The 111,935-nt window shown below is 74.3% G+C and carries 103 protein-coding genes and 5 tRNA genes (2 of these 108 running past the window's edge); 54 read left to right on the top strand and 54 right to left on the bottom strand.

What is annotated here, in order from left to right:
* The 3 genes from AC0OLQ_RS10115 to AC0OLQ_RS10105 form a co-directional block, all read right to left on the bottom strand.
* A protein-coding gene (locus AC0OLQ_RS10115) for a sporulation protein (RefSeq protein WP_484531101.1) crosses the window boundary here: on the bottom strand, positions 1-819 show its 5' portion. Its footprint begins 126 nt before the window's first position; 819 of the gene's 945 nt are visible here — the first part of the coding sequence; the start codon lies at positions 817-819; the stop codon falls past the left edge of the window.
* A gap of 103 nt (positions 820-922) precedes the next feature.
* Positions 923-1,699 carry a DeoR/GlpR family DNA-binding transcription regulator gene (locus AC0OLQ_RS10110; RefSeq protein WP_484531100.1) on the bottom strand — a complete coding sequence of 259 codons (777 nt, stop codon included), beginning with the start codon at positions 1,697-1,699 and terminating at the stop codon, positions 923-925.
* Between the two features lie 37 nt (positions 1,700-1,736).
* Positions 1,737-3,746, bottom strand: a complete 2,010-nt coding sequence (locus AC0OLQ_RS10105; RefSeq protein WP_484531099.1) for a beta-galactosidase — start codon at positions 3,744-3,746, stop codon at positions 1,737-1,739.
* A gap of 279 nt (positions 3,747-4,025) precedes the next feature.
* Here AC0OLQ_RS10105 and AC0OLQ_RS10100 point away from each other — a divergent pair, with 279 nt between their 5' ends.
* The 6 genes from AC0OLQ_RS10100 to AC0OLQ_RS10075 all read left to right on the top strand — a co-directional run bounded on the left by AC0OLQ_RS10100 (position 4,026) and on the right by AC0OLQ_RS10075 (position 11,244).
* Entirely contained in the window at positions 4,026-5,354 is a 1,329-nt protein-coding gene (locus AC0OLQ_RS10100) for an ABC transporter substrate-binding protein (protein ID WP_484531098.1), read from the top strand.
* Positions 5,355-5,376: 22 nt separating this feature from the next.
* Positions 5,377-6,333, top strand: a complete 957-nt coding sequence (locus AC0OLQ_RS10095) for a carbohydrate ABC transporter permease (RefSeq protein WP_357954185.1) — start codon at positions 5,377-5,379, stop codon at positions 6,331-6,333.
* Positions 6,330-7,241 (top strand): carbohydrate ABC transporter permease, encoded by a 912-nt coding sequence (locus AC0OLQ_RS10090; RefSeq protein WP_484531097.1) that lies wholly within the window; start codon positions 6,330-6,332, stop codon positions 7,239-7,241. The genes AC0OLQ_RS10095 and AC0OLQ_RS10090 overlap by 4 nt, the downstream gene beginning before the upstream one ends.
* Positions 7,238-9,466: an alpha-galactosidase gene (locus AC0OLQ_RS10085; protein WP_484531096.1), complete on the top strand. Its 2,229-nt coding sequence runs from the start codon at positions 7,238-7,240 to the stop codon at positions 9,464-9,466. The genes AC0OLQ_RS10090 and AC0OLQ_RS10085 overlap by 4 nt, the downstream gene beginning before the upstream one ends.
* A 113-nt stretch (positions 9,467-9,579) precedes the next feature.
* Complete coding sequence (locus AC0OLQ_RS10080) at positions 9,580-9,972, top strand: YciI family protein (protein ID WP_357333345.1); 393 nt, start codon at positions 9,580-9,582, stop codon at positions 9,970-9,972.
* A gap of 45 nt (positions 9,973-10,017) precedes the next feature.
* Positions 10,018-11,244 (top strand): RNA polymerase sigma factor, encoded by a 1,227-nt coding sequence (locus AC0OLQ_RS10075; RefSeq protein ID WP_484531095.1) that lies wholly within the window; start codon positions 10,018-10,020, stop codon positions 11,242-11,244.
* 74 nt (positions 11,245-11,318) lie between these two features.
* On the opposite strand, the gene AC0OLQ_RS10070 is transcribed toward AC0OLQ_RS10075, so the two are convergent.
* On the bottom strand, positions 11,319-12,686 hold the full coding sequence (locus AC0OLQ_RS10070; protein ID WP_484531094.1) for a cellulase family glycosylhydrolase: 1,368 nt from the start codon (positions 12,684-12,686) through the stop codon (positions 11,319-11,321).
* A 384-nt stretch (positions 12,687-13,070) separates the two neighbouring features.
* Between AC0OLQ_RS10070 and AC0OLQ_RS10065 the strand changes: the two genes are divergently transcribed.
* Together AC0OLQ_RS10065 and AC0OLQ_RS10060 are read left to right on the top strand one after the other, a co-directional pair.
* Positions 13,071-14,033 carry a TIGR03557 family F420-dependent LLM class oxidoreductase gene (locus tag AC0OLQ_RS10065; RefSeq protein ID WP_357333309.1) on the top strand — a complete coding sequence of 321 codons (963 nt, stop codon included), beginning with the start codon at positions 13,071-13,073 and terminating at the stop codon, positions 14,031-14,033.
* A gap of 11 nt (positions 14,034-14,044) precedes the next feature.
* Complete coding sequence (locus AC0OLQ_RS10060; RefSeq protein ID WP_484531093.1) at positions 14,045-14,875, top strand: alpha/beta fold hydrolase; 831 nt, start codon at positions 14,045-14,047, stop codon at positions 14,873-14,875.
* 209 nt (positions 14,876-15,084) lie between these two features.
* Here the strand turns inward: AC0OLQ_RS10060 and AC0OLQ_RS10055 are convergent, their stop codons facing one another.
* From AC0OLQ_RS10055 to AC0OLQ_RS10030, 6 genes are all read right to left on the bottom strand, one after another.
* On the bottom strand, positions 15,085-15,888 hold the full coding sequence (locus AC0OLQ_RS10055; RefSeq protein ID WP_484531092.1) for an endonuclease/exonuclease/phosphatase family protein: 804 nt from the start codon (positions 15,886-15,888) through the stop codon (positions 15,085-15,087).
* A gap of 9 nt (positions 15,889-15,897) precedes the next feature.
* Positions 15,898-17,388, bottom strand: coding sequence for a phosphatase PAP2 family protein (locus tag AC0OLQ_RS10050; RefSeq protein WP_484531091.1), 1,491 nt, complete (start codon positions 17,386-17,388; stop codon positions 15,898-15,900).
* Between the two features lie 78 nt (positions 17,389-17,466).
* Positions 17,467-18,468, bottom strand: a complete 1,002-nt coding sequence (locus AC0OLQ_RS10045; RefSeq protein WP_484531090.1) for a YihY/virulence factor BrkB family protein — start codon at positions 18,466-18,468, stop codon at positions 17,467-17,469.
* Positions 18,461-19,468 (bottom strand): diacylglycerol/lipid kinase family protein, encoded by a 1,008-nt coding sequence (locus tag AC0OLQ_RS10040; RefSeq protein ID WP_484531089.1) that lies wholly within the window; start codon positions 19,466-19,468, stop codon positions 18,461-18,463. The genes AC0OLQ_RS10045 and AC0OLQ_RS10040 overlap by 8 nt, the downstream gene beginning before the upstream one ends.
* A gap of 104 nt (positions 19,469-19,572) precedes the next feature.
* Entirely contained in the window at positions 19,573-20,148 is a 576-nt protein-coding gene (locus tag AC0OLQ_RS10035; RefSeq protein WP_484531088.1) for a Clp protease N-terminal domain-containing protein, read from the bottom strand.
* Positions 20,148-20,384: an HTH domain-containing protein gene (locus AC0OLQ_RS10030; RefSeq protein WP_089010418.1), complete on the bottom strand. Its 237-nt coding sequence runs from the start codon at positions 20,382-20,384 to the stop codon at positions 20,148-20,150. Before AC0OLQ_RS10030 ends, AC0OLQ_RS10035 begins: the two co-directional genes overlap by 1 nt.
* A 106-nt stretch (positions 20,385-20,490) precedes the next feature.
* On the opposite strand from AC0OLQ_RS10030, the gene AC0OLQ_RS10025 reads away from it, so the two are divergent.
* The 6 genes from AC0OLQ_RS10025 to AC0OLQ_RS10000 all read left to right on the top strand — a co-directional run bounded on the left by AC0OLQ_RS10025 (position 20,491) and on the right by AC0OLQ_RS10000 (position 28,609).
* Positions 20,491-21,291, top strand: a complete 801-nt coding sequence (locus tag AC0OLQ_RS10025; protein ID WP_484531087.1) for a PP2C family protein-serine/threonine phosphatase — start codon at positions 20,491-20,493, stop codon at positions 21,289-21,291.
* A 95-nt stretch (positions 21,292-21,386) separates the two neighbouring features.
* Positions 21,387-22,226, top strand: a complete 840-nt coding sequence (locus AC0OLQ_RS10020) for a universal stress protein (RefSeq protein WP_484531086.1) — start codon at positions 21,387-21,389, stop codon at positions 22,224-22,226.
* 128 nt (positions 22,227-22,354) lie between these two features.
* On the top strand, positions 22,355-24,757 hold the full coding sequence (locus tag AC0OLQ_RS10015) for a phosphoketolase family protein (protein ID WP_484531085.1): 2,403 nt from the start codon (positions 22,355-22,357) through the stop codon (positions 24,755-24,757).
* 52 nt (positions 24,758-24,809) lie between these two features.
* Complete coding sequence (locus AC0OLQ_RS10010; protein ID WP_484531084.1) at positions 24,810-25,676, top strand: universal stress protein; 867 nt, start codon at positions 24,810-24,812, stop codon at positions 25,674-25,676.
* Between the two features lie 162 nt (positions 25,677-25,838).
* Positions 25,839-26,846: an Acg family FMN-binding oxidoreductase gene (locus AC0OLQ_RS10005; RefSeq protein ID WP_484531083.1), complete on the top strand. Its 1,008-nt coding sequence runs from the start codon at positions 25,839-25,841 to the stop codon at positions 26,844-26,846.
* A 92-nt stretch (positions 26,847-26,938) separates the two neighbouring features.
* Positions 26,939-28,609 (top strand): GAF domain-containing sensor histidine kinase, encoded by a 1,671-nt coding sequence (locus AC0OLQ_RS10000; protein WP_484532313.1) that lies wholly within the window; start codon positions 26,939-26,941, stop codon positions 28,607-28,609.
* Between the two features lie 21 nt (positions 28,610-28,630).
* On the opposite strand, the gene AC0OLQ_RS09995 is transcribed toward AC0OLQ_RS10000, so the two are convergent.
* Positions 28,631-29,269 (bottom strand): response regulator, encoded by a 639-nt coding sequence (locus tag AC0OLQ_RS09995; RefSeq protein ID WP_484531082.1) that lies wholly within the window; start codon positions 29,267-29,269, stop codon positions 28,631-28,633.
* Between the two features lie 188 nt (positions 29,270-29,457).
* Here AC0OLQ_RS09995 and AC0OLQ_RS09990 point away from each other — a divergent pair, with 188 nt between their 5' ends.
* Positions 29,458-30,432 (top strand): Acg family FMN-binding oxidoreductase, encoded by a 975-nt coding sequence (locus AC0OLQ_RS09990; RefSeq protein ID WP_484531081.1) that lies wholly within the window; start codon positions 29,458-29,460, stop codon positions 30,430-30,432.
* A 61-nt stretch (positions 30,433-30,493) separates the two neighbouring features.
* Here AC0OLQ_RS09990 and AC0OLQ_RS09985 read toward each other — a convergent pair whose 3' ends face one another.
* Entirely contained in the window at positions 30,494-31,495 is a 1,002-nt protein-coding gene (locus tag AC0OLQ_RS09985; RefSeq protein ID WP_484531080.1) for an NAD-dependent epimerase/dehydratase family protein, read from the bottom strand.
* A 553-nt stretch (positions 31,496-32,048) separates the two neighbouring features.
* Between AC0OLQ_RS09985 and AC0OLQ_RS09980 the strand changes: the two genes are divergently transcribed.
* Positions 32,049-32,621, top strand: a complete 573-nt coding sequence (locus tag AC0OLQ_RS09980) for a hypothetical protein (protein WP_484531079.1) — start codon at positions 32,049-32,051, stop codon at positions 32,619-32,621.
* 56 nt (positions 32,622-32,677) lie between these two features.
* Here AC0OLQ_RS09980 and AC0OLQ_RS09975 read toward each other — a convergent pair whose 3' ends face one another.
* Complete coding sequence (locus tag AC0OLQ_RS09975; protein ID WP_484531078.1) at positions 32,678-34,324, bottom strand: PKD domain-containing protein; 1,647 nt, start codon at positions 34,322-34,324, stop codon at positions 32,678-32,680.
* Between the two features lie 288 nt (positions 34,325-34,612).
* On the opposite strand from AC0OLQ_RS09975, the gene AC0OLQ_RS09970 reads away from it, so the two are divergent.
* Entirely contained in the window at positions 34,613-35,563 is a 951-nt protein-coding gene (locus AC0OLQ_RS09970) for a nucleotidyl transferase AbiEii/AbiGii toxin family protein (RefSeq protein ID WP_484531077.1), read from the top strand.
* An 11-nt stretch (positions 35,564-35,574) separates the two neighbouring features.
* Here the strand turns inward: AC0OLQ_RS09970 and AC0OLQ_RS09965 are convergent, their stop codons facing one another.
* The 3 genes from AC0OLQ_RS09965 to AC0OLQ_RS09955 form a co-directional block, all read right to left on the bottom strand.
* The gene (locus AC0OLQ_RS09965) at positions 35,575-36,192 is read right to left on the bottom strand and encodes a hypothetical protein (protein ID WP_484531076.1); all 618 of its coding nucleotides are present in this window, start codon (positions 36,190-36,192) and stop codon (positions 35,575-35,577) included.
* A gap of 103 nt (positions 36,193-36,295) precedes the next feature.
* Positions 36,296-36,370: transfer RNA gene (locus tag AC0OLQ_RS09960), tRNA-Val, on the bottom strand.
* 56 nt (positions 36,371-36,426) lie between these two features.
* Positions 36,427-36,499: transfer RNA gene (locus tag AC0OLQ_RS09955), tRNA-Gly, on the bottom strand.
* A gap of 185 nt (positions 36,500-36,684) precedes the next feature.
* Here AC0OLQ_RS09955 and AC0OLQ_RS09950 point away from each other — a divergent pair.
* Entirely contained in the window at positions 36,685-36,924 is a 240-nt protein-coding gene (locus AC0OLQ_RS09950; protein WP_091311496.1) for a DUF6458 family protein, read from the top strand.
* A gap of 87 nt (positions 36,925-37,011) precedes the next feature.
* Here AC0OLQ_RS09950 and AC0OLQ_RS09945 read toward each other — a convergent pair whose 3' ends face one another.
* On the bottom strand, positions 37,012-37,830 hold the full coding sequence (locus AC0OLQ_RS09945) for an isocitrate lyase/PEP mutase family protein (protein ID WP_484531075.1): 819 nt from the start codon (positions 37,828-37,830) through the stop codon (positions 37,012-37,014).
* Between the two features lie 69 nt (positions 37,831-37,899).
* Between AC0OLQ_RS09945 and AC0OLQ_RS09940 the strand changes: the two genes are divergently transcribed.
* The gene (locus tag AC0OLQ_RS09940; RefSeq protein ID WP_484531074.1) at positions 37,900-38,880 is read left to right on the top strand and encodes an ArsR/SmtB family transcription factor; all 981 of its coding nucleotides are present in this window, start codon (positions 37,900-37,902) and stop codon (positions 38,878-38,880) included.
* 50 nt (positions 38,881-38,930) lie between these two features.
* Here AC0OLQ_RS09940 and AC0OLQ_RS09935 read toward each other — a convergent pair.
* The 3 genes from AC0OLQ_RS09935 to AC0OLQ_RS09925 form a co-directional block, all read right to left on the bottom strand.
* Positions 38,931-39,005, bottom strand: a tRNA-Val gene (locus AC0OLQ_RS09935).
* A gap of 14 nt (positions 39,006-39,019) precedes the next feature.
* A tRNA-Cys gene (locus AC0OLQ_RS09930) sits at positions 39,020-39,090 on the bottom strand.
* Between the two features lie 34 nt (positions 39,091-39,124).
* Positions 39,125-39,197: transfer RNA gene (locus AC0OLQ_RS09925), tRNA-Gly, on the bottom strand.
* Between the two features lie 275 nt (positions 39,198-39,472).
* Between AC0OLQ_RS09925 and AC0OLQ_RS09920 the strand changes: the two genes are divergently transcribed.
* Positions 39,473-40,075, top strand: a complete 603-nt coding sequence (locus AC0OLQ_RS09920) for a TetR/AcrR family transcriptional regulator (protein WP_357344869.1) — start codon at positions 39,473-39,475, stop codon at positions 40,073-40,075.
* A 20-nt stretch (positions 40,076-40,095) separates the two neighbouring features.
* Here the strand turns inward: AC0OLQ_RS09920 and AC0OLQ_RS09915 are convergent, their stop codons facing one another.
* Entirely contained in the window at positions 40,096-40,929 is an 834-nt protein-coding gene (locus tag AC0OLQ_RS09915; RefSeq protein ID WP_484531073.1) for a hypothetical protein, read from the bottom strand.
* Positions 40,930-41,124: 195 nt separating this feature from the next.
* Here AC0OLQ_RS09915 and AC0OLQ_RS09910 point away from each other — a divergent pair, with 195 nt between their 5' ends.
* The 4 genes from AC0OLQ_RS09910 (at position 41,125) to AC0OLQ_RS09895 (ending at position 44,786) form a co-directional block, all read left to right on the top strand.
* Complete coding sequence (locus AC0OLQ_RS09910; RefSeq protein WP_484531072.1) at positions 41,125-41,793, top strand: class I SAM-dependent methyltransferase; 669 nt, start codon at positions 41,125-41,127, stop codon at positions 41,791-41,793.
* 9 nt (positions 41,794-41,802) lie between these two features.
* Complete coding sequence (locus AC0OLQ_RS09905; RefSeq protein ID WP_484531071.1) at positions 41,803-42,966, top strand: cytochrome P450; 1,164 nt, start codon at positions 41,803-41,805, stop codon at positions 42,964-42,966.
* Positions 42,967-43,035: 69 nt separating this feature from the next.
* Positions 43,036-43,968: an ABC transporter ATP-binding protein gene (locus AC0OLQ_RS09900; protein ID WP_484531070.1), complete on the top strand. Its 933-nt coding sequence runs from the start codon at positions 43,036-43,038 to the stop codon at positions 43,966-43,968.
* Complete coding sequence (locus AC0OLQ_RS09895) at positions 43,965-44,786, top strand: ABC transporter permease (protein WP_484531069.1); 822 nt, start codon at positions 43,965-43,967, stop codon at positions 44,784-44,786. The genes AC0OLQ_RS09900 and AC0OLQ_RS09895 overlap by 4 nt, the downstream gene beginning before the upstream one ends.
* A gap of 15 nt (positions 44,787-44,801) precedes the next feature.
* Here AC0OLQ_RS09895 and AC0OLQ_RS09890 read toward each other — a convergent pair whose 3' ends face one another.
* Genes AC0OLQ_RS09890 through AC0OLQ_RS09875 form a run of 4 tightly spaced genes read right to left on the bottom strand, consistent with a single transcriptional unit; the run spans position 44,802 to position 49,063 of the window.
* Complete coding sequence (locus tag AC0OLQ_RS09890) at positions 44,802-45,479, bottom strand: response regulator (RefSeq protein ID WP_484531068.1); 678 nt, start codon at positions 45,477-45,479, stop codon at positions 44,802-44,804.
* Positions 45,476-47,140, bottom strand: coding sequence for a histidine kinase (locus AC0OLQ_RS09885; RefSeq protein ID WP_484531067.1), 1,665 nt, complete (start codon positions 47,138-47,140; stop codon positions 45,476-45,478). Before AC0OLQ_RS09885 ends, AC0OLQ_RS09890 begins: the two co-directional genes overlap by 4 nt.
* Positions 47,141-47,195: 55 nt before the next feature.
* Positions 47,196-47,930: a dethiobiotin synthase gene (gene bioD / locus AC0OLQ_RS09880; RefSeq protein WP_484531066.1), complete on the bottom strand. Its 735-nt coding sequence runs from the start codon at positions 47,928-47,930 to the stop codon at positions 47,196-47,198.
* Entirely contained in the window at positions 47,927-49,063 is a 1,137-nt protein-coding gene (locus tag AC0OLQ_RS09875) for an 8-amino-7-oxononanoate synthase (RefSeq protein ID WP_484532312.1), read from the bottom strand. The genes bioD and AC0OLQ_RS09875 overlap by 4 nt, the downstream gene beginning before the upstream one ends.
* A gap of 169 nt (positions 49,064-49,232) precedes the next feature.
* Here AC0OLQ_RS09875 and bioB point away from each other — a divergent pair, with 169 nt between their 5' ends.
* The 3 genes from bioB to AC0OLQ_RS09860 are packed head-to-tail and all read left to right on the top strand — an operon-like array spanning position 49,233 to position 50,968.
* Positions 49,233-50,228, top strand: coding sequence for a biotin synthase BioB (bioB, locus tag AC0OLQ_RS09870; RefSeq protein WP_484531065.1), 996 nt, complete (start codon positions 49,233-49,235; stop codon positions 50,226-50,228).
* A gap of 7 nt (positions 50,229-50,235) precedes the next feature.
* On the top strand, positions 50,236-50,460 hold the full coding sequence (gene bsaP / locus AC0OLQ_RS09865; RefSeq protein ID WP_484531064.1) for a biotin synthase auxiliary protein BsaP: 225 nt from the start codon (positions 50,236-50,238) through the stop codon (positions 50,458-50,460).
* Between the two features lies 1 nt (position 50,461).
* On the top strand, positions 50,462-50,968 hold the full coding sequence (locus AC0OLQ_RS09860) for a GNAT family N-acetyltransferase (protein WP_357344890.1): 507 nt from the start codon (positions 50,462-50,464) through the stop codon (positions 50,966-50,968).
* A gap of 21 nt (positions 50,969-50,989) precedes the next feature.
* Here AC0OLQ_RS09860 and AC0OLQ_RS09855 read toward each other — a convergent pair whose 3' ends face one another.
* The 3 genes from AC0OLQ_RS09855 to AC0OLQ_RS09845 all read right to left on the bottom strand — a co-directional run bounded on the left by AC0OLQ_RS09855 (position 50,990) and on the right by AC0OLQ_RS09845 (position 55,458).
* Positions 50,990-51,514, bottom strand: coding sequence for a GNAT family N-acetyltransferase (locus tag AC0OLQ_RS09855; RefSeq protein WP_484531063.1), 525 nt, complete (start codon positions 51,512-51,514; stop codon positions 50,990-50,992).
* Positions 51,515-51,565: 51 nt separating this feature from the next.
* Complete coding sequence (locus AC0OLQ_RS09850; protein WP_484531062.1) at positions 51,566-52,081, bottom strand: DUF488 domain-containing protein; 516 nt, start codon at positions 52,079-52,081, stop codon at positions 51,566-51,568.
* A 446-nt stretch (positions 52,082-52,527) separates the two neighbouring features.
* Positions 52,528-55,458 carry a glycoside hydrolase family 9 protein gene (locus tag AC0OLQ_RS09845; RefSeq protein ID WP_484531061.1) on the bottom strand — a complete coding sequence of 977 codons (2,931 nt, stop codon included), beginning with the start codon at positions 55,456-55,458 and terminating at the stop codon, positions 52,528-52,530.
* A gap of 360 nt (positions 55,459-55,818) precedes the next feature.
* Between AC0OLQ_RS09845 and AC0OLQ_RS09840 the strand changes: the two genes are divergently transcribed.
* The 3 genes from AC0OLQ_RS09840 to AC0OLQ_RS09830 all read left to right on the top strand — a co-directional run bounded on the left by AC0OLQ_RS09840 (position 55,819) and on the right by AC0OLQ_RS09830 (position 59,055).
* Entirely contained in the window at positions 55,819-56,598 is a 780-nt protein-coding gene (locus AC0OLQ_RS09840; RefSeq protein WP_484531060.1) for an LPXTG cell wall anchor domain-containing protein, read from the top strand.
* Between the two features lie 99 nt (positions 56,599-56,697).
* Entirely contained in the window at positions 56,698-57,222 is a 525-nt protein-coding gene (locus AC0OLQ_RS09835) for an isochorismatase family protein (RefSeq protein ID WP_484531059.1), read from the top strand.
* A 267-nt stretch (positions 57,223-57,489) separates the two neighbouring features.
* On the top strand, positions 57,490-59,055 hold the full coding sequence (locus AC0OLQ_RS09830; protein ID WP_484531058.1) for an aldehyde dehydrogenase family protein: 1,566 nt from the start codon (positions 57,490-57,492) through the stop codon (positions 59,053-59,055).
* A gap of 63 nt (positions 59,056-59,118) precedes the next feature.
* On the opposite strand, the gene AC0OLQ_RS09825 is transcribed toward AC0OLQ_RS09830, so the two are convergent.
* Together AC0OLQ_RS09825 and AC0OLQ_RS09820 are read right to left on the bottom strand one after the other, a co-directional pair.
* Positions 59,119-60,201: a GNAT family N-acetyltransferase gene (locus AC0OLQ_RS09825; protein ID WP_484531057.1), complete on the bottom strand. Its 1,083-nt coding sequence runs from the start codon at positions 60,199-60,201 to the stop codon at positions 59,119-59,121.
* Between the two features lie 80 nt (positions 60,202-60,281).
* Positions 60,282-60,986 carry an ACT domain-containing protein gene (locus AC0OLQ_RS09820; protein WP_484531056.1) on the bottom strand — a complete coding sequence of 235 codons (705 nt, stop codon included), beginning with the start codon at positions 60,984-60,986 and terminating at the stop codon, positions 60,282-60,284.
* Between the two features lie 150 nt (positions 60,987-61,136).
* Here AC0OLQ_RS09820 and AC0OLQ_RS09815 point away from each other — a divergent pair, with 150 nt between their 5' ends.
* Entirely contained in the window at positions 61,137-62,210 is a 1,074-nt protein-coding gene (locus AC0OLQ_RS09815; RefSeq protein ID WP_484531055.1) for a phosphotransferase family protein, read from the top strand.
* A complete protein-coding gene (locus tag AC0OLQ_RS09810) occupies positions 62,210-63,421 on the top strand; it encodes an acyl-CoA dehydrogenase family protein (protein WP_484531054.1) in 1,212 nt (403 codons plus the stop codon). Before AC0OLQ_RS09815 ends, AC0OLQ_RS09810 begins: the two co-directional genes overlap by 1 nt.
* Positions 63,422-63,434: 13 nt before the next feature.
* Here the strand turns inward: AC0OLQ_RS09810 and AC0OLQ_RS09805 are convergent, their stop codons facing one another.
* The 6 genes from AC0OLQ_RS09805 to AC0OLQ_RS09780 all read right to left on the bottom strand — a co-directional run bounded on the left by AC0OLQ_RS09805 (position 63,435) and on the right by AC0OLQ_RS09780 (position 70,109).
* A complete protein-coding gene (locus AC0OLQ_RS09805) occupies positions 63,435-64,481 on the bottom strand; it encodes a LacI family DNA-binding transcriptional regulator (RefSeq protein WP_484531053.1) in 1,047 nt (348 codons plus the stop codon).
* Between the two features lie 82 nt (positions 64,482-64,563).
* Positions 64,564-65,997, bottom strand: coding sequence for a GH1 family beta-glucosidase (locus AC0OLQ_RS09800; RefSeq protein WP_484531052.1), 1,434 nt, complete (start codon positions 65,995-65,997; stop codon positions 64,564-64,566).
* Complete coding sequence (locus AC0OLQ_RS09795; RefSeq protein ID WP_484532311.1) at positions 65,994-66,851, bottom strand: carbohydrate ABC transporter permease; 858 nt, start codon at positions 66,849-66,851, stop codon at positions 65,994-65,996. The genes AC0OLQ_RS09800 and AC0OLQ_RS09795 overlap by 4 nt, the downstream gene beginning before the upstream one ends.
* Before the next feature lie 41 nt (positions 66,852-66,892).
* On the bottom strand, positions 66,893-67,876 hold the full coding sequence (locus tag AC0OLQ_RS09790; RefSeq protein WP_484531051.1) for a carbohydrate ABC transporter permease: 984 nt from the start codon (positions 67,874-67,876) through the stop codon (positions 66,893-66,895).
* A gap of 129 nt (positions 67,877-68,005) precedes the next feature.
* Positions 68,006-69,316: an extracellular solute-binding protein gene (locus tag AC0OLQ_RS09785; protein WP_357344920.1), complete on the bottom strand. Its 1,311-nt coding sequence runs from the start codon at positions 69,314-69,316 to the stop codon at positions 68,006-68,008.
* 247 nt (positions 69,317-69,563) lie between these two features.
* Complete coding sequence (locus AC0OLQ_RS09780) at positions 69,564-70,109, bottom strand: plasmid pRiA4b ORF-3 family protein (protein WP_357344922.1); 546 nt, start codon at positions 70,107-70,109, stop codon at positions 69,564-69,566.
* A 150-nt stretch (positions 70,110-70,259) separates the two neighbouring features.
* On the opposite strand from AC0OLQ_RS09780, the gene AC0OLQ_RS09775 reads away from it, so the two are divergent.
* Positions 70,260-71,045 carry a pyrimidine reductase family protein gene (locus tag AC0OLQ_RS09775; protein ID WP_484531050.1) on the top strand — a complete coding sequence of 262 codons (786 nt, stop codon included), beginning with the start codon at positions 70,260-70,262 and terminating at the stop codon, positions 71,043-71,045.
* 21 nt (positions 71,046-71,066) lie between these two features.
* Here the strand turns inward: AC0OLQ_RS09775 and AC0OLQ_RS09770 are convergent, their stop codons facing one another.
* Positions 71,067-72,107, bottom strand: coding sequence for a sigma-70 family RNA polymerase sigma factor (locus AC0OLQ_RS09770; protein WP_484531049.1), 1,041 nt, complete (start codon positions 72,105-72,107; stop codon positions 71,067-71,069).
* A 73-nt stretch (positions 72,108-72,180) separates the two neighbouring features.
* Here AC0OLQ_RS09770 and AC0OLQ_RS09765 point away from each other — a divergent pair, with 73 nt between their 5' ends.
* Positions 72,181-73,014, top strand: a complete 834-nt coding sequence (locus AC0OLQ_RS09765; RefSeq protein WP_357344928.1) for an alpha/beta fold hydrolase — start codon at positions 72,181-72,183, stop codon at positions 73,012-73,014.
* 124 nt (positions 73,015-73,138) lie between these two features.
* On the opposite strand, the gene AC0OLQ_RS09760 is transcribed toward AC0OLQ_RS09765, so the two are convergent.
* Positions 73,139-74,674 carry a M4 family metallopeptidase gene (locus tag AC0OLQ_RS09760; protein WP_484531048.1) on the bottom strand — a complete coding sequence of 512 codons (1,536 nt, stop codon included), beginning with the start codon at positions 74,672-74,674 and terminating at the stop codon, positions 73,139-73,141.
* Between the two features lie 341 nt (positions 74,675-75,015).
* On the opposite strand from AC0OLQ_RS09760, the gene AC0OLQ_RS09755 reads away from it, so the two are divergent.
* Complete coding sequence (locus AC0OLQ_RS09755) at positions 75,016-75,423, top strand: DUF7144 family membrane protein (RefSeq protein ID WP_484531047.1); 408 nt, start codon at positions 75,016-75,018, stop codon at positions 75,421-75,423.
* Positions 75,424-75,438: 15 nt separating this feature from the next.
* Here the strand turns inward: AC0OLQ_RS09755 and AC0OLQ_RS09750 are convergent, their stop codons facing one another.
* The gene (locus AC0OLQ_RS09750) at positions 75,439-77,046 is read right to left on the bottom strand and encodes a lipase family protein (RefSeq protein WP_484532310.1); all 1,608 of its coding nucleotides are present in this window, start codon (positions 77,044-77,046) and stop codon (positions 75,439-75,441) included.
* A 264-nt stretch (positions 77,047-77,310) separates the two neighbouring features.
* On the opposite strand from AC0OLQ_RS09750, the gene AC0OLQ_RS09745 reads away from it, so the two are divergent.
* The 9 genes from AC0OLQ_RS09745 (at position 77,311) to AC0OLQ_RS09705 (ending at position 88,045) form a co-directional block, all read left to right on the top strand.
* On the top strand, positions 77,311-79,059 hold the full coding sequence (locus AC0OLQ_RS09745) for an ATP-binding protein (RefSeq protein ID WP_357344936.1): 1,749 nt from the start codon (positions 77,311-77,313) through the stop codon (positions 79,057-79,059).
* Positions 79,060-79,069: 10 nt separating this feature from the next.
* Positions 79,070-80,218 (top strand): exonuclease SbcCD subunit D, encoded by a 1,149-nt coding sequence (locus AC0OLQ_RS09740; RefSeq protein WP_484531046.1) that lies wholly within the window; start codon positions 79,070-79,072, stop codon positions 80,216-80,218.
* A complete protein-coding gene (locus AC0OLQ_RS09735) occupies positions 80,218-82,692 on the top strand; it encodes an AAA family ATPase (RefSeq protein WP_484531045.1) in 2,475 nt (824 codons plus the stop codon). Before AC0OLQ_RS09740 ends, AC0OLQ_RS09735 begins: the two co-directional genes overlap by 1 nt.
* 19 nt (positions 82,693-82,711) lie before the next feature.
* On the top strand, positions 82,712-83,671 hold the full coding sequence (locus AC0OLQ_RS09730; RefSeq protein ID WP_484531044.1) for a hypothetical protein: 960 nt from the start codon (positions 82,712-82,714) through the stop codon (positions 83,669-83,671).
* Positions 83,671-84,528 carry a spermidine synthase gene (locus tag AC0OLQ_RS09725; protein WP_484531043.1) on the top strand — a complete coding sequence of 286 codons (858 nt, stop codon included), beginning with the start codon at positions 83,671-83,673 and terminating at the stop codon, positions 84,526-84,528. Before AC0OLQ_RS09730 ends, AC0OLQ_RS09725 begins: the two co-directional genes overlap by 1 nt.
* A gap of 81 nt (positions 84,529-84,609) precedes the next feature.
* The gene (locus AC0OLQ_RS09720) at positions 84,610-85,308 is read left to right on the top strand and encodes a sigma-70 family RNA polymerase sigma factor (RefSeq protein ID WP_484531042.1); all 699 of its coding nucleotides are present in this window, start codon (positions 84,610-84,612) and stop codon (positions 85,306-85,308) included.
* Positions 85,305-86,093, top strand: a complete 789-nt coding sequence (locus AC0OLQ_RS09715) for an anti-sigma factor family protein (protein WP_484531041.1) — start codon at positions 85,305-85,307, stop codon at positions 86,091-86,093. The genes AC0OLQ_RS09720 and AC0OLQ_RS09715 overlap by 4 nt, the downstream gene beginning before the upstream one ends.
* A gap of 204 nt (positions 86,094-86,297) precedes the next feature.
* Positions 86,298-86,945: a COG4315 family predicted lipoprotein gene (locus AC0OLQ_RS09710; RefSeq protein WP_484531040.1), complete on the top strand. Its 648-nt coding sequence runs from the start codon at positions 86,298-86,300 to the stop codon at positions 86,943-86,945.
* A 185-nt stretch (positions 86,946-87,130) separates the two neighbouring features.
* Positions 87,131-88,045 (top strand): DNA-3-methyladenine glycosylase family protein, encoded by a 915-nt coding sequence (locus AC0OLQ_RS09705; RefSeq protein WP_484531039.1) that lies wholly within the window; start codon positions 87,131-87,133, stop codon positions 88,043-88,045.
* On the opposite strand, the gene AC0OLQ_RS09700 is transcribed toward AC0OLQ_RS09705, so the two are convergent.
* Entirely contained in the window at positions 88,039-88,614 is a 576-nt protein-coding gene (locus AC0OLQ_RS09700) for a DUF1990 domain-containing protein (RefSeq protein ID WP_484531038.1), read from the bottom strand. The genes AC0OLQ_RS09705 and AC0OLQ_RS09700 overlap by 7 nt on opposite strands.
* Positions 88,615-88,661: 47 nt before the next feature.
* Here AC0OLQ_RS09700 and AC0OLQ_RS09695 point away from each other — a divergent pair, with 47 nt between their 5' ends.
* Positions 88,662-89,174: a GNAT family N-acetyltransferase gene (locus AC0OLQ_RS09695; protein WP_484531037.1), complete on the top strand. Its 513-nt coding sequence runs from the start codon at positions 88,662-88,664 to the stop codon at positions 89,172-89,174.
* Here AC0OLQ_RS09695 and AC0OLQ_RS09690 read toward each other — a convergent pair.
* Positions 89,149-89,571 (bottom strand): SRPBCC family protein, encoded by a 423-nt coding sequence (locus AC0OLQ_RS09690; RefSeq protein ID WP_357339410.1) that lies wholly within the window; start codon positions 89,569-89,571, stop codon positions 89,149-89,151. The genes AC0OLQ_RS09695 and AC0OLQ_RS09690 overlap by 26 nt on opposite strands.
* Before the next feature lie 70 nt (positions 89,572-89,641).
* Positions 89,642-89,854: a hypothetical protein gene (locus AC0OLQ_RS09685; protein ID WP_484531036.1), complete on the bottom strand. Its 213-nt coding sequence runs from the start codon at positions 89,852-89,854 to the stop codon at positions 89,642-89,644.
* 136 nt (positions 89,855-89,990) lie between these two features.
* Here AC0OLQ_RS09685 and AC0OLQ_RS09680 point away from each other — a divergent pair, with 136 nt between their 5' ends.
* Together AC0OLQ_RS09680 and AC0OLQ_RS09675 are read left to right on the top strand one after the other, a co-directional pair.
* Positions 89,991-91,103, top strand: a complete 1,113-nt coding sequence (locus AC0OLQ_RS09680; protein WP_484531035.1) for an ATP-dependent DNA ligase — start codon at positions 89,991-89,993, stop codon at positions 91,101-91,103.
* A 55-nt stretch (positions 91,104-91,158) separates the two neighbouring features.
* Positions 91,159-92,724: an alpha/beta hydrolase gene (locus AC0OLQ_RS09675; protein WP_484532309.1), complete on the top strand. Its 1,566-nt coding sequence runs from the start codon at positions 91,159-91,161 to the stop codon at positions 92,722-92,724.
* Between the two features lie 15 nt (positions 92,725-92,739).
* On the opposite strand, the gene AC0OLQ_RS09670 is transcribed toward AC0OLQ_RS09675, so the two are convergent.
* Entirely contained in the window at positions 92,740-94,017 is a 1,278-nt protein-coding gene (locus tag AC0OLQ_RS09670; RefSeq protein ID WP_484531034.1) for a YncE family protein, read from the bottom strand.
* A gap of 172 nt (positions 94,018-94,189) precedes the next feature.
* On the opposite strand from AC0OLQ_RS09670, the gene AC0OLQ_RS09665 reads away from it, so the two are divergent.
* Positions 94,190-95,338, top strand: coding sequence for an RsbRD N-terminal domain-containing protein (locus AC0OLQ_RS09665; protein ID WP_484531033.1), 1,149 nt, complete (start codon positions 94,190-94,192; stop codon positions 95,336-95,338).
* A 13-nt stretch (positions 95,339-95,351) separates the two neighbouring features.
* Here AC0OLQ_RS09665 and AC0OLQ_RS09660 read toward each other — a convergent pair whose 3' ends face one another.
* Positions 95,352-95,855 carry a potassium channel family protein gene (locus AC0OLQ_RS09660; RefSeq protein ID WP_357339423.1) on the bottom strand — a complete coding sequence of 168 codons (504 nt, stop codon included), beginning with the start codon at positions 95,853-95,855 and terminating at the stop codon, positions 95,352-95,354.
* 73 nt (positions 95,856-95,928) lie between these two features.
* Here AC0OLQ_RS09660 and AC0OLQ_RS09655 point away from each other — a divergent pair, with 73 nt between their 5' ends.
* Together AC0OLQ_RS09655 and AC0OLQ_RS09650 are read left to right on the top strand one after the other, a co-directional pair.
* Positions 95,929-96,381 carry a GNAT family N-acetyltransferase gene (locus tag AC0OLQ_RS09655; RefSeq protein WP_484531032.1) on the top strand — a complete coding sequence of 151 codons (453 nt, stop codon included), beginning with the start codon at positions 95,929-95,931 and terminating at the stop codon, positions 96,379-96,381.
* Between the two features lie 17 nt (positions 96,382-96,398).
* Positions 96,399-96,908, top strand: coding sequence for a hypothetical protein (locus AC0OLQ_RS09650; RefSeq protein WP_484531031.1), 510 nt, complete (start codon positions 96,399-96,401; stop codon positions 96,906-96,908).
* A 26-nt stretch (positions 96,909-96,934) separates the two neighbouring features.
* Here AC0OLQ_RS09650 and AC0OLQ_RS09645 read toward each other — a convergent pair whose 3' ends face one another.
* From AC0OLQ_RS09645 to ligD, 5 genes are all read right to left on the bottom strand, one after another.
* The gene (locus AC0OLQ_RS09645) at positions 96,935-97,651 is read right to left on the bottom strand and encodes an ABC transporter ATP-binding protein (protein ID WP_484531030.1); all 717 of its coding nucleotides are present in this window, start codon (positions 97,649-97,651) and stop codon (positions 96,935-96,937) included.
* Positions 97,651-98,691 carry an ABC transporter ATP-binding protein gene (locus AC0OLQ_RS09640; protein ID WP_357339432.1) on the bottom strand — a complete coding sequence of 347 codons (1,041 nt, stop codon included), beginning with the start codon at positions 98,689-98,691 and terminating at the stop codon, positions 97,651-97,653. Before AC0OLQ_RS09640 ends, AC0OLQ_RS09645 begins: the two co-directional genes overlap by 1 nt.
* A 1-nt stretch (position 98,692) precedes the next feature.
* A complete protein-coding gene (locus AC0OLQ_RS09635) occupies positions 98,693-101,422 on the bottom strand; it encodes an FtsX-like permease family protein (RefSeq protein ID WP_484531029.1) in 2,730 nt (909 codons plus the stop codon).
* Positions 101,419-104,601, bottom strand: coding sequence for an ABC transporter permease family protein (locus AC0OLQ_RS09630; RefSeq protein WP_484531028.1), 3,183 nt, complete (start codon positions 104,599-104,601; stop codon positions 101,419-101,421). Before AC0OLQ_RS09630 ends, AC0OLQ_RS09635 begins: the two co-directional genes overlap by 4 nt.
* 88 nt (positions 104,602-104,689) lie before the next feature.
* Positions 104,690-105,718, bottom strand: coding sequence for a non-homologous end-joining DNA ligase (gene ligD, locus AC0OLQ_RS09625; protein WP_484531027.1), 1,029 nt, complete (start codon positions 105,716-105,718; stop codon positions 104,690-104,692).
* A 47-nt stretch (positions 105,719-105,765) separates the two neighbouring features.
* Between ligD and msrB the strand changes: the two genes are divergently transcribed.
* Positions 105,766-106,176: a peptide-methionine (R)-S-oxide reductase MsrB gene (gene msrB / locus AC0OLQ_RS09620; RefSeq protein WP_357339450.1), complete on the top strand. Its 411-nt coding sequence runs from the start codon at positions 105,766-105,768 to the stop codon at positions 106,174-106,176.
* 165 nt (positions 106,177-106,341) lie between these two features.
* Here msrB and AC0OLQ_RS09615 read toward each other — a convergent pair whose 3' ends face one another.
* Positions 106,342-106,617, bottom strand: a complete 276-nt coding sequence (locus AC0OLQ_RS09615) for an isoamylase early set domain-containing protein (RefSeq protein WP_484531026.1) — start codon at positions 106,615-106,617, stop codon at positions 106,342-106,344.
* 156 nt (positions 106,618-106,773) lie between these two features.
* Here AC0OLQ_RS09615 and AC0OLQ_RS09610 point away from each other — a divergent pair, with 156 nt between their 5' ends.
* Both AC0OLQ_RS09610 and AC0OLQ_RS09605 read left to right on the top strand, forming a co-directional pair.
* Positions 106,774-107,034 carry a Prokaryotic metallothionein gene (locus AC0OLQ_RS09610; RefSeq protein WP_357339464.1) on the top strand — a complete coding sequence of 87 codons (261 nt, stop codon included), beginning with the start codon at positions 106,774-106,776 and terminating at the stop codon, positions 107,032-107,034.
* A gap of 31 nt (positions 107,035-107,065) precedes the next feature.
* Positions 107,066-107,515, top strand: coding sequence for a GNAT family N-acetyltransferase (locus tag AC0OLQ_RS09605; protein ID WP_484531025.1), 450 nt, complete (start codon positions 107,066-107,068; stop codon positions 107,513-107,515).
* A 63-nt stretch (positions 107,516-107,578) separates the two neighbouring features.
* Here AC0OLQ_RS09605 and hemQ read toward each other — a convergent pair whose 3' ends face one another.
* Genes hemQ through hemE form a run of 3 tightly spaced genes read right to left on the bottom strand, consistent with a single transcriptional unit; the run spans position 107,579 to position 110,791 of the window.
* Positions 107,579-108,280, bottom strand: a complete 702-nt coding sequence (gene hemQ / locus AC0OLQ_RS09600) for a hydrogen peroxide-dependent heme synthase (protein WP_357339468.1) — start codon at positions 108,278-108,280, stop codon at positions 107,579-107,581.
* Positions 108,277-109,686, bottom strand: a complete 1,410-nt coding sequence (gene hemG, locus AC0OLQ_RS09595; RefSeq protein WP_484531024.1) for a protoporphyrinogen oxidase — start codon at positions 109,684-109,686, stop codon at positions 108,277-108,279. The genes hemQ and hemG overlap by 4 nt, the downstream gene beginning before the upstream one ends.
* Positions 109,687-109,699: 13 nt before the next feature.
* Entirely contained in the window at positions 109,700-110,791 is a 1,092-nt protein-coding gene (hemE, locus tag AC0OLQ_RS09590) for a uroporphyrinogen decarboxylase (protein WP_357339472.1), read from the bottom strand.
* 158 nt (positions 110,792-110,949) lie between these two features.
* Here hemE and AC0OLQ_RS09585 point away from each other — a divergent pair, with 158 nt between their 5' ends.
* Positions 110,950-111,522, top strand: a complete 573-nt coding sequence (locus AC0OLQ_RS09585; protein ID WP_484531023.1) for a DUF3000 domain-containing protein — start codon at positions 110,950-110,952, stop codon at positions 111,520-111,522.
* A 119-nt stretch (positions 111,523-111,641) separates the two neighbouring features.
* On the opposite strand, the gene AC0OLQ_RS09580 is transcribed toward AC0OLQ_RS09585, so the two are convergent.
* Positions 111,642-111,935 carry the 3' portion of a hypothetical protein gene (locus AC0OLQ_RS09580; RefSeq protein ID WP_484531022.1) on the bottom strand. 657 nt of this gene lie beyond the right edge of the window, so 294 of the gene's 951 nt are visible here — the last part of the coding sequence; its start codon lies beyond the right edge, outside the window — the gene reads right to left on this strand; it ends in the stop codon at positions 111,642-111,644.

The following is a 111,935-nucleotide window of genomic DNA, read 5'->3' as shown; positions in this document are numbered from 1 at the left end:
GCCGTGGTGCCCGTGCATGCCGAAGCCCTGGGCGCGCAGGTTGCCGTAGCGCGAGGTGGTCTCCCGCAGCCACCCGTCGACCACCTGGACCCAGTCGGTCCGGCCCGCGTCGCTGTGCGGGACGGCGTAGCGGCCGAAGGCGTCGTGCCCGGGGGTGAGGAAGCCGCCGCGCTTGTCGCACTCCAGGATCACGTCGACGCCGTGCTGGCTAGTGACGAAGGTCAGCTCGACCTCGTTGGTCACCCGGGCGTACTGGGGCGCGGCGAAGAACTCGATCTCCTGGTAGAAGGGGAGCGTCTGCTGCACGCCCCGGATGTGGCCGCGCTCCAGGTCGGCGTGCTTGAAACGGAAACCGAGCGCCTGGAAGGCGTCGAGGATCCGCTCGTGGATCGGCAGCGGGTGCACCGCCACCTGGTCCAGGTCGGACTTGTCCACGGCCCGGGCCACCGCCAGCTCGGTCCGCAGCCCCATGGTCATGCCGTGCAGCCGCTGGCCGTACACGTCGGTGACCGGGGTCTCCCACGGGACCGGAAGCCGGAACGGGATGGAGAGCTGCTGCTTCGGGGCGAGCTGGAGCGGGCCGCTCACCGGCATCCGGTGGAACTCCATGACGCCGGCGTACTCGGTGTCGCCGCTCTCGATCTCGACCCGGGTGACCAGGCCGACGGTGATCTGCTCGATGCTCGCCGGCGCGTCTCCGCCGACCAGGTTGACGTGCCCGTCCAGGGTCAGGCCCGGCCGGGTGTTGGGGTTGGTCAGCACGGTGTCGACGCTCGGGCCGCCCACACCGAACGCGCTCAGCATCTTCTTGAAGACCATCGCCACTCCGCTTCCACCGTCGGCGCGCTCCACCGTGGAGCGCGCGGGACCACGAAGGGCACCCTAACCTGGCGTGCTGTGAAGTGCCTGAAAGCCGGCCCGGTCAGTCGACGTCGACCACGATCAGCTCGCCGACGTGCTCGCCGATCTGCCGGCGCCCCTCCGGCGGCAGCCCGCCGTCGGTGATGAGCAGGTCGGCCTCCTCCAGCGGGGCGATGGTGGCGATGCCGATGGTCTCCCACTTGGTGTGGTCGGCGAGCACCACGAGCCGCCGGGCCGCGCCGATCAGCCGGCGGTTCACCGCCGCCTCCAGCAGGTTCGGGGTGGTGAAGCCGGTCCGCGGGCTCATCCCGTGCACGCCGAGGAAGAGCAGGTCGACGTTGAGCGCGGCGATCGCCGCCTCGGCCACCGGCCCGGTCAGCGCGTCCGACGGGGTACGGATGCCGCCGGTGAGCACGACCGTCTGGTCGGCGCGCGGGTTCTGGTAGAGGGCGTCGGCCACCGGGATCGAGTTGGTGACCACGGTCAGCCCGCGGACGTCGGCCAGCCGGGCGGCCAGCGCGGCGGTGGTGGTGCCGGCGGAGAGCGCGATGGCCATGCCGGGCTCGACCAGGCCGGCGGCCCGCTCGACGATGGCCCGCTTCTCGGCCTGCTGCCGGATCGACTTGGCCGCGAAGCCCGGCTCCTCGGCCGAGCCCGGACCGGCCAGCGTCGCTCCCCCGTGGACCTTGTCGACCAGGCCCCGCTCGGCGAGCACCTCCAGGTCCCGCCGGATGGTCATGTCCGACACTCCGAAGCGGCTGACCAGGTGGCTGACCCGGACGCCGCCGCGCTGGCGGATCAGCTCCAGGATGGCGCTCTGCCGTTGCTGAGCGAGCATGAGTCCTCCTTCGCGCGCAAGCGGCACGGTACGCGGGTCAGACGGCCTCGGGATGGACCGCGGGCTCCTCGCGGACCACCGCCACCTCCCCCGCCGGCACCACCAGTTCGCCGTCGCACCGGCCGCCGCCGAGCAGTTCGGCGCCGGTGACCGCCAGCCGGGCCTCGGCGTCGGTGTGGTTGATGACGAACAGCCAGCTCCGGTCGGCGGCCCGGCGGCGGACCACCTCCACCCCCTCGGGCGCGGGCGCCGCCGGACGGGCGCCGGACTCGGCGAGCAACCGGGCGACCAGCCGGTCGGTGGCCGGCTGGTCGAGCCGGGTGCCGAGGTACCAGGCCGCGCCCGCGCCGACCGCGCGCCGGGTCAGCGCCGGCACCCCGGGCAGCGGCCCGTCGGCGTACGTGGCGAGCACCTCGACGCCCTCGGCGTGCAGCCACTCGGTCCACACGTCGGCTGTCGTGCCGTCGTCGAGGCGCACCGACTCGCCAGCCCGGAGCGGGAAGAACTCCTCGATGCGTACGCCGAGCAGGTCGCGGAAGGCCCCCGGGTAGCCGCCGAGCCGGATGTGGTCGTGCTCGTCGACGATGCCGCTGAAGTAGGTGACCAGCGCGGTCCCGCCCGCCTCGACGTACCGGCGCAGCGCCTCGGCGTCGGCGTCGCGGACCAGGTAGAGGGTGGGCGCCAGGACCAGCCGGTAGCGGGACAGGTCGGTGGACGGGTGCACCACGTCGGCGGTGACCCCGGCCCGCCAGAGCGCGCCGTGCAGCGCGGCGAGCCGGTCGGCGTAGGTCACGTCGACGCTGGGGTGGGAGTCGAGTTCGGCGCCCCACCAGGCCTCGTAGTCGAAGAGGATGGCGACGTCGGCGTCGACCCGGCTGCCGCGTACCTCGGCCAGGGCCTTGAGGTCGGCGCCGAGCCGGCAGACCTCGCGGAACACCTTGGTCTCCGGGCCGGCGTGCGGGACGAGCGCGGAATGGAACTTCTCCGCGCCGGCCCGGGAGGCCCGCCACTGGAAGAACAGCACCCCGTCGGCACCGCGCGCGACGTGGGCAAGGCTGTTGCGGCGCAGTTGGCCCGGTGCCTTGGCGACGTTGCGCGGCTGCCAGTTCACCGCGCTGGTGGAGTGCTCCATGAGCAGCCACGGGTCGCCACCGGCGACGCCACGGGTGTGGTCGGCGGCCAGCGCCAGGCCGACCTGGGGCTGCGGGTCGGCGGCGGTGAGGTAGTGGTCGTTGGCGACCAGGTCCACGTCGGCGGCCCAGGAGTGGTAGTCGAGGTACTTGATGCCGGTGCCGATCATGAAGTTCGTGGTGACCGGCTGGGTGGTGAGCCGGGTCAGCAGTTCCCGCTCGGCGCGCAGTTGGGCGCGCTGCTCGTCGGAGGAGAAGCGCAGGAAGTCCAGCTGCTGGGTGGGGTTGGCGAAGGTGGGCGCGCTCCGCGGCGGGTTGACCTCGGCCCAGTCGTGGTAGCGCTGGCTCCAGAACGCGGTGCCCCAGGCGGCGTTGAGCGCGTCCAGGTCGCCGTAGCGCTCGCGCAGCCAGCGGCGGAACGCGTCGGCGCTGACGTCGCAGTAGCAGTGCACGTTGTGGCAGCCCAGCTCGTTGGAGACGTGCCACATGACCACGGCCGGGTGGTCGGCGTACCGGCCGGCGACGGCCTCGACAAGGGCGAGCGAGCGCTCACGGAACACCGGCGAGCTGGGGCAGTACGCCTGCCGCCCGCCCGGCCAGAGGATGGTGCCGTCGGCGCGGCGGGGCAGCGTCTCCGGGTGCCGGTGGGCCAGCCAGGGCGGCGGGCTCGCGGTGGCGGTGGCCAGGTCGACGCTGATCCCGCCGTCGTGCAGCAGGTCGAGCGCCCGGTCCAGCCAGCCGAACTCGAAGCGGCCGGGAGCGGGTTCCAGCAGGGCCCAGGAGAAGATCCCGACCGAGACCAGGTTGACCCCGGCCCGGCGCATCAGCTCGACGTCCTCGACCCAGGTCTCCTCGGGCCACTGCTCCGGGTTGTAGTCGGCGCCGTACCAGATCTGCTCGCCGTGCCAGTTCCGCATGAGAGCAGAGGGTGCCCCCGAACGGCACCCAAGTCAACACTTTCCAACATCGACAGAAATTCCAACGTTTACCTTCTCTTCCCCGTGTCACAACTGGGTTATCGCTGTCCTTCTGCCCTCTTGACAGCGCCGAACCAAGGGGTAGCTTCAACCGCCACCGGCTGTTTGTGTTCGGACATGTGGATTCACGGTGGATCTACGCCGGCCGCCACGAACACCGATCCCCGCCACCGATCACGGCCCTTGGGCGCAGCGCACCTCTTCCACGCAGGAGGCACAATGTCCCGTCCCCGCTCGCAAGCCGAGTACCTCGCCCGACTCGTACCCCCGTCCGTCGCCGGCCTGAATCGCCGTTCGCTGCTCGCCGGCGCGGCCGGCGCGGGCGCGCTGCTCGGCACGGGACTGCTCGCCGGCTGCGGCTCCGACTCCGGCTCCGGCGCAGGCTCCAAGACCGTGTCGGTCGGCTCGAACGCCTCGGACCCGACGCCGAAGGACGTCCTCGCCAAGCTGGCGGCCGGCTTCCAGAGCTCGTCCGGGGTCCAGGCCACGATCAACACGGTCGACCACAACACGTTCCAGGAGAACATCAACAACTACCTGCAGGGCAAACCCGACGACGTCTTCACCTGGTTCGCCGGCTACCGGATGCGGTTCTTCGCCGCCAAGGGCCTGGCCGGCGACGTCAGCGACGTTTGGGGCAAGCTCTCCGGCTACTCCGACGCGTTCAAGAAGGCGTCCACGGGGGACGACGGCAAGCAGTACTTCGTGCCGGCGTCGTACTACCCGTGGGCCGTGTTCTACCGCAAGTCGGTGTGGCAGCAGCGCGGCTACCAGGTGCCGAAGACGCTCGACGATTTCAACGCGCTCGGCGCGCAGATGAAGAAGGACGGCCTGAACCCGATCGCCTTCGCCGACAAGGACGGCTGGCCGGCGATGGGCACCTTCGACATCCTCAACCTGCGGATCAACGGCTACCAGTTCCACGTCGACCTGATGGCCGGCAAGGAGGCGTGGACCTCCGACAAGGTGAAGAAGGTCTTCGACACCTGGGCCGGGCTGCTGCCGCTGCACCAGCCGGACTCCCTGGGCCGGACCTGGCAGGAGGCGGCCCAGTCGCTGCAGCAGAAGAAGAGCGGCATGTACCTGCTCGGCCTCTTCGTCGCCCAGCAGTTCAACGAGAACGAGCAGGACGACATCGACTTCTTCACCTTCCCGGAGATCGACTCGACCATCGGCGCCAAGGCCCTGGACGCGCCGATCGACGGCTACATGATGGCCCGCAAGCCGAAGTCCGAGGCCAACGCCAAGAAGCTGCTGGAGTACATCGGCGGCGTCGACGCCGCGAACATCATGGTGAAGGGCGACCCCGGCACGCTGGTGGCCAACACCGGCGCCGACACCAGCGGCTACACCGCCCTGAAGAAGAAGGCCGCCGAGCTGGTCGGCTCGGCCACCGAGATCGCCCAGTTCCTCGACCGGGACACCCGGCCGGACTTCGCCTCGACCGTGATGATCCCGGCGCTGCAGCAGTTCATCAAGGACCCGAAGGACATCAGCGGCCTGCTGACCAGCATCGAGAACCAGAAGAAGTCCATCTTCACCAGCTGACGGCGGAAAGGGGGAGGACATCGTGTCCGACCTGCCCCTGGTCCAAGCGGACCGCGCCGTGCCACCGCCGGCCGCGACCACCGCCACGCGTGGTCGCGGCCGCCGGCTACGGCTCCTGTCCCGCACCGACCGCGTGGTGATCACGCTGATGGTGCTCGTACCGCTGCTGCTCGTGGTGGCTCTGGTCTGGCTCCCGGCGCTGGCCACCGTGGCGCTCTCCGGCACCAACTGGGACGGCATCGGCCCGCTCGCCGAGATCGACTGGGTCGGCCTGAAGAACTACGACGACGTGGTGAACATCTACCCGCCGTTCGTGCCGGCGATCCAGAACAACCTGCTCTGGCTGGCCGCCCTCTTCGTGGTGGCCACCCCGTTCGGGATGTTCCTCGCCGTGCTGCTCGACAAGGAGTTGCGCGGCAGCCGGTTCTACCAGACCGCGCTCTACCTGCCGGTGGTGCTCTCGCTGGCGCTGATCGGCTTCGTCTGGCAGCTCATCTACAGCCGCGACCAGGGCCTGCTCAACGCGCTGCTCGGCACCCAGACCGACTGGTACGGCGACCCGAACGTGAACATCTGGGCGGTGCTCCTCGCCGCCGGCTGGCGGCACGTCGGCTACATCATGCTGCTCTACCTGGCCGGCCTGAAGGGCGTCGACCCGTCGCTGCGCGAGGCCGCCGCGGTGGACGGCTCCTCGGAGGTCAGCACCTTCTTCCGGGTCGTCTTCCCGGTGATGCGGCCGATCAACATCATCGTGCTGGTGGTGACGGTGATCGAGTCGCTGCGTGCGTTCGACCTGGTCTGGGTGATCAACAAGGGCCGGAACGGGCTGGAACTGATCTCCGCGCTGGTCACCGCGAACGTGGTGGGCGAGGCCAGCCGGATCGGCTTCGGCTCGGCCCTCGCGACGATCATGCTGGTCGTCTCCCTGGTCTTCATCACCCTCTATCTGTTGACCGTGATGCGGGAGGACCGGCGATGAGCAGCGCGACCCTGACCCGTGACCCCGGCACCGCGGCGCCGCCCGTCCGCCGCCGGCCCCTGCGGCCGGCCCGGGTGGTCCTGCACGTCTTCCTCGCCGCGGTGGCGATCGGGTGGCTCTTCCCGATCCTCTGGGCGGTGCTGACCTCTCTGCGCTCCTACGAGTACACCGCCACCAACGGCTACGTCTCGCTCGGCGGCTGGACCCTCGACAACTACGTCACCGCGTGGCAGACCGCCGAGTTCGGCAAGCACTTCCTCAACTCGGTCTACATCACCGTCCCGGCGGTGCTGCTGACCCTCTTCCTGGCCTCCTGCGTGGCGTTCGTCATCGCCCGGTTCAGCTGGAAGTTCAACATCGCCCTGCTCGGCCTCTTCACCGCGGCGAACCTGCTGCCGCAGCAGGCCCTGCTCATCCCGCTGTTCCGGATGTTCACCGAGATCCCGCTGCCGGCCTGGATGAGCGACTCGGAGCTGCTCTACGACAGCTACTGGGGGCTGATCCTGGTCAACGTCGCCTTCCAGTGCGGCTTCTGCGTCTTCGTGCTGAGCAACTACATGAAGGCCCTGCCGCACGAGCTGTACGAGGCGGCGATGGTCGACGGGGCGAGCGTCTGGCGGCAGTACTGGCAGGTGACCATGCCGCTGTGCCGTCCGGCCCTGGCCGCGCTCGCGACGCTGGAGGTGACCTGGATCTACAACGAGTTCTTCTGGGCCACCGTGCTGATGCGCACCGGCGACAAGTTCCCGGTGACCAGCTCACTGAACAACCTGCGCGGCGAGTTCTTCACCGACAACAACCTCGTCTCGGCCGGCTCGGTGCTGGTCGCCATCCCCACCCTGGTCATCTTCTTCCTGTTGCAGAAGCAGTTCGTCCGGGGCCTCACCCTGGGAGCCAGCAAGGGATGACCATCGTCCACCTGCGCCGCGCGCGAACCAGCCTGGTGCTCGACGCGCGCGGCCCCGGCCTGCCCCGGGTCGTGCACTGGGGCGCCGACCTCGGGCCGCTGCCCGCCGCCGACCTGCCCGCGCTGGTCGACGCCACCGTCCCGCCGGTGGTGCCGAGCAGCTTCGACGCGCCGACCGTGCTGTCGCTGCTGCCCGAGGCGAGCGCCGGCTGGAGCGGCCGGCCCGGCCTGTCCGGGCACCGCGACCGCCGGGACTGGTCGACCGCGTTCCGGCTCACCGGGCTGGACGTCGCCGACGGCGGCGACCTGCCCGCCGCCCCGGAACCGAGCCGCGTGGCGGCGGGCGGGGACACGGTGCGCGTATCCGGGGAGGAGCGGGACCACGGCGGAGCCGGGGCCGCGCGGGTGACCGTGCGGGCCGCGGACCCGGGCGCCGGCTTGTCGCTGACCGTCGAGATCACCCTGAGCGCGGCGGGGCTGCTGACCGTGCGGCACCGGCTGCGCAACGACGGCGACCGGCCCTACGAGGTACGCGAGCTGACGCCGGTGCTGCCCGTGCCGGCGGTCGCCACCGAACTGCTCGACCTGACCGGCCGCTGGTGCCGGGAGCGCGCGCCGCAGCGGCACCCGTGGCCGATGGGCGCCTGGGTCCGCGAGGGGCGGCACGGCCGGACCGGGCACGACGCCACCCTGCTGCTGGTCGCCGGCACCGCCGGGTTCGGCTTCCGGCACGGCGAGGTGTGGGCGGTGCACACCGCGTGGAGCGGTGACCATGTCACGGTCGCCGAGCGCCGGCCGACCGGCGAGGCCACCCTCGGCGGCGGTGAGCTGCTCACCCCCGGCGAGATCGTGCTCGGCCCGGGCGAGGAGTACGCCACTCCCCTGCTGCACGCGGTCCACTCCGCCGACGGGCTGGACGGGCTCAGCGACGTGCTGCACACCCACCTGCGGGACCGCCCGCAGCACCCGCGCGGCCCGCGCCCGGTGACGCTGAACGTCTGGGAGGCGGTCTACTTCGACCACGACCTGGACCGGCTCAAGGGTCTCGCCGACCGGGCCGCCGAGGTGGGCGTGGAACGCTTCGTGCTCGACGACGGCTGGTTCCGCGGCCGGCGGCACGACCGGGCCGGGCTCGGCGACTGGTGGGTCGACGACGACGTCTGGCCGGACGGGCTGCAACCGCTCATCGACCACGTCCGCGCCCACGGCATGCAGTTCGGGCTCTGGGTCGAGCCGGAGATGGTCAACCCGGACTCGGAGCTGTTCCGGGCCCACCCGGACTGGCTGCTCCAGGCACCCGGCCGGCTGCCGCCCGAGTGGCGGCACCAGCAGGTCCTCGACCTGGCCAACCCCGACGCGTACGCCCACCTGCTCGGCCGGCTGGACGCGGTGCTGAGCGAGCACGACGGGATCGCCTACCTGAAGTGGGACCACAACCGCGACCTGACCGAGGCCGGGCACGCCGGCCGGCCCGGGGTGCACGCGCAGACCGTGGCGGTCTACCGGCTGCTGGACGAGCTGCGCGCCCGGCACCCGCACCTTGAGATCGAGAGCTGCTCGTCCGGCGGGGCGCGGGTCGACCTGGAGATCCTGCGGAGAACCGACCGGGTCTGGGCCAGCGACTGCAACGACGCCCTGGAACGGCTCTCGATCCAGCGCTGGACCGGGCTGCTGCTCCCGCCGGAGCTGATCGGCACCCACATCGGACCGGAGCGCTCGCACACCACGCACCGGGTGCACGACCTCGGCTTCCGGGCGGTCACCGCGCTCTTCGGCCACCACGGCATCGAGTGGGACATCAGCGGGATCAGCCCGGCCGAGCGGGCCGAACTCGCCGCCTGGGTGGCGCTGCACAAGCGGCTCCGCCCGCTGCTGCACTCCGGTCGGGTGGTCCGGGTCGACCACCCGGACCCGGCCGTGCAGGCCCACGGCGTGGTCGCCCACGACCGCTCCCAGGCGGTGTACGCGGTCTCCCGGCTGGCCACCTCGATGGCCCAGGTGCCGGGCGTGGTCCGGCTGCCCGGCCTGGACCCGTCCCGGCGCTACCTGGTCCGGCCTCCGGCCGGGGTGCCGGAGCCGGCGCTGCTGGAACTGGCCCCGCCGGGTTGGCTGGCCTCGGCCGGCGGGGTGACGCTGAGCGGGTCGGCGCTCGCCTCGGTCGGGCTGCAACTGCCCGCCCTGCACCCGGAGCAGGCGCTGCTGCTGGAGGTCACGGCGGCGGGCTAGATTTTCCTGGGATTTCCCGGCGGCGGATGTCGAGGGGCGGGGTGGCAGCTTCTACCGAAGGGTGGAAGCATCGACAATCGGTGCTCGGGCGTGAGGAGCCAATCGTGAAGTACATGCTGCTGATGCAGTTCAGCGCCGCCGGGACCGACTTCCCCTCGATCGACACGTGGACGCCGGACGAGATCCGGGCGCACATCGGGTTCATGGGGGAGGTCAACGCGAAGCTCGTCGCCGACGGGGAGTTCGTGCAGGGCGAGGGCCTGGGCGGGCCGCAGCAGGCGCGGATCGTGCGGGCCGGCGAGAACGGCGCGCCGGTGGTCACCGAGGGGCCGTTCGCGGAGACCAAGGAGTTTCTGGCCGGCTGGTGGATCGTCGACTGCGAGACACCGCAGCGGGCCGTGGAGATCGCCGCACACATCTCCACCGCACCCGGCCCCGGTGGGCGACCGCTGAACATGCCGATCGAGGTGCACCCCGTCATGTCGGCGCCGTCGCAGGAGCCGTGACCCCTGGGCGTCCCGGAGCACACCGTCGAGGACCTGCTGCGCGAGTTGGCGCCGCAGGTCCTCGGCGTGCTCGCCCGCCGGTTCGGCGACTTCGCCACCGCCGAGGACGCGGTGCAGGAGGCGCTGCTGGCCGCGGCGACCCAGTGGCCCGTCGACGGGCTGCCGGACCATCCGCGCGGCTGGCTGGTGCAGGTCGCGTACCGCCGGATGATCGAGTTGGTCCGGGGCGAGGCGGCGCGCCGCGACCGGGAGGACCGGGCCGCCCGGCGCGGCGGCGACGACCGGCGGACCGCGCCGGCGGCCGACGAGCCGCTGACCGCGGACCGGGACGACACCCTGGTGCTGCTCTTCCTCTGCTGCCACCCGACGCTGTCCACCGCATCGGCGATCGCGCTGACCCTGCGCGCGGTCGGCGGGCTCAGCACCGCCGAGATCGCCCGCGCCTTCCTCGTTCCCGAGGCCACCATGGCGCAGCGGATCAGCCGGGCCAAGCAGAGCATCAAGTCCTCCGGCCTGCCGTTCCGGATGCCGGCGGAGGACGAACGGCAGGCCCGGCTCGCCGCGGTGCTGCACGTGCTCTACCTGATCTTCACCGAGGGGCACACCGCGAGTCTCGGCGGCGACCTGCGCCGCGTCGACCTCTCCGAGGAGGCGATCCGGCTGACCCGGGCCATGCATGCCCTGCTGCCCGCGGACAGCGAGGTGGCCGGCCTGCTCGCCCTGATGCTGCTCACCGACGCCCGGGCCGCCGCCCGGACCGGCCCCTCCGGCGAGCTGATCTCGCTGGCCGACCAGGACCGCTCGCGGTGGGACGCCGCCGCGATCGCCGAGGGGACCGCCCTGGTCACCCGGGCAATGGCCCGGGGGCCGGTCGGGCCGTACCAGCTCCAGGCCGCCATCGCCGCCCTGCACGACGAGGCGCCGACCGCGGAGCGGACCGACTGGCCGCAGATCCTCGCCCTCTACCAGGTGCTGGAGCGGCTGGCGGAGAGCCCGGTGGTGTCGCTGAACCGGGCGGTGGCGACGGCCATGGTGCACGGCCCGGCCGCCGGGCTGGCCGCCCTCGCCGCGCTCGCCGCCGATCCCCGGCTGACCGGCCACCACCGCCTCGACGCGGCCCGGGCGCACCTCCACGAGATGGCCGGCGACCGGGACGCGGCGGTGGCGCACTACCGGGCCGCCGCCGGCCGCACCACCAGCCGCCCCGAACAGGAGTACCTGCTCATGCGGGCCGCCCGCCTGGCGAACCCGAGGCGATCCGCCCCGGCGTGATCACGTCGGGGCGTACCCGGAAAAGGGTGGTGGCCGGGTCAGCGCGGACCCGGCCACCGGTGGTGCGTCGGCGCTCAGCTCGCGGTGCAGGTCACCGCGGGAATCGCGTTGCTGCCGTTCCAGCTGCCGATGAAGCCGAACGTGGTGCTGGCCCCGGCGCCGAGCCGGCCGTTCCAGTCGGCGTTGCGGGCGGTGTACGCCGAGCCGCTGTTGCTGACCGCGGCGTTCCACGCCTGGCTGACGGTCTGGCCGTTGGCGAACGTCCACTTCGTCGTCCAGCCGGTGATCGCGGCCGCGCCCGCGGTCACCTTGACCTCGCCCTGGAAACCGCCCTGCCAGGAGTTGACGATGGTGTAGCCGGCGGTGCAGCCGGCCGGCGGCGGAGTGGGGCTGGTGGTCGGGCTGGTGGTCGGGCTCGGGCTGGTGGTGGGGCTGGTGGTCGGGCTCGGCGAGGTGCCGGCGAAGACGGAGGCCTCCTTGGCGGTGGCCTTGATGCCGTTGGCCCCGTTGAAGATCCGCTGGCCCCAGCTGGTCAGCTGGTTCGGGTCGAAGTTGGTGACCATGTCGAGGTACTCGACGCCGCCGCCGTTGCCGCTCCACGACCAGCCGAGGTAGCCGATCCCGTTGGCCTGGCTGTAGGCCAAGATGGTGTCCTCGTCGGGGTTGCCGTCGGAGTGGTTGAAGCCGAACTCGCCGACCACGATGGGCAGCCCGGCGGTGCGGAAGCGGCCCAGGTAGTCGGTGATCTCGGCGGCGGTGTCGAAGACGCCGTACATGTGGATCGAGAAGACGGTGTTCTTCTGCGGGTCGGCGGCGAAGACCGTGCCGGCGTTGTCGCGCATGGTGAAGGACCAGTCCTGACCCCAGTTCGGGGCGTCCACCATGATCGTGTGGGTCAGGCCGCCGGCGCGCAGCCGCTTGATCGCGTTCGCGGTGTCGGTGGCCCAGGTGCCGTAGCCCTGGTTGCCGTACGGCTCGTTGCCGATGTTGACGATGACGTACTTCTCCTGGCCCTGCAGCGCACTGGCGATGCTGAGCCAGTAGTCGACCGCCCGGTCCAGGGTGATGGCGCCGCTCTGCTCGCCGTAGCCGGTGGTGTCGTGCACCTCTAGGACGCAGATCAGCCGGTTGGCCTTGCAGAGCGAGATGACGTTGGCGACGTCGCCGGCGCTGTTCTTCGTCCAGCGGTCGCCACTGGCCAGCACCACCCGGACGGTGTTCGCGCCGAGCGCCTTGATGTTGGCGAAACTCGTGGTCTGCTGCGGGTACCAGGTGTGCGCGTGATTGACCCCGCGCATGACGAACTCGGTGCCGTTGGCGTCGTAGAGCCGGCCGTTCGCGACGGAGAAGCCGGCGGCGGCGTGCGCCGGCTGCCCGAAGGCGAAGACGGCGGCGAGGACCGTCAGCAGGGCGGCGCCCGCGACGGAGAGCAACTTCTTCATGGCTGTCCTCAGGGAGGTCTCCCCCGTGCCCAGGGTGGGGGTGCGGTGATGGTGACGAGGGCGCGGCGGCTGAGCCCGACAGCCGCTGCCCGACTCCCGGCGGACGCAGGCATCAGCGTAGGGCGATGGAACGCGGAAGGCAACCGGTTAAGCTGATCGGCCGTTCGGGGTGGCGTCCTGCGGCGGCCCATGTCGCCACGGGCCACCGCAGGGGCGGTCATCCCCACCACAGGATGGTGCGCCACCCGGGTCTGAACCGGTTAAGCCGGACTGTAGGCAGCATCCCCGCCGACGTCAAGGCGCCCGGGTGCCGAAGTGGACACCAGGGTTGACCGCCGCTGGGCGGGGTATCCGGTGACGATCCGCCCGGGAAGGAGATGAGCCATGGTCAACGTCGGCTACACCCTCATGTGCGAACAGGCCGGCCCCAAGCAGCTGGTCGACCACGCCGTCCGCGCCGAGGCCGCCGGCTTCGATCACCTCGTGACGTCCGACCACTACTACCCCTGGCTGGACTCGCAGGGCCACTCCCCGTACGCCTGGTCGGTGCTCGGCGCGGTCGCGCACGCCACCAGCCGGGCCGAGCTGCTCTCCTTCGTGACCTGCCCGATCCGGCGCTACCACCCGGCCGTGGTGGCGCAGAAGGCCAGCACGGTGGGGGTGCTCTCGGACGGGCGGTTCACCCTGGGCCTCGGCGCCGGGGAGAACCTCAACGAGCACGTGGTGGGCGGCTGGCCGCACGTGCAGCAGCGGCACGAGATGTTCGAGGAGGCCCTCCAGATCATCCGGCCGCTGCTCAACGGCGAGACCCTGACCTTCTCCGGCAACCACTACGACGTGCCCGACGCCTACGTCTGGGACCGTCCGGAGCGGCCGGTGCCGATGGCGGTGGCCGCCTCGGGCCGGCAGTCCGCCACCCTCGCCGCCGAGTACGCCGACGCCATGATCGCCACCGACCCCCTGCCGCACCTGGTCGAGATGTACGAGGAGGCCGGCGGCGCGGGCCGCCCCCGCTACGGGCAGGTGGCCATCTGCTACGGCCCGGACGAGGCCGAGTGCCGCAAGATCGTTCACGACCAGTTCCGCTGGTTCGGCCTGGGCTGGAAGGTCAACGCCGACCTGCCCGGCCCGGACGCCTTCGCCGCGGCGAGCCAGTTCGTCCGCGAGGAGGACGCGGCCGAGAGCATCCCCTGCGGGCCGGACGTGGACCGGCACGTCGAGGCGTTCAAGAAGTTCGTCGACGCCGGGTTCACCCACGTGGCGCTGGTCCAGGTCGGCGGGGACAGCCAGCCGATGTTCCTGGACTGGGCGCAGGAGGAGCTGCTGCCCCGGCTGCGCGAGCTGTGACCGCCCCCGCGGTGCGACCCTCGCCACCGGGGCGCTTCGGCCCGGCGGAGCTGCGGCTGGCCCTGGCCGCGCCCCGGCCGGCCGCCGGCCTGACCAGCGAGTTCCGGCTGGTCGACGGGCTGCGTACGCACACCCGCCGGTCGGCCGACCCGGGCGGTGACGGGCCGCCGGTGGTGCTGGTGCACGGCCTCGCCGTATCGCACCGCTACCTCACCCCGCTGGCGCTGGCCCTGTCGGCCACCCACCCGGTGTACGTGCCGGACCTGCCCGGCTTCGGGCTGACCGAGCGCCCCGGCACGGCGTACGACGTGCCCCGGCAGGCCGCCTTCCTGGCGGAGTGGCTGGCCGCGTACCGGCTGGGGCCGGTCTGCCTGCTCGGCCACTCGTTCGGCGCGGAGGTGGCCGCGGCGCTCGCCGCCCGCCGGCCCGACCTGGTGCGCGCGCTGGTGCTGGCCGGTCCGACCAGCGACCCGGCCGCCCGTTCTCGGCGCGGCCAGTTCGGGCGGTGGCTGGTGGACACCCTGTGGGAGGCGAAGTGGCAGGCGCCGATCCTGCTCCGCGACGTCCTCGACGCCCGCCCATGGCGGGTGCTCGCCACCCTGTCCCACTCGGTGCACAACCCGATCGAGGCGGACCTGGTCCGGGTCACCGCCCCGACGCTGGTGCTGACCGGCGCCCGGGACCCGGTCGTCCCGGACGGCTGGCGCACGGAGGCGGCCCGCCTGGTCCCGGACGCCCGGACGACGACCGTGCCGGGAGCCGCCCACAACGTGGCCACCACCGCGCCCGCCCAGGTGGCCGACGCGATCCGCGACCTGCTGGCGCCCGTCCTGCGAAGGTGAGTCCATGCGCATCGGAAACACGGAGATCCGGCCGGTCGGCGGTGGCCTCGGCTGCCTGCTGATGATCCTCTTCTCGATCCTCGCCTCGGTCGTGCTGACCGTGCTGCTGAACCTGCTCATCTGAACTCGTCACGCTGATCTTCGTCGCCATCGTCGTCACGGACCTGGCAAGCTGACCGGCTCAGCGGCGCAAGAGCGGGCGGCCCCGGTCAGCCGGCGGTCAGGTCCAGGTCGGCGACGACCGGGTAGTGGTCGGAGGCGCTGTCCGCGGCGCCGCCGCGAACCACCCGGACGGCGCGGGCCGCCGCGGCCAGCGCCGGGGTGGCGAGCAGGTAGTCCAGCCGCATCCCGGCGAACTCGGCCCCGCCGTGTCGGGTCGGCACGGTCAGCCCGCCCGGCTCGCCGCCGCCGGAGTGCGGCCAGAGGTCGACCAGCCCCGCGTCGAGCAGCCGGGCCACCGCCCGGGTGTCGACGGTACGGCCATCGCGACGCAGGTGACGCCGCCGGTAGAGGGCGTCGAGCCCGGCCAGCCGGGCGGTGTGGTCGACGCTCGGCTCCAGGGTGTTCAGGTCGCCGGCGAGCAGGGCCAGCGCTCCCCCGGTCCGCCGCACCGCCACCGCCAGCCAGTCGGCCTCCATCCGCCGCCCCCCGCCCGAGTACGGGTTCAGGTGGGTGCTGAACAGGGTCAGCGGGCCGGCCCCGGTGGCCACCTGGACCCGGGCGGTGGCGTGGTGGAAGGGGCGGCGTACCCGGCCGGAGCGGAGCACCCGCAGCGGCGGGCGGACCAGCACCGCCACCGGCTGCCCGAAGCAGGCCCGGGCCAGGTGCGGCACCATGCCCACCCGATCCGCCAGCTCGGCGAGCCCGCCGCCGCGGTCGAGGCCCCGCAGCTCTTGCAGGGCCAGCAGGTCGGGGCGCTGCGCGGCGACCACGGCGACGATCCGCTCCCGGCGGTCGGTGCCGTCGCGGTCCCGCCCGCCGGTCCGGATGTTCCAGGTCATCACTCGCAGCATCGGCGCCGGTCAGTCGTCCCGGCCGGCCTTGGCCAGCTCGTCGTCCAGCTCGCGCACCTGCTCCGACTCGATGGCCGGCCGGTTGCCCCGGCGCACGTCGGCGTTGGGGCGGACCACCCACCAGAGCAGCGAGAGCCAGAGCGCGCCGAGCAGGATCGCGCCCATGAAGTCGGTCGGGTGGTGCATGCCCCGGTACATCCGGGAGGTGGCCACCCCGACCGGCATGATCACGGCCAGCGCCACGAAGAGCCAGCGCCACCAGCGGTCGGTGCGCGGCAGCACGATGATCGCCATCGCGGTCCAGAGGCAGATGGTGGCCGCGATGTGCCCGGACGGGAAGGACGAGGTGGGCATCTGCCCGTCCAGGTTCTCCACCGGCGGGCGGGGCCGCTCGACCACCCGGGCGCTGGCGAGGAAGAGGCTCAGCTCGCCGAACATCGCCAGCACCACGAAGAGCACCGGCCGCCAGCGCTTCCAGACCGCCAGCACGATCGGGCAGAACACCAGCGAGACCAGCAGGATGGCGTGGGTGTCGCCGAACTTGCTCCACCACCAGCTCAGGTCGGTGAGCGTGTCGGTGCGCCGGTCGGCGAACCAGTGCGGGACCTCGGTGTCCAGGGTGTCGAAGACGGTGCCCTTGGCGTGGTAGCTGACGTACATGCCGAAGGCGTAGAGGGCGCCGAAGACGATCACCCAGCCGACCAGCAGCTCCGCCACCGACGAGCGGGGATGCTCCAGCACGTGCTCCTCGGCCGGGGCCGGGGGGATCTCCTCCCCCACCTCGGGCTCCAGGCCCTCGGCGAGCGGGGGCACCGGCCGGCCGCGCTCGCGCCGCCACAGCCGGAAGGCGTACGCGGTGACGCCCAGCCAGGCCGCGCCGAGCAGCCAGCCGCCGAGCACGTCCGAGACGAAGTGCACGCCCAACGCGATCCGGGTCAGCCCGACCAGGACGACCAGCACGCCGGCGATCGCGATGGCCGGCTTGCGCCAGCGCGGCGCCACGGCCGGCAGGAACACCAGCAGCAGCGCCCCGTACGCGACGAACGAGCCGAGCGCGTGGCCGCTGGGGAAGCTGTTGCCGGGGGCGCTGGCCACCGGCACGTCCACCACCGGGCGCAGCCGACCGACCAGCGCCTTGAGCGATGGGTCGAGGATCAACCCGCCCACCCCGGTGATGATCAGGTAGACGGCGAGCCGGGGCTGGCGGCGGATCAGCAGGCCGACCACCGCGATGGTGATCAGCCAGATCAGCACCGGCCGCCCGCCCAGGTCGGTGACCGCCTGGAGCACGGTGACCAGCGGGTGGTGCGGGGCCACCAGACTGTTGAACCACTCGGCCGCCTCGTGGTCGGCGTGGTAGAGCGGGCCCCAGTGGAACCGGACGAGCATGAGCAGCACGCCGAACCCGACCCCCGCGCCGGCCACGACGAGCAGCCCCGCGAGGCTCCGCTCGGCGAAGTGGCCGAGCGGCCGACGCGTCGCCTCCTTGACCGCGGTCACCCCACACCTCCCTTGTCTGCTGCGAGGCGCGCAGTACCCGATTCCCGCTCCCCGTACACGCCGGGGGCCGGTGCGCCGTCAGAGTGCGGTCATGTCCCCGGTGTCGACGAGCTCCTCGCGCTCGGCCTCCGGCTCCCAGAGGTCGGGCTGGGCGGGCTCCTCCACGCCGATCCGCATGGCCTCCAACTGGGCGGCGAAGGCCAGCCCGCCGAAGAGCGCCATCCCGGTCAGGTTCGCCCAGATCAGCAGGGCCATCATCCCGGTCAGCGCGCCATAGGTCTGCCCGAATCCGGCGCTGTACTTCACGTAGGCGGCGAGCAGCAGGCTGGCCAGCCACCAGAGCGCGGTGGCGATGCCGGCCCCGAAGAAGAGCCAGGACAGCCCGGGCTGCTTGCGGCGGGGCGCGTGGCGGAACAGCACCGCCACGGCGAGCACGGTCAGGCCGAGGCTGAGCGGCCAGCGGATCACGTCCCAGGCCGCGTGGGCGTAGTCGCCCCACTCGTAGTGCCGCCGCACCGAGTCACCGATCGCCCGGCCACCGACCAGGATCAGGAACCCGGCCAGCGCGGGTACGCCGGCGACCATCGCGAGGACCGTGGCGCGCAGGTACTTGAACAGGGCCGGCCGGTCCCGCTCGACGCCGTAGATCCGGTTCGCGCCCCGCTCGATCTGCGCCATCGTGGTGGTGAGCGCGACCAGGCCGGTCAGCAGACCGAGGGTCAGCGCCAACTCACCGGCCCGCTCGGTGCGATCGGTGTCGGCCAGCAACTCCTGGACCACGGACTCGCTCTGGCCCGGGGTGATCGCCAGCACCGTGTCGGCGACCACCTTGCCGCCCTCGTCGACGCCGAGGCCGGTGATCAGACCGGTGAGCGCGATGAGGAACGGCACCACGGCCAGGCAGAGCTGCAGGGCGAAGGCCCGGGAGTGGCTGAAGCCGTCGCCGTAGCGGAACCGGACGAAGGCGTCCCGGAGCAGGTGCCAGCCGCCGTGGCGGCGCAGGGTGCGCCAGGCGTCGTCGGCGGAGAGTTCCTCCTCCGTCATGAGCCGGGTCTCGGGGACGAGCTTGGTGCTACTCACGGCGGCCCTCCTCGACCAGCCGCTCGCCGCGCTCGGCGGCGGCGTCGGCGTCCACCGACAGGTCGGGGTGGCGCGCCGGCCGCGGCACGCAGAGCCACAGCGACTCCGGCCGGATCTCGGCCTTCAGCGAGCGGCCCGGCTCGATCAGGTCGCCGTCGAGCTGCCGCGGCTGGGCCCGGTTGCTGGTGATCTCGACCTTGCGGCCGCGGAACACCTCCATCCGGGGCACGCTGCCGCGCCGGCGCAGCACCGCCCAGCCCAGGGCCAGCCAGTGCCCGAGCGTCCGCGGGGTCAGCACCGCCACGTCGAGCCAGCCGTCGTCGGGCTCGGCGTCGGTGAGCAGGCGTACCCCGCCCTGGAGCCGGCCGACGTTGGCGACCAGGACCGAGCGGGCCCGCCGGCGCAGCGGCGGCCCGCCGTCGATCCGGATGGAGACCCGCATCGGCCGGTCCCGCAGGTGCTTGGCGGCCCCCACCAGGTAGGCCGGCCAGCCGATCCGCCTCTTGGTCGTCTCGGAGGTCGAGTCGAGCATCTGCGCGTCGAAGCCCATCCCGGCCATCACGGCGAAGCACTGGTCGCCGACCGCGCCGACGTCGAGCCGGCGCATCCCCCGCTCGACGGCGACCTGAAGCCCGGCCGCGAGGTCGTTGGAGAGGCCGAGGTTGGCGGCGAGCAGGTTGCCGGTGCCCTGGGGCAGCACGGCGAGCGCCACGTCGGTGCCGGCCAGCGCGGTGACGCAGGCCATCACGGTGCCGTCGCCGCCGCAGGCGAAGACCACCTCGGCGCCGGCCTCGACGGCCGCCGCCGCCTGGCCCGGGCCGGGGTCCTCGACCGTGGTCTCGTACCAGGTCGGCTCGGGCCAGCCGGCGGCGGTGAGCGCGCCGTCCACCGTCCGGCGGAAATCGTCGAGATCGGTCACCTTGACCGGATTGACCACCACGGCCGAGCGCGGGGCATGGTTGTCCGCGGTCACCGGGGCCTTGTCGTCTCCACCGTCCACGGCGCAAGTGTGCAGCAACCGGGGCGGCTCAGCGACTCGACGGGCGCGGACGTTGCGAGGACCGCAAACAGGTTTGAACCCGGCCGGCGGCCGGCCGGGGAGAGTCAGGCCGCCGTGCGCAGCGCCACCTCGACCCGCCGGCGCAGGTCGTCGAGGTCCGCCCCGGCCTCGGTGAGCACCAGCGCGGCCAGCCCGTTGCCCTCCCGGAGCAGGCCGAGCAGGATGTGCTCGGTGCCGATGTGGTGGTGGCGCAGCCGCACCGCCTCCCGCAGCGACAGCTCCAGCACCTTCTTGGCGCGGGGCGAGAACCGGCCGTCGTCGGGGCGGCGACCCCACCACCGGCGCGGCGCGGGGGCCGCCTCGCGCAGCGCGTCCGGACCGAAGGACTCCTCGATCCGGGCGACGATCGCGGCGAGGTCGATGCCGATCTCGCGCAGCGCCGCCGCGTCCGCCTCGCCGAGGCCGTCGACCCCGTGCGCGGTGTGCCGGGCCACCGCCGCGCGCAGGTCCTCGGCCCGGATGCCGGCGGCCGACAGCACCCGGACGGCCAGGTTGTCGCCGTCGGCGAGCACGCCGAGCAGCAGGTGCTCGGTGCCCACCGGGCGCCGGCCCTCGGTGCGCGCCTCGTCGACCGCGTGGCGCACCACCGCGCGGGCCCGGTCGGTGAATCGTTCGAACATCACGCCTCCCAGCTTCCGCGGACCGCCGGTCGCCCGGCGTGCTTCTTGTGGACCGCCTGCCGGCTGACCTCGAGGGCGTCGGCGATCTCCTGCCAGGACCAGCCCTGCCGTCGGGCGTTGTCCACCTGGACCACCTCCAGCCGTTCGAGCAGCCGGCGCAGGGCGAGCACCGCCCGCAGCCCGACCTTCGGGTCGGTGCTGCCGGCCGCCGCCGCGAGTTCCGTCGCCTGACTCATGCTGTCAACGTAGGTTGACGCTTCCGCTTTGTCAACCCCGGTTGACACGCCGACACGTGGCCCTGACCTGCCGATCCACGACCCGCACCGGTGTTACGGTCCGCAGGTGTTCCGCCGCCGCCCGCTGGACCAGCCGGTCCAGGCCACCCGCCGGCTGACCGTCGGCCGGCTCACCCTGGAGATCGCCGGGGGCAGCGTGGTCGGGCACCGCTACCCGGAGAACTTCGACGTGCTGCACGTCGACCCGGAGCTGCCGCTGGCCGCGGTCGCCGACGGCATGGGCGACGGCGAGGGCAGCCGGGTCGCCGGCACCACCGCCATGACCACCTTCGTGGCGCAGGTCCGCGCCGGCTGGCCGGCCGTCGACGCCACCGGGCTGCGCGCCGCGACCGCGGAGACCCAACTCCGCGTACGCCGGGCCGGGGCGGGCCTGGCCGGGCTGACCGGGTGCACCCTCACCGCCCTGGTCGCCGAGCCGGACGGCGGGCAGGGCTGGCTGGTCCAACTCGGCGACTCGCGGGCGTACCGGCTGCGCGACGGGCTGCTGGAACTGATCACCGTCGACCACACCATGGCCTGGCTCGGCCTGCTGCACGGCTGGTGGCCGCCCGACTCGCCGGAGGCGGCCCGGGCGCGCTACCAACTGCTGCGCTACGTCGGTCACCCCGACAAGCCCGAGCCGGACCTGCTCGCCGTGCCACTGCGCAGCGGGGACACCTGGCTGCTCTGCACCGACGGGGTGAGCGACCAGCTCGGCTACCACCGGCTGCAGGACCTGCTGGCCGCCCGGCGCGACCCGGCCCGGACCGCGCAGGCCCTGCTCTCCGCCAGCCTGGCCGAGGGCGGCGAGGACAACGCCACCGTCGTGGTGGTGCGCGTCCACCCGAACCTGCCCACCCCGCGCTGATCCCCCCGCCGGCTCCAGTTCCGTCGACCCGGTCCGGGCAACGCACCCGTCCGACTACCGTGGGTGCGAGGAGCGTGGTCGGGAGGTGAGCCGGGATGCCCGCACCCACCCACGGCGCGGTGGTGGTCGGCGTGGGCAGCTCGACGGAGGACCTCGAGGTGGTCCGGACGGCCGCCGGGGAGGCCGCCGCGCACGACCGGCCGCTGCACCTGCTGCACGCCTTCAACTGGGCGGCGGCCCTGGAGTCGTTCTCGGTGAGCGGCCCGCGCGCCGTCGCCGAGGACCTGCTCGAGCAGGCCGGGCGGGTGGCCGCCGAGGCGGCGCCGGCGGTGCCGGTGACCGACGAGATCGTCGAGGGCTCCCCGGTCGAGGCGCTGATCCGGGCCTCCGACTCGGCCTTCCTGGTGGCGGTCGGTGACGGCGGCATGGCCGGCTGCGTGTCCTGCGTACCGGCCGATTCGCCGGCCGTGCAGCTCGCCGCCCGGGCCGGCTGCCCCGTGCTGGTCGCCCGGCCCGAGCCGCCCCCGCAGGGGCCGCTGCTGGTCGGCTTCGACGGGTCGGAGAGCTCGCGCGCCACCCTGGGGTACGCCTTCGACTGTGCCGAACACCGCGGCACCCGGCTGCTCGTCATCCGGGTGGTGGAGCCCGACCACCATCCCGACGGGGACGACGGCCTGCTCGACGAGGCCGTCGCCCGGTACGGCTCGCGGCATCCCCAGGTGGCCGTCGAGTGTCACACCGTTCGCGGCGAGCCCGGCGGCGTCCTGGTGGAACAGTCGCGCTCGGCGCAGGTGGCGCTCGTGGGGGCGCGCGGCGACGAGCCGCTGCGGGGCATGCTGGGCGCGGTCAGCCAGACGCTGCTCTACCACTCGCCGGCCCCGGTGATCGTCGTCCGTGGTCTCGACCCCGAGGCCGAGGACGAGGAAGGGCCATGACGACCGCCCTGCACGGGACCTACGGCCCTGATCGAACCGCCGGCCACAGGACGAGGCTGGACGTGCCGGGGGCGGCGGATCCGCTCCCGGATGGCAGAAGACCCCGAGCCGCGAGAGGCTAACGCAGCATGGACACCGCTCTGGACCTGCACAGCCCACTGACCGAGGACGAGCTGCGCCGGCTTGACGCCTACTGGCGAGCGGCGAACTACCTCACCGTCGGGCAGATCTACCTGCTCGACAACCCGCTGCTGCGCGAGCCGCTCAAGCCCGAGCACATCAAGCCGCGGCTGCTGGGGCACTGGGGCACCAGCCCGGGCCTCAACCTCCTCTACGCGCACCTCAACCGGGTCATCGTCGACCGGGACCTGTCCGCCATCTTCGTGACCGGGCCCGGCCACGGGGGCCCCGCCCTGGTGGCCAACACCTGGCTGGAGGGCACCTACAGCGAGCTCTACCACCACATCCCCCGCGACGAGACCGGCATGCAGCGGCTGTTCCGCCAGTTCTCCTTCCCCGGCGGCATCCCCAGCCACGTGGCGCCCGAGGTGCCGGGCTCCATCCACGAGGGCGGCGAGCTGGGGTACGCGCTGAGCCACGCGTACGGGGCCGCGTTCGACAATCCCGACCTGCTGGTCGCCTGCGTGGTCGGCGACGGCGAGGCGGAGACCGGGCCGCTGGCCGGAAGCTGGCTGTCCAACGTCTTCCTCAACCCGGCCCGGGACGGGGCGGTGCTGCCCATCCTGCACCTCAACGGCTACAAGATCGCCAGCCCGACGGTGTTCGACCGGATCCCCGCCGAGGACCTGCTCGACCTGATGCGCGGCTACGGCTACCAGCCGTACGTGGTCGAGGGCGACGATCCGGCCCGGGTGCACCACGCGCTCGCCGCGACCCTGGACCGGGCGGTCGACCAGATCGCCGAGATCCAGCGCCGCGCCCGTTCCGGCGGCGCGGTCGAACGCCCCCGCTGGCCGATGATCATCCTCCGTACGCCGAAGGGCTGGACCGGGCCGAGGGACGTCGACGGCAAGCAGGTCGAAGGCACCTTCCGCGCCCACCAGGTGCCGATCGACGCGGTGCGGAGCAACCCGGCGCACCTGGCCGAGCTGGAGCGCTGGCTGCGCAGCTACCGGCCGGAGGAGCTGTTCGACGCCACCGGCGGCCCGGTCGCCGACCTGGTCGACCTGCCGCCCACGGGCGACCGGCGGATGAGCGCCAACCCGGTGGCCAACGGCGGGCGGCTGCTGCGCGACCTGGAACTGCCGGACTTCCGCGACTACGCGGTCGACGTCAAGAAGCCGGGCGAGCCGATGGCCGGCGCCACCGGCGCGCTGGGCCCCTGGATCCGGGACGTGATCACCCGCAACCCGGAGACCTTCCGCCTGTTCGGTCCCGACGAGATCGCCTCGAACCGGCTCGGCGCCGCCTTCGAGGTCACCGACCGGGCGTTCGTCGGCAGCCGGCTCCCCGGCGACGACCACCTCTCCCCCGACGGCCGGGTGATGGAGGTGCTCTCCGAGCACCTCTGCCAGGGCTGGCTGGAGGGCTACCTGCTGACCGGCCGGCACGGCATCTTCACCAGCTACGAGGCGTTCATCCACATCGTCGACTCGATGGTCAACCAGCACGCCAAGTGGCTCAAGGTGACCCGGCAGATCCCCTGGCGGGAGCCGGTGGCCTCGCTGAACTACCTGCTCTCCAGCCATGTGTGGCGGCAGGACCACAACGGCTTCTCGCACCAGGACCCGGGCTTCATCGACCACGTGGTCAACAAGAAGGCCGAGGTGGTCCGGGTCTACCTGCCGCCGGACGGCAACACCCTGCTCTCCACCATGGACCACTGCCTGCGCAGCCGGCACTACATCAACGTGGTGGTGGCCGGGAAGCAGCCGGCGCCCAACTGGCTGACCATGGACGAGGCGATTCAGCACACCCGCCGGGGCCTGGGCATCTGGGACTGGGCCAGCACCGACGACGGCAGCGAGCCGGACGTGGTGCTCGCCTGCGCCGGCGACGTGCCGACCCTGGAGACGCTGGCCGCGGCCGACCTGCTCCGCCGGCACCTGCCCGACCTGAAGGTCCGGGTGGTCAACGTGGTCGACCTGATGCGCCTGCAACCGCCCTCGGAGCACCCGCACGGCCTGCCGGACAGCGAGTTCGACACCATCTTCACCCGCGACAAGCCGGTCATCTTCGCTTACCACGGCTACCCGTGGCTGATCCACCGGCTCACCTACCGACGGACCAACCACGACAACCTGCACGTCCGTGGCTACAAGGAGGAAGGCACGACCACCACGCCGTTCGACATGGTGATGCTCAACGACCTGGACCGCTTCCACCTGGTCATCGACGTCATCGACCGGCTGCCCGGGCTGCGCTCGCGCGCCGCCCACCTCCGCCAGGAGATGGTGGACGCCCGGCAGGCCTGCCGCGACTACACCCGCCAGTACGGCGAGGACGCCCCCCAGGTCGCCGAGTGGCGCTGGATCCGGGAGACCGACCCGGGAATGCGCGGCGGCCAGTGAGCGCGAGAAGTGAGCTCACGAGCCCCGCAGTCGCGAACGAGAGGCCGGCACGGTGACCGCCGAGGAGATCCTGGTCGGCTACGACGGCTCCGCCGACGCGTCGGTGGCCCTCGGCTGGGCGCTGGACGAGGCGGGCCGCTCGGGCCGGCCGATCCGGCTGGCGTACGTCTTCGAATGGGTGACCGTGACCGGTTGGATCGGTCCCGGGGTGGCCCCCGGCGGGTGGCCCGACGAGACCGCCCGGCGACAGGTCGAGGAGCTGGTCCGCAGGGCGGCGGCGGACGCCGCCGCCGAGCGGCCCGCGCTCACCGTGCGGGGCGAGGTCTTCGACGGGCCGCCCGCGCTGGTTCTCCAGGAACGCTCCGCCGACGCCGCGATGCTGGTGCTGGGCAGCCGCGGCCACGGCGGCTTCGGCGGGCTGCTCGTCGGCTCGACCGCGGTCTCCGTGAGCGCCCACGCGCACTGCCCGGTGATCGTGGTCCGCGACGGCCAGCCGGCCGCGTCCGGGCCCGTGGTGGTCGGCGTGGACGGCTCGCCGTCCTCCGTGCAGGCGATCGGCTTCGCGTTCGAGCGGGCCACGCAGCGGGACGTGCCGGTGCGGGCGCTGCGGGTCTGGGAGCCGCCCGGCGAGCGGTGGGTGCCTCCGGGCTTCGACCCGGAGGAGACCAGCGCCACCGAGCGCGCCGCCGCCGAGGCGGACCTGGCCCCCTGGCGAAAGTCCTTCCCGGACGTGCCGGTCGAGGTGGTGGCGAACCCGGGCAGCCCGGCCGCACTGCTGGTCGAGGAGAGCCGCGCGGCGCAGCTCGTGGTGGTCGGCTCCCGGGGCCGGGGCGGGCTGCGCGGGATGCTGCTCGGCTCGGTCAGCCAGCAGCTCATCCACCACGCGCGGTGCCCGGTCGCGGTGGTCCGCGAGCGCTGACCCCGCCCGGGCGGCACCGCGGCCTGGTCGGCCCAACGGGTCGAAGGGCCCGGGGCGGACGGGTCGTACGACCCCGTGCGGCCGGCCCGGACATGCCCGAGGATGGAACGGCACCTCACCCAGGCGTGGGCACGACGGGGAGAACAAGGAAAGGCTGTGACGATGAGCCACGAGACGCCGGCGACCGATCGCCCGCTGACCACCGCGCTCGCGGAGGCCGCCGGAATGGCCGGCCACGCCCCCTCGGTCCACAACACCCAGCCGTGGCACTGGACGGTGTTGTCCGACGCCCTGGAGTTGCGGGTGGTCCGGGAGCGTCACCTCAGCGCCCTCGACCCGGAGGGACGGCTGCTGGTGTTGAGCTGCGGCGTCGCGCTGCACCACGCCCGGGTGGCGCTGGCCGCGGAGGGCTGGACGCCCGTGGTGGAACGCATGCCCGACCCCGGCCAGCCCGATCTGGTCGCCCGGCTCACCGGCCTGAAGCCCAGCGGCGCGGACCCGGACGCCATGCGCACGGTCCAGTGCATGCAGGTCCGCCGCACCGACCGCCGGCCGGTCAGCGACGAGCCGATCCCGACCGCCGTGCTGGGCGAGATCGACCGGGCGGCCACCCGGGAGGGTGTCACCCTCCAGGTGCTGGACGACGACCAGAAGCTCGAGCTGGCCGCCGCCGCCCAGCACGCGGCGGAGGTCGAGAAGGGCAGCCCGGACCTGCAGGAGGAGCTGGCGTACTGGACCAGCCGGGCTGCCGCCGGCACCGGGCTGCCGCCGGAGGTGCTGCCGGCGCAGGCCCCCCAGACCACCGTTCCGGTCCGCGACTTCGGCCCGGGCACCCTGCCCGTGGGTGAGGGACACGACCGGGCCGCCGTCTACGGAATCCTCTGGGGCACCGAGGACGAGCCGGACAGCTGGCTGCGCGCCGGCGAGGCGCTCTCCGCCGCCTGGCTCACCGCCACCCGGCACGGCGTGTCCCTGGTGCCGCTCTCCGGCGTGGTGGAGGTCGAGGGCACCCGCCAGACGCTCCGGCAGATGCTCTCCGGCCTGGGCCACCCGTACATCTCGATGCGCCTCGGCCTGGCCGACCCGACGCACGCCGGCCCCCCGCACACCCCGCGGCTCGACACCGCGCAGACCGTCGACACCTCGGCGGTACGCGGCCAGCTCTCCTGACGGATCTCGTTCCGGCGGTCACCGGGCGATAGCATCGCCCGGTGACCAGCGCGCCGAGCCCCCGGAACGAGCACGTCACCCCGTCGCTGGGGCTGACCCCGCTGTCCCGGGTGCGCCTCGACGAGCTGCTCCAGGAAATGCTGGACCGGGTCGGCGAGGTGGTCACCAACCGGGAGCGGCTGCGCGCCCTGCTCGACGCGGTCGTCGGCATCAGCACCGACCTCGACCTGCGCAGCACCCTGCAACGGATCGTGGAGTCGGCCTGCGAGCTGGTCGGCGCCCGCTACGGCGCGCTCGGCGTGATCGGCCCCGACCGGCTGCTGCACGACTTCATCGTCCACGGCATCAGCGACGAGCTGCACGCCCGGATCGGTGACCTGCCGCACGGGCGGGGCGTGCTCGGCCTGCTCATCGACGACCCACGACCGCTGCGGATGCCCGACATCACCCAGCACCCCAGGTCCTACGGCTTCCCGCCGAACCACCCGCCGATGCACAGCTTCCTCGGCGTCCCGGTGCGGATCCGCGACCACGTCTTCGGCAACCTCTACCTCGCCGAGAAGCAGGGCGCCGCGCAGTTCACCGAGGACGACGAGGAGATCGTCGTCGCGCTCGCCGCTGCGGCCGGGGTGGCGATCGAGAACGCCCGCCTCTACGCCCTGGCGCACCGGCGGGAACGCTGGCTGGCCGCGACCGCCGAGATCACCTCGGTGCTGCTCGGCGAGGTACGCCGCACCGACGCGCTGACCCTGGTGGCCCGGCGCGCCCGGGAGGTCGCCGAGGCCGAACTGGCCCTGGTGCTGCTCTACGACGAGGACGAGCGCCAGTTCACCGTCGAGGTGGTCGAGGGCGCCGACGGCAACGCCCCCAAGCTGGTCGGCGCGGTGCTGCCGGCCGACGAGACCACCTTCCTCGGCTCGGTCACCGAGCGCCGCCACGAGCTGCTGGAGAACCTCGCCGAGGCGGCCCCGTGGTCACACCCGGTGGTCGCCGGGCCGGCGGTGGTCTCCCCCCTCGCCGCGGCGGACACCCTGCACGGCGTGCTGGTCATCGCGCACGGGGCCGACCACGGTCCCGCCGCCGAGGACGACGTGGCCCTGCTGGGCAGCTTCGCCGGCCAGGCCGCGCTGGCCATGGAGCGGGCCCGGGGCCAGGAGGAACGGGAGCTGCTGGTGGTCCTGGAGGACCGCGAGCGGATCGCCCGCGACCTGCACGACGTGGTGATCCAGCGGCTGTTCGCCACCGGCCTGCAGTTGCAGAGCGGGGCGATGAACGCCCGCCCCGAGGTGGCCAAGCGGATCAACCAGGCGGTCGACGACCTGGACGCCACCATCCGCGACATCCGCCGCACCATCTTCGAGCTGCGTACCCCGATGAGCGCGGCACTGCGCACCGAGATCCGCGAGGCCATCGAGGTGGCCGCCGAGGCGCTGGGCTACCGGCCCGACCTGGACCTGGTCGGCCCGATCGACAGCGCCGTCCCGGATCAGCTGCGCCCCGAACTCACCGCCGTGCTCCGCGAGGCGCTCTCCAACGCGGTACGCCACGCGCGGGCCGACCGGGTGTCGGTGCGGGTGGGGGTGGACGCCGGCTGGGTGAGCGTCACTGTCACCGACGACGGGGTGGGCTGCGACCCGGAGGCGGCGCGCAGCGGCCTGGTCAACCTGCGCGAGCGGGCCGAGCGGCTGGGCGGCGACTTCCAGCTGAGCCGGGTGACCCCGCACGGCACCGAGCTGCGCTGGAGCGTCCCGCTGCGCGACTGAGCGGGCGGGGCGTCCGGCGCCTCAGTGGGTCTTGCCGAGCAGCCGGGTGGCCAGCACCGCCGCCTGCGTACGCCGCTCCAGGCCGAGCTTGGCCAGCACGCTGGAGACGTAGTTCTTCACCGTCTTCTCGGCGAGGAACATCCTGCCGGCGATCTCCCGGTTGGTGAGCCCCTCGGCCACGTACTCCAGGATCCGCCGCTCCTGCTCGGTGAGGGACTTCAGCTCGCGCGGCTGCTCGACGCCGCTGCGGATCCGCTCCAGCACCCGGGTGGTGATCGCCGGGTCGAGCAGGGACTGCCCGGCCGCCACCCGCCGGACCGCGTCCATCAGGTCGGTGCCGCGGATCTGCTTGAGCACGTAGCCGGCGGCGCCGGCCATGATCGCCGCGAAGAGCGCCTCGTCGTCCTCGTACGAGGTCAGGATCAGTCCCTTGATCGACGAGTCGACGGCGCGGATGTCCCGGCAGACGTCGATGCCGTTGCCGTCGGGCAGCCGGGCGTCGAGGATCGCCACGTCCGGGCGGAGCGCCGGGATGCGGCGGGACGCCTCCTGGGCGGAGCCGGACTCGCCGACCACCTCGATGTCGCCGCTGCTCTGGAGCAGGTCGGCAAGGCCACGGCGGACGACCTCGTGGTCGTCGAGCAGGAACACCCGGATCATCCGTCCTTTCTACCCTCCGGCCCCGGCGACACGCACGGGCCGAAGGTCCCGACCGTGACCCGCCCCGGCGGGCAGACCGACCCGCCCGGGTGGGGACCTCCGGCCCTGCTCACCGCCCCTCCCGGTGACGGACCGTGGGGATGGACCGACCGGCAGGGCGACACCGCCCGCACGGAGGGAGCAACGCCATGACCACGGGCTACACCGTCGACCAGCTACGGAGCGCCGCCGCCGACGCGGTGCGGGCGCCGTCGCTGCACAACACCCAGCCGTGGCGGTTCCGGCTCGTCGACGGCGGGATCGAACTCGCCGTCGACCCGCTGCGCCGGCTGCCGGCCACCGACCCGAGCGGCTGGGGCGCGCGGATCGCCTGCGGGGCGGCCCTGTTCAACCTGCGGCTGGCGCTCGCCGTGGCGGGCACCCCGGCCACGGTCCGGCTCCGCCCGCGCCCCGGCGAGCCGGACGTGGTGGCCCGGCTCGTCCCCGACGTGCCGCGCCGCCCCACCCCGACCGAACAGGGCCTGCACGGCGCCATCGCCCGCCGGTTCAGCAACCGGGCGCCGTTCTGGCCCGACCCGGTCCCCGCCGACGCGCGCTGGCGCCTCGGCGAGGCGGCCCGGGCCGAGCAGTGCTGGCTGGAACTGGTCATCGGCACCAGCGCGGTCAACGCCTTCGCCGAGATCGCCCGCAGCGCCCACCGGGTGCTGGAGCGCGACCCCGCCTATGTCACCGAGCGGACCGAGTGGACGCGCTCCGAGTCGTCCCCGGACGGCGTGCCGGCCGCCGGGGGCGGGCCGCAGAGCGAACCGCAGGACCTGCTGCCGCAGCGCGGCTTCGGCGGCCGCGACCGCGCCCCCGGCCGGGACTTCGAACCGGAACCGCTGGTCGCCGTGCTCGGCTCGGCCGGCAACACCGCCGCCGACCAGATCGTCGCCGGGCAGGGCCTGCAACGGGTGCTGCTCACCGCCACCGACGCCGGGCTGGCCGTGTCGATGCTCTCCCAGCCGATCGAGGTGCCCGGGGCGCGGGAGGCGCTGCGGCTGTCCCTGGGGCGGTTCGGCACCCCGCAGATGGTGATGCGGATCGGGTTCGGCCAGCCCGGCCGCACCACCCCGCGCCGCCCGGTCGACGACGTTCTCGACCTGCCGGTCGTACCGGCCTGACCTCTCGCCCGACGTGCCGGGCCCGCCGGCCTCGCCCGGCCCGGCGCGGCGCGGCCGGTGGTCAGGCCGGTAGGGCGGCCAGGAGGGCGGCCTCGCGGTCCGGGGCCAGTCCGACCGCCGCCCGCGCGGGGCGCCCCGCCCGGGCCGGCACCTGGCCGACCTCGCGCAGCCAGCGCCACGTGTCGGCGACCGTCTCGGCCACCGGCCGGCAGACCAGGCCCGCCGCGTGCGCCCGCTCGACGTTCCGCTCCTGCAACCAGCGGTACTCGTGCCCGAGCGGAATCCAGATCGGCAGGTCGTTCCACGGCTCGACGCCCGCCGCCAGGAGCGCGTCCGGCGCCGTCCAGTGCAGCGTCGCGTCCGAGCCGGTCACCGCCACGGCGGCGTCGAGCAACTCGCCCATCGTCGTGTGCCCGGTCCGGCTGATCACGTTGTACGCCCCGCCGACGCCCTCGATCCCCCGGTCCAGCAGCCAGATCGCCAGGTCCCGCGCGTCGACGTACTGCACCGGCAGGTCGCGTGGGCCGGGGGCCAGCACCTCGCCGCCCCGGGCGATCCGGTGCAGCCACCAGGGCAGCCGCCCGATGTCCTCGCCCGGCCCGAGGATCAGCCCGGCCCGCACCAGCAGCGCGCGGTCGCCGAACACCTCCACCGCGGCCCGCTCCCCGCCCGCCTTGTTGTGCGGGTAGTCCCCGTCGCCCGCGTCCGCCTCGGCCGCGACGACCGGCGCGTCCTCGTCCGTGCCCAGCCCGACGGGCGGCGCGTAGACCGATCCGCTGGAGACGTAGACGTAGTGCGGCACCACACCGCGCAGGGCGCGCGCGGCGTCCCGGACCGCCCGGGGCGCCCCGTCCCAGGTGTCCACCACCAGGTCCCACTCGCCGCCGTCCAGCGCCGCCAGCCCGTCCGGCGCCGTCCGGTCACCCCGCAACCGGTGTACGCCCTCGGGCGCGTCGCCGTGCAGCCCTCGGTTGAACACCGTCACGGACCAGCCGCGGCGTACCGCCTCGTGCACGACAGCCCCACCGACGAATCCCGTACCACCCAGCATCAGTAGCCTCATGCGTCCACCCTGCCGCCCGTCGCCCCTCTGGTGAACGAAGTTCACGGTGAGCGGATCTGCCCAGGGCAGAACGACCCTCGGGCGTGGGGTGAATGTCCGGTTCCCGCCCATGCCTCGGCGGTGAGTGGAACGCCATGTATGTCTCCGGGGCCCGATGGCCTACATGGTGTTCCACCGAAGGTGTCGGCCTGGGCGGGGTGTCCGTTTCCGGGGTGGTCGGCGGCACTCTGGCGACGGAATGGCGGCCGGGCGGGGGTCGTTGTATCCCCGTGAACGGCTGAGGAAGACGCCGCGCCCAGCGGGGTGACCGCCCCTCCGGGGCTGCCCGCCGAGGTGGGTGCGCGGAGCCCGGAATGATGGTGGGCTGCCGGTCGTTGTAGATGGTCCCGGCGCGACGAAGCGGCCCTCCGGCCCCGCGCGCTGGATGATCCCCCAAGATTTTTGCTCGACCTCCCCAAGGACTTTTGTTGAGCGCCTGACGGTGCTTGCGCACACCACCCCAGCCGACCCCCGTCGGTGTGTGTGCGCCAACCCCCGAATGGAGCTAACCCCCATGAACACGATGCTGCGTAAGAGCGTGCTCGGTATCGCTGGTCTGGCTTTCACCGGTGGTGTGTTCGCCGGTCCGATCGCCGCCCACGCCGAGCCGGTGCACAGCACCAAGCCGGTGGCGGTGGCGGTGCAGGGTGACAAGCTGATCCCGCACGGTGTGCAGGGCGCCCAGTCGAAGATCGACCTGAACGACGAGCAGGTCGCCAACGCGAAGGCGATCATCGCCGCGACGAAGAAGGCCGGTCTCCCGAAGCGGGCCGCGGTCATCTCGATCGCCACGAGCCTGCAGGAGTCGAAGCTGGAGAACCTGGGCCACCTCGGCGACAAGAATGACCACGACTCGCTGGGTCTGTTCCAGCAGCGCCCGTCCAGCGGTTGGGGTTCGCCGGAGCAGATCACCGACCCTGAGTACTCGACGCTTGCGTTCCTGAAGGGTCTGAAGCAGGTCGACGGCTGGCAGGACATGCCGCTGACCGAGGCCGCCCAGACCGTGCAGGTCTCGGCCTACCCGGACGCCTACGCCCAGTGGGAGCGGCAGGCCGCCGACATCGTCGCGCACAACTGGAACAGCTGAGCCAAGAACCGCTGGCCGGCACCCGACACGGGGTGCCGGCCAGCGGCATCTTCGGGTCAGGCCGGGCGAAGAACGAGGGTCCAGGTCGTGGTGGTCGTGCTGGCCGCCGCGCCCACCGCGGCCAGGCCGCCGTAGCTGCCCGTCGGCACGCTGCGGCCGGAGTCGGCGAGGAGCGCGGTCACCCGCCCGCCGCCGGTCTGGGAGCTGTTGCTGCGCACCTCGACGCCGGCCGGCGGGGTGAGCGCCGTGGACAACCCGTCTCCGTGCATCCAGTACGACACGGCCCAGCTCTGCTCGGCGGTCACCGGCGCGTACGGGGTGATCCGGGTGGCGGTGCTGGCCGGGTCGGTGGCCCGGGCGAAGACCGGCGCGCTCGGCGCGACCCCCCGGTACGCGGCCACCATGAGGTTGCCCTTGGCCTGGCCGTCGAGGGCGACGCGTACCGCGGATCCGGCGTCCCCGGCGCCGGCGACCTTCCACCAGGCGGTGGTCGTGGCGAAGCCGCCGTCGAGCCGGTCGAGGCGGGTCCAGCCGGTGACCCCGGTGGGCTCGCCGGTGCCGGTGTGGGTGTTCTGGCTGAGCAGGAGCAGCAGGGTGTCGCCCGGCTGGACGGTCGACGGCACGGTCACCGTGTGGCTGGTCCAGTTGGTGTTCCCGGTGGCCTGGCCGACGAAGGCGATCCGCTCGGGCACCGGCGCGACGGTGACGTCGACGGTCGCGGTGCCGCTGGCGCCCCGATCGTCGGTGACCGTGAGGGTGACCGGGTAGGTGCCGGACGCCGCGTACGTGTGCGCGGTGGTCGGCACGGACACGGTGTCGGTGGTGGACCCGTCGCCGAAGGCCCAGCGGTGGTCCTGGATCGCGCCGTCGGCGTCGGTGGAGCCGGCGCCGGAGAAGGTGCAGACCAGCCCGGAGCAGGACGGGACGAGCTGGGCCACCGGCGGCTGGTTGGCGGGGCCGCCCGATCCCTTCAGGATCTTCACGTAGTCGATGTCACCGGCGAAGTAGTCGCAGGTGACCTTCACGCCGTCGCACTGGCTCTTGCCGCCGATGGAGAGCTGCCAGCTGTTCGCGATGGTGCCGGTCGGCCCGGTCAGCCGGCTGGTCCGCACGCCGTCGACGTACATCTCGACATAGCTGGCGGTGCGGTTGCAGGTGACGGTGTGCCACTGCCCGTCGGCGATGGACACGCCGGTGTAGCCGGTCCGGGAGGCGCCGTCGCCGCCGCGGAACAGGCACTTCGGCTTGCCGGCCGGGGCCTCGAACTTCCAGTAGCCGCCGACGGCCGTGCCCTGTCCCTTCTGGAGGATGTTGCCGAAGGAGTGCGTGGTCCGGTAGCGGATGGTGAACGAGAAGTCCCCGGCGTCCGGGTTGAAGTCGGTGCTGTGCGGCACCAGGTTCACGTGGCCCGGCACGTACTCCTGGTCGGTGGGCAGGTGGGTGGCGAACCGGTGCCCGGTGGCGCCGGCGTAGAGGGCGCCGGTGACCACCTCGGACCCGACGGCGCCGTTGCGGCCGTTGCCGCTGCTGTCCTTGAGCACGGTCGACCCGGCCGGTTCGTCCATGCTCCAGAACGCGACGGTCCGGGTGGCGGTCGCCTGCGCGGGCGAGGCGCCCAGCGCCACCCCCGTCGCCACGAGCAGGGCGGCCACGCCCAGCCGGGCGGCTGTGCGCCGCCATCGTCCCTGCCTGACTGACCGCATACGATCGCCTCCCAGCTCCACGGGCCCCCACCCTGTCACGCTGGCGGCCAGCGGTTCCATAATCCGTTGGGCGGATCCGTACCAGGTCCTCCGTGCGGCCGGGCGACCGATGTGGCCAGTGGCGGCGACCCGGTGGACCGCCGGCCCCGGGCGACCGGCGGCACGGTCCACCGGATGTCGGCCGTCGATGACACGATGACCACCACCGTCCGCACCCCTCGGAGCCGCCGTGATCCTGGTTCAGCGCACCGTACCGGCGACGGCCGTCGCGGCGCGGGCGGCCGACGCGTGACCGGGGATCCGTCCCACCGCGCGGCGCTCGACCACGTGCTCGCCCTGGTCGCCGCCGCGCCCTGCGCCGACGAGCTGGTGCTGCGGGGCAGCATGGCGATGCTCGCCTGGGCGCCCGGGCACGCCCGGGAGCCGGGCGACCTCGACTTCGTGATCCCACCGTCGGCGATCCTCACCGACGAGGCGAGTTACCCGTACCTCGACCGCATCGACCCGGTGCAGACCTGGGCCGAGGCCGTGCACGGCGCGGGACGCAACGAGATGTGGACGTTCGAGGAGTTCGACACCGGCGGGCGCCGGCCGAAGCTGCCCCCGGAGGGGTTGCGCTGGTTGCGGCCCGAGGAGGTCGAGCCGCCATCCCGCCCGCACCTGCTCGTCACCGACCTCGTCCGCGCCGACCCGTTGGCCGCCGGGGGCGTCACCCTGCTGCCCGACGCCGCCACCGAGGACACCACCTGGGGGTACGCCTACGACGCGGTGGGCGGTGGGGCGCGGCTGCACCTGCCCTGGCGGGCCGCCGACGGTCGCACCGGCACGGTCCAGCTCGACTTCGCCTACGACGAGCCGCTGCCGGAGCCACCCTGCCCGGCGGCGGTGCCCCGCCAGGACGGCGGCCCGCCGTCGGCGGTGTGGGCGGCCTCGCCCCGGCTGTCGCTGCTGTGGAAGCTCCAGTGGCTCTGCGTGGACCTTCACACCCACGGCGCGGCCCAAGGCAAGGACCTGGTGGACGCGGTGCTGCTGGCCGAGCGGAACGGGGCGCGGCTGACCGGCCGGTTGGCGACCGAGCTGCGGTGCCGGCTGCCGGAGCCCAGCCTGCTGCATCCGGACGCGGTCCGCGCCTGGCGGGTGGACTGGTCCGCCGGCCCCGACCGCTCCCGAGCCGGCTGGCGGAAGCGGCTCGCCGCCGCGCTGCACGGAATGCCGGAGCTGGTCGCCCGGCTCGGCTGACCCGCCGCGGCTCAGAGCCAGCCGTCGTCCAGGCGCAGGCAGCTGTCGTGCACCACGTACTCGGCCTCGATCGAGGCGACCTCGTAACCGGCGGCACGCAGGTCGGTGACGAGCGCGTCCAGGCGACGCGCCGCCCGCGACCGACCGACCCGGTGGCAGCGCTGCGTGACGAAGCGTTCCTGCCGCCCGTCGGACCGGCGGCGGCGGGCGTTGCGCGACAGCCGGGCGCCGTGTCGGGCGGCCACCTCGGTGACGGCGGCCAGCCGGGGTCCGGTTGCGTCTGGCAGCAGGAGCTTGACGTGGTGCTCGAAGTACCGCTCCGGCGCGTCGGCCGCGTCGGCGTCATGCTCGGGCACGCCCGCGTTCCACGGCGCGGCCTCCAGCTTCACCCGGGTGACCGGGGTGGACTCCGCACCCAACCGCAACTCCCAGCTCCCGGCCACGGCCCGCGCCTCGGCCTCGGTCCCTCGGGTCCGCAGTGACAGCATCGGCTGGCCGGGCTGCCGGCCCCGGTCGAGCAGGATGTGCACGAACCCCAGCCGGTGCCGCTCGGCGAAGGCGGCCACCCGGTCCGCGTCGGCCGCGGCCACCGTCAGATGGATCTCGAAGTCCCCGGCGATCTCGGCCACGGCGCCCACCCTGCCAGGCCGGGCCGTCGCCGGCCACACCGCGCTACCCAAGGGAGAAGGCCCGCCACCGCGTGCGGTGACGAGCCTTCGTGCTGCTCGGAGCTGGTGGGCGATACTGGGTTTGAACCAGTGACCTCTTCCGTGTCAAGGAAGCGCGCTCCCACTGCGCCAATCGCCCGCGCGCTCGCCGGTTCGAAGCACCGGCGACGGTCGGCCCGCGAGGGGCGGATCGCGAGCGGACGACGGGATTCGAACCCGCGACCCTCACCTTGGCAAGGTGATGCGCTACCAGCTGCGCTACGTCCGCGTTGTCACCGACTCGCGTCGGCGACGGGTGCCACTGTACCCGATGACAAGATCGCCCCCCGGCAGGGCCCCGGCGCGTCCCGGGCACCGCCGGGGTGACCGCCACCACAGCCCGGTGATTGCGCTGCTCCGGGCCGGGGTACTGACTGCTGCGACAGCACAACCGTCCCCCCGAAGGAGGCTGTCGTGGGTATCGGAACGAGCATTTTCCTGATCGCGGTCGGCGCGATCCTCACCTTCGCGCTGGACGCCAGCATCGGCGGGGTCAACCTCGACGTCGTCGGCTGGATCCTGATGGCGGCCGGCGTACTCGGCCTGATCATGACGACGCTGGTCTGGGGCCGCCGCCGCGAGGTGGTCACCACGGCCGAGCCGGTCGAGTACCGGCGGGTCGAGGAGCGCCGGGACGTCACCCCGCCGCTGTGACCCGAGCCCGCCCGGGCCGACGGAGCTGATCGGTTCCCGGCCGCGGGTGAACGGGGGCGCCGGCGGCGCCCCCGTTCGCGTACCCGGTCAGCCGCGCATCAGTTCGTTCAGCGTGCCGTAGTCGAGCGCGTCGGCCAGCGCCCCGTACGTCCCGGCGGTGAACGCCTCCTCGGCGGCCCGCCGGGCCACCGCGTACGCGGCCTCGGCGACCGAGGAGCCGAGGCTGACCCGGGCCACCCCGAGCTTCGCCAGCGCCGCCACCGGCGGGGCGCCCGGCCCGACCAGCACGTTCAGCGGGGCCGGAATGGCGGCGGCCAGGGCCGCCACGGTGTCCGGGTCGACCACCCCGGGCACGAAGATCCCGTCCGCCCCGGCGGCCAGGTACGCCCCGGCCCGCGCCACCGTCTCCTCGATCCCGCCGACGCCGCGCAGGAAGGTGTCGATGCGCGCGTTGACGAACAGCGGGATTCCGGCCCGGTCCGCGGCGGAGCGGACGGCGGCCAGCCGGGCGCACTGCTCCTCGACCGGGCGCAGCGGCTCGCCCTCGGCGTGCCGGGCGTCCTCGACGTTCACCCCGACGGCACCGGCCGCGAGCACGGCGGCGACGGTTTCGCCGACCTCGTCGGCGGCGTTGCCGTACCCGGACTCGATGTCGGCGGTGACCGGCAGCGGCACTGCGGCGGCGACGCGGCGGACGACGTCGACGGCGGTCTCGCGGCCGAGCGCGTCGCCGTCCGGGACGCCGCGGCTCCACGCGACGCCCGCGCTGGTGGTGGCTATCGCGCGGGCGCCGGCCGCGGCGACGATCCGGGCGCTCGCCGCGTCCCAGGCGTTGACCAGGACCAGCGGCTCGCCGGCGACGTGCAGGGAACGGAAGTGCAGGGCTCGGGTGTGGTGTTCGTTCACCCGGCCAGTCTCCGGCGGAGGCGCCGGCAGCCGTAATGTTTCAGTCCTGGCTGAAACGAAGGGGGCGGCGTGGTCGCGATCGGGCTGTCGGCGGGCGGCGTGGCGCGGGTCCGCTTCGCGCTCTCCTGTCTCTGGGAGGTGATGGCCGGCGTCCGGGTGCTCCGCGACCCGGGCCGGCACGCGATCCACCTGCCCTGGGCCAACCGGGTCCGGCCGCGGCTGGCCGAGGCGGGCCTGCTCGACCCGGACGCCGGCCTGCTCGGGCAGCTCGTGCCGCCCGCGCCGGGCTACCTGGCCGACTTCCTCACCCCGCCGCCGGCCGGCCTGGCCCCGGACCTGGACCAGGAGCTGGCCGTGCTGTGCGCCACCCCGCCCGACACGGTCCGCGCCCAGCTCGACCTCTGTCCCGGCCCGCGGCCGGCGGCGGTGGCCGCCCTGTACGCCGACCCGGCGGCCGGGCTGGGCCGGCTCGCCGAGGAGATCTCGACGTACTGGCGGCTGGCCGTGGCCCGCGACTGGCCCCGGATCCGGGCGGTGCTCGACGCCGAGGTGTTCCACCGGGCCCGGCGGCTGGCCGAGGACGGCGCGGCCGGGCTCCTCAACGACCTGCACGAGCGGGTCCGCTGGGAGTGCGACGCCCTGCTGATCAGCCAGCGCCACTGCGACGCCCCGGACGTGCCGGACGGCAGCGGCCTGGTGCTGGTGCCCTCGGTCTTCGTCTGGCCGTCGGTGCTCAGCGTCGCGGCCGGCGACGTCCCGCAGCTGGCCTACCCGGCCCGCGGGGTCGGCGGGCTCTGGGAGTGCCCGGCGGAGGCCCCGGACGCGTTGGGCGCGGTGCTCGGGCGGGGCCGGGCGCGGCTGCTCGCGGCCCTGGACGCGCCGCGGTCGACCACCGAGCTGGCCCGGCGCACCGGGCTGTCCCCGGCCGGGGTCTCGCAGCACCTCACCGCACTGCGGGCGGCCGGCCTGGTGGTGACCCACCGGCAGGGGCGGTCGCTGCTGAGCAGCCGGACCGCCGTGGCCGAGGCGCTGCTGGGCGCGTCGGCGTGACGGGGGCAACAGAAAAGGCCGTGTCGAATTGATCGACACGACCTTTTCGCTGGTGGGCGATACTGGGTTTGAACCAGTGACCTCTTCCGTGTCAAGGAAGCGCGCTCCCACTGCGCCAATCGCCCTCGCCAAATTGCCGAGGTGGAGACGGGATTTGAACCCGTGTACACGGCTTTGCAGGCCGTTGCCTCGCCTCTCGGCCACTCCACCGAGGTTGCCCCCGACATGCGTGGCGGCATCTCCGAGCGGACGACGGGATTCGAACCCGCGACCCTCACCTTGGCAAGGTGATGCGCTACCAGCTGCGCTACGTCCGCGTGCCCCCGGTGTTATCCGGTGACGGATGAGAACTTTAGCCGAGCCCGGGAACGGTTGCCAACTCGGGCCCCCTTTCCGGGCGCGTCCGGGTGACGGAGCCTGCTCCGCCCAGAGCTTCCTAGGAGCCTGGGCGGGAAGCTCTCAAGGCGCGGCGCAGGCTGCCGACCTGCGGATACGTGCCGCCGAGGCACTGTCCGGGATCCGACTGTCATGCGGTCAACCGGCCGCTTTCGGTAACTCCCCGTGGTCACTCCGATGGGTTACCGTAACGGGCGTGACGAGACGTGCCGCCGAGATCCGCCTGGACGCGCTGCTGCGCACGGCCTGTGAGGTGATCGCGGAACGGGGACTCGCCAACACCCGCACGGCCGACGTGGCCGAGGCCGCCGGGGTCAGTCAGGCCCTGGTCTTCTACCACTTCGCCACCAAGGACCGGCTGCTCGCGCAGGCGTTCGCGTACGCCGTCGAGCAGGATCTGAACCGGCTCGACACGGTGGTCCGCTCCACCGCCCCGCCGCTGACCAAGCTGCGCCGGATGCTCCGCCTCTACGCCCCGGCCGGCCGGTCGACCTCCTGGTCGATGTGGATCGACGGCTGGGCGGAGTCGCTGCGTACCCCGGAGTTGGAGAAGCTCTCCCGCCGGCTGGACCTGCGGTGGCGGCGGGACCTGGCCGCGGTGATCGCCGACGGGGTGGCCGAGGGCACCTTCGAATGTCCCGACCCGGCCGGCGCGGCCTGGCGGATCAGCGCGGTGATGGACGGCCTCGCGGTGCAGCTCGCCGTGCACGAGCGGGTGATCACCCGCCGGCAGATCGCCGAGTGGGTCCGCCTCGTCGCGGCCCGCGAGCTGGGCCTGGAGCCGGCCCAGCTGGACTGACGGGCTTCGTGAGGCGGCCGTTACCGCCACCGCCCACGGGCCGGTCGCCGCTCGAACGCCAGCCCGGCGTCCTCCGGGGCCTCTCGGACCGGGCGCAGCAGGCGCCGCATCCGCAGCAGCAGCCCCGCGCCGAGGAAGAGCAGCAGCCCGCCGAGGAGGAAGGCGGCCTGGACCACGCCGAAGCCGCCCGAGGCCGACGCCGGACGGCTCGCCGCGCCGGGCGGCGGCTCGACCACCACCGCCTCGCTCGACGGGTCGTCCGCCACCGGCTCCTCGGTAGCCGGGTCGGTCGGCTCCGCGCCGGGCCGCGTGGGCTCCGGCGTCGCCTCGGTCGGGTCGGGCGTCGGCTCCTCCCCCACCACCTGGCGGGCGGCCGTCTGCCGGGCCAGCAGGCGCAACTCCGGGTCGTACGCCTCGGCGGCGAAGCTCACCCGGCCCCGGGCCACGTCGTCGGCGAAGGCCACCCGGTAGCGGGCCGTGACGGTGCGGTCCGGGCAGAGCAGGCCCGGGTCCAGGTCGCGGTCGGTCAGCCGGGCGGTGTCCCCGTCGGTCCGGATCTCCAGCGGGAAGGAGCCGCCGTCCTCCACCCGGTCCACCTTGACCTGGTCCAGCCGCAGGCCCTGCACCCGCAGCAGCATCGACCAGCGCACCTTGACGCAGCCGCCCCCGTCGGTCCGGGACACCACGGCGGAGAGCGTCTCCACCCGATCGCCGGCGCTGAACTCGTCCGGCAGGCCGCTCAGCTCGGTGGAGAAGGCGGCCGCCGCCCCGGCCGACACGGAACCGCCGAGCCCGGCCCCCGCCAGACAGGTCAGCACCACCCCGATCCGCAGCGCGTACCGCCACCCGCTCACCACCGTCTCCTCCCGTCGGCCGCGTCCACCCGGAACGCTAGGAGCGCCACCGGGCCCCCGGTAGACGGGCGTGTTCGCACGAACCGCCAACATCGGGGCCCGTTGTCACCGACGGTGGTGAACCGGTCACGCCCGCACCCCGACACGCCCGGGATCGGCCGCCGGCGGTCCTCCGGGGTACGACAGAATCACCCGGTGTCCGACCTGTCCGCGGCCTTCGTCCGGCTGCACGCCCGGCTCACCCCGGTCGCCTTCGTCCCCGAGGTGCGGCTGCACCAGGCCGACGAGCCGATCGGTCTGTGGGAGCTCACCGAGGGCGAGTTCCACAGCGCCCAACCCCCGCCGTTCTGGGCCTTCGCCTGGGCCGGCGGCCAGGCCCTCGCCCGCTACGTCACCGACCACCCGGAGCTGGTCACCGGCCGCCGGGTGCTCGACCTCGCCTCCGGCTCCGGCCTGGTCGCCATCGCCGCCGCCCGGGGCGGCGCGGCCACCGTCCGGGCCGTCGAGGTCGACGAGCGGGCCGTCGCGGCCGTCGCGCTCAACGCCGAGGCCAACGGGGTACGCGTCGACGCCGAACTCGGCGACATCCTGGACGGTGACGCCGGGGACGCCGAGGTGGTGCTGGCCGGGGACGTCTTCTACAGCGAGGCGATGGCCCGCCGGATGCTGCGCTTCCTGCTCCGGGCCGCCCGGGCCGGGGCCCGGGTGCTGGTCGGTGACCCCGACCGGGCCTTCCTGCCCCGCGAGCGCTTCCACCAACTGGCCGCGTACGAGGTGCCGGTGCCGGAGGCGCTGGAGAGCGTACGGGTGAAGCACACCACCGTGTGGGAGCTCGACCCGGCTCCGCCGGGAGCCGCCCGCTAGCGTGACGCCGTGCTGTTCCGGGGCTGGGGGGAGTCCGTCGACGGTCCGTGGCCCGACGCGGCCACCGTGGTCGACCACGTCGGCGTGCCGCACCTGGTGGTGACCCGGCACGCGCTGGTCCGGCGGATGCTCACCGACCCGGAGACGTTCCGGCCGGACAACGCCCTCGACGCGGTGACCCCGATCCCGGTGGCCGCGCTGCGGGTGCTCGCCGGGCACCGGTTCCGGCTGCCCCCGACGCTGGCGAACAACGCGGCGGCCAGCCACCCGGAGATCCGCGGGATCGTCGCGGACGCGCTGCACCCGGACCGGGTGGCGGCCCAGCAGCCGTGGCTGACCGCCCTGGTCCGGGAGCGCGTGACCCGGCTCGCCGCCGCCCTCGCCGCCGACCAGCCGGTCGACCTCCACGCGGGGCTCGCCGCCGACCTGCCGCTGCTGGTGCTGGCCCGGCTGGTCGAGCTGCCGGACGCCCCGGTGGGCGCGGTCAAGGACTTCGCCCGGGCCGCCCTGGAACTGTTCTGGGCGCCGCTCGACTCCGCCCGGCAGCTCGCCCTCGCCGCCGAGGTCGGCCGGTTCCACACCGTGCTGCGGGCGTTCGCCGCCACCGGGGGCGGGCTGGCCGCCCGGCTGCGCGCCGCCGGGCACTCCCCCGACGTGGTGGTCGGCGCGCTCTTCTTCCTGCTGGTCGCCGGCCAGGAGACCACCTCGCAGTTCCTCACCCTGCTGCTGCACCGGCTTGCCGGCGAGCCGGCGGTGCGGGCCGGCCTGCACGTGGGAGAGATCGCGGTCGCCGACGTGGTCGAGGAGGGGCTGCGGCTGGAGCCGCCGATCGTCACCTGGCGGCGGGTGGCCGCCGTGGACACCAACCTGGGCGAGGCCGCCGTGCCGGCGGGCACCAGCATCGTGGCCTGGCTGGCCCGGGCCGGCCGGGACCCGGCGGTGGTGGCCGCGCCCGACGAGTTCCGGCCGGGGCAGCGCGGCTCCCGGCGGCACCTGGCCTTCGGGGCCGGCCCGCACCGGTGCGTCGGGGCCCAGCTGGCCCGGATGGAGGCGGCCGTCGTGGTGGCCGAGGCCGCGCCGCTGCTCGACGGGGTGACCGTGGTCCGGCCGCCGTGGTGCCCGGACAACCTCACCTTCCGGATGCCCGACGCGTTCGTGGTCCGCCGGACCTGACGAAAGTCAGGGCGGACCGCTGCCCATCGGTGGCGGCGCGCCACCCCTTCCGCTCCCTACCGTCGGCGCATGATCACACTTCGTGGGTTGACGAAACGGTTCGGGGCGGCCACCGCGGTCGACGACCTGACCGTCGAGATCGGACCGGGGCAGGTGACCGGCTTCCTCGGCCCGAACGGCGCGGGCAAGTCCACCACCATGCGGATGGTGCTGGGGCTGGACCGGCCCACCGCCGGGCAGGCCCTGGTCAACGGCCGGCCCTATCGGCAGCTGCGGTACCCGCTCCACGAGGTCGGCGCGCTGCTCGACGCCACGGGCGTGCACCCGGCCCGCTCCGGCCGGGCGCACCTGCGGGCGATGGCCCGCAGCAACGGGATCCCGGCCCGCCGGGTGGACGAGGTGCTCGACCTGGTCGGGCTGGACGGGCGGGCCGCCGACAAGCCCGGACGGGCGCTGTCGCTGGGCATGGGCCAGCGGCTCGGCATCGCCGGGGCGCTGCTCGGCGACCCGCCGGTGCTGCTGCTCGACGAACCGGTCAACGGGCTCGACCCCGACGGGGTGCGGTGGATCCGCCGGTTCACCCGGGGGCTCGCCGACGAGGGGCGGACCGTGCTGATCTCCAGCCACCTGATGAGCGAGATGCAGCAGACCGCCGACCGGGTGGTGGTGCTCGGCCGGGGCCGGCTGGTCGCCGACGCGCCGCTCGCCGAGCTGATCGCCGCCCGCCCGGCCAGCTCGGTCCGGGTACGCGGGCCGGAGCCGGCCGGCCTGGCGACGCTGGGGGCGCGGCTGGCCGCCGAGGGAGCGACGGTCACCTCCGACGAGGGCGGGTTGACGGTCACCGGCGTCACCGCCGGCCGGGTCGGTGACCTCGCGTACGAGCTGGGGGTGCGGCTGCACGAGCTGACCCCGGTGGCCGCCTCGCTGGAGGAGGCGTTCCTGGAACTGACCGCCGGCAGCGTGGAGTACGCGGCCGGCCCGACCGGAGGCGAGACCCGATGACCGCCCTGCCCACCGTCACCCCGACCCGGCCGGCGTCCCGGCCCGCCCCGACACACGGCCCGTTCGCCGGGGCGGTGGCCGCCGAGTGGACCAAGCTCTGGTCGGTCCGGTCCACCTGGTGGACGCTGCTGGCCGCCGTGCTGACCATGGCGGCCGCCGCCGGCCAGCTCGCCATCTACGCGGTGAACGCCAACACCGACGACGACCCGACCGTCAACCCCGGCATCGTCGAGGTCGGCGAGGTGGTCACCGGCGCGCTGGAACTCACCCAGTACGTCGTGCTCGCCCTCGGCCTCTTCGCGATCAGCAGCGAGTACGCCACCGGCACGATCCGAACGACGCTGCGCTGCACCCCCTCACGGGGGCGGGTGCTGGCGGCCAAGGCGGTCGTGGTCGGCGTGGTGACGTTCCTGTCCGGGCTGCTGGTCGGCGCGGTCGGCGCGGCGGTCGCCCGGCCGGTGCTCGGCGAGTGGGGCCGCGCCCCGCTGGGCGGGACCGTGGGTGACGTGGTCGCCTCGGCCGCGTACCTCGCGCTGGTGGGCGTGCTGGCGCTGGGGCTGGCGGCGGCGCTGCGCGGCGCGGTGCTCACCCTGACCGTGCTCTTCGCGCTGCTGATGATCGTGCCGCTGTCGCTCCAGGAGCCGGGGATCACCGTGCTCACCCGGATCGCCGACGCGTTCCCGGGAGTGGCCGGCAACCACTTCCTCGCCGGGGACACCGAGCCGTACCCGGCGGCGGTCGGGCTGCTGGTGCTCGCCGGCTGGGCCGTCGCCGCGCTGGCGCTGGGCCGCTGGGCGCTGCGCCGCCGCGACGCCTGAGCGGGGCGGGGCTGGTCAGCCGGTGGGCGGGACCAGCCCCGCCTCGTACGCGAGGATCGCCGCCTGCACCCGGTTGCGCACGTCCAGCCGGGTGAAGATGCTGGTCAGGTAGCTCTTCACGGTGCCCTCGACGAGGTGCAGCCGGCGGGCGATCTCGGCGTTGGACAGCCCCGCCCCGACCAGGGCGAGCACCTCCCGCTCCCGGTCGGTCAGCCCGGCCAGCCGGTCCCGGGCGTACGGGCCGCGGGCCAGCCCGCCGCCGCTGAGCTCGATGACCCGGCGCGCCACCCGCGGCGACAGGTACGCCCCGCCGTCGGCCACCGCCCGCAGGCCCGCCAGCAGTTCCCGGGGGTCGCCGGACTTGAGCAGGAACCCGCTCGCCCCGTGACCGAGCGCCCGGGCGATCAGGTCGTCGTCGCCGAACGTGGTGAGCATGACCGTGGCCGTCTCCGGCACCAGCCGCCGGATCTCCGCCGCCGCGCTCAGCCCGTCCTGCCGGGGCATCCGGATGTCCAGCAGCGCCACCCGGGGCCGGTGGGCCCGGACCAGCTCCACGGCCGCGTGCCCGTCGCCCGCCTCGCCGACCACCTCGATCCCCGGGTCGGCGGCCAGGATGGCCCGTACCCCGGCGCGGACCATCGCCTCGTCGTCGGCGAGCACCACCCGCAGGGGCCGCCCGTGCTCGTCGGTCACCACGCGATCTTCTCCTTGCTGACCAGCCGGCCGTTGACGAAGCAGAGCCGCCAGGTCGGCTCGGCGAACGGGAAGTTCCCGTCGGTGTAGTACTCGCAGCCCGCCGGGGCGGCCGTGGTCGGCGGGTCGGCCTGCCGGCGGGGCAGCCCGAGGGCGTCCCGCGGCTCGCCCAGCCGCAGCCGCTCGTAGCCGGACCGGTCGAGGACCGCGCCCGCCGTGGCGAGCGGGTAGTAGACCAGCGCGAGCACCAGGGCGAGGCCGGCCGGGGCGCCGAACGCCACCAGCAGGCTGCGCCGGGCCCGCCGCCGGGCCTCCCGCAGCCGCCGTTCCGCGTCGCCGGGGCGGTCGACCGGCGCTCGGCCCGGCCCGCCGTCATCCCGGAGGCCGTCATCCGGCTCGCCGGCTGATCCGGCGCGGCCGCCGGATCGGCCCGCCCCCACGCCGCCGAATCGACCGACGTCGGGGCCGGCCGCGGTCGGCACGGCGAGGCCGTCGGGCCGGCCGACGTCGACGGCCGCCGGGACGAGCGCCGGGGCGGCGGTCAGCGGCAGGCGCGCGGTCACCGCGAAGCCCCCGTCCCGGGGACCGGTGTCCAGGACGCCCCCGGCGAGACGGACCCGCTCCCGCAGGGCGAGCAGGCCGGAGCCGTGCGACGCCGGCCCGGGCAGCGGTCCGGCCGGAGCCGGCCCGTTGACCACCGACACCGCCACCTCCGCGTCACGCCGGTCGACGGTGACGGTCACCGGGGCGCCGGGGGCGTACCGGGCGGCGTTGGTCAGCGCCTCGCGGACCACCCGGTGCACGGCGTGCGCGACGAGCGGCGGCAGGTCCGCGCCGTCCGGGTCGGCGCGCAGCTCGACCGCCAGCCCGGCGTCGCGGGCGCCGTCGACCAGCTCCGCCACCGTCTCGCCGGCCGGCCGCAGCGAGCCGGCCCGCTCCTCGCGGAGCACGCCGATGACGTCGTGCAGCCGCTCCGTGGCGGCGGCCACGCTGGCCCGCAGCTCGCCGGCCGCCGCCCGGTGGGCGGGTGGCAGGTCGGCCGCCAGTTCCAGGGCGGCGGCACGCAGCGCGATGAGGCTCAGGTCGTGCCCCAGCGAGTCGTGCATGTCCTGGGCGATCCGGGCCCGCTCGCGCAGCCGTACCCGTTCCACCGCGGCCCGCCGCTCCCGCTCCTCGGCCGCGGCGTGCCGCGCCCCGGCCTCGGCGAGCGCCCGCTGCTGCCGGCGCAGCCGGCCGAGCAGCCACGGGAACACCCCGGCGAAGAGCAGCACCGAGGCGAGCAGGAACCAGGTGGCCGGGTTGGTGCCGAGCAGCCCGAGGTTGAGCGCGGTGCCGGCGACCGCGATGGCGCCGAAGACCGCGGCCACCCGGCCGGCGCCGGCGCTGCGCCGCCCGGCCAGGTAGCTGAACACCGGGATGGCGAAGACGAAGTTGCCGTCGACCAGCGAGCCGACCACCACCGCCAGCAGCGCCGCGAGGGGCCACCGGCGGCCGAACGCCACCGCGAGACCGAGCAGCGCCAGCGAGGCGACCAGCAGCGGCACGGCGTGGCCGGGCCAGGGCGGGGTGAGCCCGGCGTACGTCACCGGGGCGGCGATCACGGCCCAGAGCAGCAGGTCACCGGCCCGGCGCCGGCCAAGCGGCGGGGTTCGCGCTTCCACGGCGGCCACGCTACCGACGGCCGGCCGGGTGGGGACACCGACGAAAGTCAGGTGCTCAGCCGCTCTCCTCGGCCCAGGCGCGCCAGTCGTCGAGGACGCCGTAGAGGGCCGGGGTGAGCCAGCCCGGGGCGGACCGGCGGAACACCCCCGGGTCCATCCCACCGGCGCCCATCGGCACCGCGCCCAGCAGGTTCGGCACCAGGTCGGACAGGTTGAGCCAGTGCACCAGCTCCGGCTCGGCTGGCCAGGCGCCGATCACCACGCCGGCCGGGATGGCCCGCCGTTCCAGGGCCTCCAGGGTCAGCGCGGTGTGGTTGAGCGTGCCCAGCCCGGCGCGGGCCACCACCACGGCGGGGGCGCCCAGCGACACCGCCAGGTCGGCCACCGTCCAGGGCTCGCCCGACGGGCGCAGCCCCATGGGTACGAGCAGCCCGCCGGCCCCCTCGACGAGCACCAGGTCGTGCTTGTCGGTCTCCTCGCGGACGGCGTCGACCGCGGTGTAGAGCTCCAGCGGCTCCAGCTCGGCGACCCGGGCCGCGGCGAGCGGGGCGAGCGGGTCCGGGTAGCTGGCCAGGGTCCGGCCGGTGAGCGGGGCGGCCAGCCGGGTCACCGAGTCGATGTCGCCGGGGTCGCCGGTGGCCGTACCGGTCTGGCCGGGCTTGACGACCGCGACCCGCAGCCCGGCGGCCTGGGCGGCGGCGGCGATCGCCGCGGTCACCACGGTCTTGCCCACCTCGGTGTCCGTGCCGGTCACCAGCACCGGCCCGGTCCAGCCGTTGCCGTTCGTCATGGTGCACACTCCACGATCACGTCCAGAGCCCGCTCGAAGTCCGCCCGCGCCACCCCGGCGCTGATGGTCAGCCGGAGCCGGGAGCGGCTGTCCGGGGTGGACGGCGGCCGGAAGCAACCCACCGCCACGCCCCGGTCCCGGCAGTCGGCCGCCCAGGCGGTCGCCGCCTCCGGACCGGGGGCGGTCACCGAGACCACCGCCGCGTCGGGGGCGGAGACCTCCAGGCCCGCCCCGCCCAGTCGGGCCACCGTGCGGGCGGCCCGCTCGGCCAGCTCGGCCCGCAGACCGTCGCCGGCCCGGGCCAGCCGGACGGCGGCGCGTACCCCGGCCACCACCGCGGGCGGCGGCGCGGTGTCGAAGATGAAGGTGCGGCCGGTCTCCACCAGGTGCCGGACGAACTCCGCCGGCCCGGCCACCACCCCGCCGGCCCCGCCGAGCGCCTTGGACAGGGTCGCGGTCACCACCACGTCGGGCTCGCCGGCCAGCCCCGCCGCGGCCACCCCGCCGGCCCCGGCCGGGCCGGTGACGCCGAGCGCGTGCGCGTCGTCGACCAGCAGCAACGCGCCGTGCCGGCGGGCCACCGCGTGCAGCGCGGCCAGCGGGGCGAGGTCGCCGTCGACGGAGAAGACCGACTCGGTCACCACCACCGCGGGGCGGTCCGGGGCGGCGGCCAGCGCGGCGGCCACCGCGGCCACGTCGGCGTGCGGGGTGACGATCGTCTCGGCGCCGGAGATCCGGCAGCCGTCGATCAGCGAGGCGTGGTTGTGGGCGTCGGAGACGAGCAGCGTACGCGGCTGCACCAGGCCCCGGACCGCGGCGAGGTTGGCCAGGTAACCGGAGGAGAAGACCAGCGCCCGGTCGGCGCCGAGCCAGTCGGCCAGGTCGTCCTCGAGGGCGTGGTGCAGGTCGGTGGAGCCGCGCACCAGCCGCGATCCGGTCGCGCCCAGCCCGTACGCCGACAGGGCCCGCCCGGCGGCGGCGGTGACCTCCGGGTGGGTGGCCAGGCCCAGGTAGTCGTTGCCGGCCAGGTCGACCACGGCGTCGCCGGCGTCGCGCGGGTGCAGCGTGCGGGTGAGCCCCGCCTTGGCCCGCAGCTCGGCGCGGCGGTCCAGGGCCGCCAGCCAGTCCGCCACCGTCACGTCCCTTTCCCCGACCCGTCGCCCCTGCCGGGCGCTTCCGCGGGGCGAAGTTACCATCCGGCCGGACGACCCCGGCGTGGCGCCGTCCGGCTCGCCGGGCCTGCTCGCGGGGCCCCGACGCGGCCGTTTCCCGGCCTCCGAGGGGCCTTGTAGGGTACGAGCCATGCCAGAGATCCTCGACCAGGCCCGCACCCAGGTGCTGGAGAACGGCGTCGGCCTCGACGAGGCCGGCGTCCTCGCCGTGCTGAACCTGCCCGACGAGCACCTGCCCGCCGCCCTCCAGCTCGCCCACGAGGTGCGGATGCGCTGGTGCGGCCCGGAGGTCGAGGTCGAGGGCATCGTCTCGCTGAAGACCGGCGGCTGCCCGGAGGACTGCCACTTCTGCTCCCAGTCCGGCCTGTTCACCTCGCCGGTCCGCTCGGTCTGGCTGGACATCCCGGCGCTGGTCGAGGCGGCGAAGCAGACCGCGGCGACCGGGGCGACCGAGTTCTGCATCGTGGCCGCCGTGCGCGGCCCGGACGCCCGGCTCATGAAGCAGATGCGCGAGGGCGTGGCCGCCATCAAGGCGGAGGTCGACATCCAGGTCGCCGCCTCGCTCGGCATGCTCACCCAGGAGCAGGTCGACGAGCTGGTCGAGATGGGCGTGCACCGCTACAACCACAACCTGGAGACCTGCCGCTCCTACTTCCCGAACGTGGTCACCACGCACTCCTTCGAGGAGCGCTGGGAGACCTTGAAGATGGTCCGCGAGTCCGGCATGGAGGTCTGCTGCGGCGGCATCCTCGGCCTGGGCGAGACGGTGGAGCAGCGCGCCGAGTTCGCCGCGCAGCTCGCCGAACTGGACCCGCACGAGGTGCCGCTGAACTTTCTCAACCCCCGCCCGGGCACCCCGCTGGCCGACCGCCCGGTGGTCCAGGGCAAGGATGCGCTGCGGGCCATCGCCGCGTTCCGGCTGGCCATGCCGCGCACCATCCTCCGGTACGCGGGCGGCCGGGAGCTCACCCTCGGCGACCTGGGCACCCGGGACGGCCTGCTCGGCGGGATCAACGCGGTCATCGTGGGCAACTACCTGACCACGCTGGGCCGGCCGGCGACCGCCGACCTGAAGCTGCTGGACGACCTGAAGATGCCGGTGAAGGCGCTCTCCGCCACCCTGTGAGGACGACGTGACCGAGCTTGTCGAGCCCGCGACGCCCGCCGGCGCCGCGCTGCCGCGCTGGTGCGACCGCTGCGGCGAGTCCGTGGCGGCGGGCCCGCACCAGGCGTGCGCGGCGGCCCGGGCGCTGGAGCCGCCACGCTGGTGTGCGCACTGCCGGCGGCGGATGAAGGTGCAGGTCGTGCCGACCGGCTGGTCGGCGGTCTGCGTCGAGCACGGCGAGATCCGGGGCTGACATGCTGCGGGGGCGGGCGGTGACGTTGCGGCCGGCGACCGACGCCGACGTGCCGGCGCTCGCGGCGATCCGGGCCACCCCTGAGGTACGCCGCTGGTGGCGCGGCGACGACGACCTCGACGAGGCGGTCCGCGCCGACCTGGCCGACGACGACCTGACCGTCTACGTGATCGAGCACGACGGAAAGCTGGTCGGCGCGATCCAGTGGTACGCCGAGACCGACCCCGACTACCGCCACGCCAGCCTGGACATCTTCCTCGACCCGGAGGCCCGGGGCGCCGGCCTCGGCGGGGACGCCATCCGCACCCTGGCGCGGCACCTGGCGGACGAGTACGGCCACCACCGCTTCACCATCGACCCGGCGGCGGCGAACACCGCGGCCATCCGGGCGTACGCGAAGGTCGGGTTCCGGCCGGTCGGCATCATGCGCCGCTACGAGCGGGGCGCGGACGGCCGCTGGCACGACGCCCTGCTCATGGACCTGCTCGCCGAGGACATGCGCGACTGAGCCGGCCGCGATCGCCCCCGCTCAGCGGGTCGGGATCCAGTAACGCCGGAGACGGCCCAGCTCGGTGTCCCGCACGTCTTCCAGCACGCCGCCGTGCCGCTCGATGGTCCGCGCCGACGCGGTGTTGTCGACGTCGCAGGTGACCAGGACGGGGTCGATGCCCCGGCGGGCCGCCTCAGCGAGCGCCTCGCCGAGCGCGAAGGTCGCCAGCCCGCGCCGGCGGGCCGCGGGCCGCACCCCGTAGCCGATGTGGCCGCCGGCCTGCATCAGGAAGTCGTTGAGGCGCAGCCGCAGGGTGACGGCGCCCAGCACCACGTCGCCCTCGACGATCCACCAGTAGAGCGCCGGGACCAGCCCGGCCGGCAGACGCGACTCGTCCGCGGCGTCGTTGAGCTGGCGTACCCAGGTCGCGAAGCCTTCCGGCGAGTCGACGTCGTCGCTCGGCTTCAGGCCGCTGCCGTCCTGGTGGACGCCCCGCCCCCAGTCGTCCCGGGCGGCCAGCCAGGACCGGTGCAGGCGGGCGGTCGGGGTGATCAGCTCCGGCATGCGGGCAGGCTAGCGGCGTGATCCGTGGCTCGGCCACCGAGTTCGGGGCGGTCAGCCGTCCCAGAGCAGGTGGCCGTCGGGGAGGCGGCGGGCGCCCTCGGCGGGGCGGTGCGGGGTGAGCCGGCCGTCGGGCATGAGATGCGCCACCGGCACCCCGCGACCGAGCACCGCCACGTCGGCGATCAGCCGCCGGTGGCAGCGCCACCAGACGCTCTCGCTGCACATCACCGCGGTCGTCCGGCGGTCGGCGTCGGCGAGCAGGTCGTCCAGCGCCGCGTCGAAGTCCGGCGTGCGGGTGTACGCGGCGTACGCCCGGAAGGCGGCCACGGTCCACCAGGTGTCCGGCTCCGGTTCCCCGGCGCGGACGTGCCGGCGGCCGCCCAGGCGAGGCTCCCAGCGGTAGTCGATTCCCCGCTCGGGCAGCCAGCGTTCGAGCGCTTCACGCCGGACGTCCGGGTTGGTCCGGCTCGCCGGATAGCGGCGCACGTCCACGACGAGCGCCACCCCGGCACCGGCCAGCAGGTCCCCCAACTGCTCCCGATCCGCGGCCCCGTGCCCCACCGTCACCAACACGCTCCCCAGGTTCCCCCGAATCTTGACGACTTACCGTTCGTGGCGAACGCCAACTTTCCAAGATTCACTCCTCGCCTCGCCAACCCGCGGCGTGGAGGGCGCGGCGGAGGGTCGTGGCGACCTGCGAGCCACAGCTGCTGGTCACGGGTCAGCCGGCCGTTGCGGGTGAGCAGAACTCCGCGACACAGCGACCGCCACCGCACCAGTCCGCGCACTGTGCCCTCGCTCAGCAGCCGGGTCGCCTGCGCCGTGGTCACCACCCCGGCCTGCTCGAACGCCGCCCACTCCAGCGCCCCCGCCTCAGCCGTCGAAAGACCCTCACCCACCCGACTGTCCTCCCACCCCGCGTCGCTCACCGCCCTGTCCACAGGCCACAAACGAATCTTGGAGAGTTGCCGTTCCACACGAACGACAACTCTCCAAGATCACTAACGCGACCGCTACGAGGCGGTGCAGGGGGAGCCGTTGAGGGTGAAGGTGGTGGGTTTCGGGTTGGTGCCGGTGTGGGTGCCGTTGAAGCCGAAGCTGGTCGACGCGCCCGCCGCCAAGGCGCCGTTGTAGGCGACGTTCGTCGCGGTCACCGCGGCGCCGGTCTGGGTCAGGTTCGCCGACCAGCCCTGGCCCACCTTCTGCCCGCTGCTCGGGAAGGTGAAGGCGAGGGTCCAGCCGTTGATCGCGCTGGTCCCGGTGTTGGTGATGGTGATGTTCGCGGTGAACCCGGTGTCCCAGGTGCTGGCCGTCCAGGTCACCGCGCAGCCGCCGGCGGCCGGCGAGTCCGCGGTGGTGACGGTGAGGGGCGGCGAGGCCGCCGAGACGTTGCCGGCCGCGTCCACCGCGACCACGGTGAAGGTGTACGCGGTGGCGGCGGTCAGCCCGGTGACCGCCAGCGTGGTCCCGGTGGTCGATCCGACGAGGATGTTCCCGGACCGGTAGACCCGGTAGCCGGTGACGCCCACGTTGTCGGTGGCCGGGTCCCAGGTGAGGGTGAGCCCGGTCGGGCCGACCGCCGAGGCGGTGGGCGTGCCCGGGGCGGTGGGCGGGGTGGTGTCCGGCGCGGGGGCAGCCGGGGTGGTCACGGTCAGGGCCGGTGAGGCCGCCGACCGGTTGCCGGCGCCGTCGCGGGCGCGCGCCGTGAACTGGTACGTCCGCTCGGGCAGCAGTCCGGTCACCGCGAGGGTGTTGGTCGTGGCGTTGGTCAGCACGAGCGCGTCGCTGCCGGCCTGGGCGCGGGTGACCTCGTAGCCGGCCAGGCCGCTCCCGCCGGTGTCGGTGGAGGCGGGCCAGGTCAGGGTGAGGCCGGTGGCCGTAACGGCCGAGGCGACCGGGGTGCCGGGCACGGTGGGCGCGGTGGTGTCCGGGGTGGCGGGCCCGGGCTCCTCGCCCCAGACCCGCGTCCCGCCGGCGTAGAGCGGCACCTTCCGGTTGGGACCGGCGGTGGCCTGGTAGGAGGGGTCGTTGGTGGGGTCCCAGGTGCCGCCCTCCGGCACGCCGACCTTGAACTGCACCTCCATCCGGTGCTGCGACTGCCCGGCGGGCGCGATGGTCCAGCCGGTGCAGTCGACCTCGACGTACCAGATGTCGCCGGAGAGCTGCTTGGCCGTGGTGGGTGACGGGCAGCCCTGGGTGTAGCCGGGAGTGACCTGCACCGGGCCGGTGCCGTCGGGGCGGAAGTAGTAGCGGAACTTCGCGGTGGTCAGCGCCCGGGCCGGGAAGGCGGACTTGTTGTAGATGATCGCCTTGAGTCCGGTGGCCCGGGTTTCGGCCTGCATCACCGTGGTCTCGACGGTCAGCTCGTCCAGGTCGGGCGTCTCCGCGGTGGGGAAGCCGGCGAGTGGGCTGCCGCCGTACTCGGAGGCCAGCCGGGCCAGGGCGGAGGTGAAGCCGGCGTTGTAGTCGGTGGCGACCTCGTTCATGACGTAGTCCGAACGGCTGTCGGTGTAGGCGTCGTTGGCCGAGGACGGACCGCCGACCAGCGCGCCGTAGAGCACGTGCCGGGTCTCGGTGGGCACGGTCTGGCTGTCCCACCAGGAGCCGTGCGCGGTGCGGTGGTGCGGGTTGCGCGGTGAGTTCGTCCCGAAGCCGATCACGTAGCTGGAGTTGCGCGGGTTGTCGCCGAGCGCGTAGTTGATCTGCCGGACGGCGAAGTCGTGGTAGCGCGCCTTGCGGGTGGCGTCACTCGTCCGGTCGCTGTAGACGAGTGCGGCGAAGGCGGTGTTGGCGGCGTAGCGCAGGGCGCCCCAGGAGTCGAGCACGGCCATGCCGCCGGGCGAGTAGGGCACCCGCTGTCCGTTGACCCCGACGGTCCAGTAGTCGAGCCAGCGGTTGGCGTCGTCGACGTACTTCTGCTTGCCGGTCATGTTGGCCAGCAGCACATACGTGCCGAACTGCTTGTTGTCCCAGGCGATCGTCCACTTGTAGGAGCGGGTGGTGGACTGCGGCTCGGTGCCGAGCTTGTCGTACTCGCTCTCCGCCTTCGTGAGATAGGCGGCGTCGCCGGTGGCGCGGTAGAGCCAGACCGCGCCCCAGACCAGCTCGTCCTGGTAGCCGCTCCAGGACCGGTAGAAGCTGGTCGCGTCGGTGATGCACTCGTGGTAGCTCTTCCGGACCGTGTCGGCGAAGGTGTAGAGCTGCTTCGCGTGGCCGAGCAGCTTGTCGGCGTAGGCGGCGTCGGTCGGGCGGAAGACGATCGACGAGGCGGCCATCGCGGCCGCCGTCTCCCCCGCCAGGTCCGCGCCGCCACAGCTCGCATCGATCTTGTACGCGGGCCGCGCCATCGGCAGCACCTCGGCCGGTCCCCACCACTTGTGGTCGTCGTCGCCCTTGCCGACCTGTCCGTAGAGGACGTTCGGCGCGGGGTGCGCCTTGACGAACCAGTCGTTGACCCAGCGCAGGTTGTTCAGCAGGTGCGGGAGCTGGCCGGAGGCGACGTAGCCCTCCCGGTACTCGACCGCGCCCCAGGCCAGCATCGTGGCGCTGAACGCCATCGGGAAGCCGAACTTCACGTGGTCGCCGGCGTCGTACCAGCCGCCGGTGAGGTCGAGGCCGACGTCCGCGCCGTCGGTGAGCGCCGAGTCGCCCCGCCAGGAGACCCGGTTCCAGGCGGGTTTCTTCCCGGACTGCTGCGCCTCGTAGAAGAACAGCGACTTCTGCAACGCCTCCGCGTAATTGAAGGCGGGCGCGGCCAGGGCGCTCCCGGTCCGCGCGCCGGTGGTGGCAGAGACCGCGCCGTAGTTGAACGCGGGCGCGGCGGCGGCCGGCGTGGACGTTATGACGGCGACGGCCGTGGTCAGGCCGGCTGCCAGCGCGGTGCCGGCGGCGAGCAGCCGGCGGAGCCGGGACCGGCCACGAGGTGGCGGGGTCGGACGGGGCATGGCGAGCTCCTGTGGGTGGCGCCGGGCGGCAGCCGGACCGGAGGGGGACGGCGTCGGGAGGTCCGGGCTGCCGACGGCTGTGGTGGTGGGGTGGACCGCGGGGGCGCGGGAGCGCTCCCATGGATAGTCGACAATGTAATCTCGACGTCACCGGTTTGGGAAGACGGGCCGTCGGCGGGCCCGGAACGTGCGCAGCGCCGTAGCCCTCTTCCGCGTTACGCCGACACGCGCAGGAAGTGGCATCGACTTCGATCTTCGCGCGGCACATCGTCGCAGCTCAGGCCGTTCGTCCGATGTCGCCGGACGGGTGCCGACATGGCATGATGTGCCGTCCCCTCTCCCGATCTCGGAGGATTCCTCATGCCACAGCGTCGGCACGTGGCGCGCGCGGCCCTCACCGCAGCCGCCGCCACGGCCATCCTCGGGCTGGCCACCCCGGCCTGGGCCACCGGCAACCCGCACAACCCGCCGGGCGACAACGGCACCGTCAAGATCGACGGAGCGCCCTTCTCGGACAAGGTCGACAACCAGCCGCACGTCACCTGCGACTTCGAGCTGGAGTTCTTCAACTTCGACCAGGACCAGAAGGCGAACATCACGCTCTGGGCGCAGCCGCCGTCAGCCACCCCGAAAGACAAGATCGTCTGGTCGAAGAGCAACGTGCTGATCAGCGACGACCCGGCCTCCGGCGCGGAGAACGACCACGACGAGGTCATCAAGCTCTCCGCGAACGACCTCGACCTCACCGGGCTGACGCTCAATGAGCAGCAGGGCTACCACATCAAGCTCGACGTGGACCTGACCGACGGCAAGGCGTTCGACGACAAGCACAAGGTCTTCTGGCTGAAGCCTTGCGAGTCGTCCCCGACCACGCCGCCGACCACGTCCACCCCGGGTGAGGAGACGCCGACCCCGACGCCGGGCGGCTCGGAGAACCCGTCCGAGAACCCGTCGGGCACCCCGGCGCCGGGCACCTCGGTCAGCGGCGGCGCGGGCGGTGGCAGCGGCACCGAGGGCGGCCTGCCGCTCACCGGCGTGGCCGTCACCAGCATCTCGCTCACCGGCCTCGCCCTGATCGGCGGCGGTGTCCTCCTGATGGCGCTGCGTCGCCGCCGGGACAAGATCACCTTCACCAGCTGAGCCGGACACCGGCCCGGAACCGGCCGTCGGACCTTCGTCCGGCGGCCGGTTCCGCCGTTCCGGGCCGCCATGGCGACCCGGGTTCGATATGATCTTGAAGTGAATGCTCTCGACCCCGCCCGCACCGCCGTCGTCCTGATCGATCTCCAGCGCCGCATCGTGGACCTGCCGACCGCCCCGCACACCGGCCCCGAGGTGGTCGAGCGCTGCCTCGCCCTCGCCGACGCGGCCCGCGCCACCGGCGCCACCGTGGTGGTGGTCCGCGTCGACCGGCCCGGCCCCGATCCGCAGCCGGCGGGGAGCGAACTGCTGCCCGAGGTGGCGCCCCGCGAGGGCGACCTGGCGGTGGTCAAGCACAGCTGGGGCGCCTTCCACGAGACCGGGCTCGACGCCGCACTGCGGGCCCGCGGGGTCGACACCCTGGTAATCGGCGGACTGGCCACCAACTTCGGCGTCGAGCAGACCGCCCGGATCGGCGAGGAGATCGGCTACCGGGTGGTGCTGCCGCACGACGCGATGTCGGGTCTGGACGCGTACGCCCACGAGTTCGCGGTCGACTACGTCTTCCGGCGGCTCGGCACCGTCTGCACCACGGCGGAGGCGATCGCCGCGCTGCGCGGTTGAACCGGCCGAGGGACCGATCCGTACTGACGGGTAACCCGGTCGACGCCGCCCGGAGCTGGATCACATAATCGACTGACTTCTATAGATTGCCCGCGTACCCCCAGGTCAAGCCGGCACCGATCGGACCGCGACGTGTCGCGGCGGCGGGACGGCCGTCCTGGCATACGAGCGTACGGTTGCCCGCGCGCTCGGCCGCGCGGGACAGTACGCGACACCAGCGGTGCCATCGACGCCGCCGCTCCCCCGGACAACCCTGAGGAGATCGCGATGGCTCTCAGACTCGCCGACGGCACCTCCTGGTCCGACACCCTGGCCCGCGCGGTGGCCGCCGCGCCGGAGGCCTTCGGCACCGCGCCCGACGGCGTCGCCACCCTGCACAACCTCGTCGAGGGCGGGTGGCGGGCGGTCGGCACGCCGAGCCCGGTACGCACCCCGGTCGACAACACGGTGCTGGTCAACCTGGCCCGCCTCGACGCCGAGGCGGCACGCGGCGCGGTCGCGCACGCCGCCGCCGCGCACCGGGAGTGGGCGCAGACCCCGCTCGCCGAGCGCAAGGCCCGGGTCGACGACGCCCTGGACGCCCTCACCGCCCACCGCGACCTGCTCGCCATGCTGCTGGTCTGGGAGATCGGCAAGCCGTGGCGGCTGGCCTGCGCCGACGTCGACCGCGCGCTGGACGGCGTCCGCTGGTACGTGCAGGAGATCGACCGGATGCTCGCCGACGGCCGCGAGCCGCTGCCGGGCCCGGTCAGCAACATCGCTTCCTGGAACTACCCCATGAGCGTCCTGGTCCACGCCGAGCTGGTGCAGCTGCTGGCCGGCAACGCGGTGATCGCCAAGACCCCGTCCCAGGGCGGGGCGGTCTGCCTCACCGTGGCCCACGCGCTGATGCGCCGCGCCGGGCTGCCCGCCACCCTGCTCTCCGGCGGCGGCGAGGAGCTCTCCGAGGTCCTGGTCCGCGCTCCGGAGATCGGCGCCGTGGCGTTCGTCGGCGGCCGCTCCAATGGCGGCAAGGTGGCCGCCGCGCTGCTCGACTCCGACAAGCGGCACTTCATCGAGCAGGAGGGCCTCAACGCCTGGGGCATCTGGAACTTCTCCCAGTGGGACCTGCTCGCCACGCACCTGAAGAAGGGCTTCGAGTACGGCAAGCAGCGCTGCACCGCGTACCCGCGGTTCGTGGTGCAGCGCGACCTGGTCGACGAGTTCCTCGACGTCTACCTGCCGGTGGTCCGCTCCGTCCGGTTCGGACACCCGCTCGCCGTGGGGGACGACTGGTCGGCCGGCGACCCGCTGCCCGAGCTGGACTTCGGCCCGCTGATCAGCCCGGCCAAGGCCGAGGAGCTGCGCCGCAAGGTCGACGAGGCGGTCCGCGGCGGCGCGGTGCCGCTGCACCGGGGCAAGCTCGACGGCGCGCCCTTTCTCGACGGGCAGGACACCTCCGCGTACGTGGCGCCGGCGGTGCTGCTCGCCCCGCCCGGCCGGTCCCGGCTCATGCACGCCGAGCCGTTCGGCCCGGTGGACACCATCGTCGTGGTGGACACCACCGACGAGCTGCTGGCCCAGATGAACGCCTCCAACGGCGCGCTGGTCGCCTCCCTCGCCTGCGACGACGAGGAGCTGGCCGGCAAGCTCGCGGTCGACCTCCAGGCGTTCAAGGTGGGCATCAACAAGCCCCGCTCCCGCGGCGACCGGGAGGAGCCGTTCGGCGGCCGGGGCGCGTCCTGGAAGGGCGCCTTCGTCGGCGGCGACCTGCTGGTGCAGGCGGTCACCGTGGGCGGCGACGGCCGGCTCTACGGCAACTTCCCGGACTACAGCAGCTACCCAGCCACCTGACCGTCGGCCGGTCCGGACACGACAGGGCCCCCGCACCAGGGGCCCTGTCGTGCGGCCGTGGGGTCAGTACGACCATCGTGCCCGCGCGGTCGCGTCGGCCGGCCGGGGCGCCCCGGACCGGCGGGGAGCCAGCGGCACGGTCACGGTGAGCAGCGTGCCGTCCCGCTCCACCGACGTCGGCCGGTTCAGCCCCTGTACGGTGCGCAGCATCGGGGTGTTCCCGGCCTGGACGTGCAGCAGCACGGCGGCAAGGCCCGCCGCGTCGGCGTGCCCGAGCAGGCGCCGCAGCAGGGCCGAGCCGAGGCCCCGGCGCTGCCAGTCGTCCCGCACCAGCAGCGCTGCCTCCGCCTCGTCCCCCTCGCCGAGCAGGTTGGCCATCGCCACGACCTCCGCCGCCCCACCGGAGCCGGCCGTCGCGACCAGGGTCAGGCCCCGGACCGGTTCGAGCAGCCGGCGCAGCCGGGCGGCCGGCGGGTGCCCCGTCCCGCTCAGGTAGCGCCGCTGCCGGCTCCGGTCCGAGCACCCCGCGTGCAGCTCCAGCACGCCCGGCAGGTCGTCGGCGGTGGCGGGCCGCACCAGCACCTCGGCCGCGTCGGGCAGCACCAGGGTGACCCGGTCGGCGTCCCGGCGGGCCGCCGTCGCGGCCAACTCGACCAGGGCCTGGGCCCGGGCGTACTCGGCCGGGGTGAAGCTCGGCTCCCGGCGGCGCAGCTCGTACGAGCCGCCGGCCGGGTCGGCCAGCAGCATCGTGGTCTCGTCCACCCCGCCCAGCGGGACGGCCGGCGCCGGCCGCCAGGTCACCGCGTCCGCGCCGAGCAGGACGCGCAGGGTCTCGCCGGCCGCGTCCGGGTCCCGGACCAGCCGGCCGGCCAGGCCGAGCACCCGGGTCGGCTGGTCGGCCAGGCCGCGCGCCTCGCTGCGCGCGACCCAGCAGTCCCGGCCCCGGCCCCGCTCGACGGCCGCCCGCAGGTCGGCCTCGGTGAGCTGGTCGGGCGCGTCGACCAGGAAGTCGTCGACGGCCCCCACCTCGGTGGTGTGCACCTGCACGGTGAGGATGTTGACCCCGCGCAACGCGAGGCTCGCCGTGAGCACCGACAGGTAGCCCGGCCGGTCGTCCACGGTGGCACGGATCCGCCACAGCGCCATGGTTCGCTCCCTTCCTCACCGTCGACCCTGCCCGCCGCCTGTTGCGCCCCCGTTGCCCACCGGTGAAACGGCGGGAGCGGTCAGGTGATGGTGGTCACGGGCGGGGCGCCGACCAGGTCCAGCCGGTCGCCGAGGATCACCGCGCCGGCCCGGACCAGCTGGGCGAGCCGGTCCACCTCGGTGGCGTGGAAGGCGGCCGCGGCGAGCGGCTCGGTGTGCTCCCGTGCCACCACCAGCACCAGGCCGGCCCGGCCGAAGGGCGCGACGGCGTAGTGGTGCCCGTCCGGGGTGGTCATGGCGCGGGCCCGCAGCGGGGTCACCTCCGGCAGCCGGGGCGGGACCGGGGCGCGCCAGCTCGCGTACCCGACCGTCGCCGCACCGGCGCCGCCGCCGCGCGCCGCCCAGTCCAGCGGGACCACCGCGGCCACCGCCCAGTCCGCGGCGAGCAGCCCGGGCACCGCGTCGACGAGGGTGGCCACCCCGTCGGTCGGGTTCGCCGCCACCTGGGCGAGCAGCTCGGCGTCCTGCCCCGTGGTGGTCGGCGCGCCGATCGCCCGCCACACCCCGTCCACCCGTACGCCGGGGATCGCGGCCAGGCCGGCGAGCAGGCGCTCCACCCGCGCCGCGCCCGGCCAGACCACGGTGAAGTCGTCGACCGCCCGGCCACCGAGCCGCTCCAGGACCACCACCTGGACGATGTCGGCGCCGGAGACGCCGAGCGTCCGGGCCACCTGGCCGAGCGTGCCCGGTCGGTCCGGCAGGGTCACCCGAACTCTCAGCAGCATGTCTGGTCCCTCCGCTCGGCGGGCCGGCCGTGGCGGCCGGCAGGCTGGGCCCCAGCCTGCCGGTTGACCATTTCGCCCCCGTTGCAGCGGCATGTCCCGCCGGGAACATCCGACCTTGACAACAAAGCTGAGCTGCCATCAACTAACCGGATGACCGATCCGGCCGTCGACGCACCGCAGCTCCCGGCCGGCTCGGCCCCGCGCGGGCTCGACCTCGACCGGCTGGCCGGGTATCTGGCCGCGCACCGGCCGGAGCTGGCCGGGCCGCTCTCGGCCGGCCTGATCGCCGGGGGCAAGTCCAACCTGACCTACCTGCTGCGCGCCGGCGATCGCGAGGTGGTGCTGCGCCGGCCGCCGCTCGGGCACGTGCTGGCCACCGCCCACGACATGGCCCGGGAGTACCGGGTGATCTCGGCGCTCGCCCCCACCTCGGTGCCGGTCCCCGAGGCGCTGCTGCTCTGCCCTGACGCCGAAGTGATCGGCGCGCCGTTCTACCTGATGGAGAAGGTCGACGGCGAGGTCTACCGGCGGCGGGAGCAGACCGACGCGCTCACCGCCGGCCAGCGGCGCGACCTGGCCATGGCGATGATGGACACTCTCGCCGGGCTGCACATGGTCGAGCCGGGCGCGGTCGGGCTGGCCGACTTCGGCCGCCCCGACGGCTACCTGGCCCGGCAGGTCCGCCGCTGGGCCGGGCAGCTCGACCGCTCCCGTAGCCGCCCGCTGCCCGGCATCGACGAGCTGCGGGACGTGCTCGCCGGCAGCGTGCCGGAGGGCGCGAACGCCGGGCGGATCGTGCACGGCGACTACCGGTTGGACAACCTGCTGGCCACGGTCGAGCCGGTGGCGGTGCGGGCGGTGCTCGACTGGGAGATGGCCACCCTCGGCGATCCCCTCGCAGACCTGGGCCTGCTGCTGACCTACTGGGACGTGCTCGGCGACAGCGACAGCGCCGACGGCAACCCGGTCGCCGACGGCATCGGCCCGCGGGCCGGCTTCCCCACCGGCGCCGAACTGATCGACCGGTACGCCGGCCGCAGCGACGTCGACGTCGGGCCGCTGCACTGGCACGTGGCGCTCGGCTGTTTCAAGCTCGCGGTGATCTGCGAGGGCATCCACTACCGGCACACCCTCGGGCAGACGCTCGGCGAGGGCTTCGACCGGATCGGCGAGATGGTGGCACCGCTGGTCGAGCACGGCCTGCGCGCGGTGAGGGGACACTGATGGAGTTCGCGTACGACGCCAAGACGGTCGAGCTGTGCGAGCGGGTCGAGGCGTTCCTCACCGAGTGCGTCTACCCGGCCGAGCCGGTGCACCACGAGCAGGTGCTCGCGGCCGGCGACCCGTGGGCCCGCCCGCCCGTGCTGGAGGAGCTGAAGGCCGAGGCCCGCGCCCGCGGCCTGTGGAACCTCTTCCTGCCCGACCCGCGCTACGGCACCGGGCTGACCAACCTCCAGTACGCCCCGCTGGCCGAGCTGACCGGGCGCAGCCCGCACCTGGCACCGGAGGCGCTGAACTGCGCCGCCCCCGACACCGGCAACATGGAGCTGCTGGCCGAGTTCGGCTCCGACGCGCAACGGGACCGCTGGCTCACGCCGCTGCTGGCGGGGGAGATCCGCTCCGCGTTCTGCATGACCGAACCGGAGGTGGCCTCCTCCGACGCCACCAACATCGCCACCCGGATCGTCCGGGACGGCGACGAGTACGTGGTCGACGGCCGCAAGTGGTGGTCGTCCGGGGCGATGGACCCGCGCTGCGAGATCTTCATCGTGATGGGCAAGACCGATCCGGGCGCCGACCGGCACCGCCAGCAGAGCATGATCCTGGTCCCCCGGGACACCCCGGGCGTGACGGTGCGCCGCGGCATGACCGTCTTCGGCTACCGCGACGCGCCGCACGGCGGGCACGCCGAGATCGACTTCACCGGCGTGCGGGTACCGGCGGCGAACCTGGTCGGCGCCGAGGGCGCTGGCTTCGCCATCGCCCAGGCCCGGCTCGGCCCGGGCCGGATCCACCACTGCATGCGGCTGATCGGCATGGCGGAGCGGGCCCTGGAACTGCTCTGCAGGCGGGCCCTGGACCGGGTCGCGTTCGGCCGCCCGCTGGCCGAGCAGGGCGTGATCCGCGAGTGGATCGCCGAGTCCCGGGTGCGCATCGAGCAGGCCCGGCTGCTGGTGCTCAAGACCGCCTGGCTGATGGACACCGTGGGCAACAAGGGCGCGCACACCGAGATCCAGGCCATCAAGATCGCCACGCCGGCGATGGCCGAGTGGGTGATCGACAAGGCCATCCAGGGGTACGGCGCGGCCGGCGTCAGCCAGGACACCCCGCTGGCGGCCCTCTGGGCGCAGGCCCGCACGTTGCGCCTGGCCGACGGCCCGGACGAGGTGCACCGGTCGTCGCTGGCCAAGCGCGAACTGCGCCGCTGGTCCTGACCCCGCCCGGGGGTCAGGCGGAGGCGCGGTGGATGAGCTTGGTGTCCAGCAGCACGTGCGGGCTGGGCAGCTCCTCGCCGCGGATCCGCGAGACCAGCAGTCGGGCCATCTGCCGGCCCATCTCCTCCACCGGCTGGAAGACCGTGGTCAGTGGCGGCTCGGCCTGCCGGGCGATCGGGGCGTCGTCGAAGCCGACCACCGCCACGTCCTCCGGCACGCGGCGGCCGGCCTCGCGCAACGCGCGGAGGGCGCCGAAGGCCATCAGGTCGGAGGCGACGAAGACCGCGTCCAGGTCCGGGCAGACCTCCAGCAGCCGGCCCATGCAGGCGGTGCCGCTGCCCTCGCTGAAGTCGCCGTACGCGATCAGGTCCGGGTTGAGGTCGCCGCCCGCGGCCCGGACCGCCTCCTTGTAGCCGGACAACCGGGCGAGGCCGGCACCCATGTCCTGGGTTCCGGCGATGGTGGCGACGCGCCGCCGGCCGCGGGCGAAGAGGTGCTCCACCGCCTGCCGGGCGCCGCCGACGTTGTCGACGTCGACGAACCAGGCCGGCTGGGCGTTCGGGTGCAGCATCCGAGCCGGCCGGCCACCGAGCACGGTGGGCAGGCCACGCTCCTCCAGCAGGGTGGGCAGCGGGTCCGCGTCGTGCAGCGAGAGCAGCAGCACGCCGTCGACGTGCTGGTTGGTCAGGTGGTGCTCGACCCGTTCCCGCTCGATCTGCGTCTGCGCCATGGCCAGCCAGAGCTGCATCGGGGTCTCCAGCAGCGCCGAGCTGACGCCCCGGACGATGCCGGCGAAGAACGGCTCGGTGAAGACCCGCTCCCCCGACTCGGAGACCACCAGTGCCACCGAGTCGGTCCGCTGGGTGACCAGCGCCCGGGCCGCGCGGTTCGGCACGTACCCCAGCTCGGCGATGGCCGCCTGGACGGCCGCCCGGGCCTCCGGGCTGACCTGCGGCGAGCCGTTGACCACCCGGGAGACCGTGCCGCGGCCCACGCCGGCGCGGGCCGCGACCGCGTCGAGGGTCGGGCGCCCGAGCGACCGCGTGCGCTGCGTTGTCATCGTCTGTGCTCCTCCGACATCGGGCGGGCCCGGCACCTGTTGAGGCGTCGGCGCCGGGCCGCCCGTTACTGGCTGGCCCAGCCTATTGTGCGGCCAGGCCGTTGCGTCGGATCACATCGGCGTACCACGTGGCGCTGGACTTCGGGATCCGGGCCTGGCTGTCGTAGTCGACATACACCATGCCGAAACGCTTCGTGTAGCCCCACGCCCACTCGAAGTTGTCCATCAGCGACCAGGCGAAATAGCCCTTGAGCGGCACGCCGGCGCTGATCGCGGCGTGCGCGGCGCGCAGGTGCGCGTCGAAGTAGGCCAGCCGGTCCTGGTCGTCGACCCGGCCGTCGACCACCGCGTCCACGAACGCGGAGCCGTTCTCGGTCACGTAGAGCGGCAGGTCCGTGTAGTCCCGGTGGACCCGCTCCAGCGTCTCCACCAGGCCCGGGGCGTCGATCTCCCAGCCCATGTCGGTCACCGGGACGCCCCGGGTGACGAACCGCACGTCCTCGCTGCCCGGCCAGCACGAAGGCGCCCGCCAGTACTCTTCCGCCGGGGCGCTCTCCACCGGCGCGGCCACCACGTACCGGCTGTAGTAGTTGACCCCCACCATGTCCAGCGGGGTCGAGATGACCGCCAGGTCACCGTCCCGGACGTGCCCGAAGTCGGTGAGCTTGCGCAGGTCGGCGGTCAGGTCCGCCGGGTACGTCCCGCGCAGCACCGGGTCGAGGAAGAACCGGTTGGCCAGCGCGTCGATGCGGCGGGCGGCGTCGGCGTCCGCCGGCGAGTCGGTGGCCGGGGTGACCGGGTAGAGGTTGACCGTGATGCCGAGTTGCGCCTCCGGGCGGGACGCCCGCAGCGCCTGCACGGCCAGTCCGTGCCCGAGCATGAGGTGGTGCCCGGCCCGGACCGCGTCCGCCCCGTCCGAGCGGCCCGGCGCGTGCACGCCGGAGCCGTAGCCGAGGAAGGCCGAGCACCACGGCTCGTTGAAGGTGGTGAAGTACTTCACCCGGTCGCCGAGGGCGTCGGCGACCAGCTGGGCGTAGTCGGCGAACCGGGCGGCCGTGTCCCGGGCCGGCCAGCCGCCCGCGTCCTCCAGCGACTGGGGCAGGTCCCAGTGGTAGAGGGTCAGCCAGGGCTCGATGCCGTGACCCAGCAGCTCGTCCACGAGGCGCCGGTAGAAGTCCATCCCCTCCTCGTTGACCGCCCCGGCGCCGCCGGGCTGCACCCGCGGCCAGGAGACGGAGAAGCGGTAGGACCGCAGCCCCAGGTCGGCCATCAGCGGCACGTCGTCGGGCATCCGGTGGTAGTGGTCGCAGGCCACGTCACCGGTGTGCCCGGCCACCGTCCGCCCCTCGGTGTGGCTGAAGGTGTCCCAGATCGACGGGGTGCGGCCGCCCTCGGTCGCCGCGCCCTCGATCTGGTAGGCGGCGGTCGCCGCGCCCCAGAGGAAGCCGGGCGGGAAGGTCAGGGCCGCGCCCTGGTCGAGGACGCCGACGGCGGGCGGGCTGGCTGGGTTGCTCACGACTTGACGGCGCCTTCCATGATTCCGCCGATGATCTGGCGGCCGAAGATGATGAACACGATCAACAGTGGCAGGGTCGCCAGCGCGGTGCCAGCGAAGAGTGCCACGTAATCCGTCTGGTACAGCCCGGACGAGAGGATCTTCAGGGAGTACTGCACCGTCGGGGTGTCCGGGGTGAGCACGATGAACGGCCAGAGGAACTCGTTCCAGGTCTGCATGAAGGTCAGCAGGCCGAGCACCGCCGCGGCCGGCCGCAGCGCGGGCAGCACGACGTTCCAGTAGATCCGCCAGGTGGAGCAGCCGTCGAGCCGGGCTGCCTCGATCAGCTCGTCGCTGATCGCGGACATCGCGTACTGGCGCATCATGAACACGCCGAAGCCCTGCACCAGGAACGGCACGATGACCGCCTGCAGGGTGCCCGTCCAGCCGAGTTCCACCATCATCAGGTAGAGCGGGATGACACCGAGTTGGGTCGGCACCATCATGGTCATGATGATGATCAGCAGCAGCGCGTTGCTGCCCCGGAACTTGAGCTTGGCGAAGGCGAAGCCGGCCAGGCTGGAGAAGAAGATCACCGAGATGGTGACGACGGTCGACACGACGGCCGAGTTGACCAGACCGTAGACGAACGCGGCGTCCTCGTTGGCGAGCATCCGGTCGACGTTGGTGAACAGCTGGTCGCCGGGGATCGGCGGCATCTCGTAGACCGCACTGTTGTCCCGCGAGGCGATGATGAACGACCAGATGATCGGGAAGATCGACAGTACGCCGCCGAGGATCAGCGCGAGGTAGGTCAGCGGACTGGCCTGCCAGAGCTGGGCGCCGGGCACCCGACCGCGGCGGCGGGACGGCACCGGAGGCGGGGTGACCGAGCGGGGCAGGGTCTGCGTGGTGGTCACTTCTTGTCCCCCTTCACCGACCGGCGCACCAACACGAAGTTGATCAGCGCGAAGATGATGATCATCATGAACAGCAACCAGGACATCGCGGCGCCGTACCCGTACTCGGAGTTCCCGGTGAAGGTCTTCTCGTAGATGTACATGGCCAGGGTCTGGAACTGGTGGTCGACGCCGCCGCGGACCAGCCCGTTGCCGTACATCAGGGGCTCGGTGAAGATCTGGAAACCACCGATGGTGGAGATGATGACCGTGAACAGGATGGTCGGCCGGATCAGCGGAACGGTGATCGTCCAGAACTGCCGCCAGGTCGAGGCGCCGTCCAGCGACGCCGACTCGTACAGGTCCTTCGGGATGGCCTGCATGGCACCGAGGTAGATCAGCGCGTTGTAGCCGGTCCACCGCCAGTCGACCATGAAGGCGATGGCGAACCAGGAGGCGAAGCGGTTGTCCCGCCAGGCGATGGGGTCGAATCCCACCGTGCCGAGCAACCAGTTGATGAGGCCGTACCGGTCCGCGAAGATCAGCGCGAAGATGATGCCGACCGCGGCCACCGACGTGATGTTGGGGATGACCACACCCATCCGCAGCAGCGTGCGGGCCTTCATCTGCCGGTTCAGCAGGTTGGCGAGCATCAGCGCCACGATGAGCTGCGGCACCGTGCTGAGCAGGAAGATGCCGAGGGTGTTGTAGGCCGCGTTCCAGAACTGGGCGTCCTGCATCAGCAGGCGGTAGTTCTCCAGTCCGGCGAACTCCTTGGTCCCGCTCAACAGCTCGTAGTCGAAGAGCGAGACGTAGACCGTGTAGAGGACCGGGAAGAGGCCGAAGACCCCGAAGAGGACGAAGAACGGGGTCACATACAGGTACGGGGAGTACTTGAGGTCCCAGCGGCCGAGCCGGTACGACCGGCGCCGGTGCAGCGGGGCGGGCGGGGGCGGCGAGGCGGCGCGCGACGGTGGCGCCGCGCCGACAGTAGAACTCATTGCAGGTCCTTCCGGGGAGGTGGGACGGCGGCGACCTCGCCGCAGCGCCCACACCCTCGGGCGGGTGTGGGCGCCGCCGCCGAGCCCACGGGCAGCGGATCCCCGTGGGCTCGGCCGGTCACCGGCGACTCAGCTGGTCGCCTTCTTGGCCTCGTCCACCGCCTTCTTCCAGGCGGCATCCGAACTGAGCCGGCCACGCTCGGCCGCCTGCATCTGCGGCTCGAAGATGGTCTCCCAGACCTGCTGGTGCTTGGCGCCGAGGAAGACGGGCTTCATGTTCTTGACGCTCTCACCGAAGATCTTGCCGGTGGGCGCACCGCTGAAGTACTCGCTCGTCTTGTCCTTGAACGCCGGGTCGTCGAGGCCGGCGATGTCGGACGGCATCGCGCCCGCCTCCTTGAACGCCGCCAGGTGGCCCTCCTTGCTGGTCAGGTACTTGGCCAGCTCGTACGCCTCCTTCGGGTGCTTGGTCTGCGCCGGGACGGCCAGGTAGGAACCACCCCAGTTGCCGCCGCCGCCGGGGATGTTGGCGATGTCCCACTTGCCGGAGTTCGCCGGGCCGGACTTCGGGGCGATGACGCCCTCGGTCATCCAGGCCGGGCAGGGGAGCGTGGCGAACGCGGAGTTCTTGAAAGCCCCGTCCCAGTCGGCGCTCCACCGCTGCGTCTTGGCGGTCAGCCCGTCCTTGGCCATCGACAGGCCCATGTCCCAGGTCTGCTTGATCACCGGGTTGGTGTCGCCGATGAACTTGTTGTCCTTGTCGAAGAAGAAGGTCTCCGAGTTCTGCATGACGTACGGCTGCATCAGGCTGGTCGCGCTGTCCAGCCAGGCGGCCTTGACCTTGCCGCTGGCCTTGAACTCCTTGCCCAGCGCGATGTAGTCCTGCCAGGTGGTCATCCGCTTCGAGACCTCGTCCCGGTCGGTGGGCAGACCGGCCTGCTGGAACAGGTCCTTGCGGTAGCACATGGCCAGGCCACCGACGTCGGTGCCGAGCCCGATCAGCTTCTTGCCGTCGGGCGTCAGGGCGTTGTTCCACTTCCACTCGGGGAAGTTGGCCTTAACCTCACCGGCGCCCAGGTCGAGCAGGTTGGCGAACTTGTCGGGGTTCTGGACGTACCCGAGCAGGACGCCCTCCTCCAGTCCGACCACGTCGCCGGCACCGCTGCCGGCGGCGAGCCACTGCACCAGCTTCGGCTGGAAGTCGCGCAGCTCGCCCATCTTCTGGTGCTCGACCTTGATGTTCGGGTGCGCCGCCTCGAAGTCCTTGATGGCCTGGTCGTAGCCGAAGTTCTGGAAGGTCTGCAGGACCAGCTTGACCTGGCCGCCCTCGCCGGTCGACCCCTCGTCGTTCTTCTTGCTGCACGCTGCGCTGCCGAGAGCAACGCCCGCGGCGAGCACGACGGCCGCAACTGTGCGGAGCCGGCGCCTCATGACGCTCATCCCTGACCCCTCTCAGGTGGGTAATCCGTGTGGTGGTTTCTGACCCGCGCCGGCCCGTCGGCCGGCAGGTCACGTGGTGAGGCTTTGGTTCTGGGGCGCCGCCGCGACGAGCGATGTGGCTTGAGACACACGTCATCCGGGAGCGCTCCCATGAGATTGCCGCCAGGTGTCAGGGGTGTCAATAGACCGTTGGGAGCGTTCCCAGATCGTTACCGCGTCGATCCCCGGAGCCCTCCGGGGAGCGCGGTCAGCAGAAGCGGCGCAGCAGAGTGGTGGCCCGGTCGGCGGCGAAGGAGTCCGGCTCGAAGCCCGGGCCGGCCCACTCCCGCATCATCCGGTGCTCGGCGTGCCCGGGGTCGGCCAGCGCGGCCAGCAGTACGGCGTACCCGGCGGGGCCGCCGACGTCCTCCGGCGGGCAGGCACGCTCCCCCTCGACGCAGACCGGGTAGCGCTCGTCCGGGTCGGCCGCGCAGACGTCCTCGACGACCAGGTCGTGCTCCCACCAGTCGCCGAAGTCGTAGGTGTAGCGGAACCGGTCGCCCTTGCCCACCACCGCGTCCAGCCGGACGTCCAACTCGTCCCGCAGCGCCAGCTCGCCGTCCGGATCGGGTACGCCGTACTGGCGTCCGTCGATGTCGAACGAGTGCAGGTGGCAGTCCCGCCAGCCCATCGCGTGCTGGACCACCCGATGCAGCCGGTCCAGGGTGTAGCCGCCGGGGACCAGCACCCGCCGCCACACCGGCGGCCGGACCCCGGCGAGGGAGACCTTCAGCTGGAAGATCTGACGCGACATGCTGTCCCATCCTTCCTCGGCATAGGCTGCCTACATGATCTGCCGAGCGTGCCGGGAGCGGCGGCACGACGACTGTCCAGGCCGGAAGTGGTGCGACTGCCAGCACCGTACCCCCGAACCCACCCCTCCGGTCACCGGTCCGGCCGGCGAATGAGCGTCGGAACCCCGATCGAACGGATCTGGCCGGCGCCCGTCACCGGGCCGCTGACCGACCCGGAACTCGCCGCGCTCTACGGCCGCGCCCCGCACCCCCACCTGCGGGTGAACTTCGTGGCGAGCGCCGACGGCGCGGTCACCCTGGACGGCTACTCCGCCGGGCTCTCCGGGGAGCCGGACAAACGGGTCTTCGGCCTGCTGCGGATGCTCTGCGACGGCCTGGTGGTGGCCGCCGGCACGCTGCGCCACGAGGGCTACCGGGCGGTCCGGCTCGGCGACGCGCGCCGGGCCTGGCGCCGCGAGCGGGGCCTGGCCGAATATCCGACCCTGGTGGTGGTCTCCGGCTCGCTGGACCTCGACCCGGCCCAGGCGTGCTTCGCCGACGCGCCGGTCCGGCCGCTGGTGCTCACCGGCGCGACCGCCGAACCGCCGCCGGGGCTCACCGAGGTGGCCGATCTCGTCCGCTGCGGCGCGGAGCGGGTCGACCTGGCCGCCGGCCTGGCCGAGCTGCGCCGGCGGGGGCTGGGCCAACTGCTCTGCGAGGGCGGGCCGCACCTCTTCGGCGCGCTCACCGCCGCCGACCTGGTGGACGAGCTGTGCCTGACCGTCGCGCCGCTGCTCGCCGGGGCCGGCCCGGGCCGGATCACGGCCGGGGACGGCAGCGCGCCCCGGCACCTGCCGCTGCGCCACGTGCTGGCCGCCGCCGACGGGGTGCTGATGTTGCGTTACGCCCGCGACCCGGGTGGCGCGCCGCCCGCCGGCGCCGCTCCCGCCGCCTGACCGCCGGCGCCCGTCACACGATCAGCGACCCGGCGGGTCCGACGGCAACGAGTCCGGCAGCCCGAACGCCGCGAAGTGCGCCGCGCCCACGAACGAGGTGATCCGGGCGATCCGGTCGTTCCGCAGCGTCAGCACGTCGACCGACCACGGCAGGTACGGGCCGGTCGCGCCCGCGCGCAGGTAGCCCGCGACGGCGGGCTGGCCGTTCGCGCCGGTGGGCAGGTGCCGCCAGGCGCCGCAGGGGCCGAGCGGCGCCGACCGGGCGAAGTCCAGCACCGTCGCGATGCCCCGGTACCAGTGCGGCATCGGTGGCATGGACCAGGTGACGTCCTCGGCGAGCAGGGCGACCAGGGCGTCGGCGTCACCGTTCGCCAGGGCGGTGGTGTAGCCGGTGACGACCTCCCGCAGCCGGACGTCGTCCAGCATCCGCAGGGTGCGCTGCTGGGAGGCGGCGGGAGCCCGCTCGGCGAGCACCCGGCGGGCTCGCGCGAGCGCCGAGTTCACCGCGCTGGCCGAGGTGCCCAGCATCGCCGCGATCTCGGCGGCGGAGTAGCCGAGGACGTCGAAGAGCAGCAGGGCGGCCCGCTGGTTGCCCGGCAGGTGCTGCACCGCGGCCACGAAGGCCAGCTCGACCGCCTCGCGCTGCTCGTACCGCGCGCCCGGCGGGACGGGACCGGCCGCGAGGCCGGTGTCCGGGTAGGGGCCGAGCCAGGAGACCTCGTGGTCCGGGCGGCTGTCCGGTACGGCGCGGTCGCTGGCCGGGCCGAGGTCGACCGGGAGGGCCCGCCGGGCGCGACCGGCGATGGCGTCGAGGCACACCCGGGTCGCCACGGTGTACAGCCACGAGCGCAGTGAGCCGCGTCCCGCGAAGGCCGGCAGTCCGCGCCACGCCCGCAGCAGCGCGTCCTGGAGGGCGTCGTCGGCGTCGTGGACCGAGCCGAGCATCCGGTAGCAGTGGGCGTGCAGTTCCCGGCGCAGCGGCGCGACCAGCGCGGTGAAGGCGACCTCGTCGACCGGGGCCGGGTCCGGAGCTCCGGTGGCGGTCGACGAAATGACGCTCACAACCGACGATTCTGCCCCACCACCGGGGTCTGGAAGGTGTACGGCTCGCCCAGGCACGAATCTGGAGGACCCGATGAGCAGCATGTCCACCGCGCCCGTCACCGCCGGCACCCTGGAGGTGCCCGACGGGCGGCTGTACTACGAGGTGCGCGGGCAGGGCCCGCTCGTGGCCCTGGTCGCCGCCCCGATGGACGCCGACGCCTTCGCGCCGCTGGCCGACCTCCTGGCCGCGGAGCACACCGTGTTGACCACCGACCCGCGCGGGATCCGGCGCAGCGTCCTGCACGACCCGCACCGCGACTCGACGCCCGAGCTGCGCGCCGAGGACCTCGCCCGGCTCCTCGCCCACGTCGACGCGGGTCCGGCGGCCGTGCTCGGGTCCAGCGGCGGCGCGGTGACCGTCCTCGCCCTGGCCCAGGCCCGTCCCGCGCAGGTGCACACGATCGTCGCGCACGAACCGCCGCTGCTCGGCCTGCTGCCGGACCGGGAGGAACTGCTGGCCCGCGAGGACGACATGATCGCCACCTACCGCGCCGGCGACCGGCTCGGCGCCGGGCGCAAGTTCCTCGCCAACGCCAACATCCACCTGCCCGAGGAGATGGTCCTGGGCATGTTCGGCGGCGAGCCGGACCCGCAGGCGGCCGCCGACGAGCACTTCCAGTACCTGCACATGATCCGCGGCACGACCCGGTTCCGGCCCGACGTCGCCGCCCTGCGCGACGGCCCGACCCGGGTCGTCGTCGGCCTCGGCGAGCGGTCGACCGGTGAGGTCTGCGACCGCACCTCGCGGGCGCTCGCCGCGGAGCTGGGCACGTCGCCGACGATGTTCCCGGGCGGGCACATCGGCTTCGCCGAGAACCCGCCGGCCTTCGCCGCCCGGCTGCGCGAGGTGCTCGCCGACGGCTGAGGCGCACTCCCCGGCATGACGGCGGCGGGCGCGGGACGCCGGGGTGGCGTACCCGCGCCCGCCGTCGGGAGCGCGGCTGCCCGGCGTCGACGGCGGAGGAGGCCGCCGACGCCGGGGCGGGCGATCAGTTGACGCTCACGGCCGACCAGGCGGCGGCCACCGTGTTGTACTCGGCGCTGCTGGTGCCGTACAGGTCGGCGGCGGCCGACAGGCTGGCGGTGCGGGCGCCGGCGTAGTTGGTCCGCGAGGTCATGTAGCGGGTGAGCGCGCGGTACCAGATGGCACCGGCCTTGGCGTTGCCGATGCCGGTCACGGTGCTGCCGTTGCAGGTCGGGCTGTTGCCGTACGTCGACGAGCCGCTGCCCACGGCGAGCAGGTAGAAGAAGTGGTTCGCGACGCCGGACGAGTAGTGCACGTTGAGCCGGCCCACCGAGCTGGTCCAGCAGTCGGCGGAGGAGCCGTCCTTGGAGGGCTTGTCCATGTAGCGCAGCGGACCGCTGCTGCGCACCTTCTCGCCGATCAGGTAGTCGCCCGGGTCGTTGCTGTTGGCGGCGGAGAACTCGACGAGGGTGCCGAAGATGTCGCTGGTGGCCTCGTTGAGACCGCCCGACTCACCGCTGTAGCGCAGGCCGGCCGTGTTGCTGGTGACGCCGTGGGTCATCTCGTGACCGGCCACGTCCAGCGAGGTCAGCGGGTACCAGCCGGAGCCACCGTCGCCGTAGGTCATGCAGAAGCAGGAGTCGTTCCAGAACGCGTTGGCGTAGTTGCTGCTGTAGTGCACCCGGCTGTACGCGCCGACCCCGTCGTTGCGGATGCCGTTGCGGCCGTGCACGGTCTTGTAGTAGTCCCAGGTCTTCTGCGCGCCGTACGCGGCGTCGGCCGCAGCGGTCTGCCGGTTGGCCAGGGTGCCGTCACCGAACACGTTCGAGGCGCTGGTGACCAGGGTGCCGGTGCCGCTGGTGCCGCCGTTGAGGTCGTACGTCTTGTGACCGCCCCGGGTGGCGTCGGCGAGCTGGTAGGTGCTGCCGGAGAGGGTGCTGCCCACGGTCACGGTGCCGGAGTGGAAGGTGTTGCCCGTGCCCTCGCTCTGCACGCCCTCCCAGGAGTCGCGCACCTTGCCGGTGGTGGCGTCCACCAGCACGTGCAGCTCGCTGGGGGTGCCGTCGGCGTACGCGCCGCCCACCACGACCTCGTAGGCCAGGGTGGTGCCGGTGGCGTCGGCGTCGTGGACGAGCTGGCTGCCGTCGACCCGGCGGGTGGCGGCGGTGGAGGCGGCGAGCGCGACCCGGCCGGCGGTCGCGGCGCTGACCCGGGCCTTGGCGCCCCGGGTCGGCGCGGCCGCGAGGCTCTGGCTGGCGCCCTTCCAGGTGTTGCCCTTGCCGAGGTGGACCACGGTGTCGCCGCCCAGCACCGGCAGGCCGTCGGAGTAGCGGTTGAGCCGGACGTGCTCGGTGCCGTCGGCGTCGGTCTGCACGTTCTTGAGCGTGAAGCTCTGGCCGTCGGCGACCAGCGCGCTGCCCGAGTGGGCCTTGAGCTGGGCGACCGCCCGGGTGAACGCGTCACCGGAGACGGGGGCGGCGGAGGCCGTGGTGGGCAGCGCGCCGGCGGCGGCGAGCAGCGCCGCCGTGGCCAGCCCACCGAGGAGAGTGGTACGACGCATGAAGTTCCTACCTTCACTAGGACTGCCGGTCTGGGGGGTTCCGACCGACGGGTGACCCGCCGTGGGAGGGCACGCCGGATCGGCCGCGTCTGTGCAGGTCACACGGCAGCGGCTACGCACCAGGGATCGATGGAGGAAAGATCCTCGATGCGTTGTTGCACATTCTTGCCGCACCCGACCCTTGTCTGTCACGACCTGCGGCCAAGATTTTTTCCAGACTTTTCGCGTCCCGTTCACCACCCGGCGCGGCGAGGGCGCCCCCGGCGCCGGGCGCCATGGTCCGACGGATCGGTCCGGCCGACTCGCGAACCGGCCCGCCGTCAGCGCCGTAACCTCGGGGAATGCGTTCTGCGCAGGCGACCGGGACGGCGCCGGAGCGGACCGGTCGCCCGCTGCTCGCCGGTGGGCTGCTGGTCGCCACCGGCCTGGCCGACGTGCTGGCCGCGTACGGCATGCTCCGATCCGGGGCGTTCATGGTGCTGGCCGACGGCGGGCTCTACCCCGTCGACGTCACCGGCTGGATCTGGCTGCACCTGACGACCGGCACCGCGGTCGCGCTCGCCGGCCTGGTGGCGCTCACCGGCCGGGGCGGCGCGGCCACCGTCGCGATCTGCTGTGCCGCACTGGCGATCGCCGTGGAGCTGCTCATGCTGCCGTACGCGCCGATCCTGGCGGTCCTGGTGGCCGCCGTCGACGTCGCGGCGATCCGGCTGCTGCTCCGCCACCGCCGCACGACCGGCGGAGGGTGAGGCCGGCGCCTCCGGTCAGCGCGGCTCGCAGATCCGCGCGGAGAAGGCCGGGTCGCCCTCCCGGCCGGCCGCCCACACCGGATTGACCGTCAGGGCGAGCGGCGGGGCCTGCCACGCGGCGCCCAGCCGCTGGAGCAGGCGGTACTCCCGGCGTGGCTCGTCGACCCGGCCGCCGGCCAGGAAGTCGACCACCCGTTCCTCGGCGATCCGCTGGCCGATCAGCCCGCCATGCAGGGCGGGCATCTGGAAGACCGGAATCCGGCTGTACTCGCCGGGCGGCGCCTCGGCCGCGCTGACCGTCGGCAGGAAGGCGATCATGCGGACCCCGGCCACCGGGCAGAGCGTGCGGTTGCGGTAGAAGGGCGCGTTGACCAGCACCGACCGCACGAACGGCTCGTCCGGATGGCTCTTGACCCGCCGGCCCAGGTTGGCGAACCAGAAGATCCCGCGCAGTTCCCAGCCGGCCGCCACGCCCCACCCGGAATACCCCGGCGGCGGGTAGTAGGCCCGGCCGGGCTGGATGAGCGGGCTGAACAGCAGCACCGCCTCCACCGGCAGCGGCTGCGCCCACTTGTCCAGGTAGGTCCGCGCCACCATGGCCCCCTCGCTGAACCCGAGCAACGCGATCGGCCGCCCGGTCCGGCGGTGTAGCTCGTCGATCTGCGCGGCGAGCAGCACCGCGCTGGAGTCCAGGGAGCGGTGGGTCGCCTCGGGCCCGTAGGGCAGCGGCCGACCCTGCCGGTCGAGGCCCGCGTAGGAGAAACGCTCCACCCGGGGGTCCGTCGGCAGCACGCCGCTCCATTGCGAGTCGTGCCCGGCGATGGCGATGACCGCGTGCGGCACCCGGTCGGGCAGCCGCTCGGTGACCACCGGGGGCAGCCACTCCCTCGGCGGGCCCACCGCGACGGCGACGAGCGACTGCGACCCGACCGCGGCGGCCATGGTGAGGATGATCGCCACCGGCGCGACCGGGATCCGGGCCAGGCGGATCCGGGCGGGCAGCACGGCCGCCGCCACGGTCCGCTGCCAGAGGAGGCCGTTGATCAGGCCGGCCAGTGCGGCCAGGGGGACGCCCCACCATCCCGGCGTGCTGGAGATGACCGCGCCCGCCACGGTGAGCACCACGAAGTTCAGCACCGACCAGCCGAGCAACTCGACCGTCGGCAGGCCCCGCCACCAGTGCCGGACCACTCCGGCGCGCTGGAGGAACGGGGCGAGCACCAGCATCGGGGCGAGCGAGGCGAACAGGTAGAGGGAGAGCGCGACCGCCGAGAAGGCCACCGAGATGGCGGCCCAGGGCGAGATGATCACCAGAGCGAGGGCGGCCACCTCCAGGTTCCGCCGGACCAGCCAGCCGAACGCGGGACGCGCCGGCCCCGCGGGCCAGGCCAGCGCGGTCAGCCCGGCGCTGAGCAGGCCACGGAAGACGGTGAGCGCCACCAGCCCGAGCAGGAAGTTCCACCAGGAGTCGTGGTAGACCAGCAGCCATCGCAGGTCGTGGTACGAGTCGTACGGCCACACCGCGGTCACCTGGGGCGCCAGCCCTCGGGCGCCGTGGAAGCCGATGCCGACCAGCACCGCCTCCTGCACCACCGGCGGCAGCACGGCGAGCACCAGCAGCATCGCCGTCCGGCTCCGGAGTGCCTCCACCGCGGCTCCTTCAGTACCTTCCGTCCTCGGGCCCTTGCAGGATCTCCCGGGAGCCGGCCCGGCGGTGCCGGAATGGCCGACCGGGGCGTACGGAGAGTCAGCGGGCGGTCCCGCTGCGCAGGGTCGGCGGACCGGCGGGGTGTCGTCCGCCGCGTCGCGTGGCAACCTGTCGCATCCCTCGGGCAGGATGCACGACGTGCGCCGCGAACGGGACGACCAGCCGACCGGAGACCGCCGATGACCGACGACCTGCTCGACGGCCCCGGCGACGGGGTCGGCCGCGTGCTCGGCACCGCCGACGCCACCCCGCTCACCTTCTGGACCGCGGTCGCCCCCGGCAGCTACCTCCAGCTCGACGACGTCGTGGTGACCCGCCGCGAGCTGCCCGACCGGGAGCCGGTCACCATCGCCGGCGTGGTCACCCAGGTGCGCGCCCGGCACGAGGGGGCGCAGTTCGACTCCGACGTGTTCGCCATCGCCGACGGCACCCTGCCGGCCCAGGTGCAGGAGGCCGCCGAGATCACCACCACCCGGGTCGACCCGGAGTTCTACGTGCCGCCCACCCCCGGGGCCGTGGTGCACCGGGCCGAGGGCGACGCCCGGGCCCGGGCGCTGCACTTCGACCGGATGGAGCGGCGCATCCCCATGGGCATGGGCCGCGACGGCGTCCCGGTCTACCTCAACGCCGACTTCCTCGACGGCACCCGGGGCGCGCACGTCTCCATCTCCGGCATCTCCGGCGTGGCCACCAAGACCAGCTTCGCCACCTTCCTGCTCTACTCGGTCTTCCGCTCCGGCGTGCTCGGCGGCGACGCGGTCAACGCCAAGGCGCTGATCTTCAACGTCAAGGGTGAGGACCTGCTCTTCCTCGACCACCCCAACACCCGGCTCGACGACGCCACCCGGGCCGGCTACGCCAAGCTCGGGCTCGACGCGGGCGCCTTCCCCGACGTCCGGGTCTACGCCCCGCCCCGGGTCGGCGACTCCTCCGGCACGCCCGACGTGAGCAGCCGGCTCACCGGGGTGGACAGCTTCTACTGGACGCTGAGCGAGTTCTGCGCCGACCGCCTGCTGCCCTACGTCTTCGCCGACGCCGACGACGAGCGGCAGCAGTACACGATGGTCGTGCACTCGGTCGCCGCCCACCTGGCCCGATACGCCCAGCCCGCCGACGGCGGGGTGAGCATCGACGGGGTCCGGCTGGGCTCCTACGCCGACCTGGTCGACCACGTCGTCGAGCAGCTCAACGACGACGAGACCCGGAGCGACTGGGCGGGCAGCGCGGTCGGCCTGGGCACGGTCAACGCGTTCGCCCGCCGGCTCATCGGCAGCAAGAAGGACCTGGGCCGGCTGATCCGGGGCGACCTGGCCACCCGCCGCCCGCACTCCATCAACACCGCCGAGTCCGCCCAGGTCACCGTGGTCGACCTGCACAACCTGCCGGACCGCGCGCAGCGCTTCGTGGTCGGCGTGACGCTCAAGAGCGAGTTCGAGCGCAAGGAGAAGGCCGGCACCGCCAAGCCGCTGCTCTTCGTCGTCCTCGACGAGCTCAACAAGTACGCCCCCCGGGAGGGCTCCTCCCCGATCAAGGAGGTGCTGCTCGACATCGCCGAGCGGGGCCGCTCGCTCGGGGTGATCCTGGTCGGCGCCCAGCAGACCGCCAGCGAGGTGGAGCGGCGGATCGTCACCAACTCGGCGGTCCGGGTGGTCGGCCGGCTCGACCCGGCCGAGGCGTCCCGCCCGGAATACGGCTTCCTCCCGCCCGCCCAGCGTCAGCGGGCCCTGCTGGCCAAGCCGGGCACCATGTTCGTCAACCAGCCCGACATCCCGGTCCCGCTCTGCCTGGAGTTCCCCTTCCCCGCCTGGGCCACCCGGGTCTCCGAGGCCGGCCGGGCGCCCTCGGAGACGCTGCGCTCGATCACCCAGGCGGCCGACCCGTTCGCGGTGGTCGGCTCGGGCACCGCCGACGACGACATCCCGTTCTAGAGGGCTGACCATGAAGATCCTGCACACCTCCGACTGGCACGTCGGCAAGGTCCTCAAGGGGCAGTCCCGGGCCGAGGAGCACAAGCAGGTGCTCGCCCAGGTGATCGAGATCGCCCGTGTCGAGCGGCCCGACCTGGTGATCGTGGCCGGCGACCTCTACGACACCGCCGCGCCCACCCCGGAGGCGACCCGGCTGGTCACCCGGGCGCTGACCGCGCTGCGCCGCACCGGGGCCGACGTGGTGGCGATCGGCGGCAACCACGACAACGGCGCGGCGCTCGACGCGCTGCGCCCCTGGGCCGAGGCCGCCGGCATCACGCTGCGCGGCAGCGTCCGGGACAACCCGGCCGAGCACGTCATCGACGGCGCCACCCGCGACGGGGAGCGCTGGCAGGTCGCCGCGCTGCCCTTCCTCTCCCAGCGCTACGCCGTGCGAGCCGTGGAGATGTACGAGCTGACCCCCGCCGAGGCCAACCAGACCTACGCCGACCATCTCGGGCGGGTCCTCGCCCGGCTGGCCGAGGGGTTCGGCGAGCCGGGCCGGGTGCACCTGGTGACCGCCCACCTCACCGTGGTCGGGGCGAGCACCGGCGGCGGCGAGCGCGACGCGCACACGGTGCTCGGCTACGCCGTGCCGGCCACCGTCTTCCCGGGCAACGCGCACTACGTGGCGCTGGGCCACCTGCACCGCTCCCAGCGGGTGATCGGCCCCTGCCCGATCCGCTACAGCGGCAGCCCGCTCGCCGTCGACTTCGGCGAGCAGGAGAACATCGGCTCGGTGACGATCGTCGAGGTGACCGCGACGACCGCGGCGCAGATCCGGGAGGTGCCGGTGCCCGGGGCCGTCCCGCTGCGTACGGTCCGGGGCACCCTGGCCCAGCTCGCCGAGATCGAGGCGCCCGAGGGCTGGCTGCGCGTCTACGTCCGCGAGCAGCCCCGCGCCGGGCTGCGCGAGGAGGTGCAGGAACTGCTCCCCCGCGCCCTCGAGATCCGGATCGACCCGGAGCTGGTGCCCGCACCGGGCAGCGGCACCCGCACCGCCCAGCGGGCCGGCCGCTCGCCGCGCGAGCTGTTCGCCGATTACCTGGGCAGCCGGGGCCACGCCGACGACGGCGTCCAGGAGCTCTTCGACGAGCTGCTCGAGGAGGTCGATCACTGATGCGGCCGATGCGGCTGGACATGGCGGGCTTCACCGTCTTCCGCGAGGAGACCACCGTCGACTTCACCGACGCCGACTTCTTCGCGCTGGTCGGGCCGACCGGTTCGGGCAAGTCGACGGTGCTCGACGCGATCTGCTTCGCCCTCTACGGCACGGTGCCCCGCTGGGGTGGCACCCGGGGCCTGGCCAACGCCCTCGCCCCGTCGGCCACCGAGGCGCGGGTGCGGCTGGTCTTCGAGTCCGCCGGCGACCGGTACGTGGCCACCCGGGTGGTCCGCCGCGACGGCCGGGGCACGGTGAAGACCGCCAACGCCGGGCTCCAGCTCATGCCGCCCGGGTTCGACATCACCAAGCTCGACACCGGGCTCAGCCCCGAGGACCTGGGCGAGGTGGTGGCCGGCACCCCGGCCGAGATGGAGCAGGCGGTGCTCGACGCGGTCGGCCTGCCCTACGAGCAGTTCACCAGCTGCGTGGTGCTGCCCCAGGGGCAGTTCGCCGACTTCCTGCACGCCAAGCCGGCCACCCGGCAGCAGATCCTGGTCAACCTCCTCGGGCTGGGCGTCTACGAGGAGGTGCAGAAGAAGGCCACCGAGCGCGCCGGGCAGGCCGAGGCGAAGCTGGAGACGGTCGACAAGATGCTCGGCGGCCTCGCCGACATCGACGAGCAGAGCCTGGCCGCCGCCCGCGAGCGGGCCGACCGGATGCGCGGGCTGGCCGGGGCGGTCGCGGCGGCCGTACCGGAGCTGGAGCGGGCGCGGGCGACGGCGCGCGAGCAGGCGGCGGCCCTCGCCGCGCTCGACGGCGAGCTGACCGTGCTGGCCGGGGTACGGCCACCGGACGGGATCGCCGAGCTGGCCCGGGCCGTGGCGGCCGCGCGCACCGCCGCCGACGAGGCGGTCACCGCCGTCGGCCTGGCCGAGGAGCGCGAGGAGAAGCTGCGCGGCGAGCTGGCCGCGGCCGGCGACGAGAGCGCGCTGCGCCTCCAGCTCAGGGCGTACGCCGACCGGGAGAAACTGACCGGCGAGGCGGGGGCGGTCCGCGCTGTGGTGGACGCGGCGGAGGCCGAGCACGACGCGGCGGCCGGGGCCCTCGCCGCGGCCCGGGCCCACGCCGAGCGGGCCGAGGCCGAGCTGGAGGCGGCGTTCCGGGCGCACGAGGAGGCGAAGGCCACCGACCAGGCCGTGGCGCTGCGGGCGCACCTGGTCGACGGCGCCCCCTGCCCGGTCTGCGAGCAGCCCGTCCCCCGGGTGCCGGCGGTGCCGAAGGGGTCGGCGGTGCCCCGGGCGCTCGCTGCCGGCAAGGCGGCCCGGACGGCCAGCGAGGCCGCCAAGCGGGTGGTGCAGGAGCGCGACGCGGCCGCCCGCGAGCTGGACCGGGTGCTGCTGCGCGCCCGGGCCGAGCACGACCAGGTCCGGGCCCGGCTGGCCGAGCTGGACGCACAGCTCGCCGACGCCGTCCCGCCGGAGGCGCTGCGCGCGTCCCTGGCCGAGCACGCCCGGCTGCGCCGCGCGCTGGAGGAGGCGGCGGGCGCGGTGCGCGCCGGCCGGGACGCCGCCCGCCGGGCCCGCGCCGGCCTCGACGGGGCGCAGGAGCGCCTGCGCCGGGCCTGGCGCGACTTCGACACCGCCCGGGACGGGCTGGCCCGGTTCGGCCCGCCGGCCGCCGACCGCGACGACGTGGCCGCCGCCTGGACGGCCCTCGCCGACTGGGCCGGCGAGCAGGCCGGGCGGCGGCGCGCCGACCGGGCCGGGCTGGCCGCCGCCGTCGACACCGCCGAGGCCGCGGCGGGCGGGGTGGCGGAGCGGATCGGCGGGCTCTTCGACGCGGCCGGGCTGGCCGCGCCGGAGGACCCGCAGCGCGACGCCGCCGTGGCGGTCGAGCGGGCCGAGGCGGAGCTGCGCCGGCTGGAGGAACGCCGCGAGCAGGCCGCCGAGCTGCGCGAGCAGCGGGCCGGCCACGAGCGGGAGGCGCGGGTGGCGCGCGCCCTCGCCGGGCACCTGCGGGCCAACAACTTCGAGCGCTGGCTGCTGGCCGAGGCCCTGGACCTGCTGGTCGACGGCGCCTCGCGGATCCTGCGCGAGCTCTCCGGCGGCCAGTACGACCTGGTGCACGACAAGGGCGAGTTCTTCGTGGTCGACCACCACGACGCCGGGCTGCGGCGCGGCGTGCGCACCCTGTCCGGCGGGGAGACGTTCCAGGCGTCGCTGGCCCTGGCGCTGGCGCTCTCCGAGCAGCTCGCCGGGATGTCCACCAGCGCGGCCAGCCTGGAGTCGATCGTCCTCGACGAGGGCTTCGGCACGCTGGACGCGGCCACCCTCGACACGGTCGCGGCCACCCTGGAGAACCTGGCGGCCCGGGGTGACCGGATGGTCGGCGTGGTCACCCACGTGCCGGCGCTCGCCGAGCGGATCCCGGTCCGCTTCGAGGTCCGCAAGGACGCCCGCACCGCCCGCGTGGAACGAACCGGCCTGTGAGCGCGAGAAGGGCGGCCCTGTGACGAGGTTCTTCGTCGACGCGTGGGACCCGGCGTACGGGGCGTCGTTCGAGGCGGCCGGCGGGGGCGGGCCGGCGGCGCCGAGCAGCGCCCAGGTCGACGCCGACGTCGAACTGCCGGCCACCGACTGGCGGGCCGTCGACGTCCGGCGCGACGTCGCGGCCCCGCACGTGGTGCTGCTGGTCGACGGGGTGCGGCGGATCGACGCCAGCGTGTGGACGGCGGAGGACGACGGCGCCTCGTTCCCGGGCATCGCCGCCTCGTACGCCGCCGGGGTGGTCCGCTGCGACCTGGAGCGGGGCGCGGCGGAGCTGGCCGGGACCCGGGTCGGCCGAGGGCTGTTCACCGCCAGCCCGTCGGCGCAGGACGTGGTGGCCGGCGCGATCCGCTACCCGGTGCACCGGGTGAGCGGCACCGGCGAGCTGAGCAAGCTGCCCGCCGCCGTGCAGGGCCCGCTGACCGCCCTGGAGGTGGCGGTCTCCGACGCGGTACGAACCGACGGCGACCTGCTGGTGGTCGACGGGCCGCTGCGCAGCCGGCGGAACCTGCCCCGCACCCTCGGCTACATCAAGACCCAGCACAGCCAGTACCTGGACGGCCGGCTCACCGCGGTGGTCACCGGGCTGGCCCCGGGGCAGCGCTGCCCGGTGTTCCGGCTGGGCACCGCGTGGGGCGGCTACTCCTGGTACCTGCGACTGCCGGTGGCAGGCGGCGCGCCCTGGGCCGGCATCGTGCGGGTGGAGTGCTCCGCCGACCTGACCGAGGCCGAGGCGATCGAGCTGGCCGACCTGTCCCTGGTCACGCTGCCCCGGTTCGCCTCCACCCCGTACAAGGATCCGCGCGCCCCGCAGAACCTGATCCCGATCGCCGGCCTGGAGCGCCGGTTGCGCGGGATGCTCGGCGACGCCCGGCTGCTGCACCGGGTGCTCACCGCGGCGGCCCGGGGGATCCGGCGCTGATGGGCCGGCGACGTGGCGCGGACCGGGCGGTCGCGCAGGTCGACACCGGGCAGGCCGAGCTGGTGCCCGACCCGGACCGGACGGGCTCGTGGACGCTGCTGCTCGACGGCGCCCCGCAGTCGCATGTGGACCTCACCGATCCCACCCACCTGGAGTTCGAGTACGTCCGGCGGCTGGCCGCCGCGATCGACCTGGTCGCGCCGGCCGGCGCGCCGCTGCGGGTGCTGCACCTGGGCGGCGGCGCGCTCACCCTGCCCCGCTACGTCCAGGCCACCCGCCCCGGCTCGACCCAGCGGGTGTCCGAGGTGGACGGCGCGCTGGTGGAGCTGGTGCGGCGGGAGCTGCCCTGGCCGGCCGACCCCCGGCTGCGGGTCCGGGTGGCCGACGCCCGGGCCACCCTGACGTCGAGCCCCGACGGCAGCTACGACGTGGTGGTCGCGGATGTCTTCGCCGGCGCCCGCACCCCCGCCCACCTGACCTCGGTCGAGTACGCCGCCGAGGTGGCCCGGGTGCTCCGGCCCGACGGCTGCTACCTGGCGAACGTCGCCGACGGCCCGCCGCTGCGGCACGCCCGCGGGCAGGTGGCCACGGTGCGCACCGTGCTGCCCCGGGCCTGCCTGGTCGGTGACGCGGCGGTGCTGCGCGGCCGGCGCTACGGCAACCTGGTGCTGGTCGCGTCCCGAGTGGAGCCGCCGGTGCCGGAGCTGACCCGGCGGGCCGCCGGCGACTGGTTCCCCGGCCGGGTGCTGGCCGGCGCCGAGCTGGACCGGTTCGCCGGGGGCGCCCCGGTGGTCCACGACGCCGACGCCACCGACTCCACCCCACCCCCGCCCGGAATTTTTTCCGTCCGGCGTTGATCCGCTCGGCGGGCCGGTCCGTACCACCGGGCGGCCATGCCCGTGGGGGGTCGGCTGACGTCATTGGACAGCGGAGGTCTCATGCATGCGGTGGCGGCCGGCTGGCACGGCGAGGTGGCGAGGCCCGAGTGGATGTTCGCCCGGGCACAGCCCCAGTCGCGCGCGTCGAGGTCGGGTCGAGGGCTCGACGCCCGCCCCTCGGATCGCCAGAATGACCCGGTGACGCCGCGACCGGCGCCCGGACGCCACCAGGCGACGTCCACCGAGGCCAGCCACTCCGACCAGCTGATCCGGCTGCTGTACGCCGAGCACGCGGGACCGCTGCTGATGTTCGTGATGCGGCTGACCGGCGGGGACCGGCAGCGCGCCGAGGACATCGTGCAGGAGACGCTGCTGCGGGCCTGGCGCAACGCGCACCGGCTGGGCGTCCAGGGCCAGGGCTCGCTGCGCCCGTGGCTGGTCACGGTGGCCCGGCGGATCGCCATCGACGAGCACCGCAGCGAGCAGGCCCGCCCGGCGGAGACCTACGACCGGGACCTGACCGCGTTCGCCGAGGCGGACAGCACCGACCGGGTGCTGCGCACCATGACGGTGGCGGACGCGCTGCGTACGCTGAGCCAGTCGCACCGGGAGATCCTGGTGGCGACGTACTTCCGGGGGCGTACCGTGCCCGAGGCGGCCGAGGAGCTGGGCCTTCCGCTCGGCACCGCGAAGTCGCGGGTCTACTACGCGCTGCGCGCGCTGCGCACGGCTCTGCAGGAGAGGGGGGTGACGGAATGAGCCGCGCGGACCACATGGACGTCGCCGCGTACGCGCTCGGCGTGCTGGATCCGCAGGACGCGGAGCGGTTCGAGGAGCACCTGGCCACCTGCTGGGCGTGCGCGGCGGAGCTGGAGACCATGGTCCCGGTGGTGGGGATGCTCTCCGGCATCGACGGCGAGGCGATGGCCGCGCTGGAGCAGACGCACACCGATCCCGCGCTGCTGGACCGTACCCTCATGGCGGTCCGCCGCGACCGGCGGCGGACCCGGATGCGGCAGATGCTGGCCGCTGCGGCGGCCGTGGTGGTGTTCGGCGGCCTGAGCGGCGTCGCCGCCGCCGGGGTGTTCGACGGCGACGAAGGGAAGCGGATCCCGCAGGCGGAGCCGACGCTGACCGCGCCCGTCACCGGGCCGCCGAGCAGCCGGCCGTCCGACCCCAACGACCCGAACGTCGGTGGCAACGAGCAGGAGGGCGACCAGCACAACGCGGTCGACCCCGGCACCGGCGTGAAGACCACCATGTGGCTGGCGTCGAAGGAGTACGGCACCCAGATCGACCTCCAGCTCACCCGGCTGCCCGGGCCGCGCACCTGCCGGCTCCTGGTGGTCCGGAAGAACGCCACCAGCGAGGTGGTCTCCACCTGGTCGGTGCCGGGCGGCGGCTACGGCACGAACACCAACCAGCTGCCGCTGGAGCTGAGCGCCTCCACCTCGGCGCCGCTCAAGGACATCGAGAAGATCCAGGTGCAGTCGGTCGACGTCAACGGTGTGGCCAGCCCGCTGGTGACGGTGGACGACCTCTGATCCCGCCGGAACGCCGGCGCCGGGCAGCGACACCGCCCGGCGCCGTTCCGTCGTGCCCGGGATCGTGACCCGTCGTGCTCCCGCACGCGCCGGCGACCGGATCGGTTCAACGGATCCACTGTGAAATGGAGCACCCTTTTCTCTTCAACCTTGACAGCACACCGCCCGTACTACTCGGCGAACTGCCAAGAACGAGGAGGGCACGTGGCACACCTGAAGCGGACGACCGTCATCGTCGCGAGCGCGATGGTCGCACTAACGGCCTGCGCCCCCGCGGGCTACGACGGGGCGAACTCGAGCGCGGCCGAGCCGGTCGCCGTCGCCGCGGCCGAACCCACCGCGTCGGCCGAACCGGAAGCCTCCGCGTCCCCGGACGCGCCCGCCGTCGAGAAGGCGCCCCCGTCCGACGTGAAGCTCACCGACGAGCTGGTCGGCAAGAGGCTGCCCCGGATGGGCCAGGTCGTCACCGACCAGGACGGCTGGGTGCTGTACCGGTTCGACAAGGACTCGGCCGACCCGCCGCAGTCCAACTGCGTGGACAAGTGCGCCCAGGTCTGGCCGCCCGCGCTGACCGACGGCAACCCGCAGCTCCAGGGCGTCTCCGACGACAAGGTCGGCACCGTCACCCGCCAGGACGGCACCCGGCAGATCACCATCGGGGGCTGGCCGGTCTACCGCTACATCGGGGACAAGAAGCCGGGCCAGTGGAAGGGCCAGGGCGTCGGCGGCACCTGGTTCGTCGTGAGCCCGAACGGCAAGAAGAACCTCACCTGCCTGCCCACCGGCACCCCGAAGGCGGTCGCCCCGCCGGCGTCGGGTGACTCGGGAGGGGACTCGGGCTACTCGTACTGACGGACCCCCGGACACGGTGGCCGGTCGCAGCCGGGGAGGGCGCGGCCGGCCACCGTCGTGGTCCCGGGACAGCGGCGAACCGGCAGCCCCGCGTCCCGGCGCGGCGCCGGCCCGGTACGGGCCGGCGCCGCTCCCCTCGCGGCGGTGTCCGTGGTCACCGGGGGCGCGCGTGGCAGAGTGAGCGGGTGACCTCCCCCGCCGCCCGCCGGACGCTGCGCCCTCCGGCCGGCTACCGACTGGCCGCCTCGGTCCGCGCCCTCACCTTCAGCCCCTACGACCCGTGCGCCCGGATCGCCGCCGGCAGCTTCTGGTGGGCCACCCGCACGCCGGCCGGTCCGGCCACCCTCGCGCTGCGCCCGGACGCCGGCGAACTGGTCGCCGAGGGCTACGGCCCCGGTGCGGAGTGGGTGGTCGAGCGGGCCGACGCGGTGGCCGGGCTCCGCGACGACCTGACCGGGTTCGCCGCGCTGGCCGACGCGCACCCGCTGGTGGCCCGGCTGGCCCGCGAGCACCACGGGCTGCGGATGCCCGCCACCGGCCAGGTCTTCCCCCGGCTGCTGCGCGCCGTCTTCGAGCAGAAGGTCACCGGCAAGGAGGCGTACCGGGCGTACGCGGCGACCGTGCGGCACTTCCGGGAGCCCGCGCCGGGGCCGCTGCAACCGCTGCTGCTGCCGCCCGAGGCGGCCGCGGTGGCGGCCACGCCGTACTGGGTCTTCCACCCGTTCGGGGTGGAGCAGCGGCGGGCCGACACGCTGCGCCGGGCGGCCGCCGTCGCGGACCGGCTGGAACGCTGCGCCGACTCCGCCGAGGCCACCCGCCGGCTCACCGCGATCGCCGGCATCGGGCCGTGGACCGCCGCCGAGGTGGTCCGGATCGCGTACGGGGACCCGGACGCGGTCAGCGTCGGCGACTACCACGTCCCCAACACGGTGGCCTGGGCGCTGGCCGGGGAGCCGCGCGGCGACGACGCCCGGATGCTGGCCCTGCTGGAGCCGTTCCGGGGTCACCGCGGGCGGGTCTGCGTGCTGTTCGAGGCCGCCGGCATCCAGGCGCCGAAGTACGGGCCGCGCGCCCCGATCCGCTCCTTCGCCGGCTACTGAACCCGGTCGGCGGGCGAGGCCGGCCGGTGACCCGCGCAGAGCCGCCGCAGGGTCCGCCCCAGCCACCACGCGTACGCCTTCTGGAAGGCCAGGGTGAGGGGACCGGCGGCGCGGACGTACCAGCGGGCCGGCCGGCTGAACGCGGTCACCTCGAACCAGACCCCGCCGGCCGTGCGGGTGATCAGGAACGCCTCCTCGCCGACCTCCGGGTGCCCGGGCAGGGTGCCGTAGCCGAACCCGGCCCGGTCCGGCTCGTCCACCGCCCAGACCACCTCGGTCGGGCCCCAGATCCGCAGCGGGCCGACGCCGAGCCCCGGGGTGACCCGCACGCCCGCGGCGGCGCGCGGCGCGTCGGTGCGCATGACGACGCCCGCGGCCCGGTGCAGCCGCCAGCCGAGCACCGCGTCCGCCGCGACCGGGAAGCCGTCGTCCGGCAGCCGGACCCGGTGGCGCAAGTGGTGGTAGCCGGCCGGCAGGCGTCCGTCGCGGGTGGCGCCCACCTCGGGGTACGTCAGCTCGGGCACCTCGGCCTCCTCCTCGCGGGACACCGCCAGGGTACGGCCCGGCATGGTGGCCCGCCCGGCGTCGGTCCGGCGGGCTGTGGTGGGCTTGCCGGGTGACCGATGAGCTGACCGTCGCCCCGGCCGGTGTCGCGGACGCCGGCGAGATCCTCACCGTGCAGCGCGCCGCGTACCTGGTGGAGGCGCAGCGCTACCGGGACCTGTTCCTGCCGCCGCTGACCGAGACCCTGGACGAGGTCCGCGCCGCCCTGGCCGGCCCGGCCGTGGTGCTCGCCGCCCGGCTCGGACCCCGCCTCGTGGGCTCGGTCCGCGCCCGGATCGACGGCGACACCGCCCACGTGGGCAGGCTCGCGGTCGTCCCCGACCAGCAAGGGCGCGGCATCGGCGGCCGGCTGCTGAGCGCCGTGGAGGCCGCCTGCGCCGGCCGAGTGACCCGGTTCGCCCTGTTCACCGGCGCGGAGAGCGCCGAGAACCTGGGCCTGTACGCGCGGCGCGGCTACCGGGTGGTGGCGCACCGGCCGGACGAGAACGGCAACCGCCTGGCGGTGCTGGAGAAGACCGTGGCGGGCGAGCCCGGCGCGGTCAGCCCTGCTCGCAGCGGCGCCTGAGCCCGTCGGCCTCCTGCCGGAGGTAGCGGCGGATGGTGCGGCCGGCGAGCAGCCCGACCAGCCCGGCGAGGGGGCCGGTCTGCGCCATCACCAGCTCGGCGCGGACCCGGCCGTCGGCCAGCGGCACCAGCCGGTGCTCGCCGCGGCTGTGCACACCCGGGCTGTCGGACTCCCAGACGAAGACGTGCGGCGCATCGAACTCGGTGACCCGCCAGACCGCCGGGCGCAGCCGGGGCTGCGCCAGCCGGGCCGTCGCGCCGAGGGTGAGCGGCCCGGGCTCCAGCCGCCGGGCGGCGGTGACCGAGGGCGTCCACTCCGGCCAGCGCTCCACGTCGGTCTGCACGGCCCAGACCCGGTCGGCGTCGGCGGCGATCTCCACGGACTCGACGAATCGCATGGCCCTCCCTCCCCCGGATGCCCGGGGTCAGGTTACGCCGATGATCGACGGCCGGTGATCCCGCCGACGGTCAGGCCGCCTCGCGCAGGTCGGCCAGGCCGACCGGGGCGTACCGGCGGAGCAGCGCCTCCAGCTCGGCCACCGAGGCCACCTCGCCGACCACGTTCGCGCCGCCGCCGTGCTCCGCCGGGTAGCGGTGCACCAGCCGGTAGCGGTAGCGCCCCCGGATCAGTTCCACGCTGACCCGCCAGCGCCCGCAGCATCCGCAGCTCCACTCCGGCACGCCGCGAACCTAGCTCTGACCTGCGGTTTCACCATCCGGTCCCCGGGTGACGAACGGGCCGGGGACGGGACACGCCGCCAAGCACCGCCGGTGATCTGCCTCACGACCGTCGGTGGGGTCTGATTGACTGGTCGCCGTGGACCTGCCGATCAATCCGCCGGTCGAGCCGATGCTGGCCAAGAGCGTGCCCCAACTACCCACCGATCCCGGCCTGACCTACGAACCCAAGTGGGACGGCTTCCGCTGCATCGTCTTCCGCGACGGCGACGAGGTCGAGCTGGCCAGTCGCGGCGGCAAGACGATGACCCGCTACTTCCCCGAGGTGGTCGAACAGGCGCGCCGCCAGCTCCCGGAGCGGTGCGCGGTCGACGGCGAGCTGATCGTGATCCGCCGGGACGGCCCCGACGGCAAGCCCCGGCTCGACTTCGAGCTGCTGGCCCAGCGGATCCACCCGGCCGCCTCCCGGGTGAAGCTGCTCGCCGAGACGACCCCCGCCGACTTCGTCGCCTTCGACCTCCTGGCCCTCGATGACGAGCTGCTGACCGACCAGCCCTACCCGGAGCGCCGGGCCCGCCTCGAGAAGGCGCTGGCCAAGGTCCGGCCGCCCGTGCACGTCACCCAGGTGACCACCGACCCGGTGACGGCCCGGCGCTGGTTCGACGTGTTCGAGGGGGCCGGGCTGGACGGGCTCATCGTCAAGCCCGCCGACCTGCCCTACGAGCCGGGTAAGCGGCTGATGTTCAAGGTCAAGCACGCGCGCACCGCCGACGCGGTGGTGGCCGGCTTCCGCTGGCACAAGTCCGGCCCGGTGGTCGGCTCGCTGCTGCTCGGCCTCTACGACGAGGCCGGGGTGCTGCACCACATCGGCGTCAGCTCGTCGTTCAGCGCGGCCCGGCGCAAGGAGCTGCTGGACGAGCTGGAGCCCTACCGGGAGGTCGGCGGCGACCACCCGTGGGTGCACGGCGACCACGAGCGGGGGCAGCGGATCCCGGGCGGGGTGAGCCGGTGGACCGGCGGCAAGAACCTCGAGTGGGAGCCGCTGCGCCCGGAGCTGGTGGTCGAGGTGGGCTACGACGCCATGGAGGGCGATCGGCTGCGGCACACCGCCCAGTTCGTCCGCTGGCGCCCCGACCGCGATCCCCGCTCCTGCACCTACGAGCAGCTGGAACGCCCGATCCGCTACGACGTCGACCAGGTGCTGCGCGGCGACCCGGCGGCGACCGTCGGCGACGGGACGGACCGGGCGTAGCCTGGCGGTCCACACGATCATGGAGGGCTCCCACGTGACCCGCTTCTCCGACCGGATCCGCCGGCGGCCCACGCTGGCCGGGTTCGTCGCGGCGCTGGTGCTCACCGCCGGCTGCACGCTGCCGGCGTTCGCCCCGCGGGCCGAGAGCCAGGGCGAGGCGGCCGCCCCGGGCGCCGCGCCGACCTGGCGCCCCTGCCCGGAGGTGCCGGACGAGCTGGTCGGGCGGGGCGCGGCGGGCATGCGTTACGACTGCGCCCGGATCGCCGTACCTCGCAACTGGGGCACCGGGGCGGCGACCGGCGCGACCGCCGGGCCGGGCGCCGGGGAGACCTTCGAGATCGCGCTGATCCGGATCCGGTCGAACAAGCAGCACGACCGGATCGGGTCGCTGGTGGTGAATCCGGGCGGGCCCGGGGCGTCCGGCGTGGACACCGCGGTCTACCTCTCCTTCGGTCCGGGGTTCGGCGGGCTGCCGGCCGAGGTGACCGACAGGTTCGACGTCGTCGGCTTCGACCCGCGCGGGGTGGCCCGGTCCAGCCCGGTGAAGTGCATCGGCGACGCCGACCTGGACGCCAGCTTCGGCTACGACCCCGACCCGGAGAGCCAGGCGTCCTTCGACGGCTTCGTCGACCTCAACCGGCGGATCGGCCAGCGGTGCGGCGCGAAGTACGGCGACCAGCTGCCGCTCTACGGCACCGAGCAGGCCGCGCGGGACATGGACGCCGTGCGCGCGGCCGTCGGCGACGAGAAGCTGACCTACCTCGGCTACTCCTACGGCACCCTGCTCGGCGCCACGTACGCGCAGCTCTACCCGCAGCGGGTGCGGGCGCTGGTGCTCGACGGCGCGGTGGACCCGCGGCAGCAGCTCATGGCCGGCTCGGAGAGCCAGGCGAAGGGCTTCGAGCGGGCATTCGACAACTTCTCCCGCTGGTGCGCGGCGAACGCCGGGCGCTGCCCGATCGCGCCGGACGCCCGGGCCGCGGTGACCACGGCCATCGACAAGGCCCGGGTCTCCCCGGTTCGCGGCCGGGACGGCCGGGAGGCCACCGCCGGCTGGGTGTTCTACGCGGTCATCTCCTCCCTCTACACGGAGCAGGGTTGGCAGGAGCTGGCCCGGGCCATCGACGCCCTGCAGGGCGGCGACCCGACCGGCGTGTTCAAGCTCGCCGACGCCTACGCGGGCCGCGAGGACGACGGGCACTACTCCAACCTGTTCGACGCGAACATGGCGGTGAACTGCGCCGACGAGAGCGAGAAGCCGACCCGGGAGCGGATCCGGTCGCTCCAGTCGCAGTGGCGGCAGAAATATCCGCTGTTCGGCCCGGCGCTGGCGGTCGGGATGCTCGGCTGCGTGGAGTGGCCCGGCGGGCGCGACCCGTACCCGACCGGGAAGGCGGCCGGCGCGCCACCCATCCTGGTGGTCGGCACCACCGGCGACCCGGCCACGCCCTACGAGCAGACCGCCGCGCTGGCCTCGATGCTCGGCGTCGGCCGGGTGCTCACCTGGGAGGGCGAGGGGCACACGGCCTACCCGCAGACCGCCTGCGTGACCGCGGCCGTCGACGCCTACCTGCTCTCGCTCACCGTCCCCGGGGAGGGGCTGCGCTGCCCCGCCCGGTGACGGCGTGCGGAGGGGTCAGCCGGCCGCCGGGGGCGTCCAGTCGAGCGGGAGGTGCCCGATGCGGACCCGCTGCGGGTGGTCGCCGACCGGCACGCTGGCCACCTTCTGCCCGGTGACGAAGTCGATCGCGGTGACCCGGTCGGCGCCGGACTCGGAGATCACGCAGTCCCGGCCGTCCCCGCTGACCGTGGCCCAGTACGGCTTGCTGGCCGGCACCAGGGTGGCCTCGCGCAGGGTGGCCCGGTCGACCACGGTGGCGTAGTCGTCCATGGTGCCGGCGACGCAGAGCTTGGCGCCGTCCGGGCTGACCGACAGGCCGTGGTGCCGCGAGTCGTTCACCCAGGTGGTGCGGTCCTCGCTGGTGGCGGGGTTCGTCGGCAGGGTGGCGACCCGGGTGACCCGGTCGGCGGCGACGTCGTACTCGACCAGGCCGTTGAAGAACGAGACCTGGAAGTAGAGCCGGCTCCCGTCCGGGGTGAAGACCGCCGGACGGACCGCGTCGGAGAGGTCACGGCGGCCGGCGGCGTCCAGCCGCGACCGCATGTCGATCACCTTGACCACGCCGAAGGTGGTGGTGTCGGCGACGGTGATCCGCCGGTCCCCCTTGGTCCAGTCCAGCCAGGGGGCGTCCAGGTCGGTGTTCACCTCGCCGATGGACATGTTCCACAGCAGGCGGCCGCCGTCGGTGAAGATGTTCTCGTGCGGCTTGTCCCCGGTGGCGAACGAGCCGACCTGCTGGCCGGTGCGGATGTCGAGCACGTGCACGGTGTTGCCGGTGGAGGCGGAGACCGCCACCCGGCTGCCGTCCGGCGAGACAGCCATGTGGTCGGCGCGGTAGCCGGAGACCGGGAACCGCCAGCGGATCCGACCGGTGGCCAGGTCGACGGAGACCACGTCGGCGAAGCTGGGCCGGGACACCACGAGGGCCGTCCCGTCGGGGGTGGTGTACATGTCGTCGACGAACTGGTCGTGCCCCTCCCCCGGCCCCTGCCGGATGCCGAGGAAGAACGCCAGCCGGATCGGGTTCAGGTAGATCTCGCGCAGCCGCTCGTCGCGGTCGGGGATGACGTTGATCCGGCCGAGCCGGTCGTAGTCGCCGCGGGACCGGATGACGTCGGCCGTCCCGTCCCAGTTGTTGCCGACGAACATCACCTCCTGCAGGCCGGCGGCGGCCGCGGCGGGGCGGGGAGCCGCCGCAACCGGGGCGGGTACGGCCACGGCGAGGGCGGCCAGCGCGGCGAGCACGGCGCGGCGGCCGCGGGGGCGGGGCGGACGGGGCGGGGCGGGAGTCATGGACGCCTCCTGGGGACCGGTTGCGGCATCGACGTTTCTCGGTGCGCCGAACGGTGTTACCTTGCGGTAACAATCAGGAGAACAACCCGCCGGCCGCCCCTGATAGGGACCGGACGCCAACACCCGGCCGGTCGGGTTGTGCCCCGACGACAACGGGAGGCTGCGGGAGCCGATGACCCGGACCGGAAGCGCCCCCTCCTTCCCGGCGCTGCTGCGCGACCTGGCCGCCGACCCGGTCGCCGTCGAGGAGGTGGTCGGGGCCGCCCGCGCGCACTCGCCGGAGGTGGCCCGGCTTCCCCCGGCGGAGGTACGCCGCCAGGTCGTGCTCCTGCTCACCAGCGGGCTGGGCGCGCTGGAGCGGCGGGAGGACCCGGGTAAGCGCGACTTCGCCGAGGCGCGCCGGCTGGGCGCCGACCGGGCCGCGCAGGGCGTCTCCGTGGCCGGGCTGCTGTGCGGCGTGCAGGCCGGCCGGGACCGGGCGGTGGAGCTGGTGGTCCGGCACGGGCGGGCGGCCGGGATCCCCGACGAGGTGCTGCTGGAGGGGTTGCTCACCATCGGCCGGTACGCCGCGGCGGTGGAGCGCGCCGTGGTCGACGGTCACCGGGCGGCCGAGCGGGAGCTGGCTCCCACCGGCGCGCCGGCTCGCGCCCGGCTGCTGCGCCGGCTGCTGCTCGGCGGGCCGGCGGGCGCCTCGCCGGCCGAGCTGGCCCGGTTCGGGTTACGCCCCGACGGGCGCTATCACTGCCTGGTCGCCGAGCAGCCCGACCCGGTCCGGGCGCACGCCCTGCACCGGCAGTTCTCCGGCTACGGCGGCGTGCTCGGCACGGTCGAGGACCGGCTGGCCGGCCTCACCCCCCGGCTGCCGGCCGCAGCGCCGGCCGACCTGCTGATGGTGGTCGCCCCCGCCCAGCCACTGGACCGGGCCCCGGCCATGTACGCGCTCTGCCTGGCCGCGCTGGGGACCGCGGCGCACCGGCGGCTGCGCGGGCTGCACCTGCTGACGGACCTCGCCGTCCAGACCGCGCTGGCCGCCCAGCCGGCCCTCGCCGAGCTGCTCCGGGGCGCCCTGCTCGGCGGCCTCGACCCGGCCGACGAGTTCCACCGGGAGCTGGCCACGACCGCGCTGGCCTGGCTGGACCACGGCCAGCGGCTGGACCAGACCGCCGTGGCGCTGCACGTGCACCCGAACACCGTGCGCTACCGGCTGCGCCGGCTGCGGGAACTCACCGGTGGGCCGCCGGTCGAGGAGGGGGCGCGGTGCCCGGTGCGGGACACCGTCCGGTGGTGGTGGGCGCTGCGTACCTGGCTGGACCCGGGCTGACCACGCGACGGCGTCAGCGCCGCCGGCGGCGCCGGTGCCGCCGTTCCCAGGGCGGGGCCGGGCTGCCCGGCCCGCTGACCGGCTCGGCGCGCTCCGGCTCGGGCAGGTCGATGCCCTGCCGAGCGGCCATCTCCTCCACCAGCGCGCGCAGCCGCCGTACGTCCGCCTTCAACTCCTCCTGCTCGGCGTGCTCGAAGGCGTCGTCGTCGACGATCAGCCGGCTGGCGAAGTGGGCGGTGATCAGCGGGATGACCAGCAGCACCATGGTGGAGATGAGCAGCGCGGCGAGGAACCGGCCGGCGAAGGAGGTCGGAGAGATGTCGCCGTAGCCGACGGTGGAGGCGGTCACCACGGCCCACCAGACCGAGTCGGCGGCGCTCTTGTGCTCGGCATGGCTGTACAGCACGCCGGCCACCACGATCATCAGCAGGTACGAGATGATCAGCGTGCGCGGCGAGTTGGCGAACCAGACCAGGCCCCGGTAGATCCAGCGGAACGGCAACAGCAGGGCGTCCATGGCGCACATGCTGCCCGGTGCGGGCAACCGGCACGACCGCATCGTCCGGCGTGACTGTGCGAGGCTGCCCGGCGTGACCGATGTGACCTTCCGGGAGGCCGTCCGGGCCGACCTGCCCGCCGTCATCGCCCTGCTCGCCGACGACGTGCTGGGCAAGGCCCGCGACTTCACCGAGGTGGACGAGGCGTACGAGCGGGCGTTCGCCGCCATCGACGCCGACCCGCGCAACCACCTGATCGTCGCCGAGACCGGCGGTGAGCCGGTCGGCTGCCTCCAGATCACGTACATCCCGGGGCTGGGCCGGCACGGCGCCGAGCGGTCGCTGGTCGAGTCGGTCCGGGTCCGCTCCGACCTGCGCGGCCGGGGGCTGGGCCGGGAGATGATGATCTGGGCGATCGACCGGGCCCGGGAGCGGGGCTGCGCGCTGGTGCAGCTCACCACCGACAAGAGCCGCGCCGACGCGCACCGCTTCTACCGCAACCTCGGCTTCGTGGCCAGCCACGAGGGCATGAAGCTCGCCCTCTGACAATTAGACTGGCGGCGATGGCCGCACCCCGTGCTCCGCTGTCCCGCCGACGGCGGGCCGGGGTCGCCCTGCTCGGCGCCGGCCTGCTCGCCGTCCTCGCCGCGCCCACGCTGCCGGCCTGGCGCACCGTCTACCCGGACGGGGTCGACCTGCGGCCCGGGGGGCAGCTGACGTGGGTCGTGCTGCCGTGGGCGCTGGTGTCCGGCCTCGTCGCCGTGGTCTCGCTGGTCCGGGCCGGCCCGTCCCGGTGGCCGTGGCGCGAGGCCAGTCGGGGGCTCCTGGTCTCGACCGTGCTCGCCGGCGGGGTCGTCACCGCCGCCCTGTGGTATTTCTCCGCCACCGACCCGTACGCCGACGAGGACGGGATGGTGTCGACCGGCCCCGGCGCGGCGACGCTGCTGGCCCTGCTCGGCTCCCTCCTCATCCCGCTCGCCGGATCGCTGCCGGACGACCCTCCCGCACCCGTCCCGGTCGATCATGAGGTTGACGGCACGACACGCCGGAGCGGACTCCCGCCAACCTCATGATCGACGGGGTGGGCGGTGGGTGGGGGTCAGTCGGTTACCAGGCGGCCGTCTCGGAGGGTGAGGGTGCGGTCGGCCATGTCGATCAGGGCCGGGTCGTGGGTGGCCACCAGGGCGGTCATGCCGCGGGCGTGCACCACGGCGCGGAGCAGGTCCATGATGGACCGCCCGGTCTCCGAGTCGAGCTGGCCGGTCGGCTCGTCGGCGATCAGCAGGTCCGGCTCGTTGGCCAGCGCCCGGGCCACCGCCACCCGCTGCTGCTGGCCGCCGGAGAGCTCGTACGGGCGCTGCGCGGCGTGCCCGCCCAGCCCGACCAGCTCCAGCAGCACGGCCACCCGCTGCTCCCGCTCCGCGGCGGGCACCTTGGCCAGCCGCAGCGGCACCCCGACGTTCTCCGCCGCCGACAGGATCGGCACCAGGCCGAAGGTCTGGAAGATGAACCCGACGGTGCCCCGGCGCAGCGCCAGCAGCTCCCGCTCGCCGGCGGCCGTCACCTCGTGTCCGGCCACCCGGACCCGCCCACTGTCCGGCCGGTCCAGCCCGCCGACCAGGTTCAGCAGGGTGGTCTTGCCGGCCCCGGAGCGGCCCCGGACCGCGACCAGCTCACCCCGGCCGGCCGAGAAGGAGACGTCCCGCACGGCGTGGACGGCGTGCTCGCCCTTGCCGAAGGTGCGGCTCACCCCCTCGACCCGGACCACCTCGTCGACGGCGGCGCGGGCCGGCGGCACGGTCAGCTGCTCGGTCATCACTCACTCTCCTCGGCGTGCGCCCGGTCGCCCGGCCGCACCTCGACGTGGTCGGGTTCCAGGTTGAGCCGGACCCGGTCGCGCAGGGACAGGGCGTCCACGAAGGATGCCGGCAGCTGCATCCGGCCGGTCCGGTCGAGCACCGCGTACTCCTCGCTGACCAGCTCGGTGCTGCCGTCGGCGGCGGTCCGGGCGGTGCGGCGTACCTCGGAGGAGGTCCGGCCGTCGCGGATCGCGACGGTGCGGCGGACCTGGCCGGCCACGGCGTGGTCGTGGGTGACCACCACGATGGTGACGCCCAGCTCGGCGTTGATGGTGCGCAGCGCGGCGAACACCTCGGCGCCGGTGGCCTCGTCCAGCTCGCCGGTCGGCTCGTCGGCGAAGAGCACCTCCGGGTCGTTGGCCACCGCCACAGCCACCGCGCAGCGCTGCTGCTCGCCGCCGCTCAGCTGGCCCGGCCGGCGGTCCGCGCAGTAGCCGACCCCGACCAGGTCGAGCAGCTCGCGGGCCCGTTCCCGGCGGGCCCGCCGGGAACGGCCGCCGGCCAGCTTCATCGGCAGCTCGACGTTCTCCAGCGCGGTCAGGTACGGCAGCAGGTTCCGGCCGGTCTGCTGCCAGACGAAGCCGACCATCTGTCGGCGGTAGGCGAGCCGGCGCCGGTTCGACAGGGCGAGCAGGTCGTAGTCGGCGACCCGGGCGATGCCGGCGGTCGGGGTGTCCAGCCCGGAGAGGATGTTCAGCAGGGTCGACTTGCCGGACCCGGAGGCGCCGACGATCGCCACCAGCTCGCCCCGGTCGATGACCAGGTCGAGGCCCTGGAGGGCGACCACCTCCACCCCCTCGGTCTTGAAGATGCGGACCAGGCCGTCGCAGACGATGTGCCCGCGCAGCCGGTCCCGGCCGCCGGCCCGTTCGGCGGCGCGCTCCGCCGCGCGCTGCTGAAGGGCGGCCAGGTCCGGTACGGCGGACGCCGGCTGTCCGGGGTCGCTGCGCGGCGTCAGACGCGCCGAACCCGGATGGCCATAGTCGGTCGCGGTCATCTCAGCTCTCCTCTCCGAGCCGGAGCACCTCGCCGAGGCGCATCCGACGGTTGTTCACAGCCTCGACGGCGACCGCGAAGGCGAAGGCCAGTACGGCGAGGCCCAGCACCCCGGCAACCAGGCCGGGTTCGAAACGTGCCCGCACCGCCACCCCGCCGGTGAACGCGGGCAGGCCGAGCACCGGGGTGAGCAGCACCGGCAGCAGCGCGCCGACCACCGCGCCGGTGAGCACGGAGACCAGCACCAGCGGGGTCAGCTCCACCAGCAGCAGCCCGCGCCACTGCCGGCGGGACAGGCCCATGGTGCGCAGCCGGGACAGCACCTGCCCCCGGCCCCGCGCCCCGGCCAGCACGGCGAAGGCGAGCGCGAGCAGGCCGAGCACGCCGCCACCGATCCCGCCGATGGCGAAGCCGAAGACCAGCAGCCCGTTCACCCCGCTGCCGCCCAGCTCGGCGCGGACCGCCGACCGGGTGGTGACCACGGCCTCGCGCGGCCGCTCCCCGCCGGTCAGCGCCCCGGCGCGCTGGTAGCGCTCCTGCCCCTCGGCGACCACCCGGGCCACCGCGGCCGGGTCGACCCGGTCCCCGGCGAGCAGGAAGCCGGTGGGGACGATCGGGTGCGGGGCGTCCGGCGGCAGTGCCGGCCAGGGCAGCACCACGAACCGCGTCACGTCCCGGTCGACCAGCGGGAACTCGCCGACGGTGGCGGCGGTGCGCACCGGCAGCCGGTTGCCCTGCACGTCCAGCCAGGCGGGGCGCCGGCCGGCCGGATCGGCCAGCCCGGCGTCGGTGAACTCGTCGGCCAGCGCCGGGGAGACCAGCGCCGGCAGCGGTGCGGTGCCGTCGCCGGTGGCGCGCAGCGGGTCGGGGACCGTCACCGGGACGCCCGCGCGCCGGGCCACCTCGGCGAACCGGGCGGTGTCGACCAGCAGCACCCGGGTCTCGCCGACCCCGCCGAACCGGCCGGCCTGGTCGGCGTACGGGCGCTGGCCGGTCTCCACCAGCAGCGGGGTGACGGCGCGGACGCCGGGCAGCGCGGCGAGCGCGTCGGTGGTGTCCGGGGCGAACCGCTCCCCCTCGACCAGGACGTCCCCGGGCACGGCGCGGACGGCGGCCCGGTCGCGGCCGTTCTCGATGCCGGCCGCGACCACCCCGCAGAACGCGGCGGTCGCCACGGCCAGCACCACCACGATCAGCGGGCCGGTGGCGGCGGCCCGGCCGGCACGGGCGGTGCCGAGGAACGCGACGCTGCCCCGGGCCCGGGCGGCGGCCCGGCTGAGCAGCCGCAGCGGCCACGGGTACGCGCGCAGCGCCACCAGCGCCGCGGCGACGGCCAGCAGCACCGGCACCGAGACCAGCAGCGGGTCCACCGTCCCGTCCAGGGTGAGCCCGCGCCGGCGGAGCAGGAACGCCCCGAGCAGGGCGACCGCGAGCACGGTCACCTCGGCGGTGAGCCGCACGGCCGGGGACCGGGCGCCGACCAGGTCGCTCCGGCCGCCCCCGCCCCGGCCGGCGGTGAGCGCGGTCACCGGCGTCACCAGGGTGGCCAGCAGCGTGGCGAGCAGCACCCAGCGCAGCTCGACCCCGTCGCCGGGGAGCAGCCCGCCGAGCAGCCAGCCCACGCCGGCCGCGAGGGGCAGCACCAGCAGCGACTCGGCGAGCCCGCGGCCCAGCACCGTGCCGGTCGCCCCGCCCCGGGCGCGCAGCAGCGCGTACTCGCCCTGGCGGCGGCGCGCGGCGAGTCGGGCGGCGAGCAGGATCAGGCCGGCCAGCGTGGCGAGCAGCCCGGCCGCGATGACGGCGAGCAGCGTACGGGCGGCGGCGAGCGACTCGGCGAAGCGGCGCAGGGGGATGTCCACGCCCTGGGTCAGGGTGAGCCCGGCGGGACGCGTCCGCTCCAGCGCGGCGAGCCCGTCGACCAGGGCGGTGAGCTGCCCGGGGCTGATCCGGTCGGGGGTCACCCGGTAGCGCCAGGCGAAGCTGACCGGCCAGCCGGAGGTGGCGGCCGCATCGAAGCCGGCCTCGGAGGTGTACCCGACGGACAGGAACGGTTCCCCGTCCCCCTCGGGTGCGGCGAGCCGCAGCAGCGACGGCAGCGCGTCCCAGATCCCGGCCTTCGGGTCGGCCGGCCGGAACACCCCGACCAGGGCCACCGTCCGCTGCCGCACAGGCTTGTCGTCCTGGTCGAGGATGGACAGGTCGAAGGTGCTGCCGGCGCGGATGCCGAGCGGGCCGGCCACGGTCTCGGCGAGGGCCACCTCGATGGCGTCGCCGGCGCCGAGGCCTTCGGCCGGCCAGCGCCCGTCGACCAGGGTGGCCGCCTCGGGCAGCCCGGTCATGGTGCGCAGGCTGAGGTCGATCAGGCCCTTGCCGGTGCTGAGGGTCGGCCCGGTCAACCGGGAGAAACCGGTCTGCGCCGAGTACCACCGCTCGCCGACGGTCCGCCGCACGGCCGGGGGCATCCGCACCTCGACGGTGGCCAGCTCGGCAGCGCGGCCGGCGGCGATCCGGGAGGCGGTCCGGGGCAGCACCGTCGGCTCGGTGGTGTACGTCAGGTCGCGCCGGGCCACCGGCTGGGCGGCCACGTACTCCCGCAGCCCCTGCGCGGTGAGCCGGTCGGCGACCCGGGGCACCGCCGTGATCAGCAGCGCGGTGACCAGGGTCAGGATGGCGAGCAGCAGGAAGTGCCCCCCGTACGCCCGGACCCGCCGCGGCGCACCTGACGGACTCATCGTTCTCCCCCGATCCGGAGCTGTGCGGCGGCCACCCGACGACGGATGCCGGTGGTGATGAGGGCGGCGAAGGCCAGCGCGGCCGCCAGCAGCCCGACGGCGGTCAGCCCGACCGGTGACCACGGCACCGTGAACACCGCCTCGGGCACCGGCCGGCCGGCGGCCGGCGTGAGGATCACCAGCGGCACCATGGTGGCCGCCACGCCGGCCCCGACCAGCAGCCCGACGCCGACGCCGATGCCGGCCAGGAAGGCCTGCTCGGCGAGGAGGGCGCGGGCCAGCAGCCGGGCGTTGGCGCCGAGCGTGTGCAGCACGGCGAACTCGGCGAGCCGGTGCCGGGTGGTGGCCCAGACGTCCACGCCGAGGCCGACCAGGGCGAGCAGCACCGAGCCGAGCGCGGCCGCGAGCAGCCCCGTGCGGGCGCCCCGCCAGTACGGGTCCCGGGCGGCCTCGGCGGCCACCTGCCGCCGGTCGAGCAGGGTGGTCCCCGGCAGCTCCGCGAGGGTGCCCGCCGCGGCGGCGTGGCCCCCGGTGTCGGTGCGCAGCCACCACTCGGCCACCGGCCGGATCGTGCCCTGCTGGCGGAGCAGCAGGTTGGTGGCGGCCGGCAGGTCCAGCAGCACCCCGTCTGCGGCGGTGCCGGGGACGGCGGTCACCTGGCCGACCACCTTGACCGGCAGCGACACCCCGGACAGCGCCAGGGTCACGGTGTCGCCGGTGTGGACGTTCAGCGCGGCGGCGGCGCCGGGGGTGACCAGGGCGGGCACCGGCGGGTCGTCCCCGGCGGGCACCACGGCGAACCGGGACGAGGGCTGGCGGGCGAACTGCAGGGCCCCGGCCGGCAGGTCGATCGAGTGGGTGGCCTCGACGCCGGTCGCGGCGACCTGGGCCGGACCGCGTGGCCCCTCCGCGGTGGTGACCCGCCAGTCGCCGTCGACCGGCAGTGGCAGCGGCGCACCGCCGGCGTCGGTGAGCCGGAGTCCGTCGATCTGCAGCCTGTAGGAGAAGCCGACCGCCGCGCCCCCGTCGGCCTCGAAGCCGGCCAGCCGCAGGGGGGCACCGCCGGTCCCGGGTAGCGGCACGGTGAAGCGCGCCCGGCGGCCGTCGCCCTCGGTGACCGCCAGCGGCACCCGCCACGCGGCGCCGGAGTCGGTGGTGAGCAGCGCGGACACGGCCATCTGCGGGATCCCGAACGCGTCCTCGACCGGGGTGCGGACGGTGCCGGTGAGGGTGTGCGCGCCGGCCGGCAGCACCGCCCCGGCGGGGGCGGCCCGCCCCTTGACCAGCCGGTCCAGCAGCACGGCGGTGGACGCCCCGCCGGCCGCATCGTCGAGGGTGAGCACCCCTGTCGCGGCGGCGGCGTCGAGGCTCACCACGCTGGCCGGCCGGTCGTCGCGGCCGAGCCGGACCTCGTCCCGCCAGGCCGGCAGCACCCGGTCCAACCCGGCCGTGGCGGCCAGCAGGGCGGCCCGGTCCGCGGGCGCGGTGCCGTTCCGCTCGACCAGCCGGAGGTCGGCGCCGACGGTGTGCCGGGCCTGGTCGCGCTGCGACCGTTCCCACGAGGCGACCAGCGACCAGGCCAGGGTGCTTCCGCCGACCGCGAGGGCGAGCAGCAGCACCGGACCGGCGTGCGGACGCCGGCCGGCCTGCCACATGCCGAACATGGTGGCCGTCCACGGCCGCCGGTCGACGAAGCGTTCGGCGACCCGGGTGGCCGGAGGCAGCAGCCGCAGCGCGATCACCGCGCCGGCCAGCACGCCGATGGTCGGCGCGGCGGCGAGCAGCGGGTCGATGCCGAGCCGCCCGCCGGCTCCGGCGAGCGGCGACGAGTACTGCCGCAACTGGGTCCAGGCGAGCACGGCCAGCGCGACCAGCGCCAGGTCGATGCTGGCCCGCTGCACGGCCGCGCCCCGGGTGGGACGGGACCGGGCCGCCATGTCGGCGACGTAGGTGCCGGCCCGGCGCAGCGCGGGCAGCACCATGGCGAGCAGGCAGCCGATCGCGGCGGCGACCGCGACGACCCAGATCCGGGCCACCCCGCCGTCCGCCAGCCGCAGGTCCCCGCCGAGCCGGTGCACGGCCTGCCCGGTCAGCGCCGGGGCGAGCAGCACGGCCGGCGCCACCACCAGCGTCGCCTCGCGGACGGCGAGCCCGGCGAGTTGGCCGCGCGCGGCGCCACGGGCGCGCAGCAGCGCGGTCTGCCCCCGGCGGTCCTCGTTGAGCAGCGCGGCGACCAGCACCAGCGCGTAGCCGCCGAGCACCACGATCAGCAGCAGCGGGGTGAGCAGGGCGGACCGGCCGACCAGGTCGGCCCGGCCGAGCCGGTCGACCAGCCGGTCCAGGTGGCTCACGGTCTGCGCGGAGGAGCCGAGGCCGGTGGCCTCGGGGATCTCCTCGGCGACGGTGGCGAGGGCGGCCGTGACCCCGGTCAGCCGGCTTGGCTCGACCACGGCCAGGTCGGGGGCGACCAGCCAGGCGGCCGAGGTGGAGCCCGGAAAGGTGCGCGCGAAGTCGGCCGGGTCCAGCGCGAACGGCCCGTACGAGGCGGCCGCCGAGTCGCCCTGGCTCTCGCCCACGCCCGGGGCGAGCCGCCAGTACGCGTCGGCCGGATCGCGGGGCCGCCAGGTGCCGGCCAGCACCACGGCCCCGGCCCGCTCGGCGCTGCGGTCGTAGAGCGGCACCCGCTCACCGACCCGCAGGCCGAGCCGGCCGGCGATCTTTTCGGGGAGGGTGACCTGCAACGGCGTCGCGCCCGGCGCCGGCCACGACCCGCCGGTCAGCTCGGCGTGCGCCGCCAGGTCGGTCAGCGTGCCGAGGGTGGCGAACATCGGGTCGTCGTCGGTGCGGGCCGGCCCGAGGTCCCCGGTCAGCTCCCGCCCGGTGCCGTAGCGCGCGGCGGCCACGGTGACCGGGGCCCCGCCCAGGCCGTCGGCGAACTGGGCGCGGACCGCCCGGTCCCGGTCGGCGTACGCGGTGGCGTCCTGCCCGCCGGAGCCGCTGACCAGCAGGCTGCGCTCCTCGGCGGGGGCGGCGTCCAGCACCGCCCGGGCGCCCGCGTCGACCGCCCGGCGGTTGTAGTCGGAGAGACCGGTGACCAACGCGACCGCGACCAGGGCCGCGACCGCGGCGGCGAGCAGCAGTCCCCGAGCCTCGACCGCCCGCCTCCACACCAGCTTCATCCGATGCCCTCCCCTGGCCCCGGCGGGCCGATGACCAGGAAGAGGCGTCAGGGGGCGGGAAAGGTTCGCGCGCGTTACGTGATCGTTATCAGCTGCGGGGCCGGTCGCGGTCCTTGGAGGGCTGGACCCGCTTGGGCTCGCCGGGCATCTTCGGGTACTCCGGCGGATAGGGCATGTCCCCCTGCCCGGCGGCGGCGTCCCGCTCGGCCCACTCCAGCAGCGGGGTGATGTCCCACGGGGCGTCGTCGATGCCGGCGTGCGGGTCGCCCCGCTCGGCGAACCGGGCCGGCACGCTGCCCAGGTGGAAGTCGTCCGGGTCGACCTCGGTCAGCTCGTCCCACTCGACCGGGGTGGAGACGGTGGCCCGCGGGTTGGCCCGCAGCGAGTACGCGCAGGCGATGGTGCGGTCGCGGGCCATCTGGTTGAAGTCGACGAAGACCCGGGTGCCCCGCTCCTCCTTCCACCAGGCGGTGGTGACCAGTTCGGGGCGGCGCCGTTCCAGCTCCCGGGCCAGCGCGATGGTGGCCCGGCGCACCTCGACGAACGTCCAGCGCGGCTGGATGCGCAGGTAGACGTGCACGCCCCGGCCGCCGGAGGTCTTGGGCCAGCCGGCCACGCCCAGCTCGTCCAGCAGCCCGCGCAGCTCACCGGCGGCGGTGACCGCGTGGGTGAAGTCGGTGCCGGGCTGCGGGTCCAGGTCGATGCGCAGCTCGTCGGGGCGGTCGACGTCGGCGGCGCGCACCGGCCACGGGTGGAACACCACCGTGCCCATCTGCGCGGCCCAGGCCACGTGCGCCAGGTCGGCCGGGCAGAGCTCGGCGGCCTTCCGGCCGCTGGGGAAGCTGATCTCCGCGGTCGCCACCCACGGGGGTACGCCCCGGGCCGGCACCCGCTTCTGGAAGAACGCCTCGCCCTCGATGCCCTCCGGAAAGCGCTGCAGGGTGGTGGGCCGGTCGCGCAGGGCCCGCATGATCCCCTCGCCGACCGACAGGTAGTAGTGGAAGACGTCCGCCTTGGTGAAGCCGCGCTGCGGGAAGATCACCCGGTCGGGGCTGCTCAGCCGTACGGTGTGCCCGGCGACCTCGATCTCCTCGACTGCGGCCTTGCTGCCAGCCATTGGGCGACCCTATGCGATGCCACCGACGGCCGACGTACCGTTGACCGGTGAGTCTCTCCGACAATGAAGTGCCCCGCACCGAGGACGAGTGGCGGGTTCGGCTGAGCCCGGAGGAGTTCCGGGTGCTCCGCGAGGCCGGCACCGAACGGCCCTGGACCGGCGAGTACGTCGACACCAAGACCCCCGGCGTCTACCACTGCCGGGCCTGCGGGTTGGAACTGTTCCGCAGCGAGGACAAGTTCGATTCGCACTGCGGCTGGCCTAGCTTCGACGACGCCATCCCCGGCGCGGTCAAGGAGATCCCCGACAACACCCTCGGCATGCGGCGGGTCGAGATCCGCTGCGCCCGCTGCGACAGCCACCTGGGGCACGTCTTCGAGGGCGAGGGCTTCACCCCGAAGGACACCCGGCACTGCGTGAACTCGATTTCCGTCCGGCTGGAGCCGAAGGGCGCCTGAGCGTGGCCCTTGCCCGGCCACGCTACTGCTGGAGTCATGCCCCACTTCGACGTACGCCGGCTCGCCGCCGTGGACATGCACGGTTCGGCCGGCTCGCCGGTCCGGCGACGGGTGATCCTGGTGGAGTTCGTCGTCGGCCTGGTGGGCTGCGTCGCTGAGCGGCCGTCAGAGCCGCAGGGTGCCGCCCCGTTCGTCGACCTGGTCGGCGGACTCGTCGTCCAGCCACACCCCGCCGGTGGCCAGGTAGCGGAAGCGGTACTCGCCCGGGCCGAGCCGCACCGTCACCGTCCGGGTGCCGTCCCGGCGGGCGACCAGTTCGTGCCGGCCGGGCTGCCAGTCGTTGAAGCAGCCGACCACGCTGACCGTGCCGGGCGGGGTGTCCCGGGGGAGGCAGAAGGTGACCCGGGTCTGGTTGCCGAAGAGCTTGTTGCGCTTGATCAAGGGGGTTCCTCCGAGGTTCGAGGCGGTCACCGGGTCCAACGCGCGACACGCCGGGGGCGACTCGCCGTCGAGCCGGATCAGGTTAGCCGGTTTCGGTTGCCGGGGCGTGTCCGCTCGTCGACCCTGGGATGACGGTCCATTTTCGGGGGGTTTCGTATGGCTACCTGTGAGGTCTGCGGCAACGACTACTGGATGGCGTTCGAGGTGCGCACGGTCAACGGGGCCACGCACACCTTCGACTCCTTCGAGTGCGCCATCCACAAGATGGCGCCGATCTGCGAGCACTGCCAGATCAAGATCGTCGGGCACGGCGTGGAGGTCTCCGGCCGCTTCTTCTGCGGCGCGCACTGCGCCCGGGCGGTCGAGGGCGAACAGGGCGCCGAGGTCCGCGACGCGGTGGGTGCCCGCCCCGCCTGAGCACGTCCGGGGGCCGGCCTACCATCGCGGGATGCCCATCGAGTCCCACCTGGCCGGCTTCGCGGAGCTGGACGCGCGCACCTTCCACGACCTGCTCCGGCTGCGCATCGACGTGTTCGTGGTCGAGCAGTCCTGCCCGTACCCGGAGCTGGACGGCAGGGACGTCGAACCCGGCACCCGGCACCTCTGGCTGACCCGGGACGGCGACGTGGTGGCGTACCTGCGGATCCTGGCCGACCCCGACGGCACGGCGCGGATCGGCCGGGTGGTGGTGGCGCCGGCGGCCCGCGGCGCGGGCCTGGCCGGCGCGCTGATGACCGAGGCCCTCGCCGTGGTGGGCGACCGGCCGTGCGTGCTGGAGGCGCAGAGCCACCTGGTCGACTTCTACGCCGGCCACGGCTTCGCGGTCAGCGGCCCCGGCTACGTCGAGGACGGCATCCCGCACACCCCGATGCGCCGGGAGACCCGGCCCGCCGCCTGAGCGCCCGTCGGTGGAGACGGTGGCGCGACCGGGGTCGCGGGCTGCGGCCCCGGTCGGCGCGGGTCAGACCAGGCAGGTGACGAAGTCGGCGATCGAGCGGCGGCGGCCGGTGTAGAAGGGGATCTCCTCGCGGACGTGCCGTCGGGCCCCGGAAGCCCGGAGGTCGCGCATCAGGTCGACGATCCGGTGCAGCTCGTCGGCCTCGAAGGCGAGCATCCACTCGTAGTCACCCAGGGCGAACGAGGCCACCGTGTTGGCCCGCACGTCCGGGTAGCCGCGGGCCAACTTGCCGTGCTCGGCCAGCAGCTCACGCCGCTCGGCGTCGGGCAGCAGGTACCACTCGTAGGACCGGACGAACGGGTAGACGCAGAGGTAGGCGCGGGCCTCCTCGTTGGCCAGGAACGCCGGGATGTGGCTCTTGTTGAACTCGGCCGGCCGGTGCAGCGCCATCTGCGACCAGACCGGGGTCAGCGCCCGGCCCAGCGTGGTGCGCCGGAACCGCAGGTAGGCGTCCTGGAGCGCGTCGCTGGAGGACGAGTGCCACCAGATCATCAGGTCCGCGTCGGCGCGCAGGCCGGCCACGTCGTAGGTGCCGCGGATGGTGACGTCCTTGCCGGCCAGCTCCTCGAAGAGGGACTCGACCTCGTCGACGACGTTCTCGCGCAGCGACGGGAGGGGGCTGGTGGCCCGGTACACCGACCACATGGTGTAGCGGATGGTCTCGTTGAGCTCCCGCAGCCGGGCCGCGTTGGTCTGCTCCGTCATGCTGCCGATCCTCCCAGTGCAGTGATGATCTCTTCGGCCGCCGTCTCGCCGGAGCGGACGCAGACCGGGATGCCGACGCCGTCGTAACCGGCCCCGGCCAGGGCCAGCGTCGGGTGGGCGGCGCGCAGCGCCGCCCGGGCCGCCGCCACCCGGCCGAGGTGGCCGGGGGTGTACTGCGGCAGGGCCCCGCCCCACCGCTGCACGTGCCGGGCCACCGGGGCGGGCAGCGGCGCGCCGAGCACCTTCGACAGCTCCCGGTGCACGGTGGCGACCAGGTCGTCGTCGGTGAGCTGGAGCGCGGTCTCGTCGCCGTACCGGCCGACCGAGGCGCGCACCAGGGCGAGCCCGTCCGGCCGGCGCAGGTGGCCCCACTTGGTGGTGAAGAAGGTGGACGCCTTGATCAGCAGCCCCTCGCCGGCCGGCACCAGGAAGCCGGACAGCTCCGGCAGCTCCGGCTCGGGCAGGGCCATGGTGACCAGCGCGACGCTGGCGTAGTCCAGCCCGCCGACGGTCGCCGCCACCTCGGGGGCCGGGCCGGCGAGCAGCCGTGCGGCCGGGCGGGCCGGCACGGCGAGCAGCACCGCGTCGGCCTCGACGAACTCTGGTTCACGGGTGGGCCCGACGGTGAGACGCCAGCCGGTCGGGGTGCGGTGCAGCTCGCGGACCGCGGCGTCCCGGCGGATCGTCGCCCCGCTCTCCCGGGCCGCCGCCTCGACCAGCGTGCTCAGCCCGCCGGCCAGGGTGCCGAAGACCGGGGCGCCCGGAGCGCGGGGCGCGGCGGCCTGCGCGGCGCGGACCGCCCCGACCAGGGTGTGCTCGACCCGGGCCGCCCGGGCCAGCGCCGGCATGGTGGTGACCAGCGAGAGGTCGTCGGCCCGGCCGGCGTAGACGCCGCCGAGCATCGGGTCGACCAGCCGATCCACCACCTCGTCGCCGAGCCGGTCGCGGACCAGCGCGCCCACCGACACGTCGGCGTCCGGCGGGAGCAGCGGCGCGCCGCCGTCCCGGTCGGCCGCCGTGGTCGGGTGCGCCACCGCCGCCACCCTGTCCAGATCGCCGGGTACGCCCACCAGGGTGCCGCCCGGGACCGGGCGCAGCCCGCCGTCGACCACCAGCGCGGCCTGCCCGACGGTGGGGTGCACGATCGCCCCGGTCAGGCCGAGCCGGCCGAGCAGGGTCACCACGGCCGACTCCCCGCCGGCCGGGTCGCGCATCAGGAACGACTCGGCGCCGAACTCGACCGGCCCGCCGGCCAGCTCACCGGTGCGCAGCTTGCCGCCGAGGCGGCCGGACTGCTCGTACACGGTGATCTCGATGCCGGCGGGGGCGCGGTCGCGCAACCGGACGGCGGCGGCCAGCCCGGTGATCCCGCCACCGACGATCGCCACCCGCCACGGTCGCGCCATGGTCGTCCCTCCCTTACGCCGCCGGCCGCGCGGACAGCTCGTGCACCAGCGCGACCACCCGGGTCAGCACCTCGGGGTCGGTCTCCGGCAGCACGCCGTGACCGAGGTTGAACACATGACCGGGGGTGGCCCGCCCCTCGTCGAGGATCCGGCGCACCTCGGCCTCCACCACCGGCCAGGGAGCCAGCAGCACGGCCGGGTCGAGGTTGCCCTGCACGGCCCTGTCCGGGCCGATCCGGCGGGTCGCGACGTCCAGCGGGGTACGCCAGTCCACGCCGACCACGTCGGCGCCGGCCTCGCCCATCGCGCCGAGCAGCTCCGCGGTGCCCACCCCGAAGTGGATCCGCGGCACGCCCGCGTCGGCCAGGCCGGCGAGCACGTGCGCCGAGTGCGGCAGCACGTAGCGGCGGTAGTCGGCCTCGGAGAGCGCCCCGGCCCAGGAGTCGAAGAGCTGCACCGCGGAGACCCCGGCGTCGACCTGCACCCGCAGGAACGCCAGCGTCACCTCGGCCAGCCGGGCGCAGAGCGCGTGCCACAGGTCCGGGTCGCCGTACATCAGCGCCTTGGTCTTCGCGTGGGTCCGCGACGGGCCGCCCTCGACCAGGTAGCTGGCCAGGGTGAACGGCGCGCCCGCGAAGCCGATCAGCGGGGTGTCGCCCAGCTCGGCGACGAGCAGCCGCACGGCCTCGTCCACGTAGGACACCTCGTCGCGGCCGATCGGGTTGATCCGCGCGACGTCGGCGGCGGTGCGGACCGGCTCCGCCACGACCGGGCCGGTGCCGGGCACGATGTCCAGGTCGACCCCGGCGGCGGCCACCGGCACCACGATGTCGCTGAACAGGATGGCCGCGTCGACCCCGTGCCGGCGGACCGGCTGGAGGGTGATCTCCCGGACCAGCTCGGGGCGGCGGCACGAGTCCAGCATCGGCACGTTGGCCCGGATGTCGCGGTACTCCGGCAGCGACCGGCCGGCCTGGCGCATGAACCAGACCGGGGTGTGCGGGCCCGGCTCGCGCCGGCAGGCGCGGACGAAGGGCGAGTCGGCCGGCCCGCCGCGGCGGGGTTCTCCGTCTCGGGCGGCAGTGCCCGTGGTGTCGGTGGTCATCGCGGCAATCGTGCCACGCGCCCGGGCGGCCCCCGCCGCCACCGTCACCTTTTGTGACCGGCCACCCTCGGGTGCCCGGCGCGGCCCGGCGCATGATCATGAACGTCCGCCCGGCGCGCCGTCACACCGTGCCGGACGGCGCGGCATAGGCTGCCGTCATGGCCCCCCCGATCGCGCTCCCGGAAACCTTCGCCCGCGCGGTCGCGGGGCTGCGATCGGTGACATGCCGCCCGGAGATCGTGCTGGAGGAGGTCGGCGCCCCGCAGCGTTTGGCCCCGTACGCGTTCGCGCTCTCCGCCGCGGTGCTGCGTGAGGGCGACGAGGTGGCCACCGGCCGGCTCATCCTGCTGCACGACCCGGCCGGGCACGAGGCGTGGCAGGGCACCCTGCGGCTGGTCACCTACGTGACCGCCGAGCTGGAGGTCGACCTGGCCAGCGACCCGATGCTGCCCGGCGTGGGCTGGACCTGGCTGACCGACGCACTCGACGCGCAGAAGGCCCGCTACCGGGCGATCGGCGGCACCGTCACCCAGACGCTCTCCACCCGGTTCGGCGAGCTGGCCGGGCCGCCCGCCGCGGGCGACATCGAGATCCGCGCCTCCTGGACGCCGCTCGCCGCCGACCTGGCCCCGCACCTGCTCGGCTGGTGCACGCTGCTGGCGTCGACCGCCGGCCTGCCCCCACCCGGCGTGACCGCGCTCCCCACCCGCCGCCCCGCCGGCGCCGCCTGAGCTTTCGGCCTTCCCGGGCGAGTTGCCGTTCGCGCTGACCGGCACGGCCAGGAATCGGGTGCCCCCGGCACGGCGACGGGCCGCCCCGAGCGCTCGGAGCGGCCCGTTCGTGAGCCGGGTCAGACGTAGTCCTCGGCCTCGTCGCAGACCTTGTCCAGCCCCTTGTTCGCGGCGTCGAAGGCCGCCTTGTCGCCGCGGGACGCCGCCGCGATGGCCGCGGTCAGCTTGTCCAGGCAGCTCGCGATGACCTTCTTCTGCCGGGCCTGCTCGTCCCGGTCGTTCTTGGTGCCGGTCAGATCCTGCTCGGTGTCGGCGAGCTTGTCCCGGACCGTCTGGAGGTCGCCCTTGAGCTTGTCGATCTCCTGCCGGTTCGCCGTGATCGTGCTGTCGCGCTGGCTGACCTGCTGCTCGGC

It is taken from the genome of Micromonospora sp. Utrum1, assembly GCF_057197805.1.
This window is presented reverse-complemented; position numbering and strand designations above follow the sequence as displayed.

Coding starts and splice junctions, on each gene's coding strand:
- AC0OLQ_RS09980 (WP_484531079.1), top strand. CDS start 32,049: ATGAACACGATGCTGCGTAAGAGCGTGCTCGGTATCGCTGGTCTGGCT.
- hemE (WP_357339472.1), bottom strand. CDS start 110,791: ATGACCACCGACACCACGGGCACTGCCGCCCGAGACGGAGAACCCCGC.
- AC0OLQ_RS09585 (WP_484531023.1), top strand. CDS start 110,950: ATGGCCCCCCCGATCGCGCTCCCGGAAACCTTCGCCCGCGCGGTCGCG.
- AC0OLQ_RS09765 (WP_357344928.1), top strand. CDS start 72,181: ATGAGCAGCATGTCCACCGCGCCCGTCACCGCCGGCACCCTGGAGGTG.
- AC0OLQ_RS09660 (WP_357339423.1), bottom strand. CDS start 95,855: ATGGACGCCCTGCTGTTGCCGTTCCGCTGGATCTACCGGGGCCTGGTC.
- AC0OLQ_RS09630 (WP_484531028.1), bottom strand. CDS start 104,601: ATGAAGCTGGTGTGGAGGCGGGCGGTCGAGGCTCGGGGACTGCTGCTC.
- AC0OLQ_RS09825 (WP_484531057.1), bottom strand. CDS start 60,201: ATGGCGCTGTGGCGGATCCGTGCCACCGTGGACGACCGGCCGGGCTAC.
- AC0OLQ_RS09690 (WP_357339410.1), bottom strand. CDS start 89,571: ATGCGATTCGTCGAGTCCGTGGAGATCGCCGCCGACGCCGACCGGGTC.
- AC0OLQ_RS09805 (WP_484531053.1), bottom strand. CDS start 64,481: ATGACAACGCAGCGCACGCGGTCGCTCGGGCGCCCGACCCTCGACGCG.
- AC0OLQ_RS09720 (WP_484531042.1), top strand. CDS start 84,610: ATGCATGCGGTGGCGGCCGGCTGGCACGGCGAGGTGGCGAGGCCCGAG.
- AC0OLQ_RS09610 (WP_357339464.1), top strand. CDS start 106,774: ATGGCTACCTGTGAGGTCTGCGGCAACGACTACTGGATGGCGTTCGAG.
- AC0OLQ_RS09605 (WP_484531025.1), top strand. CDS start 107,066: ATGCCCATCGAGTCCCACCTGGCCGGCTTCGCGGAGCTGGACGCGCGC.
- AC0OLQ_RS09665 (WP_484531033.1), top strand. CDS start 94,190: ATGACCCGGACCGGAAGCGCCCCCTCCTTCCCGGCGCTGCTGCGCGAC.
- ligD (WP_484531027.1), bottom strand. CDS start 105,718: ATGGCTGGCAGCAAGGCCGCAGTCGAGGAGATCGAGGTCGCCGGGCAC.
- hemQ (WP_357339468.1), bottom strand. CDS start 108,280: ATGACGGAGCAGACCAACGCGGCCCGGCTGCGGGAGCTCAACGAGACC.
- AC0OLQ_RS10005 (WP_484531083.1), top strand. CDS start 25,839: ATGAGCCACGAGACGCCGGCGACCGATCGCCCGCTGACCACCGCGCTC.
- AC0OLQ_RS10085 (WP_484531096.1), top strand. CDS start 7,238: ATGACCATCGTCCACCTGCGCCGCGCGCGAACCAGCCTGGTGCTCGAC.
- AC0OLQ_RS10070 (WP_484531094.1), bottom strand. CDS start 12,686: ATGAAGAAGTTGCTCTCCGTCGCGGGCGCCGCCCTGCTGACGGTCCTC.
- AC0OLQ_RS10030 (WP_089010418.1), bottom strand. CDS start 20,384: ATGAGTCAGGCGACGGAACTCGCGGCGGCGGCCGGCAGCACCGACCCG.
- bioD (WP_484531066.1), bottom strand. CDS start 47,930: ATGACGAACGGCAACGGCTGGACCGGGCCGGTGCTGGTGACCGGCACG.
- AC0OLQ_RS09755 (WP_484531047.1), top strand. CDS start 75,016: ATGCGTTCTGCGCAGGCGACCGGGACGGCGCCGGAGCGGACCGGTCGC.
- AC0OLQ_RS10100 (WP_484531098.1), top strand. CDS start 4,026: ATGTCCCGTCCCCGCTCGCAAGCCGAGTACCTCGCCCGACTCGTACCC.
- hemG (WP_484531024.1), bottom strand. CDS start 109,686: ATGGCGCGACCGTGGCGGGTGGCGATCGTCGGTGGCGGGATCACCGGG.
- AC0OLQ_RS09725 (WP_484531043.1), top strand. CDS start 83,671: ATGGGCCGGCGACGTGGCGCGGACCGGGCGGTCGCGCAGGTCGACACC.
- AC0OLQ_RS09735 (WP_484531045.1), top strand. CDS start 80,218: ATGCGGCCGATGCGGCTGGACATGGCGGGCTTCACCGTCTTCCGCGAG.
- AC0OLQ_RS09820 (WP_484531056.1), bottom strand. CDS start 60,986: ATGCTGCTGAGAGTTCGGGTGACCCTGCCGGACCGACCGGGCACGCTC.
- AC0OLQ_RS09750 (WP_484532310.1), bottom strand. CDS start 77,046: ATGCTGCTGGTGCTCGCCGTGCTGCCGCCGGTGGTGCAGGAGGCGGTG.
- AC0OLQ_RS10080 (WP_357333345.1), top strand. CDS start 9,580: ATGCTGCTGATGCAGTTCAGCGCCGCCGGGACCGACTTCCCCTCGATC.
- AC0OLQ_RS09650 (WP_484531031.1), top strand. CDS start 96,399: ATGGCCGCACCCCGTGCTCCGCTGTCCCGCCGACGGCGGGCCGGGGTC.
- AC0OLQ_RS09860 (WP_357344890.1), top strand. CDS start 50,462: ATGCTGCGGGGGCGGGCGGTGACGTTGCGGCCGGCGACCGACGCCGAC.
- AC0OLQ_RS09780 (WP_357344922.1), bottom strand. CDS start 70,109: ATGTCGCGTCAGATCTTCCAGCTGAAGGTCTCCCTCGCCGGGGTCCGG.
- AC0OLQ_RS09700 (WP_484531038.1), bottom strand. CDS start 88,614: ATGCCGGGCCGTACCCTGGCGGTGTCCCGCGAGGAGGAGGCCGAGGTG.
- AC0OLQ_RS09840 (WP_484531060.1), top strand. CDS start 55,819: ATGCCACAGCGTCGGCACGTGGCGCGCGCGGCCCTCACCGCAGCCGCC.
- AC0OLQ_RS09900 (WP_484531070.1), top strand. CDS start 43,036: ATGATCACACTTCGTGGGTTGACGAAACGGTTCGGGGCGGCCACCGCG.
- AC0OLQ_RS09775 (WP_484531050.1), top strand. CDS start 70,260: ATGAGCGTCGGAACCCCGATCGAACGGATCTGGCCGGCGCCCGTCACC.
- AC0OLQ_RS09760 (WP_484531048.1), bottom strand. CDS start 74,674: ATGCGTCGTACCACTCTCCTCGGTGGGCTGGCCACGGCGGCGCTGCTC.
- AC0OLQ_RS09810 (WP_484531054.1), top strand. CDS start 62,210: ATGGAGTTCGCGTACGACGCCAAGACGGTCGAGCTGTGCGAGCGGGTC.
- AC0OLQ_RS10055 (WP_484531092.1), bottom strand. CDS start 15,888: ATGCTGCGAGTGATGACCTGGAACATCCGGACCGGCGGGCGGGACCGC.
- AC0OLQ_RS10090 (WP_484531097.1), top strand. CDS start 6,330: ATGAGCAGCGCGACCCTGACCCGTGACCCCGGCACCGCGGCGCCGCCC.
- AC0OLQ_RS09985 (WP_484531080.1), bottom strand. CDS start 31,495: ATGAGGCTACTGATGCTGGGTGGTACGGGATTCGTCGGTGGGGCTGTC.
- AC0OLQ_RS09815 (WP_484531055.1), top strand. CDS start 61,137: ATGACCGATCCGGCCGTCGACGCACCGCAGCTCCCGGCCGGCTCGGCC.
- AC0OLQ_RS09715 (WP_484531041.1), top strand. CDS start 85,305: ATGAGCCGCGCGGACCACATGGACGTCGCCGCGTACGCGCTCGGCGTG.
- AC0OLQ_RS10035 (WP_484531088.1), bottom strand. CDS start 20,148: ATGTTCGAACGATTCACCGACCGGGCCCGCGCGGTGGTGCGCCACGCG.
- AC0OLQ_RS09640 (WP_357339432.1), bottom strand. CDS start 98,691: ATGACCGCGACCGACTATGGCCATCCGGGTTCGGCGCGTCTGACGCCG.
- AC0OLQ_RS09635 (WP_484531029.1), bottom strand. CDS start 101,422: ATGAGTCCGTCAGGTGCGCCGCGGCGGGTCCGGGCGTACGGGGGGCAC.
- AC0OLQ_RS10105 (WP_484531099.1), bottom strand. CDS start 3,746: ATGCGGAACTGGCACGGCGAGCAGATCTGGTACGGCGCCGACTACAAC.
- AC0OLQ_RS09855 (WP_484531063.1), bottom strand. CDS start 51,514: ATGCCGGAGCTGATCACCCCGACCGCCCGCCTGCACCGGTCCTGGCTG.
- AC0OLQ_RS09745 (WP_357344936.1), top strand. CDS start 77,311: ATGACCGACGACCTGCTCGACGGCCCCGGCGACGGGGTCGGCCGCGTG.
- AC0OLQ_RS09895 (WP_484531069.1), top strand. CDS start 43,965: ATGACCGCCCTGCCCACCGTCACCCCGACCCGGCCGGCGTCCCGGCCC.
- AC0OLQ_RS09995 (WP_484531082.1), bottom strand. CDS start 29,269: ATGATCCGGGTGTTCCTGCTCGACGACCACGAGGTCGTCCGCCGTGGC.
- AC0OLQ_RS10020 (WP_484531086.1), top strand. CDS start 21,387: ATGCCCGCACCCACCCACGGCGCGGTGGTGGTCGGCGTGGGCAGCTCG.
- bioB (WP_484531065.1), top strand. CDS start 49,233: ATGCCAGAGATCCTCGACCAGGCCCGCACCCAGGTGCTGGAGAACGGC.
- AC0OLQ_RS10110 (WP_484531100.1), bottom strand. CDS start 1,699: ATGCTCGCTCAGCAACGGCAGAGCGCCATCCTGGAGCTGATCCGCCAG.
- AC0OLQ_RS09670 (WP_484531034.1), bottom strand. CDS start 94,017: ATGACTCCCGCCCCGCCCCGTCCGCCCCGCCCCCGCGGCCGCCGCGCC.
- AC0OLQ_RS09975 (WP_484531078.1), bottom strand. CDS start 34,324: ATGCGGTCAGTCAGGCAGGGACGATGGCGGCGCACAGCCGCCCGGCTG.
- AC0OLQ_RS09830 (WP_484531058.1), top strand. CDS start 57,490: ATGGCTCTCAGACTCGCCGACGGCACCTCCTGGTCCGACACCCTGGCC.
- AC0OLQ_RS09740 (WP_484531046.1), top strand. CDS start 79,070: ATGAAGATCCTGCACACCTCCGACTGGCACGTCGGCAAGGTCCTCAAG.
- AC0OLQ_RS10065 (WP_357333309.1), top strand. CDS start 13,071: ATGGTCAACGTCGGCTACACCCTCATGTGCGAACAGGCCGGCCCCAAG.
- AC0OLQ_RS09645 (WP_484531030.1), bottom strand. CDS start 97,651: ATGACCGAGCAGCTGACCGTGCCGCCGGCCCGCGCCGCCGTCGACGAG.
- AC0OLQ_RS09790 (WP_484531051.1), bottom strand. CDS start 67,876: ATGAGTTCTACTGTCGGCGCGGCGCCACCGTCGCGCGCCGCCTCGCCG.
- AC0OLQ_RS09990 (WP_484531081.1), top strand. CDS start 29,458: ATGACCACGGGCTACACCGTCGACCAGCTACGGAGCGCCGCCGCCGAC.
- AC0OLQ_RS09785 (WP_357344920.1), bottom strand. CDS start 69,316: ATGAGCGTCATGAGGCGCCGGCTCCGCACAGTTGCGGCCGTCGTGCTC.
- AC0OLQ_RS10015 (WP_484531085.1), top strand. CDS start 22,355: ATGGACACCGCTCTGGACCTGCACAGCCCACTGACCGAGGACGAGCTG.
- AC0OLQ_RS09845 (WP_484531061.1), bottom strand. CDS start 55,458: ATGCCCCGTCCGACCCCGCCACCTCGTGGCCGGTCCCGGCTCCGCCGG.